The organism is Microbacterium sp. GW821-FHT01D02, assembly GCF_059422585.1.
In genome coordinates this window covers 54,762-166,782 of sequence record NZ_JBWKXB010000002.1, presented here as the reverse complement: position 1 = coordinate 166,782, position 112,021 = coordinate 54,762, and the positions used below count along the sequence as shown (strand labels likewise).

Genomic DNA, 112,021 nt, shown 5'->3' with positions numbered 1-112,021 from the left:
GCCGCTGATGCGCGCCTGCTCGTCGAAGCGGAACGTCGCCGTGCCGCTCGCGTCCGACACCGTCGCGCCGGAGAACGCCTCATCGGTCCAGGTGAGGGTCCAACCGGCGAGCCGTGCGAGGTCCCAGACCGCGGTGCGCGCGTCGGCGAGGCTCGTGGCGGAGAGCACGCGGGGCAGGGCGATGACGGCGTCGGCCACGGTGAGCGGCGCGAGCGGAGCGTCGAGCAGGAAGACGGCACGCGTGCCGCTGCCGACGGGAGCGGAGTAGTACGGGGAGCGTCCGGTCAGCTCGACCGCGACGCCGCCGACGGTGTGCGCGGCCTGCGCGATCCAGTCGTCGTCACCGGCGGCGTCCGTCGGGAACGGCACCTCGGAGGTGGTCAGGTCGGCGATCCCGTGCTCGGTGCCGTAGGCGTGCAGCTGCGCCGCGACGCCCTGGGGGTCGCCGCTCGGGTGCGCCCAGGCCCAGAGCAGCGAACGCGGCCCCGGCGCGATCGTCGCGATCAGGTGCGCGCGGGTGACGAGCCGGCGCGAGGGGTCGTCGTTCGCCGTGAAGGTCAGGGTGCCCGCGGTCATGTCGGCGTCCCACCGGTGCTCGCCGAGGGCATCGGCGGCGGCGGAGAGGGCGTCCTGTCGCAGGGCGACGAACAGGGCGGCACGATCGGCGAGGGGCTGGAGCGCGGCGAAGGTCATGCCGACAGTCTCGCCGGGAATGCTATGAATCCGCTAGTTCGCCGGCGGGACCGGGTGCGGCCCCGACGGGACGGCACGACGGCCACCACGACCGCGCTACGACCGCGCCACGACCGCGTCACCACGTGTCAGTAGCTGGCGCGCGCGGTCCCGTCGGCGGCGATGAAGCGTCCGGCCAGGGACTCGGAGGCGCGGGCCAGCAGGGCCACATCCGCGCCGACGGCCACGAAGTCGGCTCCGGCGGCGAGATAGGCATCGGCGGCCGCGGGGTCGAACGCGTTCACGCCGACCGCCTTGCCCGCAGCCCTGACCGCCGCGAACACGGTCTCGACCGCGGCCGTGACCTCGGGGTGCGTCTGCTGCCCGAGGAGTCCCATCGAGGCGGACAGGTCGGACGGTCCGACGAACACCGCATCGACGCCGTCGACCGCGGCGATCTCGGACGCGACCTCGACGCCCGCCGCGGTCTCGATCTGCACCGTGAGCGAGGTGTGCTGCGCGGATTCCTGCAGGTAGCCGTCGACGCGGTTCCAGCGGGCGCTGCGGGCCAGAGCGCTGCCGACTCCGCGCACGCCCTCCGGCGGGTAGCGGGTGGCGGCGACGGCTGCGCGGGCCTCGTCGGCGGAGGACACCATCGGGACGATCAGGTTCTGCGCGCCCAGGTCGAGCACCTGCTTGATCGCGACGGCGTCGTTGGCGGGCACCCGCACGAGCGGGGCGATCGGGTAGGCGGCGACCGCCTGGAGCTGCAGGAGCACGGACTCGAGCGTGTTCGCCGAGTGCTCCATGTCGATCAGCAGCCAGTCGAGCCCCGAGCCCGCGGCGACCTCGGCGAGGAGCGGGCTGCCCGAGCAGACCCACATCCCCACGAAGGGGCGATCGGCGTCCGCGAGCTGCTCGCGGAAGGAGGGGGCTAGACGAAGCGGCATGCGATTGTTCCCATCGGTCCGTAATCGCACAGCACCTCGTCGCCGCGCGACACCCACATCGGGCGTGTGAACGATCCTGCCAGGATGATCTCCCCGGCCTCGAGACGCGCGCCGTGCTGGTGGAACTTGTTCGCCAGCCACGCGACGCCGGTGGCGGGGTGGCCGAGCACACCCGCCGCGACGCCCGTCTCCTCGATCTCGCCGTTGCGGGAGAGCACGCCGGGCACCCAGCGCAGATCGATCTCATCCGGGCGCTTGCGCACGGTGCCGAGCACCATCGCCCCGTAGGCGGCGTTGTCGCTGATCGTGTCGACGATCGTGCGTCCCTCGAGCTCGATGTGCGAGTTCAGCACCTCCAGGGCCGGGACCGCGTAGTCGATCGCGGCGAGGGCGTCATCGAGCGTGCAGTCCGGCCCCTCGAGCGGGTGCTTCAGCACGAACGCCAGCTCGACCTCGATGCGCACGTTCGAGAAGTGGTCGGTCGGGATCTCGGCGCCGGACTCGTAGACGGTGTCGTCGAACATCACGCCGTAGTCGGGCTCCGTGATGCCGGTGGCCTGCTGCATCGCCTTCGACGTCAGCCCGATCTTGCGACCGACGAGCCTGCGCCCTGCGGCGATCTGCGCGTCACGCCACACGCCCTGGATGGCGTACGAGTCCTCGACCGTCGCCTCCGGGTACCGCGCCGTGATGCGCGGGATCACCCCGTGCGTCCGATCGGCCTCGGCGAGCTCCGCCGCGATCTGCGTGATGGTGTCGTGTGACAGCATCCGTTCCTCCTCTGTCTGACTGCCGTCCGGATCATGTCGCGATCGGACGGCCTCCGGCGCCTCGTACGACTTAGAGCTGATGCCCCAGCTTCTTCTCGCCCTCTTCCGCACGCGTGTACGAGAAGCCGTCGGCGCCGATGGTCACCGCCATCTCGCTGGAGTCGGTGCGGGCGACGACCGGCTGCGGGTTGCCGTCGAGGTCGAGCACCAGCGACGCATCCGTGTACCAGGAGGGCACGACCGGGTTGCCCCACCAGTCGCGGCGCTGATTGTCGTGCACGTCCCACGTGACGACCGGATTGTCGGGGTCGCCCGTGTAGTAGTCCTGCGTGTACACCTCGACGCGGTGGCCGTCGGGGTCGCGCAGGTAGAGGTAGAACGCGTTCGAGACGCCGTGACGGCCGGGGCCGCGCTCGATCGAGTCCGAGCGGCGCAGGGCCCCGAGCTTGTCGCAGATCGCGAGGATGTTGTGCTTCTCGTGCGTCGCGAAGCACACATGGTGCATGCGGGGTCCGTCGCCGCCGGTCATGGCCGTGTCGTGCACGGTGGGCTTGCGGCGCATCCACGCGGCGTAGACCGTGCCCTCCTCGTCCTGGATGTCCTCCGTGACGCGGAAGCCGAGATCCTGCATGAACCCCACGGCGCGCGGCACGTCGGGAGTGACCTGGTTGAAGTGGTCCAGCCGCACCAGCTCACCGGGGATGTGCAGGTCGTAGCGCCACGACATCCGCTCGACGTGCTCGGTGGCGTGGAAGAACTCGTACGGGAAGCCGAGCGGGTCGACGACGCGGACCGAGTCGCCGATGCCCTTCACGAAGCCGTCGGGGTTCCGGCGCACGTCGCAGCCGAGCTCGGTGTAGAACTCGACGGCACGATCGAGGTCCTCGGGCGTCCGGACCCGGTACGAGAACGCGGCCACGGCCGCGATCGGGCCCTTGCGCAGCACGAGGTTGTGGTGGATGAACTCCTCGGTGGAGCGCAGGTAGATCGCCTCGTCGTCCTCCGCGGTCACGTACAGCCCGAGGATGTCGACGTAGAACTGGCGCGAGGCGGCCAGGTCGGTGACCACGAGCTCCATGTAGGCGCAGCGGAGGATGTCCGGCGGCGAGCTCTGCGGCGTCGCGACGGGGTTGTCCGAGCTGATCGGCGCCTCCTGGGATACGTAGAAGCCCGAGGAGGTCAGGGTCATGTCTTCGCGGTGTGTCATGTCAGCGTCCTTGCTTTCGTGGGCCGTTTCGTCTCGCTTCGCTCGCTCGACCATCGATCGTTGAGCGAGGGGCGAAGCGACGAGACGAAACGGGACAGTGGGTCAGTTCTTGCCGAAGGTCGGGTTGTGGGTGCCGCCGAGCGTGATGTGCACGCTCTGCTGGTCGGTGTAGAAGTCGATCGAGCGGTAGCCGCCCTCATGACCGAGGCCCGAGGCCTTCACGCCGCCGAACGGGGTGCGCAGGTCGCGCACGTTGTTGCTGTTCAGCCACACCATGCCCGCCTCGACCGACTGCGCGAAGTTGTGCGCGCGGGTGAGGTCGTTGGTCCAGATGTAGGCCGCGAGTCCGTACTTGGTGTTGTTCGCGAGCGACAGCGCCTCCTCGTCGGAGTCGAACGGTGTGATCGCCACGACCGGGCCGAAGATCTCCTCCTGGAAGATGCGCGCGTCGGGGGAGACGTCGGCGAACACGGTCGGCGCGACGAAGTTGCCCTCCTCGAAGCCCTCGGGGCGACCGCCGCCGGCGACGAGGCGGCCCTCGCCCTTGCCGATCTCCACGTAGCTCATGACCTTGTCGTAGTGCTCGGGGTGCACGAGCGCGCCGACCTCGGTCGCCGGGTCGTGCGGGTAGCCGACCTTGACCCGCTTCGCCTGCGCACCGTAGCGCTCGACGAACTCCTCGTAGATCGAGCGCTCGACGAGGATGCGCGAACCGGCGGTGCAGCGCTCGCCGTTGAGGGAGAAGACGCCGAAGATCGTCGCGTCGACCGCGGCCTCCAGGTCGGCATCCGCGAAGACGACGGCGGGGGACTTGCCGCCGAGTTCCATCGACAGGCCCTTGAGGAACGGTGCGGCGTTGCCGAAGATGATCTGTCCGGTGCGGCTCTCGCCCGTGAAGGAGATGAGCGGCACGTCGGGGTGCTTCACGAGCGCGTCGCCCGCGTCCTCTCCGAGGCCGTTGACGAGGTTGAAGACGCCCTTCGGCAGCCCCGCCTCCTCGAAGATGCCCGCCCACAGCGAGGCGGAGAGCGGCGTGAACTCGGCTGGCTTGAGCACGACCGTGTTGCCGGTCGCGAGCGCAGGACCGAGCTTCCACGACTCGAGCATGAAGGGGGTGTTCCACGGGGTGATGAGGCCGGCGACGCCGATCGGCTTGCGGTTGACGTAGTTCATCTGGCGGCCGGGCACCTTGAAGGCGTCGTCGGACTGCGCCACGATCAGGTCGGCGAAGAAGCGGAAGTTCTCGGCGGCGCGGCGGGCCTGGCCCAGCGCCTGGGTGATGGGGAGGCCGGAGTCGTAGGACTCGAGCTCGGCCAGACGTGCATCGCGGGACTCGACGATGTCGGCGATCTTGTGCAGGACGCGCGAACGCTCGCGGGGGAGCATCCGCGGCCACGGGCCCTCGTCGAACGCGCGCTTCGCGGCGGCGACGGCGCGCTCGATGTCGGCCTTCTTGCCGGCGGCGGCCGTCGTGTACGTCTGGTTGGTGACCGGGTCGAGCACGTCGAACGTGTCGCCGTCGACGGAGTCGACGAACGCGCCGTCGATGTAGTGCTGGATGTGGTCGGGGAGGTCGGCGGGGATGCGCGAATCGGTCATGACATTTCTCCGGTCGTCTGTGCGGAAGTCGTCTGTGCGGAACGGGTGTGCAGCGCGTCGAGGAACGCGTCCATCGTGCGCCAGCGGTGGTTGCGGGCGGCGAGTTCGATCTCGAGCGGGTCGGCGCCCGCGCGGATGAGGTCGAGGATCTCGGCGTGCTCCTCCACCGAGTGCTGGGCGCGTCCGGGGATCGAGGCGAAGGTGGTGTCGCGGATGCCCGAGAGGCGGGACCAGCCGCGGTGCACGAGGTCGAGCAGGTGCGGGTTGGGGCACGGCTCGAACAGCACCGAGTGGAACTGGCGGTTGAGCTCGGTGAAGGCGCGGGCGTCGAGGTGGTCGAGCATCTGCGCCATCCGCTCGTTGATGCGGGCGGCCTCGTCGAGCGCGGCATCGTCCAGCAGGGGAGCGGAGAGCGCGGTCGCGGAGCCCTCGACGATGCCGAGCGTCTGCATGGTGTGCGCGTACTCGCTCTCGTCGACGAGGGTCACCCGCGCGCCGACGTTGCGCTCGAACGTCACCAGCCCTTCGGCCTCGAGGCGGCGGATCGCCTCGCGCACCGGGACGACGCTCATCTTCAGGTCTTCGGCGATCGATCCGAGCACCAGACGGTACCCGGGGCTGAACATGCGCCCGGTGATGCGCGAGCGGAGCCACTCGTAGGCGACCTCGGACTTGCTGGCGGCCGTCGTGGTCATCGTGCGCTCCGGTCGCCTGCGCTCCGGTCTGCAGCGCTCCGGTCCGAGGTGGCCTCCTCGTAGCGGGCTCGCCACTCGGCGTTCAGGGGGAACAGCCCGTCGACCGGGTGGCCGGCGGCGACCTGCTCGGCGATCCAGGCGTCCTCGACCTCCTGCGCGACCGCAGCGGCCGCGACCTCCGCGGCCAGGGCCGGCGGGATGACGATCACACCGTCGCTGTCGCCGACGATGATGTCGCCGGGCTGCACGGTCGCGCCGCCGCAGGAGATCGTGACGTCGACGTCCCACGGCACGTGCTTGCGACCGAGCACCGAGGGGTGCGCGCCCTGCGAGAACACCGGCAGGCCGATCTCGGCGACGGCGTCGAAGTCGCGGACGCCGCCGTCGGTCACGACACCGGCCGCTCCGCGCACCTTCGCGCGCAGGGCGAGGATGTCGCCGAGCGTGCCGGTGGTCGCATCCCCGCGGGCCTCGATCACGATGACCTCGCCCTCTTCGACGGCGTCGAACGCGCGCTTCTGGGCGTTGTAGCCGCCGCCGTACGCGGCGAAGAGGTCTTCGCGGAACGGGACGAAGCGCAGGGTCTTCGCGGTGCCGACGATCTTGCGGTCGGGGATGTTCACTGACACGCCGTCGATGAAGCAGGAGTGGTGTCCGCGCTTGCGGAGCTGGGCGGAGAGCCCGGCCGTCGGAGCCTCGAGGAGCTGGGCGCGCAGTTCGGGGGAGAGCGTGGGGCGTTTCGTCTCGTCGCTGCGCTCCTCGCCCGCGGGCAGGCCCGCCTCCTCGCGGGAGCCCCAGGCCTCGGTGCGCTGCAGGTCGTCGACCGCGGGGAGGGATCCGAGCTCGCCGTCGAACGGGGTGTCGCCCTGCGTCACGGTCGTGACGAGGCGCCCGGAGGTCGGGGCGCCGGGAGCATCAGGCGCATCCACCTCGACCTCGACGACATCGCCGGGGACGATGACGGAGGAGCCTGCGGGCGTGCCGGTGAGGATCACGTCGCCGGGCTCGAGGGTGAAGTGCTGCGAGAGGTCGGCCACGAGCTGCGCGAGGGGGAAGATGAGGCCCGCCGTCGTATCGTCCTGGCGGAGCTCTCCGTTCACCCAGGCGCGTACGCGGAGGGCAGCAGGGTCGACGGTGCGGGCGTCGATCAGGTCGGGACCGAGCGGCGTGTAGCCGTCACCGCCCTTGGAGCGGACGTTCGAACCCTTGTCGTTGGCGCGCAGGTCGTACAGCCCGAGGTCGTTCGAGGCGGTGACCGCGCCGACGTGCGACCAGGCTTCGTCGAGGGAGACCCGGCGCGCGGCCGTGCCGATCACGAGCGCGATCTCGCCCTCGAAGGCGAGCAGCTCGGTGCCGTCGGGGCGCTCGACGGTGCCGCCGGTCACGCCGACCGAGCTGGCCGGCTTGAAGAAGTACGAGGGGGATGCGGGGCGTCTGCCGCGCTGATCGGCGCGAGACGCATAGCTCAGGTGGATCGCGATGATCTTGCCGGGGCGGCTGATGGGATCCGTCACGGGGCGCCTCCTCGCGCTCGTCTGCGTTGTCGTGCGGGACGCCTTGTGCGTCGTATTCGAAATCATATATCATCGGTTCACCCCTCGGCAAGCACTTCGGATCCGCTCCGCTGCACGCCGTGACAATGCGGTCACAACCAAAGGAGACACCCCATGAGCGGGCAGTCACAGGATGGGTTCACACCCACCGGAACAATCGCGACGGCGGCCGATCGGCGCCGCGTCGTGTTCGCCACCGTCGTCGGCACCACCGTCGAGTGGTACGACTTCTTCATCTACGCCACGGCCGTCGGGCTCGTGTTCGGACAGTTGTTCTTCGAGCCGCTGGGGGCGAACAGCGCCCTGATCGCGTTCGCGACCGTCGGCGTCAGCTTCCTCTTCCGTCCCCTCGGCGCGTTCCTCGCCGGCCACTTCGGCGACAAGCTCGGACGCAAGACGGTCCTGATGTGGACGCTGATCCTCATGGGCGCGGCGACCGCCCTCATCGGACTCCTGCCCACGTACGAGACGATCGGCGTCATGGCGCCCATCCTGCTGGTGCTCCTGCGCATCGTCCAGGGCATCTCGGCCGGCGGTGAGTGGGGCGGCGCGGTGCTGATGGCCGTCGAGCACGCACCGCGCAAGAAGCGCGGCATCTTCGGCGCCTCCCCGCAGATCGGCGTGCCCCTCGGCCTGCTGCTCGCCTCGGGTGTCATGGCGCTGATGACCGCGATCGCCCCGGGGGAGCAGTTCGCGGCCTGGGGCTGGCGCGTGCCGTTCCTGCTCAGCGTGGTGCTGATCCTCGTCGGCTACTACGTGCGGCGCAAGGTCGAGGAGAGCCCCGTCTTCACCGAGCTCGCCGCGCGCAAGGAGAAGGCGCGCATGCCGATCGTGCAGCTGTTCCGCAAGCACGCGCTGCTGGTGATCATCGCGGCGCTCGTCTTCGCCGGCAACAACGCGGTCGGGTACATGACGACCGGCGGCTACATCCAGGGCTACGCCACGAACCCGGAGGGGCCGATCGGCCTCGAGCGCGGTCCGGTGCTGTGGGCCGTCGCCGGGTCGGCGGTCAGCTGGCTGCTCACGACGCTGCTGGCCGGCTGGGTCTCCGATCGGATCGGGCGGCGCTCGACCTACATCATCGGCTGGGTGCTGCAGCTCGTCGGCGTGTTCACGCTGTTCCCGCTCGTCAACACGGGCGAGATCGGACTGCTGTTCGCCGGGCTCGCGATCCTCACGATCGGTCTCGGCTTCACCTACGGTCCGCAGGCCGCGCTCTACACCGAGCTGTTCCCCGCGAGCATCCGCTTCTCCGGCGTCTCGATCTCGTACGCGATCGGCGCGATCGCCGGTGGCGCGTTCGCACCTCTGATCGCGACCGCCATCGTGCAGGCGACCGGGTCGACGAACGGTGTGACCTGGTACCTCGCGGGCATGACGGTCCTCGGGCTCATCGCCACGCTCCTGCTCCGCGACCGCTCCGGCATCCCACTCGGACCGGACCACGAGGAGGAGCAGTCGGTCAGCCCCATCCGCGGACTCGCGAAGGTCTGATCCGCAGGGCGGCCGTCTCTCGCGACCGCCGGACACGAGCGCACGCTCGCTCTCCGGCGGGCGTGCGTTCGTGTCTGTGTACGTCGGGTCTGTGTGCGTCGGGTCTGTGTGCGTCGGGTCTGTGCGCGTTCGCGCCTGCGCCCGTTCGCCCGTACGCGCCCGTGCGGCGTGGATCAGCCGTCGAGGGCCTCGCGGATGACGGAGGCGGAGCGCTGCAGCCGTGCGGCGATCTCGGCGTCGTCGAGGTCGGTGGCCACGTGGACCACGGCGATCGCGGCCGGGCGCTGCCCCCGGAGTGCGAGGGGAACCGACACCGACTGCACCGTGGGGATGACCTCGTCGTGGCTCGTCGCGAAGCCGCGGGTTCGGGCCGTCTCCACATCGGCGGCCAGTGAAGCGGGTGCGTCATCGGGCCAGTCGGTGCTCGGCAGCTGGGACAGGATCGCCTTCCCCGGAGCCCCCACGGTCACGGGATGCCGTGCGCCGGGCCGCTGCGCGACGCTCGCGACCGCGTGGCGGGGCTCGACGCTCGCCAGGGTGATGCACTCGGCGCCGTCGAGCACGGCGAGGAAGCAGGTCATGCCGAGCTCGTTGGCGATCGCGGTGAGCTCGGGGAGGGCCTCGGCCTGCAGGTCGTGCGCGACCCCGGCCGCGAGGGCCGCCATCCGGGCGCCGAGACTCACCGCGCCCGAGGCGTCGCGGGTGACGAGCCCGTGGTCTTCGAGCGTGCGCAGCAGGCGATACGCGATCGAGCGGTGCACGCCGAGACGGGTCGCGATCTCGTCGATCGTCAGCGGGCCGTGCGCGTCGGCGAGCACCTCCAGGATGCGGATGCCCCGGCTGAGGGTCTGCGAGGCCGGGGAGGTGGTCGGGCTCTCGGGCATGCGGGTGCTCCCTTGCGATCGCGGACGACGCGGTTTAGGCTGTGTTCAATAGTAGAACTCTGCGTTCCAATATAGAACACGGAGTTCCCCCGCGCAAGACCCGATGCGCAGGACCCCGACGAAGAAGTCCGGAAGGAATCGACGACGATGCAGTTCCACCACCACGGCTACGTCTCCGCTGACCCGCGCGTGCAGGACGCCGCCGGTATCGGAGCGGCCCGCCCGGCCGATCTCCCCGACGAGATCGACGTGCTGATCGTCGGCTCCGGGCCTGCGGGGCTGCTGCTCGCCGCGCAGATGGCGCAGTACCCCGGCATCTCCACGCGCATCATCGAGAAGCGCGACGGGCGCCTTCCGCTCGGCCAGGCGGACGGCATCCAGCCGCGCAGCGTCGAGACGTTCCAGGCGTTCGGGTTCGCCGAGCGGATCATCGCCGAGGCGTACAACATCGGCTGGATGAACTTCTGGGGCCCGAACCCCGAGAAGCGCGAGGAGATCATCCGCACCTCGCGGACCGCGGACTACGCCTACGACATCTGCGAGTTCCCGCACCTGATCGTGAACCAGGCGCGTGTGCTCGACTACTTCGCGGAGGCGGCCGCGAACGGCCCCGGGCGCATCGTCCCCGACTACGGGGTGGAGTTCACCGGACTCACGGTCCATGACGAGGGGGAGTACCCCGTCGAGGTGGGCATCCGCTACGTCTCCGGGGAGCGTGCCGGGGAGGAGCGCACGATCCGCGCCAAGTTCGTCGCCGGATGCGACGGTGCCCGCAGCGGGGTGCGCCAGGCGATCGGCCGCACGCACGTCGGCGCCTCCGCCGCGCACGCCTGGGGCGTCATGGACGTGCTCGTGAACACCGACTTCCCGGACTGGCGCACCAAGTGCGCGATCAACTCCGAGGCGGGGAACATCCTGCACATCCCCCGCGAGGGCGGGTACCTCTCCCGTATGTACATCGACCTGGGCGAGGTCGCCGACGACGATGACCACCGCGTGCGTCAGACGCCTATCGAGGAGATCATCCGGCGCGCCAACGAGATCCTGCACCCGTACACGCTCGACGTGCGCGAGGTCGCCTGGCACAGCGTGTACGAGGTCGGCCACCGCGTGACCGACGGCTTCGACGATGTCGTCGACGGCTCCGGGCGCACGCCTCGGGTGTTCCTCACCGGCGACGCCTGTCACACGCACAGCGCCAAGGCCGGGCAGGGCATGAACGTGTCGATGCAGGACGGCTTCAACCTCGGATGGAAGCTCGGCTCGGTGCTCACCGGCCGCGCCCCCGAGTCGCTCCTGGCCACCTATGGTGCCGAGCGGCGGCCCGTGGCCCAGCAGCTCATCGACTTCGACCGCGAGTGGTCGAGCCTGATGGCGCGCAAGCCGGAGGAGATCTCCGACCCCAACGAGCTGGCGACCTACTACCTCGCCACGGCGGAGTTCCCGTCCGGCTTCATGACGCAGTACACCTCGTCGATGATCACCGGAACCGACGCCCATCAGGCGCTCGCCGCGGGCTACCCGATGGGCAAGCGGTTCAAATCGGCCGAGGTCGTGCGCGTCGGGGACGGCAACGTCGTGCACCTCGGACACCACGCCAAGGCGGACGGCCGCTGGCGCGTCTATGCGTTCGGCGACCGGACGGGTGCGGCGCTCGCCGTGTGGGCGGAGAGCGCCGAGCCGCTGTTCGCCCGCTTCACCCCGGCGGATGCCGACGCCGACGCGGTGTTCGACGTGAAGGCCGTGTACCAGCAGCCGTTCGAGGAGGTGGAGGTGACCTCCGCCCCCGCGCTCTTCCAGCCGAAGACCGGTCCGCTCGGGCTCACCGACTGGGAGAAGGTCTACGCGGCCGGACCCAGCAAGTGGACCGAGACCGACATCTTCGCGGCGCGCGAGCTGTCCCGTGACGGCGTGGTGGTCGTCGTGCGGCCCGACCAGTACGTGGCGGCCGTCCTGCCCCTCGACGACACGACCGGGCTCGCGGAGTTCTTCGACGGGGCGCTGCTCCCCGCGCGCTGAACCGTGTCGGCATGACACGTGTCATGCCGAGGAGATGACACAGCCCTCCGGTTTGTTCGCGCCCGCGCGGCGAGGCTGGAGGCATGAACAACTCCTCCGTGGACGGGTCGGCGACGCGGGTCACCGCGCGACCGGCATCCGAAGTCCTGATCGACGGGCCGGTGGTGCTCGAGCTGAACGGCGTCACGCGTCACTTCGGCTCGGGCGACCGCCGCGTGCAGGCCGTCGGCGGGGTCGACCTGTCGATCCGGCGTGGCGAGGTCGTCGCGCTGCTGGGCCCCAACGGCGCCGGCAAGACGACCACGCTCGACATGCTCCTCGGACTCACCGAGCCGAGCAGCGGCACCGTGCGGGTGCTCGGGGTCACTCCCGAGCGCGCCACGTCGAGCGGCGCGATCGGTGCGGTGCTGCAGACCGGAGGGCTGCTCGGCGACCTGACGGTAGGTGAGACCGTGCGGCTGATCGCCTCGCTCTATGGCGCGGAGGCGCTGGGCAGGGTGGACGAGGTCATGGCGCGGGCCGACCTGAGCCCGCTCGCCCGTCGCCGGGTGTCGAAGTGCTCCGGAGGGGAGCAGCAGCGGGTGAAGTTCGCGCTCGCGATGGTCTCCGACCCGGACATCCTGGTGCTCGACGAGCCGACCGCCGGGATGGACGTCACGGCCCGGCGTCACTTCTGGGACGTGATGCGCGCCGATGCGGATGCCGGCCGTACGATCATCTTCGCCACGCACTACCTGGAGGAGGCGGAGCAGTTCGCCCGCCGGACCGTGGTGATGCATCGGGGAGCGGTCGTCGCGGATGCCCCGACCGCGCTGCTGCGTGCCAGCCTGGGCGAGCGCACGGTATCGGCGACGGTCGACGGGACGGCCACGGCACTCGTCGAGACCCTGCGCGCGGCCGACGGGGTGACGGGGGTGCGACTGGACGGCGATCGTGTGAGCCTGCGCGCCACCGACTCCGACGCCGCGGCCCGCATCCTGCTCGACCACGGCGCGCACGACCTCGAGATCGCCGCCCCCACCCTCGAAACCGCCTTCACGGCTCTGACGGAGAACTGACATGCTCGTCTCACCCACCATGCTGCGCATCGAAGGCGTCCGCCAGCTGCGCAACCCGTACACGCTCGCGTTCACCCTGGCGATGCCGGTCGCGATGTACCTGCTGTTCGGTGCCGGAATGGGCTACGGCTCGCTCTCCGCCGGTCACGGCAACGTCTCCTTCTACGTCATGACCTCGATGGCCGCGTACGGCACGGCGGTCGCGATGAGCTCGCTGACCTCGCTCGCCGCGACGGAGGCGAAGCAGGGCTGGGGCCGCCAGCTCGCGATGACCCCGCTCACCACGGCCGGTTACGCGCTGACCAAGCTGCTCACGGCCGTCGCGTTCGCGGCGCTGGCCCTGGTGGCGGTGTTCGCCGCGGGCATGATGACCGGCGCGCAGGCCGAAGACGCCTGGCGCTGGGTGGCCACGGCGGGCATCATCCTCGGGATCGGCCTGATGTACGGGCTGTTCGGGCTCGGGGTGGGGCTGTTCTTCAGCTCGGACTCCGCTGCTGCTCTCGCCTCGATCTCGATGACGTTCTTCGCGTTCTTCGGCAACGTCTTCATGCCGCTCGACGGGGTGATGCTCGACATCGCCCGCTTCACGCCCCTCTACGGCTTCGTGGCTCTGAGTCGTTGGCCGCTGACGGACGGGGTGCTGACGACGGGGCAGACCGATCCGCTCTGGATGCTCTTCCTCAACGTCGTCGTGTGGCTCGCCCTGTTCGTCCTGCTGGTCGTGATGGGCATGAAGCGCTCCCGGGCGCGGCAGTAGCGGCCGGCGGCGACAGTAGGTTGGACGGATGACGCAGCACTCGAAGCGCGAGGCGCCGGCAGAAGCCGGGGCCTCGCGCGACGCCTCCCGCGATGCCGCGCGGTTCGCCGCCGCCGGTGCGCCTCCCGCGGCCTGGTCGGCTCCGGGTGCGCGGCGTTCCCGCGCCGTCGGCAAGGACCCGTGGGCGCGGTTCGGATGGCTGATGGCCGTGATCTGGCTGGTCTTCCTGGTCTATCCGGTGATCGCGCTGCTGCACTCCGAAGCGCCGCTCGTCTGGGTGGTCGTCGGCTGGGCTGCGCTGGTCGCCTTCGCCGTGCTGTACGTCACGGGCTTCATCCACGGCATGCGCGGCGGAGGAGGACTCGGGCGGCCACCGTCCGTGCGGCAGTGGATCACGTTCGGCGCACTGATCGTGTGCATGGTGATCTCCATCCCGGCGGCGAGCGGCTCGGCACTGAGCTTCCTGCCGTTCATCATGGCGTTCGCGTCCTACGGTCTGACGCGACTGTGGCACTGGATCACGACGGTCGCGGCCGTCGTGATCACGGCACTGTGCGTGTTCCTGCTGCCGGGTGGGACCAGCTACTTCTCCGTCCTCGCGATCGTGGTGATGCTGGGCGTGGTCAACACCGTGTCGACGTGGCTCATCCTGCGTTCCGCCGAGGCGGAGCAGCTCGGGCTGGAGCTGGCGACGAGCGAGGGGCGCGAGGCGGTGGCGCGCGACGTGCACGACCTGATCGGGCATTCGCTCACGGTCGTCGGACTGAAGGCGCAGCTGGTGCGGAGGCTCATCGACTCCGACCCCGAGCGGGCGAAGGCCGAGCTCGCCGACATCGAGCAGCTGACGGCCGAGGCGATCGCCGGCGTGCGGTCGACCGTGGCGGGAGCGCGCGCGACCACCCTCGTCGAGCAGCTCGCCTCGTCCCGGGACTCGCTGCGGGCGGCGGACATCGAGATGACGGTCACGGGCGAGTCGAGTGCGCTGTCACCCGTGCAGGCGATCACCGCGAGCTGGATTCTCCGTGAGGCGACGACCAACACCCTCCGGCATTCGCGGGCGCGCACGGTGAAGGTGCTGCTCGCGCCGGGGAGACTGCTGATCGAGGACGACGGCGTGGGCATCGGCGGGGCGGAGGGCAACGGCATCCGCGGTATGCGCGAGCGGGCGGCGACGGCGGGCGCCGGATTCACGGTCGGCGCGGCGGGCGAGGCGTCGGATGCCGGCACGCGGGTGGAGGTGACGTGGTGACGGCGTCGGACGACAGCCCCCGGATCCGACTGCTGATCGCGGACGATCAGGCTCTGGTGCGCGGCGCCCTCGGCGCGCTGCTCGACCTGGAGCCCGACCTGGCGGTGATCGGGATGGCCTCGGACGGCGCCGAGGCGGTGCGGCTCGCCGCGGAGCTGCGACCGGACGTCTGCCTCATGGACATCCAGATGCCGGGCATGGACGGGGTGGAGGCGACGCGCCGCATCCGGGAGGCGAGTGCGGAGACGCGGGTGCTCGTCGTGACGACCTTCGCGCGGCCCGGCTATCTACGCTCCGCGCTGGACTCCGGCGCCAGCGGGTTCATCGTGAAGGACACCCCTGCCGAGGAGCTGGCCGAGGCCGTGCGGCGCGTGCACTCGGGGCTGCGGGTGCTCGATCCCGTGCTCGCCGCGGACAGTCTCTTCGACGGGGCGAATCCGCTGAGCGATCGGGAGCGGCAGGTGCTGCGTCTCGCGGCGGACGGGCGTTCGGCCGCGGCGATCGCCGCCGAGGTGTTCCTCTCGGCGGGGACGGTGCGCAACCACCTCTCAGCCGCGATCGGGAAGACCGGTGCGGCGAATCGGGCGCAGGCCGTGCGGATCGCGCTCGACAAGGGGTGGATCTGACGGTCCTGGCATGCGTGGCCGGTTGATCTGCGGCGGGGTGGAGCGACGGTCGCGTTACGGGTGGCCCACCGATCTGCGGCGCGGCGCGGCGCAGCGCGGCGGGTGCGCGATGCGGTGCGGTTCGGCTCGGTTCGGCTTGGCTCGGCTCGGTCCGGTCCGGCCCGGCCCGGTTCGGCTCGGCCCGTGGCTCGGCCCGGTTCGGTTCAGCCCTGGTAGAAGGTCGGTGGCCGCGCGTACCGTGGACGCCGACGGGCGACGGCGCCCGACAGGAGGAGTGCGTGATGGATTGGAAGATCGAACTCATCTTCGTGCCGGTCACCGATGTGGACCGCTCGAAGGACTTCTACGAGAAGATCGGCTTCAACGCCGACTGGGACCAGACGCCGGTCGACGGGCTGCGCTTCGTGCAGATGACGCCTCCGGGGTCGGCTTGTTCGATCGCTTTCGGCACCGGGTTGGGCATCGACCTCGAGCCGGGGCGGCAGAACACGATCCAGGTCGTGGTGCCGGACGCAGACGAGGCACTGGCGCATCTGAAGGGTCTCGGCGTGGAAGCTCGCGGCGTCCAAGACCTGGACTGGGGCAGATTCGTCTCGTTCGACGACCCCGACGGCAACTCGTGGACGCTGCAGCAGCTCCCTGACTACGGCGCATCCTAAGCTCGGGCGGCTCGGGCGGCTCGGGCGGCTCGGGCGGCTCGGGCGGCTCGGGCGGCTCGGGCAGCTCAGCGACGCGGTGACTCCGTGACGCGGTGACTCCGTGACGCGGTGACTCCGTGAGTGCGGGTCAGGTCAGGACTCGGCGCTGAAAGCGGTGTCGGTGTCAGTGTCGGTGTCCGGGCCCGTCAGCGCCAGCTGCGGTGTGTCAGTCGGCTGTGTCGGCGACGACTTCGATCTTGAAGCCCGAGGCGTTCTCGAGCCAGCCGGCGTAGTGCTGTTTCCCTCCGGCGTGCGGGTAGCGCTCCGCGTACAGGGGGCGCCAGCCGTGCGCGGGGGCCTCGGCCATGAGGGCGTCGACGGCTGTGCGCTCGCCGCCGTGGAACGCGAGGTGGTTGAGGCCCGCGCGACGACGGTCGTGCACAGCATCGGTCAGGTTCGGTGACGCCGTGAGGGTGAGGTAGGCGCCACCGGCAGACCAGGTCTCCCCATCGGCCCATTCACTGTCGAATGCGAACCCGAGCCGGTCGAGGATCCAGCGCCACTCCGCGCGCACCGCGTCGAAGTCGGCGATCCACAGTTCGACGTGATGGAGACCCGGCATCGTCCGAGTCTGCCACGCGGCTCATGTGCGCCGGATCATGGAGTGGCTGCGCGAGCGGGCCGACCCGGTCGCGGTGATGGCCGTCGTCCTCGTGCCGGTGCTGGTCCTCGTACCGGTGCTGGTCCGCGTCCTGGTGCTGATGCTCGCCCTCGCTCTCGTCCTCGCCCTGGAGGTGATGCCGGCGGTGGCGCCGGCGGAGGTGGAGGGGGAGCGGGGTGTGCGCCATTGCCGGAGGGGATCCCACCAGGCAGGGCCACGGACCTGTGGGGTGCCGTGCCGCATGCGGATCTCCCACCCCGACGTGTCGAGGGTGCGGTGGTGGTGCCAGCAGAGCGCGACGCCGTTGTCGGTATGGGTGGGGCCACCACGGGAGTGCTCATGGACGTGGTGGATCTCGCACCAGGCCGCGGGGACGTGGCATCCCGGGATGAGGCATTCTCTGTCGCGGAGGGTGATCGCCCGTCTCTGGTGGGCGGTGAAGATGCGGTCGGTGGTGGTGATCCCGATGATCCGCGCGCTCGAGTCGAACAGCACCCGCTGCACTCCTCCCGCGCACGCCGTGTGCGCGGCGACCCGCGTGGAGACGGGGGTGTCGATCCCGTCGACCTGCGCCCACCCGCTCCCGGTCGCGTAGTCCTCCGCCGTGACGGACACGACCAGCGTCGGTGCCGAGCCGCCCAGGCGTGGCATGTCGTCGTGGCGGGCGGCGATCCCGAGGGCGGCGGCGAGGGTGTCGTGCTGCTTCTGCGCGCGTGCGGTTGTCCACCGTCTGCCCCGCGTCGCCGGAGGGCAGGACACCCTCCTCCATCCCGCGCTGCGCCTGTGGGCGGCGTTCCCCGTCGGCGACCCCGTCCTCGACGTCCGTCTCTTGCGGGTCCATCTCCTCGGCGTCCGTCTCCTCGGCGTCCGTCCCCTCAGGGTCCGTCTCTTCGGAGGGGCGGAACATCACCCCGGGCAGGGGTGGGCCGTCGACTCGCGGGTTCAGGTAGGCGTCGAAGATCCGTTGCAGCTGTCCCGCGACCTCGGGCAGCAGCCCGCCTCGGATCGGGATCACGCCGTCCTTGGCCCGTCCGAGGATGACTCCCCGCGCGCGCATCGCGATCTCCTCCGCCGGTTCCGCCCCGTCCGGGTCGAGATACTGCACGATCACCTGGGCCAGGACGCGAAGGTCCTCCGGCGTCGCCGACGGCGCGGTGTCATCCGCATCACCGCCCTCTGCACTGCTCTCGGCGCTGCCCTCCGCACCGGCCTCCGCCTCCGCTACCGGGATCCCGCGCGCAAAAGCGGCGAGTTCCGCATCCGCTCGCAAACGGTCCTCTGTCCCCACCCGGTGCCCGGCCTGTTCCACGGGTCCGGTCGCGGCGAGGAGCCCTGCCACTCCGATCGCCCCGTCTTGCAGGGCGGTCCGGAGCGCGGGCCATCGGGCCGGCAGCCAGCCACCGGATGACAGATCCATCTCCCGGCGTACGGCTTTCGCGGCCTTCACCGCCCGCCCCGCACCCACCGCGTCGGTCCGCAGCACCCGCTGCAGGAGTTCACCCACCGTCCGGCAGCCGAACTGTCCGCAGAACGCGGTATCGCCCGAACCCGCCGGCCGTGGATCCGTGGAGGCGATCGTCTCCACAATCACGGCGTCCACCCGTCGCTGCGCCTCGCCCGCGACCCGCAACAGGTGCATCTTCTCGGCGTCGGGCAACTCCGTGATCGCCTCCGAGCGCAGCACCTCATCCAGGTCGGCCACGACCTGTTCGAGGAGCTCCACTGCGGTGTTCATGTCCCCAGTCAACTCGGGGCCACCGACATTCGAGGCGCTGAGAACGCCTGATCAGCGCAGTATTCCAGAACACTCTCCCGGATCCCCGTGGCCCTCCACAGAAGCCCCGAATCTACGGCTTCTCCACACGCCCGCGGAACACCGCGCAGAGCACGCCTGCAGAGCGCGACCGCGGAGCACGCCTGCAGAGGACGCCTGCAGAGTACGCCTGCACGACCATACGCCCGCCCGACCGCACGACCGCCCGCCCGCCCGCACGACCGCACGACCGCACGACCGCACGACCGCACGAGTTCACGACCGCACGACCGCACGACCGCACGACCGCACGACCGCACGAGTTCACGAGTTCACGAGTTCACGAGTTCACGAGTTCACGCGGATGATCTCCTGCTGGTACGGCGCGATGACGTCGCCCGAGATGCGAAGGTCCAAGAGCAGGAAGCGTCGCGACGCGGCGTCCTCCCGTGCCCAGGATGCCAGGCGTTCGAGGTCGGCCAGCGTGCGCACGACGACGCCCTCGGCGCCCACGGCGGCTCCGAACGCGGCGAAGTCCACCTCGGGGATACGCATCGGTCCCTCGGCCAGGCCTTTGAGGCCGTATAGGTTCACCTCGGCGCCGTACGCCGCGTCGTTCCAGACCACGGCCATTCCCCGGCCGCCGGCCGCGCGGACGGCGGACTCGAGATCCGCGATCGCCATCAGCCCTCCACCGTCGCCCGAGGTGAGCACCACGGTCGACTCGCGCCGAGCGAGGGCGGCTCCCACGACGCTGGGCCATCCCTGCCCGATCGACTGGAACGCGGTGCCGACCATCATCATGCGATCGGGAGCGGCGACCGGCCAGTACATGTTCGCCCATCCGATGAAGTGTCCGCCGTCGGACACCACGACGCGGTCCTCGGGAAGGAGTTCCGCGATGCGGCGGGCTGCGGACCGCGGGTCGAGGCGTCCGTCTGGCGCCAGGTCGTCGCCGGCGTCGTACGTGCGGGCCGACGCGATGTCGACGCTCTCCCGCCAGGGGTTCGCCGGCTCAGCGGCACCGATCCTCGTCACCAGGGCTTCCGCTGCGAGACGGGCGTCGGCGCGCACGAAGCCGCCGACGTGGGCGTGCGTCGCCGCGGGAGCGATGTCGATCTGGAAGACCCGCGTGCCGGGCGCGAACAGCTCGCCGAACCGCATCGTGAACTGGTTCAGGGCGGCGCCGAACACGACGGCGACATCGGCCGTGCGGACGAGCTCCATCGCCCCGTCGGCACCGAAGCCGCCCGTCACGCCGAGGTCGTACCGTGCGTCCGGGAACACGCCGCGCCCGAGCGCCGACGAGGCGGTGAGGGCACCGGTCGCCGCTGCCAGCTCGCCCAGTGCGGCGCTCGCACCGGAGAGCCATGCGCCGCGCCCGGCCAGCAGGAACGGGCGCTCGGCGCCGGCCAGCGCGGCGGCGATCTCGTCGAGCATGCCCTCGGCGAACTCCCCGCGCGGCGCGAGCGGCGCCGGGAGTCGCGGCGACGGAGCCTCCGGCACGTCTCCCGCCTCGAGCGCGGCGACGTCGTAGGGGAGGGCGAGCACGACCGGCAGGCGATAGGTGAGGGCGTGCTCGATCGCGATCACCGTGGTCGCGGCGGCATCCGCGCGGCCGACCGTATACGTGCGAGCCCCCACCGCCGAGGCGAGCGCGATCTGGTCGACGTCCCACGGTCGCGGACCCGACGTGGGCTCGTCGCCCACCACCAGCACCAGCGGCACACGCGCCTGCACGGCCTCGGCCAGCGCGGTCAGGGTGTTCGTGAAACCGGCGCCGTACGTCGAGGTGCCCGCGGCGATGCGTCCGGATGCGCGGAAGTGCGCGTCCGCGGCGACCACGGCACCCTGCTCGTGGCGGACGGCCGTGAACACCGCGTCCGTCTGGGTCTCGATCGCGTCGAGGAAGTAGGCGTTGCCGTTGCCCATCACGCCGAAGACGGCATCGATGTGCTGGGCGAGGGTGACGGCGACGTGCGCGGAGACGGTGGGCATGCGAAAGCCTTTCGAGACAGGGACGGAGGAACGGCGGATCCGTATGTGTCTCGCCTCCGCGTCATCGCGAAGTGCTTCGTGCCTCTTTTTCAGGCACCGGCCGGGCCGGACCCGCTCAGTCTATCGGCGGGAGGCGCGGCCGGCGTGCGCGAGAATGGACGGATGACGGATGCAGCGATCGAGCGCGAGACACTCACCTGGGACGGCTTCGGAGCGGCCACGCGCGATTTGGCGCGGAGCATCGTCGCCAGCGGCTTCGAGCCGGAGGTGGTCGTGGCGATCGCCCGCGGCGGACTGCTCCCGGCCGGCGCGATCGCGTACGGCCTCGGCGCCAAGAACTGCGGTGCCATCAACGTGGAGTTCTACACCGGCATCGGCACCGTGCTCGACGCGCCGGAGGTTCTGCCTCCCGAGCTCGACATGGCCTACCTCGACGGACGCCGGGTGCTACTCGTCGATGACGTGGCCGACTCGGGGCGCACCCTCGCGCTGGCCGTGCAGCTGCTGCAGGACAAGGGCGCCGACGTGCGCTCCGTCACGATCTACACCAAGCCGTCGACGATCATCCAGCCTGACTTCGCCTGGAAGGACACGGATCTCTGGATCAACTTCCCGTGGTCGTCCCAGGGCACCGTGCGCGAAGAGGACGAGGGGCTCGCCCCCTCGGCCTGACCCGCGCGAGCGTCAACCCCGCAGAAGCGAACGCAGCGTCTGGATCGTGTCGGCCTCGGCGGGTGACTTATCGGATCGATAGCCCTTCACCCGGGCGAAGCGCAGCGCGATGCCGCCCGGATAGCGCGGGGAGCGCTGCACGCCGTCGATCGCGATCTCCACGACGACCTCGGGGCGCAGGAACACCGTGGAGGCCGTGCGGTGCGACTCGTACGTGGGGAACTGCTCGGTCTGCCAGCGCAGCAGCTCGTCGGTGAGGCCCTTGAAGGTCTTGCCGACCATCACGAAGCCCTCGGGGTCGCCGAACTCTCCCGCGGGATCGCGCGCGCCCAGGTGCAGGTTCGACAGCCAGCCGCGTCGTCGGCCGGAGCCCCATTCCGCGCCGAGGACGACCAGGTCGAAGGTGAGGACGGGCTTGACCTTGATCCACGACTTGCCCCGACGGCCGGCGGCGTAGGGGGCGTCGATCGCCTTGACCACGACGCCCTCGTGGCCGGCTGCGAGAGCGTCGCGTGACAGCTGCTCGGCGGCGTCCGCGTCGTCCGTGACGAGGCCGGGCATCCGCCATTCCCCGGCCACGCGATCGAGCTCGGCCAGCCGGACGGAGAGCGGCTCGTCGATCAGGTCGCGTCCGTCGATGTGCAGCAGGTCGAAGAACCAGGGGCGCAGCACGAGCTCCCGCGAGACCTCGGCGCCGAACCGCGACATGGTCTCCTGGAAGGGGCGCGGGCCGCCGTCCTCATCCAGCGACAGCGTCTCGCCGTCGAGGATGAGGTCGTCGGCCGGGAGCGAGCGCACGATCTCGACGATCTCGGGCACCCGATGCGTGATGTCGGCCAGGCTCCGTGTGTAGACGCCCACCTCGTCGCCGTGACGGTGCACCTGGATGCGGGCGCCGTCGAGCTTGTACTCGACCGAGGCCCGCCCGGTGACCTCCAGCGCGGCGGAGGGGGTCGCCGCCGTGGCCGCCAGCATCGGCAGGATGGGACGGCCCACCTGCAGGCCGATCGCGTCGAGGTCGCCCTCGGCTCCGGTGAGCGCGACGCGGGCGGTCTCGCCCAGATCCCCGGACAGCATCGCCGCGCGCCGGACGGCGGCGGGCGGCCGATCGGCGGCGCGGGCGATCGCGTCGAGGAGCACTCCCGACAGGGCGCCGGTGCGGAGCTCACCGAGCATCGCCCGGACGAGGAAGTCCCATTCGGCCGCCGTCGCGCGGGAGGCGAGGTCGACGAGGATGCCGGTGCGGGCCGCCGCCGAACCGGAACCGGACGTCGCGGCGAGGGCATCGAGCGAGGTGTCGACATCGCCCACCGTCAGAGCGGCGTCGTCGGTGTGCGCGATCTCGATGGTCGTGAGTCCGCGCCATCCGACGCCCAGTCGTCCCTGGCGAGGGGAGGCGAGCAGGAGCCCCACGAGCGAAGCCAGCTCATCCGGCTCCGATCGCGCCAGCAGCCGCGCCAGCGCATCGACTTTCGCGAGTCGAGATGACGTGGCGGAGACCTCTGCTGTCGTGGCGACGACCTCGGAGAGCATCATCTCCGTATTGTCGCATCGGCCACCGACACCGGACAGGGCAGGCGTCGGTCACCCCGGATCAGGCCGCCGCCCCGTTACGCGACCGTGGTGCAAGCGCCGGGCACGGTGCGATCGACGGCTCCGGCCGCGGCATCGGCGTCAGCGCCCGTGGAACTCCGGCCGGCGCTTCTCCTGGAACGCCGCGAAGCCCTCGCGGTAGTCGTCGGTGTCGCAGAGCGCAGCCTGGGCGGCGTTCTCGATGCCGACCGCGTCCCACAGCGTCAGCCGCTCGTCGCGGATCCGGGCGATGAGCTCCTTGCTCGCGAGGAACGCCGCCGTGGCACCGCGCGCGGCCGCGGCTGCGGCATCCGTCGTCGCCTGCACGACGTCGTCATCGGGGAAGACGCGGGAGAAGAGGCCGGATGCCACGGCTTCGGCGCCGCTCATCAGCCGCCCCGTGTAGATCAGGTCGAGCGTCTTGTGGGCGCCGAGCCGTTCGAGGAAGAGCGCATGGCCGCCGGAGTCGAGCGTCGCGCCGAGTGCGGCGAAGGGCGAGCCGATCTTGGCCGATTCCGCGACGTAGACGACATCCGTGGCGATCAGCAGTCCGAGTCCGACGCCGAGGCATGCACCGTGCGCGACGGCGAACGTCGGCGCGGGGAAGCGCGCCATGCGCTGCAGCAGCGGCGTCACGAGGTCGCCGAGGTAGCCGATCACATCGTCATCCCGCGGATCCACACCCGAGATGTCCCGCCCCGCGCAGAACGCGCGCCCCTCTCCTCGCAGCACCAGTGCGCGCACGCCCGCGGCTTCTGCGGCGTCGTACGCGGATGCAAGCTCCCCCAGAGCCTGCTCGTCGAGGGCGTTCCGCTTCGCCGGCGCATCCAGCACGACCGTGGCGACGTCGTCGGCGATGGTGAGGTCGATCATGGGAGCCTCCGGGTCAGACGTCGTAGTCCACGACCACGCGGTCGCTGGTCGGATGGGACTGGCACGTGAGCACGAAGCCGCGTTCGAGTTCGTCCGGCTCCAGGGCGTAGTTCTCCGTCATGGTCACGCTACCCTCGATGACGCGGGCCCGGCAGGTGCCGCAGACACCGCCCGCGCACGCGAACGGGGCGTCGGGGCGCACGCGCAGCGCCGCGTTGAGCACGGACTCGTGTGCGTCGACCGGGCTCTCCACGGTCGAGGAGACGCCGTCGAGAGTGACCTCGATGCGCACGGTCTTCTCGCCCGCGCGCACCTGCACCGGACGGGCGGCGCGGACCGGTTCGTCCCCGGTCGTGAACAGCTCGAAGCGGATGTGCGAGCGGTCGACGCCGAGGTCGGCCAGCACGTCGCGGCAGAGATCGACCAGGGCGAGCGGTCCGCACAGGAACCACTCGTCGACGGTCGACGGCGGGATGAGCGACCCGAGGATCGTGCGGAGCTTCTCCTCGTCGATCCGCCCGGACAGCACGGGCGCCGCCCGCTGCTCGCGCGACAGCACATGATGCAGCACGAGCCTCGTCGGGTAGCGGTCCTTGAGGTCGGCGAGGTCTTCCAGGAACATCACGTCGAGTGTCGCGCGGTTCGTGTACAGGAGCGTGAAGCGTGAGGTGTCCGACCGGGTCAGCACCGTGTGCGCGAGCGCCATCAGCGGCGTGATGCCGGAGCCGGCGGCGATCCCGACCACGTGCCGGTCGTCGAGGTCGGGAAGCGCGGAGGTGAAGGTGCCCTGCGGGCTCATCACGTCGATCTCGAATCCGGGGCGCAGACCGGTCTGCGCCCACGTCGAGAACAGCCCGCCCTCGTCGCGCTTCACGGCGACGCTCAACCGCGTGTCCTGGCCGTCGTCGCGATGCTCCGGAGCCCGGCACAGCGAGTACGAGCGCCGCACCTCGACCCCGTCGAGCGTGGTGCGCAGGGCCACGTACTGGCCGGGGAGGTGGTCGTACTCGTCGGCGAGGGCGGCCGGCACGGTGAACGTCACCTCGACCGAGTCGTCGGTGAGCGGACGCACGTCCTCGACGGTGAGGGTGTGGAAGCGCGCGCGCTTGCGGGGCGCGGAGCGGCCGGGCGTCGTCGCGCGGGGAGAGGGCGCCGGCGCGGAGGTGAAGAGCGACATGTCAGTGCACCTTGAAGTGATCGAACGGCTCGAGGCAGGCGCGGCACTCGAACAGCGCCTTGCACGAGGTCGAGCCGAAGTGGGAGACCTCGCGGGTGTCGAGCGAGCCGCACCGCGGGCAGCGCACGCTCAGCGACAGCCGGATCGGGCCGGTCGAGACGGCGGCCCGGCCGGAGGGCGGCGCGATCCCGTACTCCGCGAGCTTGGTCTTGCCCGCGTCCGTCATCCAGTCCGTCGTCCAGGCGGGGGAGAGCACCAGCCGTACCTCGACCTCGTCGTAGCCGGCGGCCGTGAGCGCGAGGATCACGTCGTCGCGGATCGTGTCCATCGCGGGGCAGCCGCTGTACGTCGGGGTGATGTCGACATGGACATGCGAGCCCTCGACCTCGACGGCGCGCAGCACACCGAGGTCTTCGATCGTGAGCACGGGGACCTCGGGGTCGGGCACGGCGGCGGCGATCCGCCAGGCCTCCTGCGTCGGGGTCGTCGCGGGCGTCACCATGATGCCCCCGGATGCCGCCGCGCGAGCACCTGCATCTCCGCGAGGATGTGGCCGAGCGGCGTCGCGTGCGCCCCGTGCCTCCCGCCGGCGGACGATGCCGCGACCTCCGGGATCGCCAGCCCCGCCTCGGTGAAGACGGTCGTGACCACGCCGTCGAACCCGGCCCGGAGGGTCGATGGACGCACGGCGGCGTCGCCGAGCCGCTCGATCAGGTCGTCGTCGCGGAACAGCTCGTCGACGTACGGCCAGACGTCGCCGTTCGCGCGGATGATCCGGGCGCGGGACTCCTCCGTGCCACCGGCGAGGCGCAGCATCCACTGCACCGCGTGATCGCGGTGGTAGTCGACCTCTTTGAGCGACTTCTCCGCGATCGCGGCGAACGTCTCGTCCGTGCTCGCGCGCAGAGCGGAGTACAGCTCGAACATGTAGGTCGCGACGACGAACTGCCGGGCGATGGTCTGTGCGAAGTCGCCGTTGGGCTGCTGCACGATCCACGCGCAGCGGAACTCGGGCTCGTCGCGGAAGAACGCGAGCTCGTCCTCGCTGCGCCCGTCGAACGACCCGGCATAGTGGAGAAACGAGCGTGCATGGCCCAGGAGGTCGAGCGCGATGTTGCCCAGGGCGACGTCTTCCTCCAGCTCGGGGGCGTTGGCGATCCAGGCACCCAGCTGCTGGGAGAGGATGAGCGCGTCGTCGCCCAGCCGCAGCGCGTACTCGGCGACGTCGGCCGACACGGCGACCGCGCCGGTGCCCGAGAGCTCCTGGGAGAGGCGGAGCTCGTCGACCGAGACGTCGCCGTGGACGTCGATGTCCTCGTGCGCAGCGCTCACAGGTGCGGCACTCCCTCGGAGGCCGTGTAGTACACGGCGTGGCGGTAGTTCTTGCCCGCCGGGCTCTCGAAGTACGCGCCCTTGGCGTCGGGGTCGCTGGTCGTGATGGCCTCGGCCGGAGCGACCCAGATCGAGACGCCCTCGCCGCGACGGGTGTAGAGGTCGCGGGCGTTGCGGATGGCCATCTCGGCATCCGGTGCATGTAGTGAGCCGACGTGCACGTGGCTCAGGCCACGGTTCGCCCGGACGAAGACCTCCCAGAGGGGCCAGGGTTCGCGCTCGTCGGCGCCCGGCGTCGCCATCAGGCCACCGCCCCGGTCGTCGTGTGCGCCGGAGGGGTGCCGAGACGCTGCTTGCGCGCGTACTCCGCTGCCGCCTCGCGCACCCACGCGCCCTCTTCGTGCGCCGTGCGGCGACGTTCGAGCCGCTCTGCGTTGCAGGGACCGTTGCCCCGGAGCACCTCGAAGAACTCGTCCCAGTCGATCTCGCCGATCACGTACTGCCCGGTCGCCTCGTCGAAACGGAGGTCGGGGTCGGGGAGCGTGACGCCGAGGATCTCGGCCTGGGGGACGAGCATGCTGACGAAGCGCTGGCGCAGTTCGTCGTTCGAGAAGCGCTTGATCTTCCACTTCATCGACTGCGCGGAGTTGGGGGACTGGTCGTCGGGCGGACCGAACATCGCCAGGCTCGGCCAGTACCAGCGGTTCACGGCGTCCTGCGCCATCTCGCGCTGCTCCTCGGTGCCGCGCATGAGGGTGAGGAGGATCTCGAAGCCCTGGCGCTGGTGGAAGGACTCCTCCTTGCAGACGCGCACCATCGCACGGCCGTACGGTCCGTACGAGGCGCGGCACAGCGGCACCTGGTTGCAGATCGCGGCACCGTCGACCAGCCAGCCGATCGCGCCCATGTCGGCCCAGGTCGGCGTGGGGTAGTTGAAGATCGACGAGTACTTGGCCTTGCCGCTGATGAGCTGATCCATCATCTCGTCGCGGGTGGCGCCGAGCGTCTGGGCTGCGGAGTAGAGGTAGAGGCCGTGGCCCGCCTCGTCCTGGACCTTCGCCATCAGGATCGCCTTGCGCTTCAGGCTCGGGGCCCGCGTGATCCAGTTGCCCTCCGGCTGCATGCCGATGATCTCGGAGTGCGCGTGCTGGGAGATCTGGCGGACGAGGGTCTTGCGATAGGCGTCCGGCATCCAGTCGCGGGGCTCGATGCGCTGCTCGTTCGCGATGAGCTCGTCGAAGAGACGCTCCTCATCGGAGATCTCGCCCACGAGGGACAGGTCTGCGGGACTGGTCATCGTCGACTCCTCGGCCTCCGGTCATCTTTACTGACCGATCGTTAGGTTATTCTCGCACACCGGGGCGACGTCCTCAAGGAGGAGGTCAGTGCGAGCGCGAGATCAGCTCCAGGAGCGCGCGGCCGTAGGCCTCCGCCGGGTCGGGATGCTCGAATGCGATCGGCTCCCCGGCGATCCGGATCTCCACGCGGAAGGTGTCGTCGAGGCGCACCAACGAGTGGAAGGTGCCGCGCAGGAGGTCACGCAGCTGGTCCTCCCGTGGCAGCCAGACCGCATCCGCGAGAGTCACGGCGTCGAGCGCCCATTCCGTGGTGCCGTTGAACGCCAGATCGGTGCCGCTGGGTGTCTGACGCGCCTCGATCGTCATCCCGCTGACGGTGAAGACCTCGGCCTCCGCCTCGAGCTCCACCTCGTCGGGAAGGTCGAGCTGGAAGCGGTCGCCCTCGGTCGGATGCCAGGCGAGCCCGGCCTCTCGCAGGGCGACGGCCAGCTCACGCGTGATCATCCCCTCACGCTAGACGACGGGACGCGCCCGGAGGCCGGACGAACCTGTGGATGCCGGGCCCGAGGTGTCGGTGGGGTGGGGCAGAGTGGGGGCATGACCTCCGCCGCTCCCTCCGACACCCGCGAGGCCGCACGGGCCGCACTGCGAGAGCTCGTCGGCCGCCCGGACGCCGACTTCCACGACGGGCAGTACGAGGCGATCGAAGCGCTGGTCGAGGGGCGCCGCCGCGCCCTCGTGGTGCAGCGCACCGGCTGGGGGAAGTCCGCGGTGTACTTCGTCGCGACGCTGCTGCTGCGCCGGCAGGGTGCAGGACCGACCGTGCTGGTGTCTCCGCTGCTGGCGCTCATGCGCGATCAGATCGCGGCCGCCGAGCGGGCCGGCGTGCGTGCGGTCGCGATCAACTCCACCAACGCGCACGAGTGGTCCGACGTGCTCGCGCAGCTCGATCGCGACGAGGTCGACGTGCTGCTCGTCTCGCCCGAGCGCCTCAACAACCCGGCCTTCCGCGAGGAGCAGCTGCCGGCGCTCGTGCGGCGCATCGGCATGCTCGTGGTCGACGAGGCGCACTGCATCAGCGACTGGGGGCACGACTTCCGTCCCGACTACCGCCGGTTGCGCGACCTGATCGCGCAGATGCCCGCCGACGTCCCCGTGCTCGCGACCACCGCGACCGCCAACAGCCGTGTCGTCGCCGATGTCGCCGAGCAGCTGGGCAGTCTGCAGCCCGGTGGCGAGGGCGGAGCGGAGCCGGTGCTGACGATCCGGGGCCCGCTCGCACGCACATCCCTGCGGCTGGGGGTGCTGCGCCTGCGCGACTCGGCGAGCCGCCTCGCCTGGCTGCTGAGTCACCTCGACGACCTGCCCGGCTCGGGCATCATCTACACCCTGACCGTCGCGGCCGCCGTCGACACCGCTCGTCTACTGCGCGATCACGGGCACGAGGTGCGGGCGTACACCGGGCAGACCGACACCGAGGAGCGCGCCGAGTCCGAGGGGATGCTGAAACGCAACGAGGTCAAGGCGCTGGTCGCCACCAGCGCCCTGGGCATGGGGTTCGACAAGCCCGACCTCGGGTTCGTCCTGCACCTCGGCGCCCCCTCGTCGCCGGTGGCGTACTACCAGCAGGTGGGTCGAGCCGGTCGCGCGAGCGAGAGCGCCGACGTGCTGCTGCTGCCCGGCGTCGAGGACCGCGACATCTGGCACTACTTCGCGACCGCGTCGATGCCCGATCGCGAGCGCGCGGAGCGGGTGATCGGCGCGCTCGGCGATGCCCCGATCTCGACGCCCGCGCTCGAGGCGATGGTCGACATCCGTCGCACGCCGCTCGAACTGCTGCTCAAGGTGCTCGACGTCGACGGCGCCGTCCGGCGTGTGCAGGGCGGATGGATCGCGACCGGCGAACCGTGGATGTACGACGCCGAGCGCTACGAGCGCATCGCGGCGGAGCGGGTCGCCGAGCAGCAGCACATGATCGAGTACGAGCAGACCGACGGGTGTCGGATGGAGTTCCTGCAGCGTTCCCTGGACGATGACACAGCGGCGCCCTGCGGGAGATGCGACAACTGCGCGGGCACCTGGTTCCCCCGGGAGATCGGGCAGGCCGCGACGACCCAGGCTGCCGAGTCGCTCGATCGGGTGGGCGTTCCGATCGAAGCCCGACGTGCGTGGCCGACCGGGGCCGACCGGCTCAGCGTGCCCGTGAAGGGTCGCATCCCGGCCGACGAGCAGGCGGGCGAGGGCAGGGCGCTGGCGCGTCTCACGGACCTCGGCTGGGGAGGGGCGCTCCGCGAGCGCTTCGCGGCGGGCGCGGCCGATGCCCCCGTGACCTCGCAGCTGCTCGACGGCTGCGTGCGGGTGCTGGCGGGCTGGGGGTGGGAGGAACGACCGGTGGCCGTCGTCGCGATGCCGTCCCGGTCGCACCCGCTGCTCGTCGATTCGCTCGCCCGCGGGCTCGCCGACGTCGGGCGGCTGCCGTACCTCGGCGCGCTCGAGCCGATCGGCGGAGGGCCGACCGGTCAGCCGGGTGGGAACAGCGTCTTCCGCCTTGCCGGCGTGTGGGATCGTCTGGGTGCCCAGCACCTCGACGTGCCCGCGGGCCCCGTGCTCCTGGTGGACGACCTGGTCGACAGTCGGTGGACCATGACGGTCGCCGCGCGCGTGCTCCGTCAGGCCGGCGCGACCCAGGTCCTCCCGTTCGCCCTCGCCCTGCGCGGCTGACGCGGTCTCAGTCGTCGGCCGGCGCGAGGCGCGGCGGCCAGGCGGTGGCACCGAGTTCCCGGGAGATGTTCCTGGCGGTCTCCCGCAGTGCATTGAGGATCGCGTCCGAGGCGGGCGTCTGCGAGGTCGGCATCACGACGGCCACGGCGGCGACGATGTCGTTCGAGGCGTCGGCGACGGGGGCGGCGAGCGAGGATTCGCCCAGCACCGCCTCGTCGAACTCGCCGGCCGTGCCGCGTTCGGCGATCGCGGGCAGCTCGAGCGTCAGCCGTGTGATGTCGGTCACGGTGTCGCCCGTGAGGCTGCGCAGCGGCTGCTCGAAGACGCTCCGCTGGAAGCCCTGGTCGTACGCGAGCAGCACCTTGCCCATGGCCGAGGCGTGCGCGGGGATCGCGACACCCGTCTCCAGCATCTGCTGACTGTCGTCGGGCCGCAGGTTGTGATGGATCACGAGGACATCGGTGAAGTGCGGGGCGCCGAGTCGCACCGAGAGGTCGGTGCGGCGCGCGAGCTCCTGCGTCCAGCGCATCGCCCGCGCCCGCACGTCGAGTGTGTCGAGGTAGACGTTGCTGAGCCGGAGCAGCGTCGGGCCGAGCATGTAGCGCTGGCCGCCGCGCTCCTTGGCGACGAGCCCGTGCGAGCGCAGCGACTTCACGATCCCGTGCACGGTGGACGGCGGCAGGCTGAGCGCTGCGGCGAGGTCGGTGATGCCGAGGTGGCGTGCTCCCTGGAGCAGTTCGAGGATCTTCGCCGCGCGGTCGATCGCCTGGATCACGGGGGAGCCCTCCTTCCGGTGCGTCGTCGAGCCGGTGTGGTCGTGCCGGTCTTCCGGATTGATCTTGACAACCCGGCAGGCTCCGAGCATATTCGACATTAACGAATTGCTTTCGGATTTTTGCGGAAGAGACGCGCAAGAGGCCACAGAAGATCAAAGGAGATCGAACGATGAAGAAGCTCATCAACGCCCCCGAAGACGTTCTCGTCGAATCGCTGAGGGGCGTCGCTCTCGCTCATCCCGAGCTCTCCGTCGACCTGGAGAACCACGTCATCACCCGCGCCACCCCGAAGGCGCAGGGCAAGGTCGCCGTGGTGTCCGGCGGCGGATCCGGTCACGAGCCGCTGCACGGCGGGTTCGTCGGCACCGGCATGCTCGACGCCGCCGTCGCGGGTGAGGTCTTCACCTCGCCGACGCCCGACCGCGTGCAGGTGGCCACGAAGGCCGTCGACCGCGGAGCCGGTGTCCTCCACATCGTCAAGAACTACACGGGCGACGTCCTGAACTTCGAGATGGCCGCCGAACTCGCCTCCATGGAGGGGATCGAGGTGGGCAGCGTGGTCGTCGACGACGACGTGGCCGTGCAGGACTCGCTGTACACGGCCGGTCGCCGTGGCGTGGGCCTCACCGTGCTGCTGGAGAAGATCGTCGGTGCCGCCGCGGAGGAGGGCCGGGATCTGGCCGCCGTCGTCGAGCTCGCGAAGAAGGTGAACGGGCAGGGCCGCTCGATGGGGATGGCGCTCACGAGCTGCACGGTGCCCGCCGCCGGCAAGCCGACGTTCGACCTCCCGGACGACCAGATGGAGATCGGCATCGGCATCCACGGAGAGCCGGGCCGTCACCGCGAACCGCTCGCTCCGGCATCCGACATCGCCCGGCAGCTCGTCGAGCCGATCCTCGCCGACATCGACGCGTCCGGACCGGCGATCGTGATGCTCAACGGGATGGGAGCCACGCCCCTGATCGAGCTGTACCTCATGTACGGCGAAGTCGCGGCGATCCTCGAGAAGTCCGGCGTGCAGATCGCCCGGAACCTCGTCGGCAACTACATCACCTCGCTCGACATGGCGGGATGCTCGGTCACGCTGCTCAAGGCCGACGACGAGCTGCTGCGGCTGTGGGATGCCCCGGTGAACACGCCCGGCCTGCGGTGGGGCGCGTGATGGCGGCGATCGACACCACCGTCCTGGCCGACTGGATCTCCCGCTTCGGCGCCGCGGTCACCGAGAAGCGCGACTGGCTCACCGAACTCGACTCGGCCATCGGCGACGCCGACCACGGCGCCAACATGGCTCGCGGCATGAGCGCGGTCGGCGAGAAGCTGGGCGCGGGCACACCGGCGACCGTCGACGAACTCCTCAAGTCCGTCGGCATGACGCTCGTGAGCTCGGTGGGCGGGGCCAGCGGCCCCCTCTACGGCACCTTCTTCCTGCGGATGGGGATGACGGCCGGGGCGGTCTCGGAGCTCGACGGTCCCGGCCTCGCCGCGGCACTGCGAGCCGGACTCGACGGCATCGTCGCCCGCGGGAAGGCCGAGGCCGGCGACAAGACGATGTTCGATGCCATGGCTCCGGCCGTCGATGCGCTGGACGAGGCGCTCGCCGCCGGCTCCTCGGTGCCGGATGCCGTCGGAGCGGCGGCGGACGCGGCTGCGAAGGGCCGAGACGCCACGCTGCCGCTCGTCGCCCGCAAGGGTCGGGCGAGCTATCTGGGGGAGCGGAGCGCCGGCCACCTCGATCCCGGTGCCGCCTCGACGGCCATCCTCTTCGAGACGCTCGCCGCGGCGGTCGCGGACAGCGCCTGATGATCGGCATCGTCGCCGTCTCCCACAGCGCACGACTCGGGGAGGCGGCGCTCGAGCTCGCCCTGCAGATGGTCCCCGGCGGCGGGGTGCGCGTCGAGGTCGCGGCCGGGGCCGGGGTGGACGCCGACGGCGAGCCGATCCTCGGCACGGACGCCGTCGCGGTGGCGACCGCGATCGATGCGCTCGCCGAGGACTGCGAGGGCGTCCTCGTGCTGATGGACCTCGGCTCCGCTGTGCTCAGCGCGGAGCTGGCGCTCGAACTGCGCGCGAGCGACGTGCCGGTGCGACTCGCGCCCGCTCCGTTCGTGGAGGGGCTGCTCGCCGCGGTCGTCTCCGCCGCGGCGGGAGGGACACTGGACCTGGTGGCCGAGGAAGCCTCTGCCGCGCTGGGGGCGAAGACCGGGCAGCTCGATGCCGCCGTTCCCGACTCCTCGCCCGGGGCTCCTGCTCCGACATCCACCGCATCGCCCGCCGACTCGGCCGAGGCGGACGCGCTCGTGCGCACGGTCCGGGTCCGCAATCCGCAGGGGATCCATGCGCGACCGGCCGCCCTGATCGCCGAGGCCGCCGCCGGAGTGGACGTGCGCCTCCGGCGGCTGCCCGACGGCCCCGAGGCCTCGGCCGCGAGCCTCACCCGCCTCCTCGTCCTCGGGGCGCGGCAGGGGGACGAACTGGAACTGTCCGCCCGAGGACCCGAAGCGCTCGCCGTGCTCGACCGGCTCTCCGGCCTGTTCGACGACGGCTTCGGCGAGGGGACCGAGCAGGCCATGACCGCGGCGCCGACATCCGCATCCGAGGCCGAGGCGTCGGCGGCCGCGAAGCCCGCGGAGTCGAGCCCGCGATCCGTCCCGATCTCCTCCGGCACCGTGCTGCAGGGGCGCGGGGTGAGCCCGGGCCGCGTGGCCGCTCCCGTCGTGCACCTCGCACCGGCGCTTCCGGAGCCCGACGCGGACGCCGTCGTCGCGGTCCCCGATCGGGACGCCGAGGTCTCCGCGATCGAGTGGGCGGCCGTCGCGGTCGCCGATCAGCTCCGCTCCCGCACCGCGCAGGCGACGGGGGAGACCCGGGCGATCCTCGATGCGTCACGGCTGCTCGCCTCCGACCCGGAGCTGGTGTCCGAGGCGACCGCGCTGGTGCGTGCGAAGGGGCGCACCGCCGCGCGCGCGGTATGGGAGACGGCTGCCGGCCACGAGAGGGGGCTGGCCGCTCTGGGCGGGCGCATGGCTGAGCGCGTCGCCGACATCCGCGATGTGCGCGACCGGATCATCGCCGAGATCCTCCAGGTGGACATGCCGGGCGTTCCGGAGCGCGATGAGCCGTTCGTGCTCGTGGCGACCGACCTCGCACCGGCAGACACCGCGGCGCTCGACGGCGGCCGGTGCGTCGCCCTCGTCACCGAGCAGGGCGGTCCGACCTCGCACACGGCGATCATCGCGCGTTCCCTCGGTCTGCCGGCCGTCGTCGGGGTCACCGACGCCGTCGGCATTCCCGACGGAGCCGTGCTCCTCGTCGACGGCGACCGGGGCACGGTGCAGGTCGACCCGGCGGAGTCCGAGGTCGCCGATGCGAGGGCCGCTGCGACCGTCGTCGCCTTCGACGGACGCGGCCGCCTCGCGGACGGGCGTCGTCTGCCCCTGCTCGCGAACGTGGGCGGCGCTGCCGATGCCCGGGCGGGAGCGACGGCGCAGGCGGAGGGGATCGGGCTCTTCCGCACCGAGTTCTGCTTCCTCGGCCGGAGCGATGCGCCCACCGTGGCGGAGCAGATCGAGGCCTATCGCGGCGTGCTCGCGGCGTTCCCCGGGCGCAAGGTGGTGGTCCGCACCCTCGACGCGGGCAGCGACAAGCCGCTCCCGTTCGCGAACGCGGAGCAGGAGGAGAATCCGGCGCTCGGAGTGCGCGGACTGCGCATCGCCCGCCGCAACCCCGGCCTCCTCGACGATCAACTGCGCGCGCTCGCCGCGGCGGCGGAGCAGGAGTCGGCCGATGTCGAGGTGATGGCTCCCATGGTCGCCACGGTCGACGAGGCGGCGGAGTTCGCGGCCCGGTGCCGGGGCGCCGGTCTCGAGCGGGTCGGGATCATGATCGAGACGCCCTCGGCCGCCCTGCTCGCCGCCGAGCTCTTCGAGGTCGTCGACTTCGTGAGTCTCGGGACCAACGATCTCGCCCAGTACACGATGGCGGCGGACCGGCTCCTGAGCGACCTCGGCGACCTCAACGACCCGTGGCAGCCTGCGGTGCTCCGCCTGATCGGGATCGTGGGCGCCGCCGGTCGTGCGGCGGGCAAGCCCGTCGGCGTGTGCGGGGAGGCGGGCGGAGACCCGACCCTTGCTCCGGTGCTCGTCGGTCTCGGCGCGACCTCCCTGTCGATGACCCCGCGCTCCCTCGGCCGTGTCGCGGCGGCACTCGATGCGGCGAGTGAACAGGAGTGCCGACGGGCGGCGGAGGCGGTACTCGGGGCTGCGACCGCCGAGGAGGCGAGGGTTGCCGCAGGGACCGTTCTGGAGCGCGTGGGCCGGGCATGATCGCGGCCATATGCGGATTGAGGCATGCCCGTCATCTCATTCTCATATCGACATGAGATGCGCGAGCAGCGCCCGGTGCGTGCGCCCTAGGCTCAGGGTTACGGGGGCGTCGCACCGACGCCATGGGGGGATCTGAGACAACATGTCGCTGCGAGTGCCGTTTGTGAAGAGTGTGGTCGGCATGCTGGCGGTGGGTACGATCGTCGCCCTGTCGGCGTGTGCCCCGGAGCCGCAGCCGACGCCCAAGCCCACAGCTGCTCCCGAGACGCCGACCCCGGATCCGTACGGGGGCCCCATCTCCTTCATCGGAGACGAACTCGATTGGTTCCTGTTGAGCGCGGACGAGATCAGGGGCGCGCTTCCGGACGTCGGCGACGTCAGCCCGGCTGTCCCTTCGCTCATCCAGGTCTCGGACGGCTCGGGTTACGACCCTGACCCGGCGATCTGCATCGCGCTCACCGCCGAACCATCGCTGGGGTCCATCGGTGCACGGTCCGTCACCTGGACCAGCGCATTGCCCGAAGGGCGCCCAGGGTGGCTCAATGTCCTCCAGTTCGCCGACGAGAACGCCGCGCAGGCGCGCATGGACCAGTTCCTGGAGGCGGCCGCGAGCTGTGACGAGTTCCAGTTCGGAGGGCCGTCCTCCTTCGCCTCCTCGACCGCGGAAGGGGAGGATGGCGTCCGCGCCGTCGCCGGTTCCCTGATCCTCACCTACCCGGGCGGCGGCGGCCACAGCCTCTACAAGAGCTACTCTTCGGTCGGGAACGTGATCGTGGAGATCTGGCAGCCGTTCACCGGTGAACCGACATTCGACACCGAGGCGGCCGCCGTGCTGCTGCGCGATCGTGCGAGCGAGGCGAAGGGGAAGCTGGTCGACGCACTGACCGCCGACCCGCCCGTGGCAGCCGAGACCCCGGCGGCCGTCGACCCTGCCGCGCCGTGGAGCGAGTGGCGGATCACCGCGGACGGAGTCGGTCCGGTGCATCTGGGCGTCGAGTTCGAACAGGCGATCGCAGCTGTGCCGGGGGCGCGGGTCGAAGATCCCGAGGGGTATGGAGGATGGACTCGATTGATCTCCCCTGACGACTCCGCCTCGGTGCTGCTGCAGGGGCACGAGGAGGGGGCGGTCGTCGCGGCCATCTCCGTCGGGATCGCGAACGTCGCCGGGGAGCGGAACGACGACGGCGCGGCGCTTCCGACCGCCGGCGGAGTGAAGGTCGGGGACCCGCTACCGGCTGCCGTCTCCGCGTTTCCGAAGGGCACGGCTTTCCGCATCATCTCGTCCGGGGAGTACTTCTACGAGTGGTCCACCCGCGATGGCGTGGCGCTGCGCTTCCGGCTCGATCGTGACTCGACGGAGAGCGACGGGGCTGTGATCACCGGAATCACCGTCGAGGATGGGACGCTAGCCCCGGTGCCCGTCTTCGGCTGACGATCTCGCGAACCGATCTCCGTCCCGGGGGTTCATTACTAACCGATCGTTCAGTTAGTATGGGGCCGTCGGGCACCGCTGCTGCGGCGTCCGCGCGACGAGGAGGTCGGCGATGACAGAGGCGACGACGGAGACGGCGGATGCCGTGCGACCCAACCGGGCCATGATGGAGCGCGATCGGGCATCGGCGATGCTCGGTCTCGTGGTCGAGCGGGACGATCCCGGCCACGCGGTTGTATCGATGCGCGTGCGCGACGACATGACGAACGGTTTCCACATCACCCACGGCGGGTTCGTGTTCGCCCTCGCCGACACCGCCTTCGCGATCGCCTGCAACGAGGACGACCGGGTCACGGTCGCCGCCGGTGCCGACATCTCCTTCCTCAAGCCCACGGTGTCGGGGCAGACCCTGACCGCGACGGCCGTCCGGCGTTCGAGGTCGGGCCGCTCGGGCATCTACGACGTCACCGTCGCCGACGAGCACGGCGAGCCCGTCGCCGAGTTCCGCGGCCGCTCCCGCACCACCAGCCAGACGTTCTGACCACACACCGATCCGACGGAGCCCACCGTGTCGACGACGACCGCAACCCTCACCGTCCGCCCTCCCGCACCCGACGAACTCGATCCCGAGGAGCGCCTGAGTCGCGAGGAGATCACCGCGCTCCAGCTCGAGCGGCTCCAGTGGACCGTGCAGCACGCCTACGCGAACGTGCCGCTCTACACGCAGAAGTTCGACGCGGCGGGAGTGCACCCCGATGACATCCGTTCGCTCGACGATGTCCGGCGTCTGCCGTTCACGACCAAGGACGACCTGCGCCAGACGTACCCGTTCGGCATGTTCGCGGTCCCGATGACCGAGGTCGCCCGCATCCACGCCTCCAGCGGCACGACCGGTCGCCCGACGGTCGTCGGCTACACGCGCGGCGATCTGGACCGGTGGGGGTCGCTGGTCGCCCGCTCGCTGCGCGCGAGCGGCATCCGACGGGGCATGAAGGTGCACAACGCGTACGGGTACGGCCTGTTCACCGGCGGTCTGGGTGCGCATGCGGGCATCGAGGCGCTGGGCGCGACCGTCATCCCGATGTCGGGCGGGCAGACCGCGCGGCAGGTGCAGCTCATCCTCGACTTCGAACCGGACGCGATCCTGTGCACGCCGAGCTATCTGCTCACGATCGCCGATGCGATGGTGGCGCAGGGGGTGGACCCCCGTTCCACCTCCCTCAAGGTCGCGGTACTCGGCGCGGAGCCGTGGACCAACGAGATGCGGCATGAGCTCGAGCAGCGCCTCGACATCGATGCCCTCGACATCTTCGGGCTGAGCGAGGTCATGGGTCCGGGCGTCGGCAACGAGTGCATCGAGACCAAGGATGGTCCGCACCTCTGGGAGGATCACTTCCTGCCCGAGGTGATCGACGGGGAGACGCTCCAGGCGCTGCCCGACGGCGATCGTGGCGAACTCGTGTTCACCTCGCTCACGAAGGAGGCGTTCCCCGTGATCCGCTATCGCACGCGCGACATCACCCGACTGCTGCCGGGTACCGCGCGCCCGGGCATGCGACGGATGGAGAAGGTCACCGGCCGCAACGACGACATGATCATCCTGCGCGGCGTGAACCTCTTCCCGACGCAGATCGAGGAGCTGGTGCTCGGCATCGAGCAGCTCACGCCGCACTTCATCCTGGAACTCTCCAAGGAGGGGAGGATGGACGCGCTGACGGTGCGGATCGAGCGTCACCCCGACCTGTCCGTGGAGACCTGCCGGAGCGCGGCAGCGGTGCTGGCACAGCGCATCAAGGTGTTCGTCGGCTCCTCCGTCGCGGTGCAGCTGGAGGAGCCGGGCGCCCTGCCGCGGAGCGAGGGCAAGTTCAAGCGGGTCTACGACCTGCGCTGACCCGATCCGACGCTCCGACGCCGCGCGAGCGCCGGTGCGCGGATCACCGCGGGTCGGATGGGAGACTGTGGGTGATGTCCGAGATGCAGAGCACGCGACGAGGCCGCCCCGGCTATGACCAGCAGGGCATCCTCGCCGTCGCCGTCACCGCCTTCAACGAGCACGGGTACGACGCCACGTCCATCGGCATGCTCGCCGAGCGCCTGGGCCTGTCGAAGTCCGCGATCTATCACCACTTCGGGTCGAAGGACGAGATGCTCGACCGTGCGCTCGATGCGGCGCTGAGCGGGCTCGAGGCCGTCGTCGACGACCCTCTTCCCGCGGACGGCAGCGCGGATGCGAGCGCGGTGGACCGCCTCGAGCACGTGCTGCGCGGAGCCGTACGGGTGCTGGTGGAGCAGCTCCCCGCCGTGACGCTGCTGCTGCGCGTGCGCGGGAACACCGAGGTTGAGCGCCAGGCGCTCACGCGACGTCGCGTGTTCGACCGGCGGATCACGGCTCTCGTCGAGGAGGCGCAGGCGGAGGGGGAGCTGCGCTCCGACATCGATGCCAGCGTCGTCGCCCGGCTAGTGTTCGGCATGATCAACTCGATCGTCGAGTGGTATCGCCCGGGAGGACGCGAGGGCGCCGATCGGCTCGCCGACGACGTCGTCGCGCTCGCCCTGGACGGTCTGCGACGTCCGGACGTCGCAGCGGCCGCCCCGGCCGTCTGACCGGGACGCCGCAGCGGACTACGCGGCCACCTGCTCCTTCGCCACGAGCGTGAGCACGTCGTAGGTCGCGACGATCTCGTCGTGCTGGTTCTTCAGCACCGCATCCCAGCGCACCTCGCCGTACTCGTCGGTCTCGCGCGGCGTGATGAGCTTGGCGGTCAGCTCGACGCGGATCTGGTCGTCGGGGGAGACCGGTGTCAGGAACCGCAGGTTCTCCAGACCGGAGTTCGCCAGCACCGGGCCGGGCGCCGGGTCGACGAAGAGCCCCGCCGCCCACGACACGAGCAGGTACCCGTGCGCCACTCGCCCCGGGAAGAACGGGTTCGCGGCGGCCGAGGTCTCGTCCATGTGGGCATAGAAGGTGTCGCCCGTGAACGCCGCGAAGGTCTCGATGTCGGCGAGGGTCACGGTGCGCGAGGGGCTCACGACCTGGTCTCCGATGCGCAGCTCCGCCAGTGACTTGCGGAACGGGTGGATGCCGTCGCCGTCCAGGTACGGACGGGACGCGGCCCCCTGATGCCAGACCCCGGTCAGGGCCGTCATCATCTCGGGGGAGCCCTGCACGGCCGTGCGCTGCATGTGGTGCAGCACCGCACGGATGCCGCCGAGCTCCTCGCCGCCACCCGCGCGACCGGGGCCGCCGTGGACGAGGTTCGGGAGCGGGGAGCCGTGTCCGGTCGAGCTGCGCGCGTCGTCGCGGTCGAGGAAGAGCACGCGCCCGTTGTAGGCGGCCATCCCGGTCGCGAGAGCGGTCGCGACGGCCGGGTCGTGCGTCGCGACACTGGTCACGAGCGAGCCGCCGCCACGGGCCACGAGCGCCGAGGCCTCTTCGAGCGACCGGTATCCGATGATGCTCGACACCGGGCCGAACGCTTCGATCTCGTTGACGGCGGGACTCTCCGCATCCGGGAATCGGAGCAGCATCGGGGAGAGGAAGGCCCCGTCGGGGGCGGGCGCATCGCTGCCGTCGCCGTGCCGCACCGCGGGGGCCTCGGTCGAGCCGATCACCAGTTCGCCGCCGCCCTCCTGCAGACGCGCGACCTGACGCAGCACCTCGTCGCGCTGGGCGGTCGAGGCGAGCGGCCCCATCGTGACGCCCTCGGCTCGGGGATCGCCCAGGACCACGCGCTCCGACAGTCGTGCCCGCACCGCGCCGATCACGTCGTCCACGGCCGCCTCCGGCACGATGGCCCGACGGATCGCGGTGCACTTCTGTCCGGCCTTGGTCGTCATCTCGGTGACGAGCTGCGTGACGTAGGCGTCGAACTCCGGGGTGCCGCGCACGGCATCCGTGCCGAGGACCGAGGCGTTGATGGAGTCGGTCTCGCTGGTGAACCGCACGCCGCCCGTCTGCACCGCGTCGTGCGCGCGCAGGCGCTCGGCGGTCGACGCGGATCCGGTGAAGGCCACGAGGTCGCCCAGTCGCAGTTCGTCGAAGAGCCCGGGGACGCCACCCGAGACGAGCTGCAGGGATCCCTCCGGGAGGAGGCCGGACTCCACCATGATGCGCACCATCGCCTCGGCGAGGTATCCCGTGGGCGTCGCCGGCTTCACGACGGTCGGGACTCCGGCGAGGAACGCGGGGGCGAACTTCTCGAGCGATCCCCAGACCGGGAAGTTGAAGGCGTTGATCTGCACCGCGACGCCGGGGAGGCGGGTGTAGATGTGGCGTCCGAGGAAGGAGCCGTCCTTGGACAGGTTCTCCACCGCGCCGTCCACGTACACGGTCGCGTTCGGCAGCTCCCGCCGGCCCTTGCTCGAATAGGCGAAGAGGACGCCGATGCCGCCGTCGATGTCGACCCACGAGTCCTGCTTCGTCGCGCCGGTGCGGCTCGAGATCTCGTAGAGCTCGGCCTTGCGCTCCGTGAGCGCGAGCGCGAGCTGCTTCAGGCGCACCGCGCGCTGATGGAAGGTGAGCGCGCCGAGCGAGGCCTGGCCGGCCCGGCGGGCGTAGGCGAGGGCGCCGCCGAGGTCGATCCCCTCCGTGGAGACCCGGGCGACCACCTCTCCCGTCGAGGCGTCTCGCACCTCGGCCGCGTCCGCCTCGGGGGAGGGCGCCCACCAGGCGCCCTGCAGGTAGCTGGGGAGGATCTCGGTCATCTCGGTTCCCTTCATCAGGCGTCCCATTCGTAGAAGCCGCGTCCGCTCTTGCGGCCGAGGTGGCCCTCGGCGACGAGTCGTCGCAGCAGTGCAGGGGGTTCGAAGCGCGCGCCCAGATGCGCGGCCAGGTACTCGGCGATCCCGAGTCGGACGTCGAGTCCGACGATGTCGGTGAGTCGGAGCGGACCCACAGGGTGCTTGTACCCCAGCGTCATCGCGGCGTCGATGTCCTCCGCGGAGGCGACGCCCTCCTCGAGCATCCGGATCGCCTCGAGCCCGATCGCGACGCCGAGTCGCGAGGACGCGAAGCCGGGGGCGTCCGCCACGACGATCGGGGTCTTGCCCAGGGCGCGCACCCATCCGCGGGCGTCGTCGATCAGCGCCGGTCCGGTCGTGGCCCCGCGGACGATCTCGACGAGCGTGGAGGCGGGTACCGGATTGAAGAAGTGCATGCCGAGGAAGCGCTGGGGATTCTCGAGCACGGCGGCGAGCTCGTCGATGGAGATCGACGAGGTGTTCGACGCGAGCGCGGCGCCGAGAGCCAGCTGCTTCTCGACGCGGGTGAGGGCGTCGATCTTCAGCGCGATGTCCTCCGGCACGGCCTCGATCACGAGGTCGCACGCCGCGAACGACGAGACATCCGTGCCCGTCGCGAACCGCGCACGATAGGAGGTCGCCTCCTCGAGCGCGGTGCCCCGGTCGATCGAGGCGTCCACTGAATCGAGGACGCGGTCCGATGCGGCAGCGGCCGCGGCGTCATCGCGCTCGATCACGGTCACGGAGGATCCGGCGAGCAGGAAGGCGTGCGCGATGCCGGCGCCCATCCGTCCGCCGCCGAGGACCCCGACGTGTGCGGGGGTGCTGTCGGTCTCGCTCATCGGTCTCTCCGCTCCAGGAAGTCGGTCATGCGGCGGAACTTCTCGGGGCTCTCGAAGAGCTCGGCCTGGGCTTCCAGATCCGCCGCGGGATGCCGGTCGCGGGGAGCGCGGAACACGCGCTTGGTCGCGACCGTCGCCGCGGTGTCGTTCCGGGCGATGCGGTCGGCGATCGCGTGGGCGGCCGGCAGCAGGGCTTCCGACTCATGCAGGGCGGACACCAGACCGATGCGCAGAGCCTCCTCGGCGCGGACCGTGCGGCCGGTCAGCAGCAGCTCGATCGCCCGGGCGTCGCCGATGATCTCCTTGAGGCGCCAGCTGGCACCCGCTGCGGCGAGGATGCCGAGTCCGGTCTCCGGATTGCCGATCGCCAGGGTCGGGGTGGCGATGCGGATGTCGGCGGCGTAGGCGAGCTCCGCGCCGCCGCCGAGAGCGTATCCGTCGATCGCTGCGATCACGGGCATGGGCAACTCGGCCAGGCGCACGAAGGCGTGGGCGTTGATGCCGCGCAGCGCATCGGCCGCCCGACGCTCGCGGAGCTCGGCGATGTCGGCTCCGGCCGCGAAGACGCCGTCGGCGCCGGTGAGGATCAGGGTGCGCGGCGACTCCTCGAGCTCGGCGCAGAGCGAGTGGACCGCATCGATCGTCGCCTGGTCGATCGCGTTGCGCTTGTGCGGACGATGGAGCGTCGCCACCACGCGGTCCTCGTGCCGCTGGACGAGCAGCGGCGCCGGAGAGGGCTGCTCCGCGGGCATCACATCTTCTCCAGGATCATCGCGGCGCCCTGACCGACGCCGACGCACATGGTGGCGAGGCCGTACCGCGAGTCCTCGCGCTCCATGCGCCCGAGGAGCGTGACCAGCAGGCGCGAGCCGGACGAGCCGAGCGGGTGGCCGAGGGCGATCGCCCCGCCGTCGGCGTTCACGCGCGCCTCGTCGAGCCCGAGGCGTCGGATGCAGGCGATCGACTGCGTCGCGAACGCCTCGTTGAGCTCGACCGCACCGATGTCGTCGATCGAGAGCCCCGCCCGGCGGAGGGCCTTCTGCGTCGCCGGGACCGGACCGAGGCCCATGATCTCGGGCGCGATCCCCGCGCTGGTGCCGACGACGATCCTCGCCCGCGGGATCAGCCCGTGGCGTTCGACGGCCTCGGCGCTCGCCACCACGATCGCGGACGCGCCGTCGTTGAGCGCGCTCGAGTTCCCGGCCGTCACGACCTCACCACCGGCGACCACGGGACGCAGGCGTGCGAGGACGTCGAGTGTCGTGTCGGGCCGCGGTCCCTCGTCGACGAGGAACTCGCCGTCCCGGACCGGGACGCCCACGATCTCACCCGCGAAGCGACCGGCGGCGATCGCCGCCGCGGCGCGCTGCTGGGAGCGGACCGCGAAGGCATCCGCCTCGGCGCGGGTGATCCCGTCGACGCGGGCGACCTCCTCGGCCGTCTCCGGCATCGAGAACGTCGCCTTGTCGCGGGCGAGCAGGCGCGGGTTGGGGAACCGCCAGCCGATCGAGGTGTCGTACGCGGCTCCGGGCTTGGCCCAGGCCTTCTCGGGCTTCGCCTGCACCCAGGGCGCGCGGGTCATCGACTCGACCCCGCCGGCGATGATGATGTCGGCGTCGCCGGCCCGGATCGCCTGCGCGGCCATCGTCACCGCGGACATCCCCGACGCGCACAACCGGTTCACGGTGATGCCGGGCACGCTGTCGGGGAGTCCTGCGAGCAGCACCGCCATCCTGGCGACGTTGCGGTTGTCCTCCCCGGCCTGGTTCGCCGCGCCGAGGATGACCTCGTCGATCTCGACCCGATCGGCGTCGAGGCCTGCGCGCCGCGCCGCTTCCCTCACGACGAGGGCGGCGAGGTCGTCGGGACGGACCCCGGCGAGGGCTCCGCCGTATCGTCCGACCGGGGTGCGCGTGCCTCCGACGAGGTAGGCCTCGGTCATGCGGATCTCCTGACTGCGTCGTCTCGGGGGTGGTCCGTACGATCGGTCAGCAGGAATTACTGACCGATCGTATGGTAATTATGGCACAGACCCTCCGTCGTCCGCGATCCCGGATCCGCCGACAGCTCAGGTCAGCAGATCCACGTCCTTGGTCTCCTTCACGAGCGAGACGCCGATCAGGGAGATCACCGAGGCCACGGCGATGTAGACGCCGATGGTCCAGGCCGCGTGGAACTGGTTCAGCAGCGTCTCGGCGATCATCGGGGCGAACGCGCCGCCGAGGATGGCGCCGAGCGCGTAGCCGATCGAGACGCCGGAGTAGCGCACGTTCGCCGGGAACATCTCCGCGTACAGGGCGGCCTGGGGGCCGTAGGAGAGGCCGAGGGCGAAGGTCATCACGAACAGCGCGACGAAGTACCAGAGGATGTTCGCGGTGTCGATCAGGAACCACATCGGCACGGCCCAGAGGGCGAGGGCGACGTAGCCGATCTGGAAGGTGCGGATGCGGCCGAGTCGGTCGGAGAGATGCCCTCCCCACAGGGTGAAGATGAGCCAGCCGAACGAGGCGAGCGTCGTCGCCAGCAGTACCGGCGGGCGGTCCATGCCGAGCGCGGTGACGGCGTAGGTCGCGAAGAAGGCGATGAGCAGGTATCCGGCGGCGTTGTTCGCGATGAAGATGACCGCGGTCAGGATGACCTGCTTGGTGTTCGAGCGGAACAGCTGACCCAGCGGTGCGGATGCCTCCTTGCGACGCCGGCGCAGCTCCTCGAAGATCGGGCTCTCGTCGACGGCGCGCCGGATCACGTAGCCGACGGCGATCAGGACGATCGACAGCAGGAACGGGATGCGCCAGCCCCACTCCAGGAAGGCCTCCGGCGACATCGAGGTCGTCAGCACCCACAGCGTGAACGTCGCGAGGATCATGCCCACCGGGACGCCGATCTGGGGGAAGGCCCCGAACAGGCCGCGCCGGCCGCGAGGCGCGTGCTCGACGGCCATCAGGGCGGCGCCGCCCCACTCGCCACCCGCCGAGAAGCCCTGGAGGATGCGGAGCAGGATCAGCAGGATCGGGGCGGCGACGCCGATCGCGGCGTACGTGGGCAGGATGCCGATGAGCGAGGTCGAGAGGCCCATCATGATCAGCGTGAAGACGAGCATCTTCTTGCGTCCCAGCTTGTCGCCGAGGTGGCCGGCGACGATCGCTCCCAGGGGGCGGAAGAGGAACGAGATGCCGATCGTGGCGAACGACAGCACCTGCGCGAGCCCGGGGCTGGTCTCGGCGATCGGCGCGAGGAAGAGCGGTGCGAGCACCAGGCCGGCCGCCTGGGCGTAGATGAAGAAGTCGTACCACTCGATCGAGGTGCCGACGAGAGTGCTCGCGAGCACTCGACGTTCCTCGGCGGGCATCCGCCCGGTCGGGGTGTGGGCGGTGACGGCTGACGTCATGCGAACTCCATTGTTCTGCGGTTCCGTGGTGGGTGACGGCGAGATGCCGACGATCTTTCATGACCGAATGGTCGGTCAGTTAATCGCCGAGCGTAGCGCATCGACCACGGGGGAGCGCAAGAAGTTCGGTATTCCGGTCAGAGCCTCCCGAACGTCCGAAGCGGGTGTTCGATGAGCTCGGTCACGCGGCGGAGGAACCCGGCCGCGTACCCGCCGTCGCACACCCGGTGGTCGAAGACGAGCGAGAGCTGGACGATCCGGCGGACCACGATCGCGCCGTCCACGACCCAGGGCCGCTCGAGGATCCGGCCGATGCCGAGGATCGCGACGTCGGGGTGGTTGATGATCGCCGCCGAGCCGTCGACGCCCAGACCGCCGTAGTTGTTGAGGGTGAACGTGGAACCGCGCAGGCGCTCCGGAGGCATCGACCCCGCCCTGGCGGTCGCCGCGAGCTCACGCAGAGCGGCGTCGAGCCGGTCCACGCTGAGGGCGTGCGCGCCGGGGACGACCGGGACCAGGAGTCCGCGCTCGGTGTCGGCGGCGACGCCGAGGTTGACGCCCTCGAACGAAATCAGCTCGTCGCCGTCGTCGCTGAGCCGTGATGCCAGCACCGGGTGCTCCTCCAGCGCGATCAGGACGAAGCGGGCGAGGAGCGCGGTGAGGGACGGAGCCCTGCCGCCCTCGGGTGCCATCTGCCCGCGGAGGTCCCACAGCGCCGTCGCGTCGACGTCGACCCAGACGGTCGCCTCGGGGATCTCGGACCGGCTGCGGCTGAGCTTCGCGCTCACGGCGCGCCGCAACGGCGACAGGCGCTCGCGCGAGAGGACCGTGAGGCCGTCGACCGACTCGCCCGCGCCCGTCGGGGTGTCGCGGTGGTGTGCGGCAGCGCCGTCCACGGCGCTGTCGACGGCGGCGCGCAGCACGTCGGCGCGGGTGACGGCTCCGTCGGCGCCGGTCGCGGCGATCGTGTGCACGTCGAGGCCCAGATCGCGCGCGAGGCGGCGCACGAGCGGGGAGCGGACGGCCACGGGACGGCGTTCGGAGGGAGCGGACGGCGGCGCCGGTGCCGGTGCGGGTGCCGGTGCGGGCGTCGGTGCCGAGGTCGCTGCCGATGCGGATCCGGCGGGGCGGACCGCGCCGGCCGGCGGACGGCGACGCCCCTTCGCTGCGGGTGCCGTGGTGCCGTAGCCGATGAGGACGTTGCCGGATCCGGCCCGCTCCTCCTGGCGGTAGGCCTCGTGTTCGGGCTGGGCGGTCGCGGGCGCGCTCACCTCGAGGACCGGCGCGCCGACGTCGATGGTGTCTCCGGCCGTGCCGTGCAGTGCGGTGACGACCCCCTCGAACGGGGACGGCAGCTCGACCACGCTCTTGGCGGTCTCGACCTCGGCGATCGGCTGGTCCGTCGTGATCGTGTCCCCGACCGCGACGAGCCACTGCACGAGCCCCGCCTCCGTGAGTCCCTCGCCGAGGTCGGGCAGCCGGAAGACCCGCGTGCCGGTGTGCGATGTCAGCGGGGTGCTCATGCGTCCTCGTCCCAGTGCAGGGTGTCGATCGCGTCGAGCACGCGGTCGACGTCGGGCAGGTACCAGTGCTCGAGCTTCGGCGGAGCGTAGGGGGTGTCGAAGCCGGTGACGCGGCGCACGGGAGCGGCGAGGTACTCGAAGCAGCGCTCGAACACACGGGCCTGGATCTCGGAGGCGACACTCGCGTAACCGGGAGCCTCGGCGATGACCACGGCGCGTCCGGTCGACCGGACGGCGGCCGTCACGGAGGCGTCGTCGAACGGCGAGAGCGAGCGCACGTCGACCACCTGCACGCTGCGACCCTCCGCGGCGGCGACCTCGGCGGCCTCGAGTGCGAGCGGCACCGAGGCGCCGTAGGCGAGCAGCGTCACGTCCGTCCCGTCGCGGGCGATGCGCGCCGCACCGAGCTCGGCGGTGATCGAGGTGTCGACCTCGCCCTTGGCCCAGTACAGCTTCTTCGGCTCGAGGAAGATCACCGGGTCGGGGGAGGCGATCGCCGCACGCAGCAGCGAGTAGGCGTCCTGCGGCGTCGAGGGGCTCACGACCGTGAGGCCGGGTGTGTGGGCGTAGTAGGCCTCGGAGGAGTCGCAGTGGTGCTCGACCCCGCCGATGCCGCCGCCGAACGGGATGCGGATCACCAGCGGCATCCGCATGCCGCCGCGGGTGCGGTTGCCGAGCTTCGCGACGTGGCTGACGACCTGTTCGAACGCCGGGAGCGCGAACGCGTCGAACTGCATCTCGATCACCGGGCGCATGCCGTTCATGGCCATGCCGACGGCGGTGCCGACGATGCCGGATTCGGCGAGCGGGGTGTCGAAGCAGCGCTCCTCGCCGAAGCGCGCGGTCAGGCCGTCGGTGATGCGGAAGACCCCGCCGAGCGCCCCGACGTCCTCGCCGAAGACCACCACGTCCGGATCGGACTCGATCGCGTCGGCGAGCGCGCGGTTCAGGGCGGCGGCCATGCTCATCGTCGTCACGGTCGTCGCCTCGCTCTCCGTGCGGGTGTCGTGCTGTGCGATGGTCATCGGTGTTCTCCGTCCCGAGCAGTCCCCGCATCGGCGAGACGCGACCGCTCGATCTCGTCGCGCAGCAGGTGCCACTGCTCCTCGAGCTGCGGCGAACGGGTCGCCGTCACGAAGCGGAACAGGTCTTCGGGGTCGAGATCGGCATCGGTGTTCAGGGCGGCGCGCATGGCTGTCGCGATCTCCTCGGCGCCGGCGGCGAAGCCCTCCTCGGCATCGGCGTCGAGCGCGCCGGTCGACGTGAGGTGGGCGCGCAGACGCAGCAGGGGGTCGCGGTCGATCCACGCCTGCACCTCCTCGCGTTCGCGGTACCGGGTGTCGTCGTCGGCGTTGGTGTGGGCCTGCATCCGATACGTGTGAGCCTCGACGAGCGACGGACCGCCGCCGGCGCGGGCGCGGGACACGGCCTCGCCCAGCACGGCCAGCACCGCGGCGACATCGTTCCCGTCGACGCGCTGCCCCGGCATCCCGTAGCCGATGGCCTTGTGGGCGAGGGAGGGGGCGGCCGTCTGCCGGGAGAGCGGGACCGAGATCGCGAACTCGTTGTTCTGCACGAAGAACACGACCGGCACGTGGAAGACGGCGGCGAAGTTCATCGCCTCGTGGAAGTCGCCCTCGCTGGTCGCGCCGTCGCCGCAGAGCGCCAGCACGACGGTGTCCTCGCCGCGATGCTTCGCGGCCTGAGCGAAGCCCACCGCATGCAGGAGCTGCGTGGCGAGCGGGGTCGCCTGCGGGGCGACGCGATGGGCGCGCACGTCGTAGCCGGAGTGCCAGTCGCCCTTGAGGAGCACCATGGCGTCGGCGGGATCGACACCGCGGGCGATGACGGCGACGGAGTCGCGATAGGTCGGGAACAGCCAGTCCGTGTCGCCGAGCACCATCGCGGCGCCGACCTGGCAGGCCTCCTGCCCGTGCGAGGAGGGATAGACGGCGAGGCGCCCCTGGCGCACGAGGGCGCCGGCCTGGTCGTTGATCCGTCGGCCCTCGACGAGGCCGCGATACGCGGCCAGCAGGGACGCGGTGTCGGGAAGCGCGTAGCGCTCATCCGGGCCGGCCGTCCCGTGCTCGTCGATCAGTCGCACCGCGGTGTCTCGCGGGAGCATGTCGGTGTGCTGCATCCGTTCGCCCTCCTTGCCGAACTCGATGGGGACAGCTTGCCTCCGCGCGCGACAGTCATCCAAGATCATTTGCTCATTCATGGATGAAAGCGCTCTGAATGGGGCATTCTTGAGCGAAACGTCAGAAATTGTGGACCGATGGAAGGGGTCACATGATCGCGCTGGACGAGACGGATCGAGCGATCCTCGAGGAGCTGCGCCGCGACGCGCGTTCCTCGATGACGGCGATAGCGGATGCGGTGCACATCTCCCGAGCGGGCGCGCACGCGAGGATCAAGCGACTCACGGATGCCGGGGTGATCACCGGCTACTCGGTGCGGACCGACCCGGTGCTGCTCGGCCATCACGCGAGCGCTTACGTCACGCTGGCGATCGAGCAGGCCACCTGGCAGGCCGTGAGCGACCGGCTGCGGGCCATCCCCGAGATCGAGCACATGGCGCTGGTCGGCGGAGACTTCGACGTGATCCTCCTGGTGCGCGCGAACGACGCCCGGGACCTGCGTCGGATCGTGCTGGAGGACATCCAGGCGATCCCGTCCATCCGCTCCACGAGGACGACCCTGATCTTCGAGGACTACACGCGGGACTGAGACCCGACCCTCGGGGGCGGGCGACGTCATCCCGCCGCCCGCGAGGGAGCCCGCTCAGATGCCGTCGCCGGCGAGGGACGACACGATGACGATCGCGATGCACGCCGCACCGAAGGCGGTGGCGAGCGCGGTCAGCGCGAGCATCATCCAGCCGCCCGGTGCCCTGACGGTCGGCGGTCCGGGCAGGAGCGACGCCCGCAGCGCGGCGGTGACCCGCAGCTGGCGACGTCGCGCGGCGAACCAGAGTGCGCACGCGGCGGCCAGCCCGACCGCCCCCGGGGCGAGTCCCCAGACGGCGCCGGCGGACGGCAGCACGAGAGGGAAGATCCGCAGCGAGATCAGGGAGCCGATCGCGATCGCCAGGGCGGTGCGCCGCCAGGCGAGCTCGGTGCGCTCCGGTTGCAGACCCGGATCGAACGGTCCCGGACCGGTCACCGCCAGAGCACCCCGGCCAGGACCAGCAGGCCCACGACGGTCGCGACGACCGCGAGCACGACGGCGGAGAACGCCCCGGGCAGGGGACGGGACTGCCGCATGGCCCGTTCCGCCCGCATCCACTCCCACCAGGCGAGAGGGGCGACCGCGGTTCCGGTGATCATGAGGAGCAGCGACGCCGCGAGGCGGAACCCGGGGTGCAGATCCAGGCCGAGCACCTCCAGGGCGACACCGCCGGCGATGAGGGCGAGTCCCGTGCGCGTCCAGGCGAGGAAGGTGCGCTCGTTCGCCAGCGAGAAGCGCGGATCCGGCTCTTCGCCGATGCCGAACACGGAGGCGGGGAAACGTCGCATCGCCTCATCGTAGCGGCGGGTGCGGAGGGGACGGGGCTCGGGTGTCGCCCGGGCCGGACGGGGGAGTCGGCGTCAGTCGACGGTGATGTCGAACCCGGTGGCCGTGGCGGAGACGGTCACCTGGGAGAGGTCGGAAACCAGGGCGGTCGGGTGGTGCGCGGCGGCATGCGGTCCGACACCGATCACGCGCATGCCGGCGGCGAGACCCGCCTGGATGCCCGCGCCCGAGTCCTCGAACACGAGGCAGTCCGCGGGGTCGATCCCCAGCATCTCCGCACCCCGGAGGAAGCCCTCCGGGTCGGGCTTGGACGCCGACACGTCTTCGGCGGTGACGCTGTGCGCGGGCACGGTCAGACCGGCGGCCCGCATCCGCGCCGTCATGAGCGCGACGTTGGCGGAGGTGACGATGGCGTGCGGGAACGGCTGCAGGGCGTCGAGCAGTACCCGCGCTCCGGGGACCTCGATCACTCCGTCGACGTCGCCCGCCTCGGTGGCGAGCATGACGTCGTTCTCCCGGAGGTTGATGGCATGGTCGCGCTCCGGGAGCATGATCGCCATGCTCTGGTGCCCCTGCCGGCCGTGCACGGTGCGCAGCACGGTCTCCGGATCGATGCCGTGCGGCTCGGCCCACGCGAGCCAGAGCCGCTCCACGACCGCTGTCGAGTCGACGAGGGTCCCGTCCATGTCGAGGAGGACGGCGCGGGCGGAGAGAGTCTGGGTCACCGCTCCAGGCTACTGCGGGCGGCGCACGGGGACCGGCAGGGCCGGCTTCTAGGATGTGCATCGGGAAGGAAAGACCATGAACGCACTCGCGAGCAGGGTGATGCAGGTGCTGCGGCAGGTGCGCGGTCCGGAGACGGCGGAGACGGTCTTCGAGGCGACCGCCCTGATCGTGGGCGGCGGCTTCCTCGTCGTCGGCTTCGTGATCGGTCTCCCGGTGTTCTGGGGGCACGAGCTGGCCATCAGCGGCCCGGGCTCCATCGGCGTGTTCGCCGCGTACGGCGGTGCGATCACCGCGGTGATCGCCTTCACCCTCGGACGCCTCGCCGTGCGGCCGGAGCAGCCCGATCCGCAGGCCGTCCGCGACGGTTTCAGCGTGCCCGGCGATCGGCTGCGCTGGTACGACCTCGCGGCGATCGCGTTCGCGCATGCGGCGATCGCTTGCCTGGGCTGGCTGGGGATCGCGGAGCTGCTCGAGCGCAGCTTCACCGACGCGCCGGTGTTCCCGTTCCCCGGTGCCGTGCTGGTGGCCGTGGCCTTCGCCCTGACCGGATACGTCTCGTTCCTCAGCGCCGTCGCGCTCACGCCGATGGTGCTGTCGCTCGTGCTCGCGGTGTTCCTCGTGATCGGCGCCTTCGCCAGCATGCTCGCCTCCAGCGACGTGCACTGGTGGCGCGACAACCTGTCCGCGTTGGGCATGAGCACCAACAGCGCGTCCGTCGCCTTCAACGTGACGCTGGTCATCGCCGGCGTCATGATCACGACGATCTCGCGCTACGCGACCGCGGGGTTGCCCGCCGAAGGTCCGGCCGATCGCCGCGGACGGTTCATCGTGCGCGGCGGCCTGATCCTGATGGGGATCTTCCTGGCCTGCGTCGGGATCTTCCCGGTGGACGAGTTCTTCCTCGTGCACAACACCGTCGCGACGGGGATGACCGTCGTGTTCGCGGTGGTCGTGGTCGGACTCCCGTGGTTCCTGCCCACCATCCCGCGGGTGTTCGTCGCGTTCGGCTGGGCGTACGTGCTCGTCATCGTCCTGCTCGCGGCGTTCTTCGCGGTCGGCTACTACAACCTCACCGCTGTCGAGCTCATCGCGGCGGTCCTGATCTTCAGCTGGATCATCGTCTTCCTGCGCACGGCGGGATCCGTGGGCACCTCGTCTGCCGCACGCGGTGTCGAGGAAGGACGGGCGGACGGCGCGGTCTCGGAGGCGGCGTCCTGACGGCGCGCTCGACGCCCGTGCGACGGGCCGGCGTGGCCACCACCAGGTGAGGTGGAGGGCGGTGCTGCGCCGCCGTGTCAGTCGCGCAGGGCGCGGGTGGCCTCGCGTGTGCGCTGCAGCGCATCGACCGTCTCGGCGAAGCGGCGCTTGGCGATGCCGACGAAGAGGCAGTCGACCAGGGCCAGCTGGGCGATCCGGCTGACCATCGCGCCGGCGCGGAAGGTGGATTCGCGGACCTCGGTGAACAGTGCGTGGTCGGCGGCGCGTGCCAGGGGGGAGTCCTTGGCGGAGGTGACCGCGATGGTCGCGGCGCCGTTGGCCCGGGCGGTCTGGAGGAAGCGCACGGTCTCGGTCGTCGATCCGGCGTGGGAGAAGCCGATGGCGACCGTGGGGGCGGTGTGCAGCACGGTCGCCGCGATCGCCTCGTGGGGGTCGGAGGGCACGTGGGCGTTGCGCCCCACCCGGAGGAGCTTGTGGGCGAGGTCCTCCGCGACGAACTGGCTGGCGCCGATCCCGAACAGCAGGATGCGGTCGGCCGCGTCCACGGCGTCGATCGCGGCCTCGAGCACCGTGAAGTCGAGTCGTGCGACGGTCTCCTCGATCGCGAGCAGCTCGAGCGCGGCGAGCTTGGAGACGGCCTCGTGGAGCGTGTCCTCGTCGGAGATCTCCGAGCCGAAGGCGCCGCGGGCCGAGAACTGCGCCTCCTCCTTGCCGAGCTCGGTCGCGAGCGCCATCCGCAGCGGGGCGTATCCGCTGAACCCGATCGCTCGGCAGAATCGCACGACCGAAGCCACCGACGTGTGGCATTCCTCGGCGAGCTCGTTGATGGTCATGTCGATGACGACGTGGGGGTTCTCCCTGATCGCCGCCCCGACACGGGCGAGTGAGGGTGGCAGCGTCGAGGCGGCGGCCTCGATCGTCGACTGGATGCTCATCTGCTCCTCCGGGGGTGTGGGATTCTCAGTATGTCCTGGCTGTTCGGCCGACGCTCCGTAAATTCTTTTCACTAGTTTTAGATTCAATGTAGAGTTCTTTCCGAAAGTGTTCCGCAGGGCATAGCGAGGAGAGAGATGAGCAGCGTCCCGACGACCGCGGCGGTCGACCTCGGCAAGACCCGATGCCGCATCCTCATCGACCAGGGCGAGCGCCTCATCCGCTCGGGAGTCGGTGCCCCCGGACTCGCGACTCCTCGCGGCGTCGACGACGCGATCGCGGCCATCCTGCCCCTGCTCGACCTCGACGCGCCTCCCGCGCTGCTCGGCGTAGGAGCGGCCGGGGCGTGGGCCGCACCCGTCGCCGCACAGGCGCTCGCGAGCGCGCTCGCCGCATCGACCCGGGCGCGGGTGGCCGTCGCCTCCGATGTCGTGACGGCCCACGCGGGTGCGCTCGGCGGTGCCCCCGGCGTGCTCCTCATCGCCGGAACCGGTGCGGCGGCGCTCGGCGCCGACGCCGACGGCATCCGCCTCATCGACGGCTGGGGCCCCGACCTCGGCGACCTCGGCAGCGGGTCCTGGCTCGGGCGCGAGGCCGCCAGGGCCGTGCAGCGCGCCGCCGTCGGACTCGGGCCCGCGACCCGCCTGACGGCGACCGTGGCGGAGAGCATCCGTCCCGCCGACGACGTGGTCTCCTGGGTCGCGGAGGGCGGATCGATCGCCCGACGGCTCGGAACCCTCGCACCGCTCGTGCTGGACGCCGCGGCGGACGGTGACGCCGTCGCGGGGGAGATCGCCGCGGAGGCCGTCCGCCTGCTCACCGCTTCCGCCGTCGCCGCGTCGTCGCTCGCCCCCGAGGTCGCGCTCCACGGCGGCCTCACCGATCATGACTGGTTCCGTGCCGAACTGGTCTCCGCACTCGACGCGGCGGGACGCACCGTCGTGCCGTCCGCCGGCGACGCCCTGGACGGTGCGCTGCTGCTCGCGCGCCGCACCGACCTCCCCCACGAAAGGTTCGTCCACCGTGCCGAATGACGACTCCCGCCTGTCCGCTCTCCTCTCCGTCCTCGAGGGCCTCGACACCGAGGCGTCGACGACCGAGCGCGGCGATCTGGACCTGCTGGGCACGGCCGAGCTCGTGCGGCGCATGAACGCGGAGGACAGGCGTGTGCCCGAGGCCGTGGCCGAGCGCGCGGACGAGATCGCCACCGTCGTCGACGGCATCACCGAGCGGTTCCGTCGCGGCGGGCGCCTCATCTACATCGGTGCCGGGACGGCAGGGCGCATCGGCGTGCTCGACGCCAGCGAGTGCCCGCCCACGTTCGGTACGGACCCGTCGATGGTGGTCGGCCTGATCGCCGGGGGCGAGACCGCGATCCGCTCCGCCGTGGAGAACGCGGAGGACGACGAGGAGGCGGCCGGCGCGTCGCTCCGCGAGCTCCGGCTCTCCGAGAACGACACGGTGGTGGGCATCTCGGCCTCCGGCCGCACCCCGTACGTGGTGGGCGGACTGGCCTACGCGCGCAGCGTGGGGGCGTTCACCGCGGCCATCGCCTCGAACGCCGGCTCCGAGATCGGAGCCGTCGCCGAGGTGGCGATCGAGGTCGTCACCGGGCCCGAGTTCATCTCCGGGTCCACCCGGCTCAAGTCGGGGACCGCGCAGAAGCTCGTCGTGAACATGCTCACGACGCTCTCGATGATCAACCTCGGCAAGACGTACCGCGGGGTGATGGTCGACCTGCTCGCCACGAACGAGAAGCTCCACGCGCGCTCGATCCGCACGGTCTCACAGCTCGCGGGCGTGGATATCGACCGGGCCGCCGACGCGCTCCGGGCGGCGGACGGATCGGTCAAGCTCGCGCTCCTGATGCTCGCGACCGACGCCGCACCGCAGACCGCGGCATCCGCCCTCGACGCGGCGGACGGCGTCCTCCGGGACGCGATCGCCGCCCTCGCCTGAGCCAGGGTCCTTCGTCGCCCGCGCACGGCCCCGCGCCCGCCCGCGCTCAATAGGATTCGGGTGTGGATGATCTCGTGCCGGCGGCGCCCTGGCTGATGGCCGCGGCGGCGGTCGTCGCGGCGGGGGCCTCGATCGCGGTCGGCCGCGTGGTGCCCTGGCAGGGGCGCCAGACCGTGCTGGTGATGGCGGTGGCCATGCTGGTGACCGCGCTCACGGACGGCGCGCCGCTCTCGGGGCTCGTGCTCGGCGCCGTGCTGCTGCTCTCCGCGATGCTCGGCACGATGGGGGTGCGCGGCACTCCGGAGGCTGCCGGCTGCTTCCGACGGGCGCTCGTCGCGCTGCTCCTGGCCGTGTGCTCCTTCGAGAGCGCATCGACGGGCGCGGCCTCGGCGACGGGCGTGACGGCGGGTGCGCACGGCGGGCACGGCGGTCTCTCCGGACTGCTCGCGATCCTCATCGTCGTCGGGGTGATCGCGGTGGTGCTGTGGAACGTGGTGGAGGGCTGGTTCATCGAACCCGTGCACCACGGGCGTACCGCACGCCTGCTGACGATCGAGTCGTGGGCGCTCGCGGCCGGCACCGCGGTGACCTGCCTCGGCACCTGATCGCCGCCGCGGGGTCCGGTAGCGTGGCCGGATGCCCCTCGCTCTGATCACCGGCGCTGCGCGCGCGAACAGCATCGCCGCGGGCATCGTCCCCCGACTCCGCGCCGCCGGCTGGACGGTCGTCACGAGCGACGTCCGCGATGCCGATCACCTCGCCGACCTCTCCACGTCGGAGGGGCCCGACGCCCTCATCGCCGAGGTGAACGCCGCGCACGGACCGATCTCGGCGCTCATCCTCAGTCACGCGCACGATGTGGAGTCCGGCATCCTCGACACGACCGCCGAGAGCTTCGACCTGCACGTCGCCGTGAACGCGCGGGCGAGTCTGCTGCTGATCGCGGCGTTCGCGCGGCAGGTCGGCGACGACGGGGGAGTGATCCTCGCGCTCACCAGCGACCACGTGACCGGGAACCTCCCGTACGGCGCGTCGAAGGGCGCGCTCGATCGGCTGGTGATCTCGGCCGCGCGTGAGCTCGGACCGCGCGGGATCTCGGCGAACGTCCTGAACCCCGGACCGATCGACACCGGGTGGATGGACGACGAGACGCGCACGGGGCTGGCGGGGATGACGCCCCTGGGGCGCCTCGGGCAGCCGGCGGACGTGGCTGCGGTCGTCGAGTTCCTCGTCTCGGACGAGGGGCGCTGGATCTCGGGTCAGCTGCTCAAGTCCGACGGCGCGTTCTCGGCGCAGTACTGAGGGGACGGGGCCGACAGGGTCGTGATCAGTGCCCGCCGCCGAACTCGATCAGGCCCACGCCGACCGCGATGAGCGCGACACCGACGGCCATCATCGCCGAGAAGTGGTCCTTGAAGATCACCCGTCCCAGCACGGCGGTCAGCGCGACGCCGGCGGCCGCCCAGATGCCATAGGCGACGCCCACCGGCATCCCCAGAGCGAGGATCGTGCCGAGCAGCGTGAACGCGGCGAGGTAGCCGACCACGATCACGGGTATCCAGCGGCGGCGGCGCAGGCCCTCGGAGGCGCGCAGGCTCAGCGTCGCGGTGACTTCGCTCACGATGGCGAGTGACAGCAGCAGCCAGGTCACGGGGTGACCTCCGTCGCCTCGCGCTTGTGCGAGCCGAGCTCGACGAGCAGCACGCCGAGCACGATCACGCCGACGCCGATGATCTGCACCGGGCCCAGCAGCTCTCCGAACAGCACGGTGCCGAGCACTGCGGTGAGCACGACCCCGAACGCCGACCAGATGCTGTATGCGACGCCCACCGGCATCCCGCGATCGAGGACGACCGACAGCAGCCACAGCGAGCCGGAGTAGCCGAGCACCACGACGATCAGCCAGAGCGGATGCGTGAATCCCTCGGCGGCTCGCAGCGAGAGGGTCGCGGTGACCTCCAGGCCGATCGCGACCAGCAGGGGAGGCCATGCCGAGCGGCGGGGGCGGTCAGTCATCGGAGGGCCTTTCGTGGAGCGTCCGAGGAGGGGAACACGAGGGCGGCGTGCGGGATTCCCTCGGCGGCTGCGGAGTGTCCCGGTGCGGTCGCGAGCGCGCCACGAGCGTGGGTCCTTCGGGCTTCCCGACGCCCGGATTCGGCGCGTGTTCGACCGACTTGTACGCTGGAGACATCCCCCGATCCACCCGGCAACTCGCGCGCCGGTGATCTCGGCGCGCGCTCACCATGCAAGGACGCAGATGAACGATTCCGCGGCACACCGCGACGACTGGACCGAGAGCGAAGAGCTGGCGGAGCGGATGATCCCGCTCATCGGAGCACTCCGACGCGAACACGACGTGGTCACCTCGCTGCACGGGCACCGCCTGCTCGGGCTCTCGGCGACCGGCCTCGTCGAGGTGCACGAACGCGTGGCCCAGCTCGGGCACGAGCGCCTTCCCCTCGACGACAGCCTGGCCGTGCTGGAGGCGATCCACGCGCTCGCTCCGGGTGCCTCGTCCCTCGACATCGCCCGCCTCGTCGCCGGGCACGCCGAGAGCGGCCAGTCGCTGGAGACCTACCTCGCCGAGATCCTCGCTCCCGCGATGGGGGCCGTCGCCGCCGAACCCACCGATGTCGTGCTGTACGGCTTCGGACGCATCGGCCGCCTGCTCGCCCGCATCCTCATCGCCCACACCGGCGGAGGAAGCGGACTGCGGCTGCGGGCGATCGTCGTCCGTCGCGGTGCCGAGAACGACCTCGCCAAGCGCGCGTCCCTGCTGCTGCGCGACTCGGTGCACGGCCGCTTCGCCGGATCCGTCACGGTCGACGAGGAGGCCGAGCAGATCATCGCGAACGGCACCCGCATCCAGGTGATCTACTCCGACGACCCGGCGACCATCGACTACACCGCCCACGCCATCCACGACGCCATCGTCGTCGACAACACCGGACGCTGGCGCGACGAGGAGGGGCTCTCGCAGCACCTGCACTCGAAGGGCGTCGCCCGCGTGCTCCTCACCGCGCCGGGCAAGAGTCCGCTCAAGAACATCGTGCACGGCATCAACGACGAGACGATCGCCGACACCGATCGCATCCTCTCCGCCGCCTCGTGCACGACGAACGCCATCACGCCGGTGCTCGCGGCGATCGACGAGGCGTACGGTGTCGTCAAGGGACACGTCGAGACCGTGCACTCGTTCACGAACGACCAGAACCTCATCGACAACTTCCACAAGGGCGACCGGCGCGGACGCTCGGCGGTGCTCAACATGGTCATCACCGAGACCGGGGCGGCGAAGGCCGTCGCCAAGGCGCTCCCGCAGCTCGAGGGCAAGCTCACCGGCAGCTCGATCCGCGTCCCCACCCCTGACGTGTCGCTCGCGGTGCTGCACCTGACGATCGAGCGGCCCGCGACCAAGGAACAGGTCAACGACTACCTGCGCCGCGTCTCGCTGCACTCCAAGCTGCGCCAGCAGATCGACTACGTGGAGAGCCCCGACGTCGTCTCCACCGACTTCGTCGGCTCCCACCGTGCCGGCATCGTCGACGGCCTCGCCACGATCGCCGACGAGGACACGCTCATCCTCTACGTCTGGTACGACAACGAGTTCGGCTACTCCTGCCAGGTGATCCGGGTCCTCGAGGTCATGGCCGGGTCGCACCCGATCGTGCTCCCGGAGCGTCGTGAGGTGACCCTGCAGGGCTGAGACCACCCGTGCGGAGCGTCGGTGGCGCCCGGCATGATGGGGTCATGAAGACCGCGACCCTGCTCGCCGAGCGCCTCCGATCGCATCGCCTCACCGCGCCGACGCGGACCGTCGCGGATGCCGCTCAGCACATGCTCGCGGTGCAGAGCCAGGACTTCACGGCCGGTCGGTGGGCGCTCGCGGTCCGCACGCGTGGCCCGGTGCGACTGCGCGACGTCGATCGCGCGTTCGACCGCGGCGACATCGTCCGCGGCTGGACCATGCGGGGAACACTGCACACCGTGCCGGCGCGCGACCTCGGCTGGGTGCTGGAGGTCACCGCCGGGCGGCAGCGGCAGCAGGCGGCCTCGCGGCACCGGCAGCTGGGCATCGACGACGACATGGTCGCGGCGACCGTCCGGGTGCTCACCCCGGCGCTGCGCGACGGCGGGCGGACCCGCGCCGAGGTGTTCGAGATCCTCTCGGGCATCGGCATCGACCCGTCGGGACAGCGCGGCCTCCACCTGCTCTTCACCCTCACGATCGACGGCCTCATCTGCCAGGGACCCGTCGTCGCCCGAGCGGGTGTGGCGCGGGAGCAGCGGTTCGTCCTCGTCGAGGAGCACATCGGCGAGCACAGCCGGCCCGACGACCCGCTCGCAGAGCTGTTCGTGCGCTACATCGACGGACACGGACCGGCGCGGGTGGCCGACTTCGCGTGGTGGTCGGGTCTCACTCTCGGACAGGCGCGCGAGGCGGCGGACCGGGCGGCCGCACGCGTCGACGAGGTCGACGACGGACTGTTCGCCGCGCTCGCACGGCCCCGACGGGCGACGGGTGCCGCATCCGTCCACGCGCTCGGCGCGTTCGACGAGTACTACATCTCCTATGCCGACCGCACGGTCGTCTGCGCACCCGAGCACCTGGCGGCCGTCGGCCCCGGCAAGAACGGGATGGTGCGCCCCACGATCGTCGAGGGCGGGCGAGTCATCGGAACGTGGTCGCATGCCGTCGCGACCCAGGAGGCGCCGCCCGAGCTGTTCGAGGAACCGACGGACCCGACCGCTGTCGCCGCAGCACTCGCGCGGTTCGCCCGCTTCTCCGACGGCTGACCATGCCCGACTCCGTGAGCACCGTGCCCGTGAGCAGCCTGCCCGTGAGCCGCGGGGTCACTCGCTCGCGTGACGTCCGAGGAAGTTGTAGACCTCGTTGTCGTCCACGCCGGGGAACGCACCGCGGGGGAGCGGCGAGAACATGTGCGTGTGCACGCGGGCGCTCGGCCAGGCGCGGCCGTTCCAGCGCTCGGTCAGCTCGGCGGAGGGGCGACGGCAGCACGACTCGTCCGGGCAGGTCGACACGGCGCGGTCGCCGGTCTCGCGCCCGCGCCACCAGCGCGCGTCGTCGAACGGGACGCCGACGGTGACGGAGAACTCCCCGTCGCTGGATGAGCCCGTCTGCGTCGAGCACCAGAACGTGCCGGAGGGTGTGTCGGTGTACTGATGGTGCTCCGTGGTGCGGTTCTGCTGCGTGAACGCGGCCCGCGCCTGGAACTTCCGGCACACCCGCTGTCCCTCGACGGCGCCGGTCACGTCCATCGGCAGGGGCAGGTCGTCGTTCTCGTACACGCGGGTGATCGCACCGGTCGCATCCACGCGCAGGAAGTGCAGCGACATGCCGAGGTGCTGGGTGAGCAGGTTCGTCATCCGCATGCCCGCGCTCTCGTGGGTGACGCCGAACGCGTCCCGGAAGTCCTCGACCGCGAGGTTGCGGTCCTTCTTGGCCTGCTGCAGGAACGCGACGGCCGCGGTCTCCGGCATCAGGCAGCATGCGGCGAAGTAGTTGATCTCCAGGCGCTGCTGCAGGAAGTCGGCGTAGTCGGTCGGCGGCGTGTGTCCGAGGTAGCGGTGCGCCATGGCCTGCAGCGCCATCGAGCGCAGGCCGTGGCCTCCGGGGATGGAGGCGGGCGGCAGGTAGATGCGTCCGTTCTCGAGGTCGGTGACCGAGCGGGTGGAGTGCGGGAGGTCGTTGACGTAGATCAGCTCGAAGCCGAGCTTCTCGGCCATGATGCTCACGGTGCGGTGGGTGAGCGCGCCCTGCACGTGCCCCGCCGCCTTGAGGTGCTTCTCGGCGAGCTTCTCGATCTCGGGGAGGTAGTTGTTCTGCGCGCGCATCCGCAGCCGCAGCTCGGTGTTCGCGCGCCGTGCCTCCTCCGGCGTGGCGATGGCCTCGCGCTCGCGACGCTCGAGCTCGCGGTGCAGCCCGAGGACGGACTCGATGGTCTCGTCGCTCATCCCCTTCGTGACGCGGACCGGTGCGACGCCGAGCTGCCGGAAGACCGGGCTCGCCTGGGCGCGTTCGAGCTCGATCTCGAGAGCGGCACGCCGGTTCGGCGGCTCCCCGGAGATGAGGTCGGTCACCTCGGTGCTCGTGGCGTGCGCGATCGCCTGCAGCAGGGAGAGCTTGGGTTCGCGCTTGCCGTTCTCGATCAGGCTCAGCTGGGAGCCGGCGACGCCGACCAGGGCGCCGAGCTCGTCGAGCGTGTACCCGTTCTCCAGCCGGTGGTGGCGGATGCGATGACCGAGAGTGGTGAGGTGGATGCCGGAGGACGCCATTCCTTGAGTCTAGCGAAAGAATCCAATTTCTTACCGCCGGATTCGGCCGAAAGTACCCCGAGAAGCAGAAGAAGATAGGTGCAACGCCCCACACTTCAAAGGAGCACCTGTCATGGCCATCGCCGAAGTCTTCACCCCCCGCACGTCTCCCGTCGCAGCGACGCGTACGTTCGGTGCGGCTCCGACGTATGACACCCCCGCCATGGCCGAGCTGGCCGCGTGGGTCGAGGAGATCCGCGCGCTCACCCAGCCCGACTCCGTGCACTGGGTCGACGGCTCGCGCGCCGAGAACGACTGGCTGCTGCGCGGCCTCGTCGACGAGGGCAAGCTGATCAAGCTCAACCCCGAGTGGCGTCCCGGCTCGTACCTCGCCCGCTCGCACCCCAGCGATGTCGCCCGCACGGAGGGGCGCACCTTCATCGCCTCCGAGCGGGAAGAGGATGCCGGCCCCACGAACAACTGGGCCGCTCCCGCCGAGATGCACCGGAAGATGGACGAGATCTTCGAGGGCTCGATGCGCGGCCGCACGATGTACGTCGTGCCGTTCTCGATGGGACGCGTCGGCGGCCCCCTCTCCCACATCGGCGTGCAGATCACCGACAGTGCCTACGCGGTCACCTCGATCGGCATCATGACCCGCGTCGGCGACGCGGTCACGCGCCAGATCGCCGAGGGCGCGCCCTGGGTCAAGACCGTGCACACCGTCGGCGCTCCGCTCGCTCCGGGTGAGCAGGATGCCGAGTGGCCGTGCAACGACGACAAGTACATCGTCCACTTCCCGGAGACGCTCGAGGTCTACTCCTACGGCTCGGGATACGGCGGCAACGCGATCCTCGCGAAGAAGTGCTTCGCGCTGCGCATCGCCTCGGTGATCGCCCGTGACGAGGGCTGGCTCGCCGAGCACATGCTGCTCATCCGTGTGATCGACCCGCAGGGCAAGGCGTACCACGTCGCCGCGGCGTTCCCCTCGGCGTGCGGCAAGACCAACCTCGCCATGCTGCGTCCGACGATCCCCGGCTGGCGCGTCGAGACCCTCGGCGACGACATCGCCTGGATCCGTCCGGGTGAAGACGGCCGCATGTGGGCCATCAACCCCGAGGCGGGCTTCTTCGGCGTCGCGCCGGGCACCGGTGAGTCGACCAACGTGACGGCGGTCGAGACCCTGTGGGGCAACACGATCTTCACGAACGTGGCGCTCCGCCCGGACGGCGACGTGTGGTGGGAGGGTCTGACCGACCAGGCTCCCGCGAACCTCATCGACTGGGAGGGCAACGACTGGACGCCCGACTCCGGGCGACCGGCCGCGCACCCCAACTCGCGCTTCACGGTGTCGGCGGCGCAGTGCCCGCAGATCTCCGAGGACTGGGAAGAGGCCGTGCCGCTCGACGTCATCCTGTTCGGTGGACGTCGTGCCAGCAACGTGCCGCTCGTCGTCGAGGCCACCGACTGGACGCACGGCGTGTTCCTCGGCTCGAACATCTCGTCCGAGCGGACCGCCGCCGCCGAGGGCACCGTCGGGGAGCTGCGCCGCGACCCGTTCGCGATGCTGCCGTTCTGCGGCTACAACATGGCCGACTACTTCGGGCACTGGCTCGAGGTCGGTCGAGGACTGCGGTTCGACCGCGCGCCGCGCATCTTCCAGGTGAACTGGTTCCGCCGCGGAGCCGACGGTCGCTTCCTGTGGCCCGGCTTCGGGGACAACTCGCGCGTCGTGGACTGGATCATCCGTCGCATCGCGGGGGACGTTCCGGCGGTCGACAGCCCGATCGGACGCCTGCCGCGGGTCGAAGACCTCAACCTCGACGGACTCGACATCCCCGCCGCCGACCTCGACGAGCTGTTCTCCGTCGACGCGGAGGCATGGAAGACCGAGGCCGACCTGACCGAGGCGTTCTACGACACCTTCGGCGACAAGGTCCCTGCGGCGCTGCGCGCCGAGCTGGCCTCGCTGCGCTACCGCCTCGCGAAGGCGTAGCTCCCAGACCGGTGCCGGTTCGGGGGAGCCGGCACCTTCGGGCTCGATGCCCGTCGAACCCGCGAAGGCGGGAAGTCAGAGACGAACCCATGGCTGAGTGGTCTCCGGCATCCCGCCTTCGTGTTCGCGCAATCCCCGGGGTGAGCGCGTCACGGCGCTAGGGTCGTGGTACCCGCGCCTGTGCGGTGTTGTTCTCCGGGGGAAATGCGATGCGGCAAGGTCTGATCGGCGGGGGCGTGCTCGCCGCGCTGTGGTTCTTCTTCGGCTGGCTGCCGTACTGGCTGTCCGCGGCCGGCGGGAGCCTGGCGACGCTGACGTACTTCGTTCCGACGCCCATGGGTCGCGGTGTCTTCGGAAGCCCGGTGCTGTGGGCCGTCGTCGTGCAGCTGCTCATGGCGGCCGTGCTGATCGCCGGGTTCGCGGCGCTCGTCTCTCGTCTCTCCGCCGGGCGTGCGGTTGTCGCGGCGGGCTGGCTCGCCGCGATTCTGACCGCTTTCGCCATCGGTGCGGCCCTGGACCTCGGAAGCTTCGTCGTCGGAGCGGCGAGCTACGGGATCCGTGGCGCCATCGGCACGATGGGCGCCGCGGCGGAGACGACGTGGTGGGCGGTCGTCGTCGGATGGATCCCGGCACTCGTGAGCGTGTGGGCAGGGCGGTCGCGCGGCGCGGATTCGGCGCCCGTACGCGACTCCGGGTCGAGAGCGCGCGTCGCCGTCGTGTCCGTCGTCGCGGCCGTCGCGCTGGTCCTTCTTCCCTTCGCGGCTCAGGCCGGGCACGACGCCGGGCAGGAGCAGCTGCGCCAGGAGCAGGCGGCGGCGCAGGAGCAGGCCGATCCCGGCGGAGCAGCGGTTCCGGATCCCTCCGCGCCCGGTGAGCCGGTGCCCACCGCGGCGCCCTCCGACGGCTCGGCGGCCGAGGGGTCGTGCACCTCGGAGAACACGACGATCCTGGCGCCGGCGCCGGATGGCGCGACCGGGCACCGCGGGCAGGTGCTCGGACTCGTGAACGTGGCCGAGGAGCCCTGCACCATCGAGGGGTATCCCGACGTCGCGTACGGGGACCAGAACGGTCACCTCCTCGACGTGACCGTCGAGCGCGGCGACTCCTTCATGGCGCAGGACCCTGGCCCCTCGCCGGTCACCCTCCAGCCGGGGGAGTCGGCCTCGGCGGTGATCGGGTGGGACGCGAACTCGGTGAACGGGCAGCTGGCCGCCAGCACCCTGTGGATCGCGGCCCTCCCGGGGGAGGACCGGCTCTCGTGGGAGATGCCGCTGGACATCATCTCCGGGGCCACCGTGCACGTCACGGCGTGGCAGACGGCGGTTCCGCCCGCCGGCTGACGGCTCAGGTGAGCAGCTGGTGCCGGGCGAGATCGCGGTACAGCGGCGTCGACTCCACGAGCTCCGCGTGCGTGCCCTGACCCACCACGGTGCCGTCCTGCAGCACCACGATCAGGTCGCTGTCGACGACGGTCGAGAGACGGTGCGCGATCACGATGAGCGTCCGGTCGGTGGAGACCGCGTCGATGGCCTCGCGCATCCGCTGCTCGTTCACCCCGTCGAGCGACGAGGTCGACTCGTCGAGGAGCAGGATCGGAGCATCGGTGAGCAGGGCGCGCGCGATCGCGAGACGCTGACGCTCTCCGCCGGACAGCATCACGCCGTCCTCGCCGACGGGCGCTTCGATGCCGAGCGGGTTGCGCTCGAGCACGTCGCCGAGGTTGACCGCGCGCAGCACGCGCTCGCAGTCGGCATCCGAGGCATCGGGAGAGGCGAGTCGCAGGTTCTCCGCGAGCGTGCCGGCCAGCGTCGGGGCGTCCTGCTCGACGTAGCCGAAGTTGGCGCGGAGGTCATCGCGCGGATAGGTGCGCGCGTCGTGTCCGTGCAGTCGGATCGACCCTCCGGTCGGATCGTAGAAGCGCTCGATCAGCGACAGGATCGTGCTCTTGCCCGCACCGCTCGGCCCGACCAGCGCCACCCGGGCGCCGCGGGGCACGGCGAACGAGACGCCACGCAGCACCTCGTGGTCCTGCACGGCGGGTGAGGAATCCTCGGCCGACTCCAGGTGCGCGTCGGCGAGCAGGGTTCGCGCGGCCTGGGCGGCGGCCTTGCGGGCGGCGACGACGTTCTCCGGGTAGCGGAAGTGCACGTCGCGGAACTCGATGGCGGGGGCGTCCGGCGCGGCGGTCTCGCGGGGGAGCGCGGCGGCGATCGCCTCATCGTCCTGCGACTCGGTCGGCAGGTCGAGCACCTCCTGGATGCGCCCGAGCGCGCCGAGGGCCTGGTTCACCGAGGTGATCGCGCCGAAGGTGGTGGCCAGCGGCATCACGAGGAGGAAGAGGAACATGATGAACGAGATCAGCGCGGCGATCGTGATTGCGCCGGCGGCCACGCGGAACCCGCCCACGCCCAGGACCACGAGCAGCGAGAGCTGCAGTGCGATGCCGGAGACGGGCACGACGAGCGAGGAGATCTTCGCGATGCGCACGCCGATGCCGTAGGCGTCCGAGGCGAGCCCGGACACGGCGGTCGTCTCGCGCTCGGTCGCACCGGAGGCGCGGATCGTGCGGATCGAGCCGACGGCCCGCTCCACGCCGGACGCCAGCTCGCCGACCTTCTCCTGCTGTGCGGTCGAGGCGGTGCGGATCCGCCCGCTCAGCAGCACGACGACCGCGACCGAGATGCCGATGACGACCACGATGAGCAGCAGCAGGACGGGGTCGATCAGCAGCATCGCGATGAGCGCACCGATGAAGAGGACCGCGCTGCCGACGGCATCCGCGAGGCCCTGGGTGAGCACGGCATAGAGCAGCGTGGTGTCCGTGCCGACGCGGGAGACGAGGTCGCCGGTGCGGCGGGCGTCGAACTCCGACGTGGGCAGGTGCAGGATGCGGGCGATGAGCTGGCGACGGCTCGAGTAGACCACCGCGGTGCCCGTGCGCTGCAGCAGATAGTGCTGGAAGCCGGAGATGATCGACGACACGATCACGAAGCCGACCAGGAGCCAGACGAGTATGCCGATGCCGGTGTCGGACTGCACCGCCTCGATGACCTGGCCGACGAGCAGCGGTTGCACGAGCGATGTCGCGGCGCCGACGATGCTGAGCACCGCGACCACGATCAGGGTGCGCTTGTGTTCGAAGAGGAAGGGGAGGAGCTGGCGGAAGGTGGCGCGCGGGCCTTCGGGCTGTGCGCCACGTCCGCGGCGGCGTGCTGTCGCCGAACCGGACATGCGGGACCTCGATCTGGAGATGGTACTTCGACCGTACTTCGTTCGCGGGCGAATCCTATGGAGAGGCTGTATGCCGGTCAGGAGCGGCCGAACCGGCGGTGCGCCGCCTGCTTGCTCACGCCGAGCGCACTCGCGATCGCCTGCCACGAGTATCCGAGGTTGCGCGCACGACGCACGTTCGCCTCTTCGGCGCGGGCGACCTCGGTGCGCAGCTCGGCGAGCCGGTGCAGCGCGGCCAGGGGCTCGCTTCCGTCGTCCTGTGCGATCGCGGTGGGAAAAGTCATGATGCACCTCCGTCGTCAATACTCGTTGACGACGGGCGCGTTGTCAATATCTGTTGACGATGCGATCGGCGACGGCTGACCGGATCGCAGAAGGGCACCCCGTCCGCAGACGGGGTGCCCTGGAGTGCCCTGGAGCGATGCGTGTGCCGAGAGGCTACAGCTCGACGGCCGCCGCGACGCCGAGGTCGTCGTCGTAGTCGTGGTCCTTCGTCTCGGGGCTGAAGATCAGGGCGATGAAGGTGAGAACGCCCATCGCCGACAGGTACAGGCCGACCAGCCACGGGGCGCCGCCCGCCGCCTCCCACAGCTTCAGGGCGATCAGCGGCGCGACGGCCGCACCGAGGATCGACGACACGTTGTAGGCGATCGCCGACCCCGTGTAGCGCACGTTCGTGGGGAACAGCTCGGGCAGCAGGGCGCCCATCGGACCGAACGTCGCCCCCATCAGCATGAACCCGAGCACCAGGAACGCCTGCGTGAGAGCCCCCGTGAACTTCGGGTCGACCGCGGGCAGGAGGAAGGTGTTGAACGTGAAGCCGAACACGATGATCGCGCCGGTGACCCACAGCAGGAGCTTGCGGCGTCCCACGGCGTCGGCGATCGGACCGGAGAGCAGCGTGAAGATGCCGAAGAACACCACGCCGATGATCTGCATCAGCACGAAGTCGGTGTAGCCGAAGCCGAGACCGGGGTAGAACTGGGCCGCGAACTTGACCGGATCGAAGTCGGCGCCCGTCGCCTCGGCAGCGGCCTTCGCGGCGGCGGAGGCGGTGGCCAGGGAGTCCGGCTTGGTGCCGTACGCGAGGGTGAAGTTCGTCATCAGGTAGAACAGCACGTACGTCGCCAGCATGATGAACGTGCCGAGGATGAGCTGCTTCCAGTGGTACCGGAAGACCGTCGCCAGGGGCAGCTTGCGGATCGCGCCCTTCGTCTCGGCCTTCTTGAAGGTGTCGGACTCGACGAGCTTGAGCCGCACCCACAGCCCGATGATGACCATCACGGCGGAGAACAGGAACGGGATGCGCCAGCCCCACGACAGGAAGGCCTCGGACTTCAGGACCGGGTTCTCGGCGTGCGGCAGGAGCCAGTTGATCGCGAGGAAGAGGAAGTTCGCGATGATGAAGCCGAGCGGCGCGCCCAGCTGCGGGAAGGTGCCGTACCAGGCGCGCTTGCCCTTCGGGGCGTTCTCGGTGGCGACCAGGGCAGCGCCCGACCACTCGCCGCCGAGCGCGAAGCCCTGCGCGAGGCGGAGGATCAGCAGCAGCAGCGCCGCCCACCAGCCGATGTCCTGGAACGTCGGCAGCAGACCGATCACGAACGTCGCGATGCCCATCGTGAGCAGCGACGCCACGAGTGTGGCCTTCCGGCCGAACTTGTCGCCGAAGTGGCCGAAGACCACGGCGCCGATGGGGCGGGCGACCATCGCGGCACCGAACACCGCGAACGAGGAGAGGAGAGACGTGGTGTCGTTCCCGGTGGGGAAGAACAGCACCGGGAACACGAGGACGGCCGCTGTCGCATACGCGTAGAAGTCGTAGAACTCGATCGTCGTGCCGACCAGGCTCGCGGTGATGACGCGCGAACGAGGGTTCGCCGGCGCAGTGGCAGTACTCATGGATCTCCTCCGATCAGCCCCTGGTATACCAAGGGACTCGGGTGAGTTTACGCCTTCCTGAGTGTTCGCTGTGTGCGCATGACGCCGGTCGTCGGTGCATTCGGGGCGGTGCGTAGAGTCGGAGGCAGGCGGAAGGCGGGAATCACGCGATGACGACGAGGATGCTGCTCCTGGCGGACACCCACGTGCCGAAGCGGGCGCGACGGCCTCCGGACGCCGTGCTGCGCGCGGTCGAGGAGGCCGACGTCGTCGTGCATGCGGGGGATTGGGTGGACGCCGCCACCCTCGACCTGCTCGAAGCCCGGGCGCGGGTGCTGCGCGGGGTGTGGGGCAACAACGACGGACCGGAGCTGCGGGCGCGGCTCCCCGAGGTCGCCCGGTTCCGGGTGGAGAGCGTCGACATCGCCGTCGTGCACGAGACCGGGCCGTCCCGGCAGCGGGAGGAGCGGATGGATCAGGCTCACCCCGGCGTGGATCTGCTCGTGTTCGGCCATTCGCACATTCCGTGGGACACGGTGTCGCCCCGGGGGATGCGGCTGCTGAACCCGGGATCACCGACCGATCGGCGCCGACAGCCCGTCTGCACCCTGATGTGGGTCGAGATCGACGGAACCGCGGTGGACGCGACGCTCGTGCCGCTGTCCTGACCGCGGCCCTGCGCCCGGTCGGCCCTCACTCCTCCGTGTCGCCGAGCGCGGAGGATCCGACGAACGCCGCCACCGGCTCCACGAGCTGCTCGAGCTCCAGCACGACGAGACGGTTGGAACCGGCCTTCGTGGCGGGCGCGGGAACGTGGAGCGTGCGCTGCGGGCCGTTCCGCCAGTAGCGCCCGAGGAAGAAGCCGTTCACGAAGGCGTAGCCCTTGCCCCAGGCCGCGGTGTCGAGGAAGAGACCGGCAGGGTCATCGAGACGGAACTCGGCAGTCCAGGCCGTGGGCCCGGTCGCCACGGTCTCGGTCGCGGTGCCGATCCCAGCGCCGACCTCTGCGCCGATTCCCGACTCGGACTCCGACGCGAGCGCAGCCGCGATGGCGGCGACGTCCAGCGGTGTCGAGCGCCACCCGTGCAGCGGTGCGCCGTCGAGCGACACCTCGCCGATCAGTCCCTTCTCCTCGCCGAGCCGGTGGTCGTAGTTCACCCGCCCCTGGTCCTCGACGAGGATGCGGAGGGTGCGTCCGGCCGGGATGCGCAGCGCGCGGTCGTGCCGGGTGCGGGAGAACGTGCCGACCGCCACGCCGTCGACGCTCACCCAGCCGAGGTCGCGCACCTCGTCGATGACCAGCAGACCGCCGTCGCCGTGCGGGAGGTCGATGTCGTAGCGCACGAGCGCGCTCAGGTGTCCGAGGGCGTCGAAGCTCTGCGGCTGCTCCGTGACGGATGCGGAGGCGGAAGCGGGGGCGGCCGCGTCGGCCCAGGGTCCGGTCGGGGTGAGCGGAGCGCGGAAGGCCGGTGCGGGAGATGCCCTGCGGGGAACCTCGTCGGGCACCGGAGCGTACTTCGCGATCACGTCGCGGAAGGCGAAGAACTTCTCCGTGGGCTCCCCGGCCTCGTCGAGCGGAGCGTCGTAGTCGTAGGAGGTGACCAGGGGCAGATAGCGGCCCTTGTCGTTCGCACCGTTCGTCAGGCCGAAGTTCGTGCCGCCGTGGAACATGTAGATGTTGACCGAGGCTCCGGCGGACAGGAGCGCATCGAGGTCGGCGGCCGCTGCGGCGACATCCGTCGTGTGATGGACCCCGCCCCACCAGTCGAACCAGCCGTCCCAGAACTCCGAGCACATCAGGGGTCCCGTTGGCTGGTGTCGGCGCAGCGTCGCCAGGCGCTCGGCGCTGCGCGACCCGAAGGAGCCGGTCTTGTGCAGCTCGGGGAGGCTGCCGTCGCTCAGCATCCGGTCGAGGGGCTGATCCACGGTCGTCAGCGGCACGGTGATCCCGGCATCGCGGGTGACGGCGACCAGGGCCTCGAGGTACGCCGTGTCGGAACCGTACGCGCCGTACTCGTTCTCGATCTGCACGAGCACGACGGGGCCGCCCCGATCGACCTGCCGCGGCGCGACGATGTCGTAGACCCGGCGCAGATAGGCGCTCACCTCGGTGAGGAAGGCCGGTGCAGAGGACCGCAGCTCGTCGACGCTGCCGGTGAGCCAGACGGGCAGCCCTCCGTTGTGCCACTCGGCGCAGATGTAGGGTCCGGGGCGCACGATCGCGTCCAGGCCCTCGGCATGCACGAGGTCGAGGAAACGCCCGAGGTCGTTCCATCCGCTCGCATCCCACTCCCCGCGGCGGGGCTCGTGCGCGTTCCAGGCGACGTACGTCTCGATCGTGTTCAGCCCCATCAGCCGGGCCTTGCGGATGCGGTCCTGCCACTGCTCCGGGTGCACGCGGAAGTAGTGGATGGCGCCGGAGATCACCCGGTGGGGCTGCCCGTCGCGGAGGAAGTCGGTGTCGCCGAGGGAGAAGGTGGTCACGTGTCGTGGCGCTTTCGATGAGGCGGGCGAAGCCGGCCCCGACGCGAGGTCGGGGCCGGCTCGGCCGCGGGTGTTACTTGTTGACGGTGAAGCCCTGCGCGTTGCCGTACTCGACCAGCGCGTCCTGCCAGGCGGTGAGACCCTCGTTCAGGTCCGTGCCGTTCTGGTACGACTGGCCGACGGTGTCGCCGAAGATGCTGTTCGCGTAGACCTGGTAGGGCAGGTAGCTCCAGCCCTCGACCACGTCGTCCGCCGCGGCCGCGAGGACCTCGTTGATCTTCTGGCCACCGAAGTACTCCGGGGCGTCGGCGAGGAACTCCTCGCTCGACAGCTCGGCAGTCGTGGAGGGGAAGCCGCCGGACTCGAGGAAGATCGAGATGCTCTCCTCGGAGTTGTTCAGCCACCACAGGAAGCCCGCCGCCAGCTCGGGGTTCTTGCTCTGCTTCGTCACGGCCTGGCCGCCGCCGCCGTTCTCGGCGCTCGCCGGGGTCCCGTCGTAGGTCGGCATCGGCGCGACGCGCCAGTCGCCGGCGCCGTCGGGGGCGCCGGAGATGAGGTTGCCGGGCATCCACGCGCCGATCACGAGGCTGGCGAGGCTGCCGTCGCCGAGGCCGCGGAACCACTCGTCGCTCCAGCTGCCGTAGGGCGCGATCAGGTCCTCCTCGACGAGGCGGTTCCAGTTCTCGGTCCACTTCTTCGAGCCGGCGTCCTGCAGGTCGATCGTGACGTCGGTGCCCGAGGTCTCGAACGGCTTCCCGCCGGCCTGCCAGATCATCGACGTCGCGAAGCCCGCGTCGCCGGTGTCGTTGGTGATGTACGCGTCCGGGTTCGCCGCGTGGATCGCCTTGGCGGCCTCGTAGTACTCGTCCCAGGTGGTGGGCACGTCGACGCCGGCGGCGTCGAAGACGGCCTTGTTGTAGAACAGCGCCATGGGGCCCGAGTCCTGCGGCAGACCGTAGATCGCATCGCCGTTCGTGACCGAGTTCCAGGTGGAGGCGGTGTAGTCGTCCTCGAAGTCGGCGAACCCGTAGGGGGCCAGGTCGGCGAAGGCGTCGGTCAGCGCGAACTGCGGGAACGCGTAGTACTCGATCTGCACGACGTCCGGAGCGCCCGAGCCCGCCTTGATGGCGTTCTGCAGCTTGGTGTACTCCTCGTTGTTCGTGCCGGCGTTGACGAGGTTGACCTTGACGTTCGGGTACTCCTTCTGGAACGCCGCGACCTGGGCCTCGGCGGACGGCGTCCACGACCAGTACGTGATCTCGCCGCCCTTCTCGAGCGCGGCCTCGACCGCGTCGAAGGAGCCTGCGCCCGCGCTGCCGCCGTCGCCGGCGTCGGTGGTGCCGCCGGTGCTGCATCCGGCCAGGGCGATGGCCGCCACGGTTCCTGCGGCGAGCACCGCGAGGGTGCGCCGCGTCGGAGAGGGAAGGTGCTTCATTGCTGTGTCCTTTCGGGAGGTGCGGACCGTCGTCGGGCCGCGGTGGTGATGCAGAGGGTGCGGGGAGCTACTGCTTGACGCTTCCCGCGGTGAGACCTGACTGCCAGAAGCGCTGCAGCAGCAGGAAGGCGATGACGATCGGGATGATCGTGAGGAGCGAGCCCATGATCACGAGGTTGTAGATCGGCTGCGACCCCGCGCCGATGGCCTGGGCGCTCCACTGGTTGAGCCCCACGGTGAGGGGATACCAGGCGGGGTCGGAGAGCATGATGAGGGGCAGGAAGTAGTTGTTCCAGGTGGCGACGACCGTGAACAGCGCGACCGTCACGATGCCGGGAGCCAGCAGGCGCATCGAGATCGTGAAGAACGTGCGGAACTCGCCGGCGCCGTCGATGCGGGCGGCTTCCAGCAGCTCGGTCGGCACCGATTCGGAGGCGAACACCCAGATCAGGTACAGACCGAACGGGCTGATGAGGGACGGGATGATCACCGCCCACGGGGTGTTGGTCAGACCGAGCTCGCTGAACAGGAGGAAGGTCGGCACCGCGAGGGCGGTTCCGGGCACGGCCACCGCACCGAGGACGACCGCGAACACCGCGCGACGCCCCGGGAAGCGGAACTTCGCGAGTCCGTAGCCGGCCATGGTGGCGAGCAGCGTCGCCCCTCCGGCGCCGACGACGACGTACAGGAGGGTGTTGCCGAGCCAGCGCAGGAAGATGCCGTCGCGGTACGAGAACGTGGCGATGAGGTTGTCGAAGAACGCGAAGTCGTCGGCGAACCAGAGGCCGAACGAGCTGAACAGGCCTGCCTGCGTCTTGGTGGAGCTGAACAGCAGCCAGACCAGCGGGACGAGCGTGTACAGCGCGTACACGATCATGACGATCAGCAGCGTGTTCGATTTGCGGGGGTTCATCGGGTCGTGGCGTCGGCGCGAGGGGCGGGCGAGGGGGAGTGCCATGTCAGCGCACCTCCGACTTCGAGCCGCGCAGCTGCACGACGTAGGCGATGACCGCGGTGATGACGCCCATGATGATGGCGATGGTCGCGGCGTAGTTGAACTGCTGCCCGGCGAACGACAGGTTGTACGCGTACATGTTCGGGGTGAAGAACGTCGTGATCACGTTCGGTGCCAGCGGGCGCAGGATGTTGGGCTCGTTGAAGAGCTGGAAGCTGCCGATGATCGAGAAGATCGTCGCGATGACGAGGGCTCCGCGCACCGACGGGATCTTGATCGAGAAGATCGTGCGCCACGCTCCGGCGCCGTCCAGTGACGCGGCCTCGTACATCTCCGTCGGGATGGTCTTCAGCGAGGAGTAGAAGATCAGCATGTTGTAGCCGACGAACTCCCACGTGACGATGTTGCCGATCGAGAGGAGCATCCACTCCTTCGCGAACGGCGTGATCGCATCGACCCCGAGGAAGTCGTTGATGTTGCTCGTGAGGCCGAACTGGTCGCCGTAGATGTAGCCCCACATGAGCACCGCGACGACGGCGGGCACGGCATAGGGCAGGAAGATCAGGATGCGGAAGAAGGACGCTCCCCGCAGACGGGCGCTGTCGAGGGCGAGAGCGGCGCCGAGCGCGAGCAGCAGCATGATCGGCACCTGCACGACGAGGAAGATCAGCACGCGGCCGAACGCCTCCCAGAACTGCGGGTCGGTGAGGGCGCGGACGTAGTTGTCCACGCCGACGAACGCGGTGCCGCCGATGAGCTTCTCCTGGAAGAAGCTCAGGTACAGCGCATAGGCGAGGGGCGTGAGGAACACCAGGGCGAACACGACCATGAACGGGCCGACGAAGGCCCAGCCCTTCCAGTCGCGCTTGTCGCGGCGCCGGACGCCGGGGGCGCCCAGGGCTGCGGGGATTTCAGTCGTCATCGACGAGTCCTTCTTACGATCCGGGCGCTCCATGCGCCGTGTGTCAACGTCAACATATTGGATGGACTGGTAGTGTGTCAACGTCAACATATGAGGGGATGGGTGATCGTGACCCCAGAGCATCCGACCGAGACGTCACCGCGTCGTCGTGAGCCCTCCATGGAAGACGTCGCCCGCGCAGCCGGGGTCTCCGGACAGACCGTCTCCCGTGTCGTGAACGCCCGGGGATACGTCGGCGCCGCCACCCGCGAGCGCGTCGAGGCCGCGATGCACAGCCTCGGCTACCGGCCGAACAGTGCCGCCCGTGCGCTGCGCTCCGGTCGCTTCCGCACGATCGGCGTCGTGATGTTCTCGTTCAGCTCCTACGGCAACCAGCGCACGCTCGACGCGATCGCGGTGCGCGCCGCCCAGCTCGGGTACGCCCTCACCCTCATCCCGGTGGAGTCGAGCGCGGGCGAGACCGTCGCCGGCGCCTTCCGTCGGCTGGAGGAGCACGCGGTCGACGGCATCATCATCGTGATCGAGGCGCATCAGCTCGACGAAGCCGACATCGAGATCCCCGAGGCGCTGCCCGTGGTGTTCGTCGACTCGAACCGCGGCGAGACCCACCCCTTCGTCGACACCGACCAGGCGCAGGGCGCGCGACTCGCGACCGAGCACCTTCTCGATCTGGGCCACGACACGGTGTGGCACGTCACCGGGCCCGCACGCTCCTACTCCGCCGAGCGCCGTCGCGAAGCCTGGCGGGAGACGCTCGAGAAGCACGGGCGGGCCGTGCCGGAACCGCTGTCGGGAGACTGGACCGCGGCATCCGGCTATGCGGCCGGTGTCGAACTGCGCGGGCTCGACGACGTCACCGCCGTGTTCGCCGCGAACGACCAGATGGCGATCGGCGTGCTGCGGGCCTTCCACGAGATCGGCCGCGATGTGCCGGCCGACGTCAGCATCGTCGGATTCGACGGACTGCCGGACGCCGCCCAGCTGTGGCCGCCGCTGACGACGATCCAGCAGCATCCGGAGCGGGTCGGTGCGCTCGCCGTGGACGCGCTGCTGGCCGAGCTCGACGGGGTCGAGCGTCAGCAGACGCCGCTCGTCGGCACCGAGCTCATCGTGCGGGAGAGCACGGCGGCACCGCGGAAGAGCTGAGCCGCTCCGGCGTCAGCTCGCGACGAGAGGGGCGGGGAGCCTCCGGATCAGCGCCAGATCGCGGCGATCGCGGCGTTGGCGGCGGTGAGGATTCCGACCAGCCAGAACACCGCGGGCGGGATGGCTGCTCCACGCCGCTGGCGACCCAGACCGATTCCGAGCAGCGCGCCGATGACGAGCAGGATCACGAGCTTCACGCCGATCTTGACGTAGTTGAGCTCGTACGAGATGCCCCACGGCGCGGCGAGAGCGAGGCCTGCGACCGCGGCGATCGCCATGCCGATGTTCATCAGACGGGTGAACTCCCGCTTGCCGCCGAACGCCTGCACGGCCCAGGAGCCGAAGAGCACGGCGAATCCGATGAGGTGGACGAACAGCACGATGTGGCGGAGGGTCTCCATGCCCTCACCGTACGAGCGCGGAGCCCTTCTGCGCTAGCAAGGGCAGGCTGACCTCAGCCCCGCAGCTCCCGCGTCACCAGGGCGGTGCGCAGTGCGGCATCCGCGGCCTCGGCGCCCTTGTCCTCCTTGGAGCCTTCGAGGCCGGCGCGGTCGAGACCCTGCTGCTCGTCATCGAGGGTCAGCACGCCGAAGCCGACGGGCTTCCCGGCGTCCAGTGCGACGCGCGTGAGGCCGTCCGTGGTCGCGGCCGAGACGTACTCGAAGTGAGGTGTACCGCCGCGGATGATGACGCCGAGGGCCACGACCGCATCGGCTCCTCCGGCGAACGCCGCCTGCGCGGCGATCGCGAGCTCGAACGAGCCGGGCACGCGCACCAGCCGGTGGGTCGCCTGGGCGGCGTCCAGCACCCGCTCGGCGCCGGCGATCAGCCCGTTCGAGATGGTCTCGTGCCAGGTTCCGGCGATGATGACGACGTTCAGACCGCGTCCGTCGATGTTGCCCGTCTCGGGTGCTCCTGCGCCGCTCATTTGTCGTCCTCTCCGTGGGCGAGCGCCTCTGCGAGTTCCGCTTCGCCGATGATGTGACCCATCCGGTCACGCTTGGTCTCCAGGTACTGGTGGTTGTTCGGGCCGACGCCGACGATCAGCGGGACCTGCTCCACGACGTCGAGTCCGAGCTCGCGCAGCTGCGCGACCTTGTCCGTGTTGTTCGTCAGCAGGCGCACCTTCGACACGCCCAGGTCGGCGAGGATGCCGGCCGCCGCGGCGTAGTCGCGGGCATCGGCGGGCAGCCCGAGCGCGAGGTTGGCGTCGACGGTGTCGAGCCCCTCCTCCTGCAGGCTGTAGGCGCGCAGTTTGTTGATGAGGCCGATGCCGCGCCCCTCGTGGCCGCGCATGTAGATGACGATGCCGCCCTCCTGCTCGATGGCGTCGAGGGCGGAGTCGAGCTGGGGGCCGCACTCGCACTTCAGCGAGCCGAACGCCTCGCCGGTCAGGCACTCGGAGTGCACGCGCACCAGCGCGGTCTCGCCGGGCTCGCCGGACACCACGGCGATGTGATCCGTGCCCGTGACGCGGTCCTTGTAGGCGAGGAAGCGGAACGTGCCGTGCGTGGTCGGCACCGTGGCGTCCGCGCGCAGGCTCACGCGCCGCCCACGGTGCGCGCCCGGAGTCGCACCCTCGGGGTCGATCTCGTTGAGGTGCGCGATGAGCTGCTCGATCGTGATGACGGGCACGCCGTCGCGGGCGCCCAGCTCCAGCAGTCCGGGAAGGCGCATCATGCTGCCGTCCTCGGCGACCACCTCGGCGATCGCGCCGACCGGGCGGAGACCCGCGAGCTTCATGAGCTCGACGGCGGCCTCGGTGTGGCCGCTGCGCTCGCGCACGCCGCCGTCGACCGCCCGCAGCGGGAGCACGTGCCCGGGGCGGATGACGCTGGTCGCGGTCGACGCGGCGTCGGCCAGCACGTTGAGGGTGTGGGCGCGGTCGTGCGCGCTGATGCCGGTCGTGACACCGGAGGCGGCGTCCACGCTCACGGTGTACGCGGTGGACCGTGCGTCCTCGCTCGCCGCGACCATGGGCTGCAGGTTCAGGTGATCCGCGAGGTCGGTGGGCATCGGCGCGCAGATGAATCCGGACGACCAGCGCACGGTCCACGCCACCCACTCGGGGGTCGCGAGCTCGGCCGACAGGATCACGTCGCCCTCGTTCTCGCGGTTCTCGTCGTCGGCGACGAGGACGGGACGCCCGGCGCGCAGCGCCTCCAGGGCCTCGGGGATGGTGGAAAGGCTCATCGCGAGCCTCCTTCCGATGCGGCGCGGAACGCGAGCAGGCGCTCGACGTGGCGAGCGAGGATGTCGGTCTCGAGGTTCACGCGGTCGCCGGCCGCGCGGGTGCCGAGGGTTGTCGCGGCCAGGGTCTCCGGGATCAGGGAGACCTCGAACCAGGGGGCGGGGTCGGCGGGGGCGCTGACCGCGCTCACGGTCAGCGAGGTGCCGTCGACCGAGATCGAGCCCTTGTCGACGACGAGGGGGGCGAGGTCGGTGGGCAGGCTGATGCGCAGCACGCTCCACTGCGCGCCGGGTCGCACCTCGAGCACGGAGCCGGTGCCGTCGACATGACCCTGCACGATGTGCCCGCCGAGTCGCGCACCGACCGGCATCGCCTTCTCGATGTTCACGCGGGTGCCGACCGTCGCCGACCCGATCGCGGCGACGTCGAGCGTCTGCTTCATCACATCGGTGTCGAAGGTGTCGGCGGTCGAACCCACGACGGTCAGGCACACGCCGGAGACCGCGATGGACTCGCCGTGCACGGCGTCCGCTGCGGCGCGAGGGGCGCGCACGGTCAGGCGCCATCCGTCGCCGGAGGGGGCGATCGCGGTGATCTCGCCCATCTCCTCGATGATTCCGGTGAACATCAGGCGGCTCCTTCGTTCTGGGGGTCGGTGTCGTGCGCGGGGTGCGCGATCGCGAGCAGGTCGGGCCCGAGCGGGACCCACTCGTCGACGGTCAGGCGTCGCGCCTGGTCGATGGATCCGACGCCGATGTCGGTGAGGGCGAGCCGGTCGCCGCCGAGCAGCACCGGGGCGATGTAGGCGAGCACGCGGTCGGCGAGCCCGGCCTGGAGGAAGGCGCTGGCCAGCGTGGGGCCGCCTTCCACGAACAGGCTCTGGATGCCGCGGGCGTGCAGCTCGGCCACGACCGCGGGGAGGTCGTGGGTGTCGAAGAAGAGCGGGGCGTGCGGATGCCGGTGCACCGCGGCGTCGGCCGGGGTGGGACGCGACCCGATGATCACCGGGATCGGCTGGTGGGGGAGCAGGGCGTCGCCGTCGCGGGCGGTGAGCGCGGGATCGTCGGCGAGCACGGTGCCGGTGCCGACGGCGATGGCATCGGCCTCGGCGCGGCGGCGGTGCACGTCGGCCCGGGCGGCCGGTCCGGTGATCCACTGGCTCGATCCGTCGGCGGCGGCGGCGCGGCCGTCGAGGCTCTGCGCCCACTTGACCGTGATGTGCGGGCGACCGAGCTGCTGCGCCGTGAGCCAGCCGTCGATCAGTGCGCGGGCGGCCTCGGCCTGCTCGCCGGACTCCACGTCGACCCCGGCGGCGCGCAGGCGCTCCGCGCCCCCGCCGGACACGGCCCCCGGATCGTCGAGGGCGTAGACGACACGGGCGATACCCGCCTCGATGAGTGCGACCGCGCACGGGCCGGTGCGTCCGGTGTGGTTGCAGGGCTCCAGGGTGACGACGGCCGTGGCTCCGTCGGCCGCACCGGGCGCGAGCTTCGAGAGCGCGTCGACCTCGGCGTGCGGGGTACCGGCGCCGTGGTGCCAGCCCTCGGCGAGGACCGTGCCGTCGGGGGAGAGGATGACCGCGCCGACCTGCGGGTTCGCTCCGCGCGGTCCACGCGTGGCGAGCCGGAGCGCGCGATCCATCGCGCTGCGCTCTGCCGCGTTCACTGCCATCCGTCGTCCTCCTCTGAGACTCCGAGGTCGGGCGGGGTGGCGGAACGGACGCACGGATGCGTCTCGTGCTGCCTCCCTTCCGGACTAGCGAGGTCTCCCTCGCATCACCGTCGGTCCCGGAGTTCCACCGGATCGGCATCCCGATCTCTCGAGACGCTCGCGGACTGTCACCGCCGGTTCGGATTCCCACCGACCCCGGAGCACGTTGTTGCTCTGAGTGTACTCAACGCGTCCGGCCGCATTTCATTCCAAGACATGGACCGGGTCCGCAGGGCCACGCGGGCGGTCACTTCAACAGGCGCGAGAGCCGCCGGTCGGCGAGCACCTTGCCACCGGTCTGGCAGGTCGGGCAGTACTCGAGCGAGCGGTCGGCGAAGAACACGCTCCGGACGGTGTCGCCGCAGACCGGACACGCCTCACCGCGGCGGGCGTGCACCTGCATGCCGCGCCGCTTGGCGTCCTTGAGGTCGGCGGGCGGCTTGCCCGAGGCCTCGGCGACCGCCTCGGTGAGCGTCTCGCGCATCGCCGTGAACAGCCGGTCGATCTCGGCGTCGTCGAGCGTGCCGGCGATCGCGTAGGGCGACATGTGCGCGGCGTGCAGGATCTCGTCGGAGTAGGCGTTGCCAATGCCGGCGATCACGGCCTGGTCGCGCAGCAGCCCCTTGATCTGCATCCGCCGCTCTTCCAGGAGGCCGGCGAAGGCCGCGCGGGTGAACGCGGGGTCGAGTGGATCGGGGCCGAGGCGCGCGATGCCGGGGACCTCCTGCGGATCGCGCACGACGTAGACGGCCAGCGACTTCTTGGTCCCGGCCTCCGTCAGGTCGAATCCGCTGCCGTCGTCGAGGGCGATGCGCAGCGCGATGGGGGACTTGCCCGGTTTGATGAGCGTGGTGGGGAGTGTCTCGTACCACCGCAGCCAACCGGCCTTCGCGAGGTGGAACACGAGGTGCAGCTCTTCGCCGCAGGAGAGCACCACGAACTTGCCGAGCCGAGCCGAGGCCGTGATCGTCGCGCCCTGCAGCGCGGTGATCGGCGGGTCGTAGGTCTTCAGCGCAGCGATGGCGGCGACGGACGCGCGCGTGATGGTGCGGCCGACGGCGCGCTCGGCGAGGAAGGCGGTCAGGCCCTGGACCTCCGGCATCTCCGGCATGCACTCATCCTGTCACCGGCGTCCGACACTGTCACCCGTCGGTGGCGAGGGCCTCGAGGATCGGCCAGTCGACCGGGGCGCGGTCGTCATCCGGGAGGAGCCCGGCGACCCAGCCGTCGTCGCGGCCGCGCGGGCTCGTGAGCGCCTGGCGCTGCAGCCCCTCGTAGCGGAAGCCGAGGGCGCGGGCGGCGCGGGCGGAGGGGATGTTCCCGGCGACGGCCTGCCAGCGGATGCGCACGAGTCCGAGCTCGGCGAATCCCCAGTCGATCACGGCACGTGCGGCCTCGGTCAGGTAGCCCCTGCCGCGTGCCGACGCCACGACCCAGTATCCGAGCTCCGCGTGCCGGCCCGTGAAGTGCTCGGTGATGCCGTGCAGCCCGATCATCCCGACGAGCTCGTCGCCGGCGTACATGCCCCACACGGTCTCCGCGCCCTCGGCCCACCATCCCGCCACCAGGCGCACGAACTCCTCGGCGTCCTCGCGGTTGTACGGGCTCGGGACGGTCGTCCAGCGGGAGATCTCCGGCTCCTGGCACGCGTCGGTGATGGCGTCGACATCCGCCTCGGTGGGTGCCCGGAGCACGAGTCTTTCGGTGGTCAGGGTGGCCGATCGCATCAGACAAGCCTAAGCGGCGGGCCGCAGTGTCGGTGGGCGCGACTAGTCTTGTCCGGTGACTGTTCCGGGGATTCTGCGCGCCTTGGAAGAGGCGTCTCTGTACCGTGACGCCCTGCAGTGGGCGCACACCGACGCCGACCTCGGTCTGGTCGACGGGCTCGACGCTCCGGCCCTCGCCGGGCTGATCGAGAAGCGGGTGGCGGCGGGACATCCGGCCGCGCTCCTCGCCGTCGTACCCACGGGGCGACGGGCGGAGAGTCTGGCACTGGCGATGCACGCCTACCTGCCCGACGCCGACATCCTCACCTTCCCCGCCTGGGAGACCCTCCCGCACGAGCGGCTCAGCCCGAGCCCCGACACCGTCGGACAGCGCCTGCAGACGCTGCGCCGCATCGCCGAGTGGTCCGGAGACCACCCGCTCGTCGTGGTCGCCTCGGTGCGCGCGGCGCTCCAGCCGATCGCGGGCAACCTCGGCGAGATCGCCCCGCTCGAACTGACGGTCGGGAGCCGGGGCACCGAGCTCGATCGCGTGGTCGAGCAGCTGGTCGAGCGCGCCTACTCGCGCGTGGACATGGTGTCGCGACGTGGCGAGTTCGCGGTGCGCGGCGGCATCCTCGACGTGTTCCCACCCACGTCGGAGCATCCGTACCGGGTCGAGTTCTTCGGCGATGAGATCGATCAGATCCGCGCGTTCTCCGTCGCCGATCAGCGCTCGCTCCCCGGCGACGTCGCCGGTGTCGACCTACCGCCCACCCGCGAGCTGCTGCTGACGGCCGACGTGCGCGAGCGCGCCGGCGCGCTCGTCGCCGGTTTCCCCGCCATCGCGGGCATGCTCGAGAAGATGGCCGAGGGCATCCCGGTCGAGGGCATGGAGTCGCTGCTGCCTGCGGTGGCCGGTCCGCTGAAGTCCCTGGCCGAGTACCTCCCGGCCGGGAGCGCCACCGCGGTGGTCGACCCCGAGCGGTCGAGCGCCCGCGCCATCACGCTGGGAGAGACGAACCGCGAATTCCTCGATGCCGCCTGGAGCGCCGCGACGTCCGGTGCCTCCGCGCCCATCGACCTGGGCGCCGGCGACTTCCTGACGATCGCCGAGCTGCGAGAGGTGGTGCGCGACCGCGGCGGCGTGTGGTGGCGGCTGAGTCCATTCGGCGCGGGTCTCGGCGAGGGCGATGTGGAGGCGGCGAACCTCAGCGCCGCCGTGATCCCGTCGTTCCACGGCAACGTCGACGGTGCGATCTCCTTCGTCGAGGCGAAGGTCACCGACGGCTGGCGGGTCGTCGTGATCGCGGCCGGTCACGGTCTGGTCGACCGGGCGCGCGATGTCCTCGCCGACCGCGGCCTCGCCGCGCGCGTCGTCGAGACGCTCACCGATGCGCCCGAGGGCGGTGTCGCGACCCTCGTCACCGGATCCGTCGAGGCCGGGTTCCAGGTGGCGGAGGCGAAGCTCGCGGTCCTCACCGACAACGAGTTCTACGGCCGCACGATCGGCGGCGACCAGCGCGTCGTCAAGAAGCTCGCCTCGCGACGCAAGAACGTGGTTGACCCGCTCCAGCTCAAGCCGGGCGACTTCGTCGTGCACGCCACGCACGGCATCGGCCGCTTCGTCGAGATGACGCAGCGCGAGGTCTCCACCGGCGGCCGCAACGCCACCAAGTCGATCCGCGACTACCTCGTGCTGGAGTACGCGCCCTCGAAGCGGGGGTACCCGGGCGACAAGCTGTTCGTGCCCACCGATCAGCTCGACCTGCTCTCGAAGTACGTCGGCGGCGAGGCCCCGACGCTCTCCAAGATGGGCGGCAGCGACTGGTCGCAGGCCAAGGGCAAGGCGCGCAAGGCCGTCCGCGACATCGCCGTCGAGCTCGTGAAGCTCTACTCGGCCCGTATGAGCGCGAAGGGCCATGCGTTCGGGCCGGACACCCCCTGGCAGCGCGAGCTGGAGGAGGCGTTCCCGTTCGCGGAGACCCACGACCAGCTGCAGACGATCGACGAGATCAAGGCCGACATGGAGCGACCCATCCCGATGGACCGGCTGCTGTCGGGCGACGTCGGCTTCGGCAAGACCGAGGTCGCCGTCCGTGCCGCGTTCAAGGCGATCCAGGACGGCAAGCAGGTCGCGATGCTCGTGCCGACGACGCTGCTGGTGAAGCAGCACCTCGAGACGTTCACCGAGCGCTTCGCCGGCTTCCCGGTCAAGGTGCGGCCGCTGTCGCGCTTCCAGACCGACAAGGAGGCACGGCTCACGCTGCAGGGCCTGCTCGAGGGCTCGGTCGACATGGTGATCGGCACCCATCGCATCCTCACCGATCAGGTGCTGTTCAAGGACCTCGGCCTGATGATCATCGACGAGGAGCAGCGGTTCGGCGTCGAGCACAAGGACGCGCTCAAGAAGATGAAGACCAACGTCGACATCCTCGCCATGAGCGCCACGCCGATCCCGCGCACGCTCGAGATGGCGGTCACCGGCATCCGGGAGATGTCGACGCTCGCGACGCCGCCCGAGGACCGGCATCCGATCCTCTCGTTCGTCGGACCGCGCAGCGACAAGCAGATGGCGGCGGCGATCCGACGGGAGATCCTGCGCGAAGGGCAGATCTTCTTCGTGCACAACCGCGTGCAGTCGATCCAGCGCGTGGCCAGCGAACTCGCCGAGCTCGTCCCGGAAGCCAGGATCGCGGTCGCGCACGGGCAGATGGGCGAGCACCAGCTGGAACAGGTCGTCGACGACTTCTGGGAGCGCAAGTTCGACGTGCTCGTCTCGACCACCATCATCGAGACCGGTCTCGACATCGCGAACGCGAACACGATCATCATCGACCGCGCCGACAAGTACGGACTCAGCCAGCTGCACCAGCTGCGCGGCCGCGTGGGACGAGGGCGCGAGCGCGCGTACGCGTACTTCCTGTACGACGAGATGAAGCCGCTGAGCGAGACCGCGGCCGACCGTCTGCAGACCATCGCCGTGAACAACGACCTGGGCTCGGGCATGCAGGTCGCGCTGAAGGACCTCGAGCTGCGCGGGGCGGGGAACCTCCTGGGCGCCGAGCAGGCCGGACACATCGCGGGCGTCGGATTCGACCTGTACCTGCGGATGATCGGCGAGGCCGTCGCGACCTTCCGCGGCGACGAGGTCGAGACCGGGCAGGAGCTGCGCCTGGAGCTGCCGCTGGATGCGCGCATCCCCGAGTACTACATCGACAGCGAACGGCTGCGCCTCGAGGCGTACCAGAAGCTCTCGGCGGCCTCGGCGGCGACCGCGAAGGACGAGGCGATCGATCTGGTCATCGAAGAGCTCGTCGACCGCTACGGCACGCCGCCCGAGGAGGTCGAGGGGCTGCTGGCGATCTCGCGGCTGCGTCGCCGTGCCGCCCGTGCGGGGCTCACCGACGTCGTCGTGATGGGCTCGAACCTGCGCATCGCGCCGGCACGCCTCGAGGACTCGATCAAGGTGCGGCTGCAGCGGCTGTATCCCAAGGCGAAGCTCGTGGCCGGGGGAGAGGCCCTGGTCGTGCCGATGCCCACGGTTCCCGCCGCGGTGGGAGTCGGCGTCGAGCCGCTTCCCGATGCCGAGCTGCTGGCCTGGGTGGAGCAGCTCTTCACCGCGATCTTCCCGGAGCCGGTCAAGACCGAGTGAGGCGCGGGAGCGGTGCGCGGGACTAGTCTGGCCGCATGTTGTACGAGCACCTCGGGGCTCGCCCCCGCATCCATGACACCGCCGTCATCGCCCCCACCGCCGTGGTCTCCGGCGACGTGGAGGTCGGACCGGGTTGCCAGGTGCTGCACGGCGCCGTAATCACCGCGGAAGGCGGCCCCATCACGCTCGGCGCGCACGTGATCGTGATGGAGAACGCGCTCATCCGGGCGACGGCGGCCAACGCCGTGCACATCGGCGCGCACACGCTGATCGGCACGCTGGCGAGCATCGCCGGGGCGACCGTGGGCGAGGAGGTCTTCTTCGCGTCGGGGGCCCGCATCTTCAACGGCGCGCTGATCGGAGACCGCTGCGAGGTCCGGGTCAATGCGATCGTGCATCGTCGCGCCGTGCTGCCGGAGGGCACCGTGGTGCCGATCGGATGGGTGGCGGTCGGCGATCCCGTGCAGCTGCTCTCGCCGGATCGGGAGGGCGAGATCGCCGCAGCCCAGCCCGAGCTCGACTTCCCCGGTCATGTGTTCGGCGTCGACCGGGACACCCCCGACCTGATGGTGCAGCTCACCGAGCGGTACGGCAGCTCGCTCGCCCGGCACGCGCATGACAGGGAGATCGGCTGATCGCGGCCCCGCCGCGGAGAACGACGAAGCCGGGCGCCCCTGCGGACGCCCGGCTTCCTGTCGTTCGGATCAGATGACGCCCTGGGCGAGCATCGCCGCGGCGACGCGCTCGAACCCGGCGATGTTGGCACCGGCGACGTAGTCGCCGCCGACGCCGTGACGCTCTGCGGCGTCGAAGGCGGCGTCGTGGATGTCGGCCATGATCTCGCGGAGCTTGTTCTCGCTGTCGCCGAAGGTCCAGCGCTGGCGGGAGGCGTTCTGGCTCATCTCGAGCGCGGAGGTCGCGACGCCGCCGGCGTTCGCGGCCTTGCCGGGCGCGAAGAGCACGCCGGCCTTCTGGAACGCCTCGACGGCCTCGGGCACACACGGCATGTTCGCGCCCTCGGAGACCACGCGCACGCCGTTGGCGATCAGCGCCTCCGCATCGGCGAGGCCGACCTCGTTCTGCGTGGCCGACGGAACGGCGATGTCGACCGGGACCTCCCAGACGCTGCCGCCCTCGACGAACCGGGCGCTCGGGCGGCGGTTGGCGTACTCGACGATGCGGGCGCGCTCGACCTCCTTGATCTGACGCAGCAGGTCGACGTCGATGCCGGCGTCGTCCACCACGTAGCCGGACGAGTCGGAGGCCGTGACGGCGGTCGCGCCGAGCTGGGTGGCCTTCTGGATCGCGTAGATCGCGACGTTGCCCGAGCCCGAGATGCCGACGCGCTTCCCGGAGAGGGAGTCGTTGTGCACGGCGAGCATCTCCTGCGCGAAGAACACCGCGCCGTAGCCGGTGGCCTCGGTGCGCACCTCGGCGCCGCCCCAGCCGGTGCCCTTGCCGGTGAACATGCCGGACTCGTGGCGGTTGGTGACCTTGCGGTACTGGCCGAAGAGGTAGCCGATCTCGCGGCCGCCGACGCCGATGTCGCCCGCGGGGACGTCGGTGTGCTCGCCGAGGTGACGGTAGAGCTCGTTCATGAACGACTGGCAGAAGCGCATGACCTCGGCGTCGGACTTGCCGTGCGGGTCGAAGTCGGAGCCGCCCTTGCCGCCGCCGATGCCCTGACCGGTGAGCGCGTTCTTGAAGATCTGCTCGAAGCCGAGGAACTTGATGATCGACAGGTTCACCGAGGGGTGGAAGCGCAGTCCGCCCTTGTACGGGCCGAGGACCGAGGAGAACTGGATGCGGTAGCCGCGGTTGACCTGCAGCTTGCCGGAGTCGTCGATCCACGGCACGCGGAACAGGATCTGGCGCTCGGGCTCGACGAGTCGCTCCAGGATGCCGCCGTCGACGTATTCCGGGTGCCGCTCCAGGACGGGGGCGATCGAGTGGAGCACCTCGTGGACGGCCTGGTGGAACTCCGGCTCGTGCGGGCTGCGTGCGAGCACCGTGTCGAAGACGGGCTGCACGGAGACGGCGAGCGGATGGAAGTCAGCGGAAGTCGTAGCGGTCACGCGGGAGGGCTTTCTGGTGGGGGATGGTGGTGCAGGCGATCGTGTCGCGTGAGGCTTCGCCGGATCCGGCGGAGTTTTCACTCTAGCGGCCGTCGGAACGGGCGCCTCGCACGCGGCTCGACGGTATACCGGTCACCCGGTGTTCTGCAGGCCGGCGGCGACGCCGCTGACCGAGAGGAGGAGCAGTCGCTGCTGTTCGGCATCCGCTCCCGAGCCCGTGGGGTCCTCGCCCGCCGAGCGCAGCGCCCGCAGTGCACGGAGCTGGAGCAGCGAGAGCGCGTCGACATAGGGGCTGCGCAGCTGCACGGCCCGCTGCAGCACGGGCTTGTTCTCCAGCAGGCTCTCGCCGCCGGTGAGCCGGATCACCCAGCGCCGGGTGATCGCGAGCTCGTCGAGCACGAGCTGCGCCAGATCGTCGCGGTCGCCGAGCGCCAGGTACTGGCGGGCGATGCGCTCGTCGGTCTTGGCGAGGCTCATCGCGACGTTGTCGATCATGGTGCGCAGCAGCGGCCACTCGCGATACGCCTCGATGAGCAGCTCCTCGTCGCCGACGGCGTCCAGCGCCGTGCCGAGTCCGAACCAGCCGGCCAGGTTGATGCGCGCCTGCGTCCACGCGAACACCCACGGGATGGCCCGAAGGTCTTCCAGCGACTCGACCGACAGCCCGCGGCGGGCAGGACGTGAGCCGAGCGCGAGCAGGCCGATCTCCTCGAGCGGGGTCACGGTGGCGAACCACGGGGCGAAGCCGTCGGCCTTCACGAGGGAGAAGAAGCGCTCGCGCGACGCGGCGTCCATGACCGAGGCGACCTCGGCATAGCGCTCGGCCGCGCGGCTCGTGTGCGCCTCCTCGGTGGGGGAGGAGGCGAGCAGCGTCGCCGCAGCGACCTGATCGATGTGCCGCATCGCGATGGCGGGCTCGCCGTAGCGGGCGAAGATGACCTCGCCCTGCTCGGTGAGCTTGAACCGTCCGTCGACCGAGTGCGGCGGCTGCGCGAGGATGGCGGAGTTCGCGGGGCCGCCGCCACGTCCGAGGGCGCCGCCGCGTCCGTGGAAGAGGGTCAGCTCGATGTCGGACTCCTGCGCCCAGCGGGCGATCTTCTCCTGCGCCTCGTACAGCGCGAGGTTCGCCGCGACCGGGCCGACGTCCTTCGACGAGTCCGAGTAGCCGAGCATGACCTCGAGGCGGTTGCCGGTGGCGGCCATGCGCTCGCGGAACTCCGGGAAGGTGACGGCCTCGGCGAGGATCGCGGGAGCCGCCTGCAGGTCGGCGAAGGTCTCGAACAGCGGCACGACGTCGAGCACGGGCGCGTCGTCGCCGAGCGCGTGCCGGGCGAGGCGGTACACGTTGGCGAGGTCGGCGGCGGACTGGGTGAAGGAGACGACGTAGCGTCCGGCGGCGCGGGCACCGCGGTCGTGCTGGATCTCGGCGATCGCACGGAACACCTCCAGCACCTCCTCGGTCTGCGCGCTGAGGGCCTCGCCGCCTTCGAGCTCGGCGAGTGCCTTCCGGTGCACCTGGGAGTGCTGGCGCACCTCGAGCTCGGTCAGGTGGAAGCCGTAGGTCTCGACCTGCCAGATCAGGTGCTGCACGCCGCCGAACGCGTGCCGCTTCGCGCCGGCCGCGGCGAGCGATGCCTGCACCGCGCGCAGATCTGCGAGCAGCTCCTCCGGACGGCTGTAGCCCTGGGTGCCGTCGCCGTGGCGGGTGGCGGAGACGCGTCGGGCCAGCACGAGCAGCACGCGACGGTGGGGCTCGTCGGGCGAGCGGGTGGCGAGCTCGGCGGCCAGTTCCGGCTCCGCGGCGGCGAACCGCTCCCAGAGCGCCGTGACCTCGGCGCTCGGCGGGGTGTCGTCCGACGCGAGGGTGAGGGTGCGACCGATGCGCTCCAGGGCACGCTCGAGACCGCGCAGCACGTGGTCGGCGGCGATCTGCGACGCCTCCCGGGTGACGGAGGCGGTGACGAAGGGGTTGCCGTCGCGGTCGCCGCCGACCCACGAGCCGATGCGCACGAACGCGGGCACCACCGGCGCGCTCGCCCCCGACTCCTCGCCGCGGAGGGCGTCGTCGATGCGGCGGTACACGTGGGGCACGGTCGTGAAGAGGGTCTCGTCGAACACGCCCATGACGGTGCGGACCTCGTCGGTCGGGGACGGCTTCTGCGAGCGCAGGGGCGCCGTGCGCCAGAGGGTGTCGATCTCCTCCAGCATCCGCCGGCGGGCGCGGTGCTCCTCGGAACCGCCGGCGCTCGCCGCATCGTGCTGGGTGAGCAGCTCGGACAGCCGGCGGATGCTCGACGACACGGCGCGACGACGCGCCTCGGTCGGGTGCGCCGTGAAGACGGGGTGGAAGCGCAGACCCTCGAGGCGACGACGAGCCTCCTCCTCGCCGACCTCGGTGCGCAGTCGTGCGTACGCGGTCGCGACGGTGTCGGCGGCGTCCTCGCGTCCCGGCTGACCGGCGCGCTCGCGCAGTACCCGCACGCGCTGGTGCTCCTCGGCGAGGTTCACCAGGTGGAAGTAGCAGGTGAAGGCGCGGGCGACCTCGTCGGCCCGGGCCACCGTGAACGATTCGGCGATCGCCGCGGCGCGCTCGAAGGCGTCCGGGGTCTCCTCGTCGTAGGCCTGGATCGTCGCGAGACGCAGCCGCTCGACGTCGTCGAACAGTCCGTCGCCGCCGGCTTCGCGCAGGACCTGCCCGAGCAGCTGCCCGAGCATCCTGACATCGGTGCGCATCGCATCGGGGATGCCGCGACCGGCTTCGAAGCGGCCGATCACGCGGATGGCCTCGGTGTTCGTGGGCTCGGAGAAGGAGTGTGCGGGGGTCACCCTTCGAGAGTATCCCGCGTGAGAGGGGTGTCCTGCACGCATGACGATGTGCTCCGAAACGGGCCGAAGCGGGGAGGCGCCGAGACGTACCGGCGACCTACGATGGGGGGAATGCGCATCTCAGCGAACCCCCTCCGCGGCCAGCAGTTCCCCGCCGTCCTGCTCCTCGTCGCGGCGGGACTCGGCCTGCTCTTCGCGAACCTTCCCACGCACGATGCGCTCGCCGCCTTCCTCGACTTCCACATCGCCGTCCCCGGCACCGATCTCGACCTGTCGACCGCGCACTGGGTGTCGGACGGCCTGCTCGCGGTCTTCTTCCTCGTCGTGGCCATCGAGCTGCGCCATGAGCTGACCCACGGCGAGCTCGACTCCCCGCGCAAGGCGGTGCAGCCCGCGATCGCCGCGACCGGCGGCGTGCTGGTCCCGATCGCGGTGTACCTGCTCATCGCGGGCGGCGACGCCTCGACGGCGTCCGGCTGGCCGATCCCGACCGCCACCGACATCGCCTTCGCGCTCGGTGTCCTCGCCATGTTCGGACGCGGCCTGCCGTCCCGGGTCCGGGTGTTCCTCCTCGCCCTCGCGATCCTCGACGACATCATCGGCATCATCTTCATCGCCGTCCTGTTCGCCGCGGACGTGCAGTGGCTGCAGCTCGCCCTCGCGGTGGTCGGCGTCGCCGTGTTCTGGGCGCTCAGCCGACTCCTGCACGCGAAGGGCCATCCGCTGATCGCCGTCGCCATGGTCCTGGTCGGCGTCGTCACCTGGGGTCTCGTCGCCTCGTCCGGCATCCACGCGACGATCGCCGGCGTGCTGCTGGGCCTCGTGATGTCGCCGGTGCCCGCCGCCCGCACACGGCATGCGCTCGAGCCGACGGTGAACGGCGTCATCCTCCCGGTCTTCGCCTTCGTCGCGGCCTTCGTCGTGATCCCGGCCCTGTCCCTCGGGCAGCTGTCGCCGGCGTTCTGGGCGATCGTGGTCGCTCTCCCCGTCGGCAAGATCATCGGCATCTCGCTGTTCGGCTGGCTCGCGATGCGCATCCGTCCGAAGGGTGCGGAGCCGGCGCTGCCGTTCGCCGACATCCTCGCCGCCGGGGCCCTCGGCGGCATCGGCTTCACGGTGTCGCTGCTGCTGGCGAACCTGGCCTTCGCGAGCGACGGCGGCATCCGGGATCAGGCCATCCTGGGCGTGCTCGTCGGCTCGCTGATCGCCCTCGTGCTGTCGGCATTCGTCGTGTCGCTGCGGGCGCGCTGGTACCGTCGGGTCGCATCCGCCTCCTCGTGAGCGCGGCGCCCCGCTCCGAGAGATCCAAGGAGAGAGTGTGAGCCCTCAGACCGAGTCCGGTACGGATGCCGACGACCCGCTGCGCATCGCCGCCGAGACCATGCACGCCGTGCGCGAGCGGTGCGTGTGGTCGCAGCAGATCACACATCGCGACCTCGTGCCGTATCTGATCGAGGAGTCGCACGAGGTGATCGACGCCGTCGAGGCCGGCACCCGCGACGATCTGCGGGAGGAGCTGGGCGACCTGCTGTGGCAGGTGCTGTTCCACGCGGCGATCGCGGCGCAGGACCCGGAGGACCCGTTCGACATCGACGACGTCGCACGCACGCTCACTGAGAAGATGGTGCGTCGGCATCCGCACGTCTTCGCGGGCGAGGTGGCGGAGACGCCGGAGCAGGTCCTCGTGCACTGGAACGCCGCGAAGGCCGCGGAGAAGCGCACCCGTCGCAGCGTGCTCGACGGCGTGCCCCGGGGGATGCCGGCGCTCGCGCTCGCGCAGAAGCTCGCCGGACGCGCGTCGGGAGTGGGGGTCACGGTCGAAGCCGCCGCCGCACCGGCGTCCGAGGCGGAGCTCGGCGATGCGCTGCTCGCCCTCGTGGCCACGGCGCGCGCCGAGGGATGGGACGCCGAGCGGGCGCTGCGCGAGCGGCTGCGCGTGCTGGAAGACGACGTGCGGGCCGCCGAAGCGGCATCCTGATCCCGGCACGACGGCGTCGACAGACCTGGGAAGATGGAGCCGTGGCTACTGTGAACCCGCCGCGCGGCATGCGCGACATCCTCCCCGCCGACAAGGCCCGCCGTGAGCGCGTGCTCTCCGTCATCCGCGATCGATACCTCGCGCACGGATTCGACGAGATCGAGACGCCGGTCGTCGAGGACTACGACCGCCTGCATGCCGGCATCGGCGGCGACAACGAGAAGCTCTCGTACAACATCCTGCGCCGCGGCCTCGACGCCGACGCGATCCGCGCTGCGGCCGACGACCCGGCTACGCTCTCCGACCTCGGCCTCCGCTACGACCTCACCGTGCCGCTCGCACGCTTCTACGCGAGCAACCGCGGGCAGCTCCCGACCGTGTTCCGCTCGATCCAGATCGGTCCGGTCTGGCGTGCCGAGCGTCCGCAGAAGGGGCGCTACCGCCAGTTCGTCCAGTGCGACATCGACATCATGGGCGACGACTCCGCGCGCGCCGAGGCCGAGCTGATGGTCGCATCGCTCGACGCCGTCGACGCGCTCGGACTCGAGGGCGCGACCGTGCGCATCAACGACCGGCGCGTGCTCGACTGGATGCTGGACAGCTTCGGCTTCACGGCCGAGGAGCGCCCGGGCGTGCTCATCACGATCGACAAGCTCGACAAGATCGGCCCGGAGGGCGTCGCGACCGAGCTGCGCGAGCGCAGTGCGTCGACCGCGGCCGCCGATGCGTTCGACGCCTTCCTGCGCCGCCCGCAGACCCTGGAGTACAACCCGTTCGGCGAGCGGCAGATCCGCAAGGCGCTGCCCGAGGGGGCGCCCGCCGAGCTGGTCGAGCACCTGGTCGGCATCGGCGAGGCGGTCGCCGCGGGGCGCGGCCAGTCCGACATCCCGCTCGTCTTCGACCCGTTCCTCGTGCGCGGCATGGGCTACTACACCGGCACGATCTTCGAGCTCGCGCACCCCTCCGTCGGCTACTCGCTCGGCGGCGGCGGACGCTACGACGGCATGATCGGCCGGTTCCTCGGACAGCAGGTCCCGGCCGTCGGGTTCTCGCTCGGGTTCGAGCGTCTCGTCGATCTGATCGCCGAGGATGCCGACGCCGAGGCGCAGGCGGTCGTGCTCATCCACGATGCCGACGTGCCGGTCGCCGATCTCGTCCGCCACAAGGCCGCGCTCATCGCGGAGGGCGCGCGCGTGCGGCTCGAGCGCCGGACGAAGAACGTCAAGGCGCTGCTGGAGCGTTCGGCAGCCGACGGGTACACCGCCTTCGCGACCGTGTCCGCGGGCACCGGCGAGCTGGAGCTCAAGCCGCTCTCCTGACGCGGCTCGGATCCGTTCACGCCGCGTTCACGGCGACGCGGTGGAATCGGGGCGTGACTCGCGTTCGCATCCCGGTGGTCGTGCGACCGATCCTCGTGGCGCTGACCGTCGCCGCGGCGCTCGGGGGCGTCCGTCTCGTACTCGCGCAGCAGGCCGCTCTCGCGCGGAAGCGCATCGGCAAGCCGCTGGGGGAGGAGTCCCTCGACGCGGATCGCGTCTGGCGCGGTGCTCTCGACGGGGAGCCGCTCGAACTGCTCGTGCTCGGAGACTCGATCGCCGCCGGTCTCGGAGCGGAACATCGCAAGGAGACGCTGGGCGGGCGTCTGGCGAAGGCGACCGCGCGCCGGATGCACCGTCCGGTCCGGCTGCGTACGGCTGCGGTCGTCGGCTCGGAGTCGCCGGACCTGCCGGACCAGCTCGACGCGCTGCCCGCGGAGTACCACCCGCACGTGGCCGTGATCGTCGTGGGCGGCAACGACGTCACCCACCGCCTCCCCGTCGCCCTGTCGGCGCAGCACCTGCACGAGACGATCCGCCGACTGCGGGGGACGGGTGCCGAGGTCGTCGTGGGCACCTGCCCCGACCTCGGTGCGCTGCGCGCGGTGCCGCAGCCCCTCCGGCGGATCGCGTCGAGCCTGTCGCGCCGTCTCGCCGAGATCCAGGACGAGACAGCGCGACGGGCGGGCGCGGAGCCGGTCGATCTGCGCCGCGCGGTGGGGCCGATGTTCTTCGACGAGCCGGAGGCGATGTTCAGCCTCGACCGCTTCCATCCGAGCGCCCTGGGCTATCGGCGTACGGCCGAGGCCCTGCTCCCCGCCGTCAGTCGTGCGGCGGAGAGGGCGCTCAGCTCGCGCCGTCCTCCGGTGCCGCGCTGAACGACGCCGCCCACTCCGCGACCCGACGGCTGCTCTCCTCCTCGGAGATGTCCTCGACGCGGGTCATCACCGACCAGCGCACCCCGAACGGGTCGCGGATGCTGGCGAAGCGGTCCCCCGAGACGAACGGTGCGGGGGCTTCCCGCACCGTCGCCCCGGCCGCGACGGCCTTCTCCACGACGGCGTCGACGTCGGAGACGTAGAGCCCCAGGGAGTAGCAGTCGTCCTCGCCGTCGGGCGCGGGCACGAGGTGGTACTCGGGGTTGGGCTCACCGAGTTGCAGGAGTCCCACCCCGAAGTCGAGGTCGGCGTGCGCGACGAGGCCCTCGAACTCGGTCACGTCGACGACCCGCGCACCGAAGACGTCGCGGTAGAACTCGATCGCCTGCTTCGCGTGGGGGATGGCCAGGAAGGGGGTCAGGGAGGTCGCGCCGTTCGGCCGTCCCGCTGTCGTGTACGTGCCGGTCGCGCCGGTGGTGCGGATGTCGTCCGTGGACGTGTCTTCGCTCATGTGGCCACGGTATGTCGGGCGAGGAACCGGTGACTTGAAGATCCGCGACAACCTCCGCTGTCGGCCTCGAGGCCTACGCTGAGCGCATGGTGAACCCGACCCGCGGCGTGCTCTATCCCTCGCGCCTGCCGCAGTTCCATCGGCTGCCCGCCCCGGCCGCGGTGGCCGACCTGGTCGCCTGGTTCTGGATCCCGGAGTGGGACATCGAGCCCGGGCGCTCCTCGCGCCAGGAGATCGTGTCGTACCCCGCGCTCAACCTCGTCGTCGACGCAGGATCGGTCACGCTGTCCGGCGCGACGACGCGTGCCTCCCACCGCGATCTGCACGGGCGCGGCTGGGCCGTCGGCGCGCTCCTGCGCCCCGCCGCGGTCGCCGCGCTGATCGACGATCCCGTGGCGGTGGTCGACGGGGAGCGGGTGATCGAGTCGCCGGAGGCCTCCGCGCTGCGCGAGGCCGTGGTCGCGGCGATGACGTCCGGCGAGGGCCATCGCGAGCGTGCGGTCGAGGTCTTCGCCGACGGGCTCGGGGAGCGGGTGGGCCCCGTGGGCGACTCGGCGCACCAGGCCAACGCGCTGATGGAGGTGCTGATGGGGGAGGAAGCGGCGCTCACTCCGGAGGAGGCCGCCACACGTCTGGCCGTCTCGGTGCGGACGCTTCAGCGGATGACGCACCGCCACGTCGGTCTCTCGCCCGCGGCGATGATCCGTCGTCGACGGCTGCAGGAGGCCGCGCAGCGCGTTCGGGAGGAACCGGACGTCGATCTGGCGTCGATCGCGGCCGAGCTCGGATATGCGGATCATGCCCATCTGACGCGCGACTTCCGGTCCGTGCTCGGGATCGCACCGCGCGCCTACCGTTCCGAGTCGAGCCGCTGACGTCAGGCCCGTGCGAGCCGGAGCCGCAGCATCCGGTACGCGATGCCGAGCACGACGACGGCGGTCCCGAGGATCGACGCCAGCACCGGGAGCGTGTTCACCAGGACCAGGCAGCCGAGAGCGCCGAGCACCTGCAGGGCGCGGGGATAGCGGCGGACGGATCCGGTCTGGCGGAACGCGGCCGCGTTCGCGATCAGGTAGTACAGCAGCACGCCGAACGACGAGAAGCCGATCGCCTGCCGGAGATCGGCGACGAGCACGACGGCGATCACGATCACGGCGATCGCGATCTCCGCGCGCTGCGGCACCCGGTGGCGTTCGTCGATCTTCGCCAGGAAGCGCGGCACGTCGCTCTCCCTCGCCATGGCCAGGGTCGTGCGCCCGATTCCGGTCAGCAGTGCCAGCAGCGCGCCCAGTGCGGCCATCGCCGCGGCCACGCGGACGATCGGTGCGAGCTCCGGCGCTCCTGCGGCGACGAGCAGGTCCACGAGCGGTGCGGTCGAGCCGATGACGTCGGCGCCGAGGACGAGGACCACGGCGAGCGCGACCAGCACATAGACCACGACGGCCCCGCCGAGGGCGAGGACGATCGCGCGGGGGATGGTGCGCGCGGGATCGACCACCTCCTCGCCCATGGTCGCGATGCGCGCGTAGCCGGCGAACGCGAAGAACAGCAGCCCGGCTCCCTGCAGCACGCCGTACGCCGTGGGGTCGGGGAGCGGCGCCGGCGTGGCGACCGCGACGCCGCCGAAACCGACCCCGACCGCGACGGCGAGCCCGAGCAGGGAGCACACGACCAGAACGCGCGTGAGCAGTGCCGTGCGGGTCACGCCGAAGCAGTTGACGACGGCGAGCCCGGCGACGGCCACCACGGCGACGGGGACCTGCCAGCCCTCGGGCGCGGCGTAGGCGGCGAAGGTCATCGCCATGGCGGCGCAGCTGGCGATCTTGCCGATCACGAAGCTCCATCCGGCGATGAAGCCCCACCACGGCCCGATCTCCGCGCGGGCGTAGGCGTATGTCCCGCCCGCGACGGGATGCGCGGCGGCGAGCTGTGCGGAGGAGGTCGCGTTGCAGTACGCCACGACCGCGGCGATCCCGAGCGCGATCAGGATGCCGCTCCCGGCGACGCCGATCGCCGGTGCCCACACCGCGAACACGCCGGCGCCGATCATCGAGCCGAGGCCAATGGCGACGGCGTCTCCGAGCGTCAGGCGGCGGGCGAGGGGCATCCCGTCATGGTGGCACGCAGCGGTGAACGGCGGGTGGCCGGGACGGCGATGTCACGATCCGCGATCCGCGGGGGCTCGCATATGCTGGGTTCCACGTCTGGGGCCCGAGCGGTGACATCGCGAGCGCACGCGGTCCAGATGGATACCGGGGGGTGTCTTCATGTCAGAAGTGCAGGTGTTCTACGACGAGTTGCAGTCGTCGGCGTACGACCTCGCCGATGCCGCGTTCGTCCTGCAGACGGATGCATCGAATCTCGTCGGCGGTGATGTCGGAGTCGATGCTCCCCTCGGTCGCTACACGCTGAAGGCAGCGGTCGGCAGGCAGGTCGAGGCGCTCCGCGAGGCCACGCGTGCGCACCAGGAGGCGAGCGCCGCACTGAGGACGACGCTGACCAACATCACGGATCGGTACTCCGACCTCGATGTCGAACTCACGGGCAAGGAGCAGCCGTGAGCCTTGCTTCTCCGAATCGCGGATACCCGTTGGAGAGGATCACCGGTGACGTGGGGACGATGTCGCGCTGGGTGGATCAGTTCGAGGTCGTCGCTGAACACCTCACCGCGCTCCGCGGGGCGGCGGCGCGGACCTCGGGATGCGCCGGAGTGGGGAAGGCCGTGTCCGGCGCCCGCAAGGACGCTGTGGCGATCCTGTCGGTGATCGGCCCGGACGTCGCCCTCGCTCAGACACTGGGCGAGGCACTGTCGGCGTACGCGCAGGCGCACGACGCGCATGCGCAGAAGGCGAACGCGCTGATCGAGGAGATCGAGAGCGCGCACACCCGGTTCGAGACACTGGGGAGGGCCGCGGACAGCGCCGGGCGCGGTGCGCTGGCGGCGTCGAGGCTCGACGACCCCGTCGCCCTGGAGAAGGCGCAGGACGAGGCGACGGAGCAGATCGGTGCGCGGGATCGAGCGGAGGAGGAGCTGAACGAGCTCTGGCTCGAGTACGAACGGCACTTCGGGGCCTGGGAAGAGGCGTACGACGCCGCCGTGCGGGCACTGGTCCCGTCGGAGAGCGTGCCGGTGACCCTCGAGGCGAGGGACTTCCTCGACGCTCTCCTCTCCGCCGACACGCCGGAGGAGGTGCTGCGCCGGTGGCTGTCCCGGCCGGAACTGCAGGACGAGGTGATCAACGCGCATCCGGAGATCGTGGGCGCGATGGACGGGATTCCCGCGCTCGTCCGCGTGGCCGCCAACCGCCTCAACGCGCCCGGCTGGATCGCGGAGGCCGAGGCGGATCTCGCCGTCGAAGGGATCTCGGACGAGCGCGCGGCCTTCCTGCGCAGCGAGATCGCCTACCTGAGACAGGTGATGAGCGACGACGACCCCGTTCAGCTCTACCTCTACGATCGTGATTCCTCACGGATCATCGAGATGATCGGAACTCCCTCGCCCGAGACGGAGAAGGTGATCACGTACGTGCCGGGGACCTTCACGAGTCTCGGGGACTTCTACACGGGCGGCGCTCAGCAGATCGCCGGATACCTCGCGGACCAGGTGCCCGGTACGGTCGCATTCGTCTACAAGGACGGGCCCTTCCCGGGTGAGAACCCGGACGTCGGCGGCATCGACATGTTCCGCATCGGCGAGGCGAACGATCCGGATCGTGCGCTCGCGGCGGGGCAGCAGCTCGCGCGGTTCCAAGCGGGGATGCGCGCGGATCCGCTCCTGGGGACCGCGGAGCACGACGCCTTCGGGCACAGCTGGGGGCTCGCGAACGTCACGAGTTCCGAGGTCGCCGGGGCACACTATGACAAGGTGATCTCGCTCTCCGGGGCGGGAATGCTCGAAGCGTGGAAGCCCTCGCGGGACACGTCGTACACCGATCTGTCCTACAACGACATCCTGCAGTCCGGACAGGGGCTCGGGCTCGTCTGGGGCGGGAACAACCCGCGGGAGCACCCCGCTTTCGAACACGGCGAATACTACGAAGGACCACATGACGACCAACTGGCAGACTCGGCCTCCGTGCCATCCAGCGGGTACCCCGCGGTCTACGTGCCGCTCGATGACATCGGGGTGCTGATGGACAATCACAACCTGATCGCCACGACCGCCACGGCGAACGACAAGGCGCTGAACGAGATGCTGAACCTGGTGATCGGAAGATGAAGACACGGTGGGGTCTCATCGCCGTCGCGCTGGGCTGTGTCGTCGCACTGTCGGGGTGCGCACCCGCCGCCGAGGAGTCGAATGAGGAGGGCAACGTGACGCTGGAAGAGGCCAAGGCGCAGGTGCAGGCGACGGAGTTGGAGATCGCGTCGTTGATTCCCGATGACGTCGTCGCCAGCATCGATCAGAAGCCGGAGGGGACGCTGTTCTCCTGTGACGAGGAGCAGCACCGGTGGAAGGGGTCGACGACCGTGGTGCTCCTTCCGGAGGCCGATGCGACCGCGGTGGTGAAGCAGCTGGAATCGGACGTGAAGGATGCGGGCCGGTTCACTGTCGAATCGTGGGTGGATGTCACCGAAACCTACAGCGTGCAGCTGACGTTGCCCGGTTCCACGGAGAACTACGTTCTCAGTGAGGGAGAGCCGCACACGATCCGCATCGCTTCGGGTTCGGTGTGCTTCACCCTGCCGGAGGGCGTCTACCCGGGCGGCACGTTCTGACGGCCGACCCGCCGGCGCCTCCACGCCGCGGTCAGCCGCGTGAAGCCGTGACGCGCTTCTTCTCCCGGATGTAGACCTCGCGTCGCACCTTCGCGACGACGTCGCCTTCGCGGTCGGTGATCACCGTCTCGAACCACTCGAGCACCTTCGCTCCGCCGCGTGCGCGCTCTCTGATCTCCTCGGCCTTCTCCTTCGAGACCTCGAACTCCGCGGTCAGCACCCCGCGCCCCGGCTTGAGGAACTCGATCTCGCCGCGGGTGTCCCACACCACGTGGTCGCGTCCGAGCTGGTGCATGACCAGCATGAAGAAGTACGGATCGGTCATCGCCGACATCGATCCGCCGAACGCGGTCTTGACGTAGTTGCGGGTGAAGACGTTGACGTGCAGCTCGACGGTGGCGTGCGTCCAGTCCTCGCTGAAGCGGCGGATGCGGATGCCGCTGAAGAGGTTCGGGATCCACAGGCTCATGCCGATCGCGAGACGGCGGGGAGTGATGCGCATGAGGTCAGTGTGGAGGAGGCCTACGAGAGCGACAAAGACGTCTGTGGGGTTGCCACAGTTGTTCTAGTTTCTTTAGAATTAGTGCAACAACCGGAGGTCCGATGCTGATCAGGGTCGACATGGCGAGCGGGGTGCCGCTCTACGAGCAGGTCGCCGCGTCCGTGCGCGCCGACATCGTCGCCGGGAGCCTGGCGCCCGGCGATCGTCTGCCGTCCGCGCGCGAGGTGGCCGAGACGCTGGAGATCAATCTGCACACGGTGCTGCACGCCTATCAGCAGCTGCGCGCCGAGGGACTGATCGATCTGAGACGCGGCCGCGGCGCCGTCGTCTCCGCCTCCGTGGGGCCGCTCGCCGAGCTGACCCACGACCTCCGTGATCTGGTGACCCGCGCTGCCGCTCTCGGGGTCACGCCGGCCACTCTCGCCGCTCTCGTGAAGGAGATCACCGTATGACCGCCGACGTCCGTCGTGCCCGTACCGCGTTCCTGTGGGTCGGGGTGATCCTTCCCCTCACCGTCCTCGCCGTCTCGGCGGTCATCGTCGCGTTCTGGCTTCCCGAGATCCCGGAACCGGCGGCGATCCACTGGGGGGAGGACGGCGTCGACGGCTTCGGGCCGGGGTGGACGTATCTCGTGGTGCTGGGCGGCATCGCGGCGATGGTGATCGCTTTCGCGCTGCTCGCGTGGTTCGCGCATCGTCTCCCGCAGAACGGGCAGCCGGTTCCCTCCGCGGAGGCGGAGCGCCCGCAGTGGTCGATCACGGCGAGGTTCCTCGGTGCGATGAACCTCGGCACGGTCGCCCTCATCGCGCTCATCACGCTTGTCGGGGTCGGCTCGCAGCGGGGGCTCGCCGATGCCGCGGACACCCCCGACATCGGCATCGAGGTGCTCATCGGGTTCGTGCTCATGGCGGCCGGTATCGCGATCGGATGGTTCCTGCAGCCGGCGACGCCGCTGCCCGAGTCGAGTCGCACGGAGGACTCCGCGACCCCGCTCCAGACCTCCGCCAGCGAGCGCCTGGTCTGGATCGGCACCGCGGCGATCGCCGGCAGCGGTCTGGCGGTGCTCGGCGGCACCGCGCTGCTGGCGTGCTCGCTCGCGGCCATCATGATCGCGACCGGAGCGGGCGGACTGATGACCGCGATCATCATGCTGGCCGCCTGCGCGATCCTGATCGCCGCGCTGGCCACCACCTTCGCGTTCCGGGTGCGCATCGGCCCCGCCGGACTGCTCGTGCGCTCGCTGGCGGGTTGGCCGAGGATCGAGATCCCCGCCGCGGACGTGGCCTCGGTGCGTGCGATCCAGGTCGATCCCTTCGCCGAGTTCGGGGGCTGGGGGCTGCGCTACGGACTCGACGGCCGGTACGGCGTGGTGCTGCGCCGCGGCGAAGCCGTCGAGGTGACGCGCGTCGGCGGACGGCGATTCGTCGTCACGGTCGACGAGGCGCAGACGGCAGCGGCAGCGCTCGCCGCCGTCGCGCAGAGGGAAGGACGCGTCGCATGACCCACGACCTCACCCGCACGCCGCCCACGCTCCTGCGACGCGCCCGGCTGACCTTCCTCATCGTGGCGGTCATCGTGCCGATCGTGATCACGGCGATCGCGGTCGGGGTGCTCCTGTCCTGGCTGCCGACGTTGCCGTCGCAGGTGGTCACGCACTGGGGCGTCGACGGCGCCGACGGGTTCGGTCCGCCGTCCCTGTATCTCTGGCTCCTCCTCGGTATCGGTCTCGCGCTCCCCATCCTGATGGCGGTCGTGACGCTCGCCTCCGTCGGTGCGCACTGGGGCGGCGCCGCGCGACTGATGGGCGCGCTCGCCGCCGGCATGGCGGCCTTCGCCGCGGTCACGAACCTCGGCTCGCTCGTCATCCAGCGCGACCCGGCCGACCCGGCCGATGCTCCCGGCATCGGGGCTGTCATAGCGCTCGCCTTCGCCGCACTCGTCGTGGTGGGCGCCCTCGCCTGGATCGTGCAGCCTCGGGTCCGCCCGGAGCAGGGCCGCACGCTCGAGCCCCGCCACCGTGTGGACATCGCCCAAGGGGAGCGCGTCGTGTGGGTGGCGACCGCGTCGATGCCGCGGGGCCCGCTCGTCTTCCTCACCGTCGTGCTGCTGGGTCTCGTCGCGCTCGCCGGCTACATGCTCCTCACCGGCGTCGAGGGAGGCGTGATCGTCGCGCTCGTCGTGGTGGTCGTGGCCTTCGCCCTGGCTGCCACCATCTCGTTCCGCGTACGGGTGACGCCCGAGGGCTTCGCCGCCCAGGCGCTGCTCGGATGGCCCCGCGTCCGCATCCCGCTGGACGAGGTCGCCTCCGCTCGAGCGGTCGAGATCTCCCCGTTCGGCGAGTTCGGGGGCTGGGGGTGGCGCGTCGCCGTCGACGGGCGGCAGGGGATCGTCCTGCGTCGCGGGTCGGCGATCGAGGTCACACGCCGCGACGGGCGGATGTTCCTCGTCACGATCGACGGCGCCGAGGACGCGGCGGCGCTGCTGCAGGCGTACGTCGACCGCTCGGAATCACCGGGCACCGCGCCCGGCCACCTCGGAAAGGGAGCCTCATGAACGACCGGACTCTTCACGATCGGCGCGTGCCCTGGCCCGCCGTCGTCGTCTTCGTCCTGACCGCCTGCGCCCTGGCGTGGCTGGTGGCCCTGCCGCTGTGGCTCGGTGACGGACTGGCCGAGCCGCTCACGGTCGTGCTGCTGCCGGTCATGATGTTCACACCCGCCCTCGCGACGCTCGTCGTCATGTTCGTGATGGGCGTTCCGGCCCGTGGGCAGCGCGCCCGCTTCCTCGGGCTGTGGCCGCTGCGCCCCGCCGCGCGCGTGATCTGGCTCATGGTCGCGGGGTGGCTGGTTCCGCCGCTGCTGGTGGGGCTCGGGATCCTGCTGTCCGCCGCGCTCGGCTTCGTGCAGCTCGACCTGACCTTCGCGGCGTTGGCGGCCCAGCTCCAGAACAGCCTCCCGGCCGGGACGCCGCTCCCGCCGGTCGAGGTCGTGGTGATGGCGCAGCTCGCGATGGTCCCCGTCGGAGCCCTGTTCAACAGCATCTTCGCGTTCGGCGAGGAGCTCGGCTGGCGCGGCTGGCTGCTGCCTGCTCTCCGTCCGCTCGGCACCTGGCCGGCGCTCATCCTCAGCGGCGTGATCTGGGGCGTGTGGCACAGTCCGATCATCCTGCTGGGCTACAACTTCGGGCGCACCGACGTCACCGGGGTGCTGCTCATGATCGGCGGTTGCGTCGCCTGGGGCATCCTGTTCGGCTGGCTGCGCCTGCGCTCGGCATCGGTCTGGCCGGCCGTCATCGCGCACGGGTCGCTGAACGCGGCGGGAGGCGTGATCCTCCTGTTCGCCGCCACGCAGCCCGACATGGCGCTCGCCGGCCCGCTCGGGGTCGCGACGTGGATCGTCATCGCGGTGGTCGTCATCGTGCTCGTGGTCACGGGTCAGTTCCGGAAGCAGCCCGAGCTCGCCGACGCACCGGGTCGGCTGCTCTCAGCCCCACGCCCTTGACGCACCGGGGCGGCGGGGGTTGGCTGAACGCATGGACTCCACCCCCGACGCCTGGTCGCAGACCGATTCCTTCCTCGCCGACCTCCTCGTCGGGCCCGACGCCGATCTGGAAGCGGCGCTGACCGCCCAACGGGCCGCGGGCTTGCCGGAGATCGAGGTCGCGCCCGTCGCCGGCAAGCTGCTGGATCTCCTCGTCCGCATCAGCGGCGCCCGCCGGGTGCTGGAGATCGGCACCCTCGGCGGCTACTCCACGATCTGGCTCGCCCGCGCGGTCGGGCCGGAGGGGCGCGTCGTGACGATCGAGGCGGAGTCGGACAACGCGGCCGTCGCCCGGGCCAGCATCGACCGTGCGGGCGTCGGCGATCGCGTGGACATCCGCGTGGGCCGGGGCGCCGACGTCCTGCCGACCCTGGTCGCCGGTTTCGACCTGGTCTTCATCGACGCCGACAAGGAGTCGAACACGATCTACCTCGACTGGGCGGCGAAGCTCGGTCACCCCGGCACCGTGATCGTGCTCGACAACATCGGGCGCGAGGGCGAGATCGTCCGGGACGACACCACCGACCCCAAGGTGGTCGGCACGCGCGAGGGGCTCCGGATGCTGGGGGAGGACCCGCGCTTCGACGCCACGGCGCTGCAGACCGTGGGCGTGAAGGGCTGGGACGGCTTCGCGATCGCCGTCGTCGTCTGACCTCGGGCGGTCGCCGACCCGGGCCGGGCGAGTCCCTGAGTCCGTCGGACGGCCGGGCTAGACTGGGCGCGGATCGACGACGCTCCACACCACGTTTTCCCCCTGAGCAAGGAGCACATCAGTGGCACTGATCGAGGCTGTAGGCGCACGCGAGATTCTCGACTCGCGCGGAAACCCGACCGTCGAGGTGGAGGTGCTCCTCGACGACGGCATCGTGCAGCGGGCGGCCGTCCCGTCCGGCGCATCCACGGGCGCGTTCGAGGCGTACGAGCTCCGCGACGGAGACAAGAGCCGTTACGGCGGCAAGGGCGTCCTCAAGGCCGTCGAGGCCATCATCGACGAGCTCGGACCGGCGATCGAGGGCGTCGAGGCGAGCGAGCAGCGCATCGTCGACGAGATCCTGACCGAGGTCGACGGCACCGAGAACAAGAAGCGCGTCGGCGCCAACGCCATCCTCGGCGTGAGCCTCGCAGTGGCCAAGGCCGCCGCCGACTCGGCCGACCTCCCGCTGTTCCGCTACCTGGGTGGCCCGAACGCGCACGTGCTGCCCGTTCCGCTGTTCAACGTCATCAACGGCGGCGAGCACGCCGACAACGGCATCGACATGCAGGAGTTCTTCCTCGCGCCGATCGGTGCGGAGACCTACTCCGAGGCCCTGCGCTGGGGCGTCGAGACCTACCACGTGCTGCGCGCCGAGCTGAAGGCCGCCGGCTACGCGACCGGCCTCGGCGACGAGGGCGGCTTCGCCCCCGACCTGCCCAGCAACCGCGAGGGCCTGGACTTCCTGGTCAAGGCGATCGAGAAGGCGGGCTTCACGCCCGGCACCGACATCGCCCTGGGCCTCGACGTCGCCGCGACCGAGTTCTTCAAGGACGGCGTCTACCGCCTCGACAACAAGGACTGGGACGCCGCCGCGCTCACCGAGTACTACGTCGGGCTGGTCAACGACTTCCCGATCGTCACGATCGAGGACGCTCTCGCCGAGGACGACTGGGACAACTGGAAGCACCTCACCGACGCCCTCGGCGCCAAGGTGCAGCTGGTCGGCGACGACCTGTTCGTGACCAACCCGCAGCGCCTCGCCGACGGCATCAAGCGCGGCGTCGCCAACTCGCTGCTCGTCAAGGTCAACCAGATCGGAACGCTCACCGAGACGTTCGACGCCGTCAGCCTCGCGCAGCGCTCCGGCTACACCGCGATGCTGTCGCACCGCTCCGGTGAGACCGAGGACACCACGATCGCCGACCTGGTCGTCGCGACCAACGCGGGTCAGATCAAGGCGGGTGCGCCTGCTCGCAGCGAGCGCGTCGCGAAGTACAACCAGCTCCTGCGCATCGAGGAGGAGCTCGGCGACGCCGCGGTCTTCGCCGGTCGTTCCGCGTTCCCGCGGTACCAGGCCTGAGCGCAGCTGAGACAACGAAGAAGCCGCCCGCACGGCGGTGAGGATCGCCGCTGAAGCGGCACGACGAAGGAGGGGCCGTGGCACGACGACCGGCTCCTCCTTCGTCGTCTCCGGCGTCGACCGCGAAGGCGGGCCGCAACGCGCCGCCGACGAAGAAGCCCCCGGGGAAGTCGTCGAACAGGACGACCCGCGGCGAGGCCCCGAGGGTCGACGTGCGCGAGTGGGCCTCCGGCATCCGCCTGTCCGCGTTCTCCGTCATCATGCTCTCGCTGGTGGTCCTGGGCGCGTGGGTGCTCGTGCCGACGCTCGGCACCTTCATCGACCAGCGCCAGAAGATCGCGGCCCTGGAGCACTCGGTGCAGGTCAGCGAGGACGAGATCGCGGCCCTCGCGGCCGAGCGCGATCGATGGAACGACCCCGCGTACATCACGACGCAGGCGCGTGAGCGTCTCTACTACGTCAAGCCGGGGGAGGTCGTGTTCCTGATCGACAACGACCTCGACCCCGCAGCCCTCCCGCGGGAGCAGAAGCCGGTGAGCGACACCCTCGAGGAGAGGCCGGCGGACTGGATGCCCCAGCTGCTGCGCACCCTCGTCTCGACCGGGCTCAGCGATACGGCGACGGTCGCTCGCTGAGCGGCCGCTCCGAGCATCCTCTCGGCAGCCTCCCCTACGCTGGTGTGGTGACCACGCCGCCGTTCCCTGCTCCGACTCCCGCCGAACTCGCCGTCGTATCGGCCCAGCTCGGCCGTCCCGCCCGGGGTGTGGTGGGCATCGCGGCCCGCTGCGCCTGCGGCAACCCGACCGTGGTCGCGACGACGCCCCGTCTGCCGGACGGCACGCCGTTCCCGACGTTCTACTATCTGACCCACCCGGCGGCCACGGCGGCCATGTCGACGCTCGAGGCCACGCAGGTGATGCCCGAGCTCGCCGCTCTCCTCGTCGACGATGAGGGTGTGGCTGCGGCCTACCTCGCGGCGCACGAGGCGTACCTCGCCGACCGGGCGCAGTTCGGGGAGGTCTCCGAGATCGACGGCATCTCCGCGGGCGGCATGCCGACGCGCGTGAAGTGCCTGCACGCCCTCGCCGGTCACGCCCTCGCGGCCGGACCCGGCGTGAACCCCATCGGCGACGCGGCTCTCGCGCGGTCGTCGTGGTCGCCGACGGTCTGCCGTTGCGAAGACCCGGGTGCCGCACAGCGCGAAGAGGCGGCGCTCCCGGCATGAGCTCCCGTCGGACGCTGCGCAGCGCTGCCGCCATCGTGGTGGTCGCGGCCTCCGTCCTGCTCATCGGCGCCACCGCGACGCCGCCGCCGATCCCGGACGACCCGGCGGATCCGACGCGCGCCTCGGAGTACTGGCTCGACGGCGCGCGCATCCGCGAGGCCTGGCAGACGACCCGCGGCAAGGGCGTGACGATCGCCGTGATCGACACCGGCATCGGCAAGGTGCCCGCGGTGTTCGGGGACGCGGTCGTGGGCGGCACCGACGTGTCGGGCGCCGGAACACCCGACGGGCGCACACCCCTCGGCGCGGTCGACGGCAACCACGGCTCCTGGGTGGCCTCGCTCGCGGCGGGACGCGGCGCACCCGACGGCACCGGCATGATCGGCGTGGCCCCGGAGGCCGATCTGCTGTCGATCTCGGTGGGCTTCGGGGCGGCCGCCGCCGTGCCGTTCGCCGAGCAGGTGGCGAAGGGGATGCGGTGGGCCGTCGACAACGGCGCCGACATCATCAACCTCTCGTTCACGACGAACACCCTCGACTGGGACGAGAGCTGGGACGACGCGTTCCTGTATGCGTTCGAACACGACGTGGTCGTGGTCGTCGCGGCGGGGAACCGGGGGAGCGGGACCAGCATCATCGGCGCTCCCGCCACGATCCCGGGTGTTCTCACGGTCGGCGGCGTGGACCAGACCGGGACGGCGAGCGTCGAGGCGTCGACGCAGGGGATCACGATCGGCGTCTCCGCCCCCAGCGAGGGACTGCTCGGAGTGTCCGCCGACGGCGAGATCGCGAGGTGGCGCGGCACCAGCGGTGCGGCCCCCATCGTCGCGGGAGTCGCGGCGCTGATCCGCTCGGCGCATCCCGACATCAAGGCGATCGACGTCATCAACCGGATCATCAAGACCGCGATCCCGGTCCCGGATGCGATCAAGCCGCAGGATCCGCTCTACGGCTACGGCCTCGTGGACGCGGAGGCGGCGATCTCCGCGGACATCGCTCCGGTGACCGAGAACCCGATGGGCGACCTCGCGGAGTGGATCAGGGTCTTCCGCCGTGCCGAGACGGAACCGCAGCCCGAACCGTCCATTACGCCGGTGGCCGTGCCGCCTCTTCCCGCGGCCGACGCGCCCACCGAGGCCGGTTCACCGTTGCTTCCCAGCGCCGATTCATTGCGCTACGGTACCCTGCCGCTCATTGCGCTCACCGTCCCTGGTATCCTGATAGCGCTTGGCGTCACCGCAGCTGCCCGGCGCATCCGATCGGCGCGCGTTCCCGTACGCCAAACCCCCGACTCCGAGGAGTAGTTCTTCTGTGCCTCAGAACAGCACTGTGCCCAAGATCCTGATCGTCGGCGGAGGGTACGCGGGTTTCTACACCGCGTGGAAGCTCGAGAAGCATCTGCGCAAGGGTGAAGCCGACGTGACCATGGTCGACCCGCTGCCGTACATGACGTACCAGCCGTTCCTCCCCGAGGTCGCCGCCGGCTCCATCGAGGCCCGGCACTCTGTCGTGGCGCACCGTCGCCACCTCAAGCGCACCAACGTGCTCACCGCCAAGGTGACGAACATCAACCACGCGCAGAAGGTCGCGACGATCACGCCGCCCGTGGGCGAGCCGTACGAGTTCGCGTACGACCAGATCGTGGTCACCGCGGGTGCCGTCTCGCGCACCTTCCCGATCCCCGGCATCGCCGACAACGCGATCGGGCTCAAGACGATCGAAGAGGCCGTCGCCATCCGCGACAAGGTCATGTCGAACTTCGACAAGGCCGCCTCCCTCCCCGCCGGTCCCGAGCGCGACCGTCTGCTGACCGTCGTCGTCGTCGGCGGTGGCTTCGCCGGCATCGAGGTGTTCGCCGAGCTGCGTTCGCTGGCCTCCTCGCTGGTGGGCAAGTACCCGCAGCTCAGCTTCGACGACACGCACTTCCACCTCATCGAGGCGATGGGGCGCATCATGCCCGAGGTCTCGCTCCAGACCAGCGAGTGGGTGCTCAAGGACCTCGCCAAGCGCGGCGCCAACGTGCACCTCGACACGCAGCTCACGAGCGCGGTCGACGGCAACGTCGAGCTCTCCACCGGCGAGGTCATCCCGACCGACGTGATCGTGTGGACGGCCGGCGTCATGGCCAACCCGACCGTGGTGCGCGGCGGCGACCTCCCCGTCGAGGAGCGCGGTCGCATCCAGACCCGTGCCGACCTGCGCGTCGGCACCCCCGAGGCGTTCGTCGAGGGCGCCTGGGCCGCCGGTGACGTGTCCGCCGTCCCCGACCTGTCGGGTGGTGGCGTCGGCGGCTTCTGCGTGCCGAACGCCCAGCACGCGGTTCGCCAGGCGAAGCTCCTCGCGAAGAACCTCGTCGCGGTGCTCCGCGGTGAGGCCCCGAAGGACTACCTCCACAAGAACCTCGGTGCGGTCGCCGGCCTCGGTCTGTACAACGGTGTCTTCCAGTCCGGAAAGATCGCCCTCAAGGGTTTCGTCGCCTGGGTCGCGCACCGTGGCTACCACGGCCTCGCGATGCCGACGTGGGAGCGCAAGTTCCGCGTCATCTGGGGCTGGTGGAACAACCTGTGGCTGGGTCGCGACCTGGTGAACCTCGAGACGGTGCAGAACCCGCGCTACGTCTTCGAGGAGTTCGCCGCGCGTCCGCGTCCGGCAGCGCCGGCCGCCCCGGCCGCTGACGCCGCTCCGGCAGCCAAGGCCGAGCCCGCCGTGAAGAAGCCGGCGGCGAAGACCGCGTCGGCAGCGTCGGCCGAGGCTGCCGAGAAGCCGGCCGCCAAGAAGCCCGCTGCGAAGAAGGCTCCCGCGAAGAAGGCCGCCGAGCCCGTCGAGGCATCGGCGAAGTAGTCTCCTTCCGAACAGGACGATCGGCCCCGTGCGCTCTGCGCCGGGGCCGATCGCCGTTCCCGGGCTGATCGGCGACTCGGAGGCGACGCATAGGTGGGGCCGGTAGCGTCAGCCGGGCAAGGGGAGTACTCCCGTCTGCAGCGTCGTCGTCATTACGAGCACGAGATCGTGCTCCGGCCCGCTGGCCCGAAAGGGTGGAGGAGACCTTGGCACCCGCATCGCGGGCTGCCGAGAAACCCCTGCCGTCGTCTCGACGTGGTGGATCCCGGTGGCCCCACCACGAAGGGACCACCCATGGGAAAGCTCTCCCGCCTGATCGGACTCGCGTCCGACGCACTCGAGAAGAACTCCGGCTCCGGGCGCAACGGTCACCCGCAGGACGCGTCCCGCTCGCAGGGCGGATCGCGCTCGACCGACTGGGGAGGCATGCTCCGCGGTGCCGTGGACGCGGTCCGCGGCCAGGCCGATCCTGCACGGCCGTCTGATCGGGACGCTCGCCCCGCGCCGGCCGACCCGTACGCGCCGCCTGCCTCGCCGGGAGCCGCGCCTCGTCGTGCGGGCGCCGCCCCTGCATCCGCCGACCGCTACGCGCCGCCCGTCCCCGGGTCCGGACGCGCCTCGCACCATGGCTCGGACGCCGATCGTGCGGCCATCGCCCGCTACGACTACCTGCTGCAGACGGCCGATCCGCAGCGCATCGAGCAGATCCATCGTGAGGCCTTCGCGCGGCTGACTCCGCCGCAGCGGGCACTCATCGAGGACCGGATGCGGCAAGAGCTCGCGCCGGAGGAGCGCCCGCGTTCGTCATCACCCGACGATCTCGCGCGCGCGGCCGGACGGGCAGAGGCCATGCGGCCGGGGCGGATGCGCGGACTCCTGTCCCGGGTGCGCGGCGCCGGTGCCGGTGGAGCGGCGGTCGCGGCAGGCGGCGCGGCGGTCGGGCTCCTCGGCGTGGTCGCCGGCGGGGCGGTGCTCAGCACCGTCGCCGGACCGCTCCTGGAACAGGCCGCGAACATCGGCGTCGACTTCGGCGCGCTCGCGGAGGGCGTCGATCTCGAGTCCCTCGCCGCCGGCGTCGACGTCGAAGGCCTCGCGGGCGGTGCCGAGGACCTGATGGGATCCGCAGGCGAGGCGGTCTCCGGACTCGGTGAGAGCGCGAGCGGGTGGGGCGAACGGCTCGGCGATCTCGGCATCCCGGGCATCGGCGATCTCTTCGGGCGCTGAGCCGGCATGATCCTCGCGACAGACGCAGAGCACGGCTTCACCGGCCTCACCGGGTTCGCCGCCGATGTCCTCACCGCTTTCGGGGACATCGGCGTCGGTGTGCTGGTGTTCCTCGAGGTGCTGATCCCCCCGATCCCCAGCGAGGTGATCCTGCCTTTCGCGGGCTATCTCAGCCAGAGCGGCGACCTGAATCTGGGCTGGCTGATCTTCTGGAGCACGCTCGCATCCTGGCTCGGAGCGCTGCTGTTGTACTGGCTCGGCGCGGCGATCGGCATGGAGCGCGCGATCCGACTGCTCGCGGCGACACGGCTGGTGAGCCGCACCGACCTGGAGCGAGGATCGGACTGGTTCGTGCGCAGCGGCGGCTGGACCGTGCTGGTCGGGCGGATGGTGCCGGGCGTCCGCAGCCTGATCTCCATCCCCGCCGGGGCGTCCCGCATGAACCTCGTGACCTTCAGCCTCTACACGATCATCGGCAGCGGGATCTGGAATGCCCTGCTCATCGGGGTCGGCGCGGCGCTGGGCACCCAGCACGAGCAGCTCGAGCACTATCTCGGCTACCTGGACTACGCCGTGTACACGGCCATCGCGATCGCGCTCGTGGTCCTGATCGTGCGTCGGATGCGGGAGGCGGCGGAAGAGCGTCGGGTCGCGACCGCCGGCATCGTCTCCGGGGGCGACGAGCGGGACGAGTGACGGGACTCCGGGGCTTGCGCCTCGATCGCGGGGTGTGCCCCCGCTGGGACTCGAACCCAGACTGAAGCGATTTTAAGTCGCCTGCCTCTGCCATTGGGCTACGGGGGCCGCCCGGCCAGCCTATCGCCGCCCGCCCCGATGCGACGGGGTGCCGCGAGGGGTGATCCCGGGTACGCGGAGGCCTTAGGGTGGGGGAGTGCTCGACCTCATCGACGAACTGAGCCCCGTCCAGGGTGCCCCCGCGGTCGCCCCCGAGTGGGAGGACCCGGCGCGCTACTGGCCACGCCTGTCCGCCGTGACGGGACACCTTCCCGCTCCGGTGGCCGTGATCGATCGCGAGGCGCTCCGGTACAACGCGATGGACCTCCTGGTCCGCGCGGGCGGACTCCCGATCCGGGTCGCCTCGAAGTCGGTGCGCGTGCGCGCCGTGCTCGATGCGGTCCTGAAGC

The 112,021-nt window shown here is 70.9% G+C and carries 105 protein-coding genes, 1 tRNA gene, 1 pseudogene and 1 riboswitch (2 of these 108 only partly in view); of the genes and pseudogenes, 51 read left to right on the top strand and 56 right to left on the bottom strand.

Features of this window, described 5'->3' with window-relative positions; genetic code table 11:
- The 7 genes from AC07VM_RS09590 to AC07VM_RS09560 form a co-directional block, all read right to left on the bottom strand.
- On the bottom strand, positions 1-693 hold the 5' portion of the coding sequence (locus AC07VM_RS09590; protein WP_267417665.1) for a DUF6882 domain-containing protein. The gene continues 30 nt to the left of window position 1, outside the view; 693 of the gene's 723 nt are visible here — the first part of the coding sequence; the start codon lies at positions 691-693; the stop codon falls past the left edge of the window.
- Between the two features lie 128 nt (positions 694-821).
- On the bottom strand, positions 822-1,622 hold the full coding sequence (locus AC07VM_RS09585; protein WP_494910900.1) for an HpcH/HpaI aldolase family protein: 801 nt from the start codon (positions 1,620-1,622) through the stop codon (positions 822-824).
- Positions 1,607-2,392: a fumarylacetoacetate hydrolase family protein gene (locus AC07VM_RS09580; RefSeq protein WP_267417668.1), complete on the bottom strand. Its 786-nt coding sequence runs from the start codon at positions 2,390-2,392 to the stop codon at positions 1,607-1,609. The genes AC07VM_RS09585 and AC07VM_RS09580 overlap by 16 nt, the downstream gene beginning before the upstream one ends.
- Positions 2,393-2,462: 70 nt before the next feature.
- Positions 2,463-3,599: a 3,4-dihydroxyphenylacetate 2,3-dioxygenase gene (gene hpaD / locus AC07VM_RS09575; RefSeq protein ID WP_267417669.1), complete on the bottom strand. Its 1,137-nt coding sequence runs from the start codon at positions 3,597-3,599 to the stop codon at positions 2,463-2,465.
- A 102-nt stretch (positions 3,600-3,701) separates the two neighbouring features.
- Entirely contained in the window at positions 3,702-5,198 is a 1,497-nt protein-coding gene (gene hpaE, locus AC07VM_RS09570; RefSeq protein WP_494910897.1) for a 5-carboxymethyl-2-hydroxymuconate semialdehyde dehydrogenase, read from the bottom strand.
- Positions 5,195-5,893 (bottom strand): GntR family transcriptional regulator, encoded by a 699-nt coding sequence (locus AC07VM_RS09565; protein ID WP_494910896.1) that lies wholly within the window; start codon positions 5,891-5,893, stop codon positions 5,195-5,197. The genes hpaE and AC07VM_RS09565 overlap by 4 nt, the downstream gene beginning before the upstream one ends.
- Positions 5,890-7,407: a fumarylacetoacetate hydrolase family protein gene (locus AC07VM_RS09560; protein WP_494910894.1), complete on the bottom strand. Its 1,518-nt coding sequence runs from the start codon at positions 7,405-7,407 to the stop codon at positions 5,890-5,892. The genes AC07VM_RS09565 and AC07VM_RS09560 overlap by 4 nt, the downstream gene beginning before the upstream one ends.
- A 153-nt stretch (positions 7,408-7,560) precedes the next feature.
- Here AC07VM_RS09560 and AC07VM_RS09555 point away from each other — a divergent pair, with 153 nt between their 5' ends.
- Entirely contained in the window at positions 7,561-8,940 is a 1,380-nt protein-coding gene (locus tag AC07VM_RS09555) for an MFS transporter (RefSeq protein WP_494910893.1), read from the top strand.
- Between the two features lie 173 nt (positions 8,941-9,113).
- On the opposite strand, the gene AC07VM_RS09550 is transcribed toward AC07VM_RS09555, so the two are convergent.
- Complete coding sequence (locus AC07VM_RS09550) at positions 9,114-9,824, bottom strand: IclR family transcriptional regulator (protein ID WP_494910892.1); 711 nt, start codon at positions 9,822-9,824, stop codon at positions 9,114-9,116.
- Positions 9,825-9,971: 147 nt separating this feature from the next.
- Between AC07VM_RS09550 and AC07VM_RS09545 the strand changes: the two genes are divergently transcribed.
- From AC07VM_RS09545 to AC07VM_RS09520, 6 genes are all read left to right on the top strand, one after another.
- Positions 9,972-11,843: an FAD-dependent monooxygenase gene (locus tag AC07VM_RS09545; protein WP_494910891.1), complete on the top strand. Its 1,872-nt coding sequence runs from the start codon at positions 9,972-9,974 to the stop codon at positions 11,841-11,843.
- A gap of 83 nt (positions 11,844-11,926) precedes the next feature.
- Positions 11,927-12,901, top strand: a complete 975-nt coding sequence (locus AC07VM_RS09540) for an ABC transporter ATP-binding protein (protein WP_494910890.1) — start codon at positions 11,927-11,929, stop codon at positions 12,899-12,901.
- Position 12,902: 1 nt separating this feature from the next.
- Complete coding sequence (locus AC07VM_RS09535) at positions 12,903-13,658, top strand: ABC transporter permease (protein ID WP_494910889.1); 756 nt, start codon at positions 12,903-12,905, stop codon at positions 13,656-13,658.
- A 28-nt stretch (positions 13,659-13,686) separates the two neighbouring features.
- Positions 13,687-14,907: a sensor histidine kinase gene (locus AC07VM_RS09530; protein ID WP_494910888.1), complete on the top strand. Its 1,221-nt coding sequence runs from the start codon at positions 13,687-13,689 to the stop codon at positions 14,905-14,907.
- Positions 14,904-15,533 (top strand): response regulator, encoded by a 630-nt coding sequence (locus tag AC07VM_RS09525; protein WP_494910887.1) that lies wholly within the window; start codon positions 14,904-14,906, stop codon positions 15,531-15,533. The genes AC07VM_RS09530 and AC07VM_RS09525 overlap by 4 nt, the downstream gene beginning before the upstream one ends.
- 281 nt (positions 15,534-15,814) lie before the next feature.
- Positions 15,815-16,192 (top strand): VOC family protein, encoded by a 378-nt coding sequence (locus AC07VM_RS09520; protein WP_267417680.1) that lies wholly within the window; start codon positions 15,815-15,817, stop codon positions 16,190-16,192.
- A gap of 205 nt (positions 16,193-16,397) precedes the next feature.
- Here the strand turns inward: AC07VM_RS09520 and AC07VM_RS09515 are convergent, their stop codons facing one another.
- From AC07VM_RS09515 to AC07VM_RS09500, 4 genes and pseudogenes are all read right to left on the bottom strand, one after another.
- Entirely contained in the window at positions 16,398-16,793 is a 396-nt protein-coding gene (locus AC07VM_RS09515) for a VOC family protein (RefSeq protein ID WP_494910885.1), read from the bottom strand.
- Between the two features lie 21 nt (positions 16,794-16,814).
- Positions 16,815-17,591: an HNH endonuclease signature motif containing protein gene (locus tag AC07VM_RS09510; protein ID WP_494910884.1), complete on the bottom strand. Its 777-nt coding sequence runs from the start codon at positions 17,589-17,591 to the stop codon at positions 16,815-16,817.
- Between the two features lie 184 nt (positions 17,592-17,775).
- A pseudogene (locus AC07VM_RS09505) lies at positions 17,776-18,471 on the bottom strand (DUF222 domain-containing protein); the annotation flags it as partial.
- Between the two features lie 462 nt (positions 18,472-18,933).
- Positions 18,934-20,583, bottom strand: coding sequence for a thiamine pyrophosphate-binding protein (locus AC07VM_RS09500; RefSeq protein WP_494910883.1), 1,650 nt, complete (start codon positions 20,581-20,583; stop codon positions 18,934-18,936).
- A gap of 162 nt (positions 20,584-20,745) precedes the next feature.
- On the opposite strand from AC07VM_RS09500, the gene AC07VM_RS09495 reads away from it, so the two are divergent.
- Complete coding sequence (locus AC07VM_RS09495; protein ID WP_267417684.1) at positions 20,746-21,255, top strand: phosphoribosyltransferase; 510 nt, start codon at positions 20,746-20,748, stop codon at positions 21,253-21,255.
- A 12-nt stretch (positions 21,256-21,267) separates the two neighbouring features.
- Here the strand turns inward: AC07VM_RS09495 and AC07VM_RS09490 are convergent, their stop codons facing one another.
- The 8 genes from AC07VM_RS09490 to AC07VM_RS09455 form a co-directional block, all read right to left on the bottom strand.
- Positions 21,268-22,791: an ATP-dependent DNA ligase gene (locus AC07VM_RS09490; protein ID WP_494910882.1), complete on the bottom strand. Its 1,524-nt coding sequence runs from the start codon at positions 22,789-22,791 to the stop codon at positions 21,268-21,270.
- 138 nt (positions 22,792-22,929) lie between these two features.
- Positions 22,930-23,700 carry an enoyl-CoA hydratase/isomerase family protein gene (locus AC07VM_RS09485; RefSeq protein ID WP_494910881.1) on the bottom strand — a complete coding sequence of 257 codons (771 nt, stop codon included), beginning with the start codon at positions 23,698-23,700 and terminating at the stop codon, positions 22,930-22,932.
- A gap of 13 nt (positions 23,701-23,713) precedes the next feature.
- A complete protein-coding gene (paaE, locus tag AC07VM_RS09480; RefSeq protein ID WP_494910880.1) occupies positions 23,714-24,877 on the bottom strand; it encodes a 1,2-phenylacetyl-CoA epoxidase subunit PaaE in 1,164 nt (387 codons plus the stop codon).
- 1 nt (position 24,878) lies between these two features.
- Positions 24,879-25,379, bottom strand: a complete 501-nt coding sequence (gene paaD, locus AC07VM_RS09475; RefSeq protein ID WP_494910879.1) for a 1,2-phenylacetyl-CoA epoxidase subunit PaaD — start codon at positions 25,377-25,379, stop codon at positions 24,879-24,881.
- Positions 25,373-26,209 (bottom strand): 1,2-phenylacetyl-CoA epoxidase subunit PaaC, encoded by an 837-nt coding sequence (paaC, locus tag AC07VM_RS09470; RefSeq protein WP_494910877.1) that lies wholly within the window; start codon positions 26,207-26,209, stop codon positions 25,373-25,375. The genes paaD and paaC overlap by 7 nt, the downstream gene beginning before the upstream one ends.
- Positions 26,206-26,511 (bottom strand): 1,2-phenylacetyl-CoA epoxidase subunit PaaB, encoded by a 306-nt coding sequence (paaB, locus tag AC07VM_RS09465; protein ID WP_029262355.1) that lies wholly within the window; start codon positions 26,509-26,511, stop codon positions 26,206-26,208. Before paaB ends, paaC begins: the two co-directional genes overlap by 4 nt.
- Positions 26,511-27,506, bottom strand: coding sequence for a 1,2-phenylacetyl-CoA epoxidase subunit PaaA (paaA, locus tag AC07VM_RS09460; protein WP_494910876.1), 996 nt, complete (start codon positions 27,504-27,506; stop codon positions 26,511-26,513). The genes paaB and paaA overlap by 1 nt, the downstream gene beginning before the upstream one ends.
- Before the next feature lie 85 nt (positions 27,507-27,591).
- Positions 27,592-28,011, bottom strand: coding sequence for a pilus assembly protein CpaE (locus AC07VM_RS09455; protein ID WP_494910875.1), 420 nt, complete (start codon positions 28,009-28,011; stop codon positions 27,592-27,594).
- Between the two features lie 93 nt (positions 28,012-28,104).
- On the opposite strand from AC07VM_RS09455, the gene AC07VM_RS09450 reads away from it, so the two are divergent.
- Positions 28,105-30,228, top strand: a complete 2,124-nt coding sequence (locus tag AC07VM_RS09450) for a RecQ family ATP-dependent DNA helicase (protein WP_494910873.1) — start codon at positions 28,105-28,107, stop codon at positions 30,226-30,228.
- Positions 30,229-30,235: 7 nt separating this feature from the next.
- On the opposite strand, the gene AC07VM_RS09445 is transcribed toward AC07VM_RS09450, so the two are convergent.
- The gene (locus tag AC07VM_RS09445; RefSeq protein WP_494910872.1) at positions 30,236-31,102 is read right to left on the bottom strand and encodes an IclR family transcriptional regulator; all 867 of its coding nucleotides are present in this window, start codon (positions 31,100-31,102) and stop codon (positions 30,236-30,238) included.
- A gap of 71 nt (positions 31,103-31,173) precedes the next feature.
- On the opposite strand from AC07VM_RS09445, the gene dhaK reads away from it, so the two are divergent.
- The 7 genes from dhaK to AC07VM_RS09410 all read left to right on the top strand — a co-directional run bounded on the left by dhaK (position 31,174) and on the right by AC07VM_RS09410 (position 39,365).
- Positions 31,174-32,166, top strand: a complete 993-nt coding sequence (gene dhaK / locus AC07VM_RS09440; RefSeq protein WP_494910870.1) for a dihydroxyacetone kinase subunit DhaK — start codon at positions 31,174-31,176, stop codon at positions 32,164-32,166.
- The gene (gene dhaL, locus AC07VM_RS09435) at positions 32,166-32,807 is read left to right on the top strand and encodes a dihydroxyacetone kinase subunit DhaL (RefSeq protein ID WP_494910868.1); all 642 of its coding nucleotides are present in this window, start codon (positions 32,166-32,168) and stop codon (positions 32,805-32,807) included. Before dhaK ends, dhaL begins: the two co-directional genes overlap by 1 nt.
- Complete coding sequence (gene ptsP / locus AC07VM_RS09430; RefSeq protein WP_494910866.1) at positions 32,807-35,329, top strand: phosphoenolpyruvate--protein phosphotransferase; 2,523 nt, start codon at positions 32,807-32,809, stop codon at positions 35,327-35,329. The genes dhaL and ptsP overlap by 1 nt, the downstream gene beginning before the upstream one ends.
- Positions 35,330-35,510: 181 nt before the next feature.
- Complete coding sequence (locus AC07VM_RS09425; protein WP_494910864.1) at positions 35,511-36,761, top strand: hypothetical protein; 1,251 nt, start codon at positions 35,511-35,513, stop codon at positions 36,759-36,761.
- A 112-nt stretch (positions 36,762-36,873) separates the two neighbouring features.
- Positions 36,874-37,302: a hydroxyphenylacetyl-CoA thioesterase PaaI gene (gene paaI / locus AC07VM_RS09420; protein ID WP_267417698.1), complete on the top strand. Its 429-nt coding sequence runs from the start codon at positions 36,874-36,876 to the stop codon at positions 37,300-37,302.
- A 27-nt stretch (positions 37,303-37,329) separates the two neighbouring features.
- Complete coding sequence (paaK, locus tag AC07VM_RS09415; protein ID WP_494910862.1) at positions 37,330-38,652, top strand: phenylacetate--CoA ligase PaaK; 1,323 nt, start codon at positions 37,330-37,332, stop codon at positions 38,650-38,652.
- 74 nt (positions 38,653-38,726) lie between these two features.
- The gene (locus AC07VM_RS09410) at positions 38,727-39,365 is read left to right on the top strand and encodes a TetR/AcrR family transcriptional regulator (RefSeq protein WP_267417700.1); all 639 of its coding nucleotides are present in this window, start codon (positions 38,727-38,729) and stop codon (positions 39,363-39,365) included.
- Positions 39,366-39,383: 18 nt separating this feature from the next.
- Here the strand turns inward: AC07VM_RS09410 and paaZ are convergent, their stop codons facing one another.
- From paaZ to AC07VM_RS09370, 8 genes are all read right to left on the bottom strand, one after another.
- Positions 39,384-41,465, bottom strand: coding sequence for a phenylacetic acid degradation bifunctional protein PaaZ (gene paaZ / locus AC07VM_RS09405; RefSeq protein ID WP_494910860.1), 2,082 nt, complete (start codon positions 41,463-41,465; stop codon positions 39,384-39,386).
- A 14-nt stretch (positions 41,466-41,479) separates the two neighbouring features.
- On the bottom strand, positions 41,480-42,343 hold the full coding sequence (locus tag AC07VM_RS09400; RefSeq protein WP_494910859.1) for a 3-hydroxyacyl-CoA dehydrogenase family protein: 864 nt from the start codon (positions 42,341-42,343) through the stop codon (positions 41,480-41,482).
- Positions 42,340-43,095 carry an enoyl-CoA hydratase/isomerase family protein gene (locus AC07VM_RS09395; protein ID WP_494910857.1) on the bottom strand — a complete coding sequence of 252 codons (756 nt, stop codon included), beginning with the start codon at positions 43,093-43,095 and terminating at the stop codon, positions 42,340-42,342. The genes AC07VM_RS09400 and AC07VM_RS09395 overlap by 4 nt, the downstream gene beginning before the upstream one ends.
- Positions 43,095-44,285, bottom strand: a complete 1,191-nt coding sequence (locus tag AC07VM_RS09390) for a thiolase family protein (protein ID WP_494910855.1) — start codon at positions 44,283-44,285, stop codon at positions 43,095-43,097. The genes AC07VM_RS09395 and AC07VM_RS09390 overlap by 1 nt, the downstream gene beginning before the upstream one ends.
- 126 nt (positions 44,286-44,411) lie before the next feature.
- Positions 44,412-45,731 (bottom strand): MFS transporter, encoded by a 1,320-nt coding sequence (locus AC07VM_RS09385; protein WP_494910854.1) that lies wholly within the window; start codon positions 45,729-45,731, stop codon positions 44,412-44,414.
- A gap of 137 nt (positions 45,732-45,868) precedes the next feature.
- Entirely contained in the window at positions 45,869-47,254 is a 1,386-nt protein-coding gene (locus tag AC07VM_RS09380; RefSeq protein ID WP_494910852.1) for a dihydrolipoamide acetyltransferase family protein, read from the bottom strand.
- The gene (locus tag AC07VM_RS09375; protein WP_494910851.1) at positions 47,251-48,279 is read right to left on the bottom strand and encodes an alpha-ketoacid dehydrogenase subunit beta; all 1,029 of its coding nucleotides are present in this window, start codon (positions 48,277-48,279) and stop codon (positions 47,251-47,253) included. The genes AC07VM_RS09380 and AC07VM_RS09375 overlap by 4 nt, the downstream gene beginning before the upstream one ends.
- A complete protein-coding gene (locus AC07VM_RS09370) occupies positions 48,276-49,394 on the bottom strand; it encodes a thiamine pyrophosphate-dependent enzyme (RefSeq protein ID WP_494910849.1) in 1,119 nt (372 codons plus the stop codon). Before AC07VM_RS09370 ends, AC07VM_RS09375 begins: the two co-directional genes overlap by 4 nt.
- Positions 49,395-49,546: 152 nt before the next feature.
- On the opposite strand from AC07VM_RS09370, the gene AC07VM_RS09365 reads away from it, so the two are divergent.
- Positions 49,547-49,984 carry an Lrp/AsnC family transcriptional regulator gene (locus AC07VM_RS09365; RefSeq protein WP_267417710.1) on the top strand — a complete coding sequence of 146 codons (438 nt, stop codon included), beginning with the start codon at positions 49,547-49,549 and terminating at the stop codon, positions 49,982-49,984.
- Between the two features lie 54 nt (positions 49,985-50,038).
- Here the strand turns inward: AC07VM_RS09365 and AC07VM_RS09360 are convergent, their stop codons facing one another.
- The 3 genes from AC07VM_RS09360 to AC07VM_RS09350 all read right to left on the bottom strand — a co-directional run bounded on the left by AC07VM_RS09360 (position 50,039) and on the right by AC07VM_RS09350 (position 51,495).
- Positions 50,039-50,419: a DUF202 domain-containing protein gene (locus AC07VM_RS09360; RefSeq protein ID WP_494910847.1), complete on the bottom strand. Its 381-nt coding sequence runs from the start codon at positions 50,417-50,419 to the stop codon at positions 50,039-50,041.
- Positions 50,416-50,772, bottom strand: coding sequence for a YidH family protein (locus tag AC07VM_RS09355; RefSeq protein ID WP_267417712.1), 357 nt, complete (start codon positions 50,770-50,772; stop codon positions 50,416-50,418). Before AC07VM_RS09355 ends, AC07VM_RS09360 begins: the two co-directional genes overlap by 4 nt.
- A gap of 72 nt (positions 50,773-50,844) precedes the next feature.
- Positions 50,845-51,495, bottom strand: coding sequence for an HAD-IA family hydrolase (locus tag AC07VM_RS09350; RefSeq protein ID WP_267417713.1), 651 nt, complete (start codon positions 51,493-51,495; stop codon positions 50,845-50,847).
- 76 nt (positions 51,496-51,571) lie between these two features.
- Here AC07VM_RS09350 and AC07VM_RS09345 point away from each other — a divergent pair, with 76 nt between their 5' ends.
- Positions 51,572-52,714: a DUF998 domain-containing protein gene (locus AC07VM_RS09345; RefSeq protein WP_494910846.1), complete on the top strand. Its 1,143-nt coding sequence runs from the start codon at positions 51,572-51,574 to the stop codon at positions 52,712-52,714.
- 77 nt (positions 52,715-52,791) lie between these two features.
- On the opposite strand, the gene AC07VM_RS09340 is transcribed toward AC07VM_RS09345, so the two are convergent.
- Positions 52,792-53,649 carry a MurR/RpiR family transcriptional regulator gene (locus tag AC07VM_RS09340; protein ID WP_267417715.1) on the bottom strand — a complete coding sequence of 286 codons (858 nt, stop codon included), beginning with the start codon at positions 53,647-53,649 and terminating at the stop codon, positions 52,792-52,794.
- 135 nt (positions 53,650-53,784) lie between these two features.
- Here AC07VM_RS09340 and AC07VM_RS09335 point away from each other — a divergent pair, with 135 nt between their 5' ends.
- The 4 genes from AC07VM_RS09335 (at position 53,785) to AC07VM_RS09320 (ending at position 56,908) form a co-directional block, all read left to right on the top strand.
- Positions 53,785-54,681, top strand: a complete 897-nt coding sequence (locus AC07VM_RS09335; RefSeq protein WP_494910845.1) for a BadF/BadG/BcrA/BcrD ATPase family protein — start codon at positions 53,785-53,787, stop codon at positions 54,679-54,681.
- Complete coding sequence (gene murQ, locus AC07VM_RS09330) at positions 54,671-55,606, top strand: N-acetylmuramic acid 6-phosphate etherase (RefSeq protein WP_267417717.1); 936 nt, start codon at positions 54,671-54,673, stop codon at positions 55,604-55,606. Before AC07VM_RS09335 ends, murQ begins: the two co-directional genes overlap by 11 nt.
- Before the next feature lie 62 nt (positions 55,607-55,668).
- Positions 55,669-56,211, top strand: coding sequence for a hypothetical protein (locus AC07VM_RS09325; RefSeq protein ID WP_494910844.1), 543 nt, complete (start codon positions 55,669-55,671; stop codon positions 56,209-56,211).
- A gap of 31 nt (positions 56,212-56,242) precedes the next feature.
- On the top strand, positions 56,243-56,908 hold the full coding sequence (locus tag AC07VM_RS09320) for an SDR family oxidoreductase (RefSeq protein ID WP_494910843.1): 666 nt from the start codon (positions 56,243-56,245) through the stop codon (positions 56,906-56,908).
- 25 nt (positions 56,909-56,933) lie between these two features.
- On the opposite strand, the gene AC07VM_RS09315 is transcribed toward AC07VM_RS09320, so the two are convergent.
- Both AC07VM_RS09315 and AC07VM_RS09310 read right to left on the bottom strand, forming a co-directional pair.
- Positions 56,934-57,257 (bottom strand): DMT family transporter, encoded by a 324-nt coding sequence (locus AC07VM_RS09315; protein ID WP_267417720.1) that lies wholly within the window; start codon positions 57,255-57,257, stop codon positions 56,934-56,936.
- A complete protein-coding gene (locus tag AC07VM_RS09310; RefSeq protein WP_494910842.1) occupies positions 57,254-57,622 on the bottom strand; it encodes a DMT family transporter in 369 nt (122 codons plus the stop codon). The genes AC07VM_RS09315 and AC07VM_RS09310 overlap by 4 nt, the downstream gene beginning before the upstream one ends.
- Before the next feature lie 241 nt (positions 57,623-57,863).
- On the opposite strand from AC07VM_RS09310, the gene AC07VM_RS09305 reads away from it, so the two are divergent.
- Positions 57,864-59,312, top strand: a complete 1,449-nt coding sequence (locus tag AC07VM_RS09305; RefSeq protein WP_494910841.1) for a glyceraldehyde-3-phosphate dehydrogenase — start codon at positions 57,864-57,866, stop codon at positions 59,310-59,312.
- Between the two features lie 44 nt (positions 59,313-59,356).
- Positions 59,357-60,403: a winged helix DNA-binding domain-containing protein gene (locus AC07VM_RS09300; protein ID WP_494910840.1), complete on the top strand. Its 1,047-nt coding sequence runs from the start codon at positions 59,357-59,359 to the stop codon at positions 60,401-60,403.
- A gap of 57 nt (positions 60,404-60,460) precedes the next feature.
- Here the strand turns inward: AC07VM_RS09300 and AC07VM_RS09295 are convergent, their stop codons facing one another.
- Positions 60,461-61,903, bottom strand: coding sequence for a helix-turn-helix transcriptional regulator (locus AC07VM_RS09295; protein ID WP_267417724.1), 1,443 nt, complete (start codon positions 61,901-61,903; stop codon positions 60,461-60,463).
- Between the two features lie 112 nt (positions 61,904-62,015).
- On the opposite strand from AC07VM_RS09295, the gene AC07VM_RS09290 reads away from it, so the two are divergent.
- Both AC07VM_RS09290 and AC07VM_RS09285 read left to right on the top strand, forming a co-directional pair.
- Positions 62,016-63,878: a phosphoenolpyruvate carboxykinase (GTP) gene (locus AC07VM_RS09290; RefSeq protein WP_494910839.1), complete on the top strand. Its 1,863-nt coding sequence runs from the start codon at positions 62,016-62,018 to the stop codon at positions 63,876-63,878.
- Between the two features lie 209 nt (positions 63,879-64,087).
- Complete coding sequence (locus tag AC07VM_RS09285; protein ID WP_494910837.1) at positions 64,088-65,218, top strand: DUF4232 domain-containing protein; 1,131 nt, start codon at positions 64,088-64,090, stop codon at positions 65,216-65,218.
- 4 nt (positions 65,219-65,222) lie between these two features.
- On the opposite strand, the gene AC07VM_RS09280 is transcribed toward AC07VM_RS09285, so the two are convergent.
- The 3 genes from AC07VM_RS09280 to AC07VM_RS09270 all read right to left on the bottom strand — a co-directional run bounded on the left by AC07VM_RS09280 (position 65,223) and on the right by AC07VM_RS09270 (position 69,008).
- A complete protein-coding gene (locus tag AC07VM_RS09280) occupies positions 65,223-67,109 on the bottom strand; it encodes an ABC transporter ATP-binding protein (protein WP_494910836.1) in 1,887 nt (628 codons plus the stop codon).
- A gap of 77 nt (positions 67,110-67,186) precedes the next feature.
- Entirely contained in the window at positions 67,187-67,393 is a 207-nt protein-coding gene (locus AC07VM_RS09275; RefSeq protein WP_267417728.1) for an AsnC family protein, read from the bottom strand.
- Positions 67,394-67,547: 154 nt separating this feature from the next.
- Positions 67,548-69,008, bottom strand: coding sequence for an MFS transporter (locus tag AC07VM_RS09270; protein WP_267417729.1), 1,461 nt, complete (start codon positions 69,006-69,008; stop codon positions 67,548-67,550).
- Between the two features lie 149 nt (positions 69,009-69,157).
- Here AC07VM_RS09270 and AC07VM_RS09265 point away from each other — a divergent pair, with 149 nt between their 5' ends.
- Positions 69,158-69,655, top strand: a complete 498-nt coding sequence (locus AC07VM_RS09265; protein ID WP_494910834.1) for a metallophosphoesterase family protein — start codon at positions 69,158-69,160, stop codon at positions 69,653-69,655.
- 25 nt (positions 69,656-69,680) lie between these two features.
- Here the strand turns inward: AC07VM_RS09265 and AC07VM_RS09260 are convergent, their stop codons facing one another.
- The 4 genes from AC07VM_RS09260 to AC07VM_RS09245 all read right to left on the bottom strand — a co-directional run bounded on the left by AC07VM_RS09260 (position 69,681) and on the right by AC07VM_RS09245 (position 74,783).
- Positions 69,681-71,471 (bottom strand): glycoside hydrolase family 35 protein, encoded by a 1,791-nt coding sequence (locus AC07VM_RS09260; protein ID WP_494910833.1) that lies wholly within the window; start codon positions 71,469-71,471, stop codon positions 69,681-69,683.
- A gap of 73 nt (positions 71,472-71,544) precedes the next feature.
- A complete protein-coding gene (locus AC07VM_RS09255; RefSeq protein ID WP_494910831.1) occupies positions 71,545-72,906 on the bottom strand; it encodes an ABC transporter substrate-binding protein in 1,362 nt (453 codons plus the stop codon).
- Positions 72,907-72,973: 67 nt separating this feature from the next.
- The gene (locus AC07VM_RS09250) at positions 72,974-73,819 is read right to left on the bottom strand and encodes a carbohydrate ABC transporter permease (RefSeq protein WP_494911697.1); all 846 of its coding nucleotides are present in this window, start codon (positions 73,817-73,819) and stop codon (positions 72,974-72,976) included.
- Between the two features lie 46 nt (positions 73,820-73,865).
- On the bottom strand, positions 73,866-74,783 hold the full coding sequence (locus tag AC07VM_RS09245) for a carbohydrate ABC transporter permease (protein WP_267417734.1): 918 nt from the start codon (positions 74,781-74,783) through the stop codon (positions 73,866-73,868).
- A gap of 159 nt (positions 74,784-74,942) precedes the next feature.
- Between AC07VM_RS09245 and AC07VM_RS09240 the strand changes: the two genes are divergently transcribed.
- Positions 74,943-75,929, top strand: a complete 987-nt coding sequence (locus tag AC07VM_RS09240; RefSeq protein ID WP_494911695.1) for a LacI family DNA-binding transcriptional regulator — start codon at positions 74,943-74,945, stop codon at positions 75,927-75,929.
- Between the two features lie 47 nt (positions 75,930-75,976).
- Here the strand turns inward: AC07VM_RS09240 and AC07VM_RS09235 are convergent, their stop codons facing one another.
- From AC07VM_RS09235 to AC07VM_RS09205, 7 genes are all read right to left on the bottom strand, one after another.
- Positions 75,977-76,330 carry a Fe-S protein gene (locus AC07VM_RS09235; protein WP_267417735.1) on the bottom strand — a complete coding sequence of 118 codons (354 nt, stop codon included), beginning with the start codon at positions 76,328-76,330 and terminating at the stop codon, positions 75,977-75,979.
- Positions 76,331-76,383: 53 nt separating this feature from the next.
- Positions 76,384-76,857 (bottom strand): 6,7-dimethyl-8-ribityllumazine synthase, encoded by a 474-nt coding sequence (ribH, locus tag AC07VM_RS09230; RefSeq protein ID WP_267417736.1) that lies wholly within the window; start codon positions 76,855-76,857, stop codon positions 76,384-76,386.
- On the bottom strand, positions 76,854-78,122 hold the full coding sequence (ribA, locus tag AC07VM_RS09225; protein ID WP_267417737.1) for a GTP cyclohydrolase II: 1,269 nt from the start codon (positions 78,120-78,122) through the stop codon (positions 76,854-76,856). Before ribA ends, ribH begins: the two co-directional genes overlap by 4 nt.
- Positions 78,119-78,748, bottom strand: a complete 630-nt coding sequence (locus tag AC07VM_RS09220) for a riboflavin synthase (protein ID WP_267417738.1) — start codon at positions 78,746-78,748, stop codon at positions 78,119-78,121. The genes ribA and AC07VM_RS09220 overlap by 4 nt, the downstream gene beginning before the upstream one ends.
- Positions 78,748-79,791 (bottom strand): bifunctional diaminohydroxyphosphoribosylaminopyrimidine deaminase/5-amino-6-(5-phosphoribosylamino)uracil reductase RibD, encoded by a 1,044-nt coding sequence (ribD, locus tag AC07VM_RS09215; RefSeq protein WP_494910828.1) that lies wholly within the window; start codon positions 79,789-79,791, stop codon positions 78,748-78,750. The genes AC07VM_RS09220 and ribD overlap by 1 nt, the downstream gene beginning before the upstream one ends.
- A 62-nt stretch (positions 79,792-79,853) precedes the next feature.
- A riboswitch (FMN riboswitch) is annotated at positions 79,854-79,998 on the bottom strand.
- Positions 79,999-80,077: 79 nt separating this feature from the next.
- Complete coding sequence (locus AC07VM_RS09210) at positions 80,078-80,941, bottom strand: Fpg/Nei family DNA glycosylase (RefSeq protein ID WP_494910827.1); 864 nt, start codon at positions 80,939-80,941, stop codon at positions 80,078-80,080.
- 31 nt (positions 80,942-80,972) lie between these two features.
- Positions 80,973-81,557, bottom strand: coding sequence for a GNAT family N-acetyltransferase (locus AC07VM_RS09205; protein ID WP_494910825.1), 585 nt, complete (start codon positions 81,555-81,557; stop codon positions 80,973-80,975).
- A gap of 55 nt (positions 81,558-81,612) precedes the next feature.
- Between AC07VM_RS09205 and mfd the strand changes: the two genes are divergently transcribed.
- Complete coding sequence (gene mfd, locus AC07VM_RS09200; RefSeq protein WP_494910823.1) at positions 81,613-85,188, top strand: transcription-repair coupling factor; 3,576 nt, start codon at positions 81,613-81,615, stop codon at positions 85,186-85,188.
- A 35-nt stretch (positions 85,189-85,223) separates the two neighbouring features.
- A complete protein-coding gene (locus AC07VM_RS09195; protein ID WP_267417745.1) occupies positions 85,224-85,823 on the top strand; it encodes a gamma carbonic anhydrase family protein in 600 nt (199 codons plus the stop codon).
- 69 nt (positions 85,824-85,892) lie between these two features.
- On the opposite strand, the gene gdhA is transcribed toward AC07VM_RS09195, so the two are convergent.
- Entirely contained in the window at positions 85,893-87,263 is a 1,371-nt protein-coding gene (gdhA, locus tag AC07VM_RS09190; RefSeq protein ID WP_267417746.1) for an NADP-specific glutamate dehydrogenase, read from the bottom strand.
- A gap of 132 nt (positions 87,264-87,395) precedes the next feature.
- Positions 87,396-90,089 carry a phosphoenolpyruvate carboxylase gene (locus tag AC07VM_RS09185; protein WP_494910820.1) on the bottom strand — a complete coding sequence of 898 codons (2,694 nt, stop codon included), beginning with the start codon at positions 90,087-90,089 and terminating at the stop codon, positions 87,396-87,398.
- A 111-nt stretch (positions 90,090-90,200) separates the two neighbouring features.
- On the opposite strand from AC07VM_RS09185, the gene nhaA reads away from it, so the two are divergent.
- The 4 genes from nhaA to AC07VM_RS09165 all read left to right on the top strand — a co-directional run bounded on the left by nhaA (position 90,201) and on the right by AC07VM_RS09165 (position 94,261).
- Entirely contained in the window at positions 90,201-91,370 is a 1,170-nt protein-coding gene (nhaA, locus tag AC07VM_RS09180) for a Na+/H+ antiporter NhaA (RefSeq protein ID WP_494910818.1), read from the top strand.
- Between the two features lie 100 nt (positions 91,371-91,470).
- Positions 91,471-92,067, top strand: coding sequence for a nucleoside triphosphate pyrophosphohydrolase (locus AC07VM_RS09175; protein ID WP_494911693.1), 597 nt, complete (start codon positions 91,471-91,473; stop codon positions 92,065-92,067).
- A gap of 68 nt (positions 92,068-92,135) precedes the next feature.
- Positions 92,136-93,386: a histidine--tRNA ligase gene (gene hisS / locus AC07VM_RS09170; protein WP_494911691.1), complete on the top strand. Its 1,251-nt coding sequence runs from the start codon at positions 92,136-92,138 to the stop codon at positions 93,384-93,386.
- Positions 93,387-93,439: 53 nt separating this feature from the next.
- The gene (locus AC07VM_RS09165; RefSeq protein ID WP_416383333.1) at positions 93,440-94,261 is read left to right on the top strand and encodes an SGNH/GDSL hydrolase family protein; all 822 of its coding nucleotides are present in this window, start codon (positions 93,440-93,442) and stop codon (positions 94,259-94,261) included.
- Here the strand turns inward: AC07VM_RS09165 and AC07VM_RS09160 are convergent.
- Positions 94,230-94,772, bottom strand: coding sequence for a VOC family protein (locus tag AC07VM_RS09160; RefSeq protein WP_267417749.1), 543 nt, complete (start codon positions 94,770-94,772; stop codon positions 94,230-94,232). The two genes, AC07VM_RS09165 and AC07VM_RS09160, sit on opposite strands and share 32 nt — an antisense overlap.
- Positions 94,773-94,858: 86 nt before the next feature.
- On the opposite strand from AC07VM_RS09160, the gene AC07VM_RS09155 reads away from it, so the two are divergent.
- A complete protein-coding gene (locus AC07VM_RS09155) occupies positions 94,859-95,647 on the top strand; it encodes a helix-turn-helix domain-containing protein (RefSeq protein ID WP_494910816.1) in 789 nt (262 codons plus the stop codon).
- 2 nt (positions 95,648-95,649) lie between these two features.
- On the opposite strand, the gene AC07VM_RS09150 is transcribed toward AC07VM_RS09155, so the two are convergent.
- A complete protein-coding gene (locus AC07VM_RS09150) occupies positions 95,650-96,879 on the bottom strand; it encodes an APC family permease (RefSeq protein ID WP_494910815.1) in 1,230 nt (409 codons plus the stop codon).
- A 160-nt stretch (positions 96,880-97,039) separates the two neighbouring features.
- Here AC07VM_RS09150 and AC07VM_RS09145 point away from each other — a divergent pair, with 160 nt between their 5' ends.
- From AC07VM_RS09145 to AC07VM_RS09135, 3 genes are read left to right on the top strand one after another with little or no spacing between them, the layout of a single operon-like run.
- Positions 97,040-97,333, top strand: coding sequence for a hypothetical protein (locus tag AC07VM_RS09145; RefSeq protein WP_494910814.1), 294 nt, complete (start codon positions 97,040-97,042; stop codon positions 97,331-97,333).
- Positions 97,330-98,991: a hypothetical protein gene (locus tag AC07VM_RS09140; RefSeq protein WP_494910813.1), complete on the top strand. Its 1,662-nt coding sequence runs from the start codon at positions 97,330-97,332 to the stop codon at positions 98,989-98,991. Before AC07VM_RS09145 ends, AC07VM_RS09140 begins: the two co-directional genes overlap by 4 nt.
- A complete protein-coding gene (locus AC07VM_RS09135; protein WP_494910811.1) occupies positions 98,988-99,491 on the top strand; it encodes a hypothetical protein in 504 nt (167 codons plus the stop codon). The genes AC07VM_RS09140 and AC07VM_RS09135 overlap by 4 nt, the downstream gene beginning before the upstream one ends.
- Before the next feature lie 31 nt (positions 99,492-99,522).
- Here the strand turns inward: AC07VM_RS09135 and AC07VM_RS09130 are convergent, their stop codons facing one another.
- Positions 99,523-99,993 (bottom strand): PaaI family thioesterase, encoded by a 471-nt coding sequence (locus AC07VM_RS09130; protein ID WP_021199522.1) that lies wholly within the window; start codon positions 99,991-99,993, stop codon positions 99,523-99,525.
- Positions 99,994-100,094: 101 nt separating this feature from the next.
- Between AC07VM_RS09130 and AC07VM_RS09125 the strand changes: the two genes are divergently transcribed.
- From AC07VM_RS09125 to AC07VM_RS09070, 12 genes are all read left to right on the top strand, one after another.
- Complete coding sequence (locus AC07VM_RS09125; protein WP_267417756.1) at positions 100,095-100,445, top strand: GntR family transcriptional regulator; 351 nt, start codon at positions 100,095-100,097, stop codon at positions 100,443-100,445.
- Positions 100,442-101,494: a DUF1648 domain-containing protein gene (locus tag AC07VM_RS09120; protein ID WP_494910810.1), complete on the top strand. Its 1,053-nt coding sequence runs from the start codon at positions 100,442-100,444 to the stop codon at positions 101,492-101,494. The genes AC07VM_RS09125 and AC07VM_RS09120 overlap by 4 nt, the downstream gene beginning before the upstream one ends.
- Positions 101,491-102,546 (top strand): DUF1648 domain-containing protein, encoded by a 1,056-nt coding sequence (locus AC07VM_RS09115; RefSeq protein ID WP_494910809.1) that lies wholly within the window; start codon positions 101,491-101,493, stop codon positions 102,544-102,546. The genes AC07VM_RS09120 and AC07VM_RS09115 overlap by 4 nt, the downstream gene beginning before the upstream one ends.
- 26 nt (positions 102,547-102,572) lie before the next feature.
- A complete protein-coding gene (locus AC07VM_RS09110; RefSeq protein WP_494910808.1) occupies positions 102,573-103,493 on the top strand; it encodes a CPBP family intramembrane glutamic endopeptidase in 921 nt (306 codons plus the stop codon).
- Between the two features lie 31 nt (positions 103,494-103,524).
- Positions 103,525-104,184: an O-methyltransferase gene (locus tag AC07VM_RS09105; protein WP_494910806.1), complete on the top strand. Its 660-nt coding sequence runs from the start codon at positions 103,525-103,527 to the stop codon at positions 104,182-104,184.
- A gap of 121 nt (positions 104,185-104,305) precedes the next feature.
- Positions 104,306-105,586, top strand: a complete 1,281-nt coding sequence (gene eno, locus AC07VM_RS09100) for a phosphopyruvate hydratase (protein ID WP_494910805.1) — start codon at positions 104,306-104,308, stop codon at positions 105,584-105,586.
- A gap of 77 nt (positions 105,587-105,663) precedes the next feature.
- Positions 105,664-106,221, top strand: coding sequence for an FtsB family cell division protein (locus AC07VM_RS09095; protein ID WP_267417762.1), 558 nt, complete (start codon positions 105,664-105,666; stop codon positions 106,219-106,221).
- A 47-nt stretch (positions 106,222-106,268) separates the two neighbouring features.
- On the top strand, positions 106,269-106,811 hold the full coding sequence (locus AC07VM_RS09090; RefSeq protein ID WP_267417763.1) for a DUF501 domain-containing protein: 543 nt from the start codon (positions 106,269-106,271) through the stop codon (positions 106,809-106,811).
- The gene (locus tag AC07VM_RS09085) at positions 106,808-108,115 is read left to right on the top strand and encodes a S8 family serine peptidase (protein WP_494910802.1); all 1,308 of its coding nucleotides are present in this window, start codon (positions 106,808-106,810) and stop codon (positions 108,113-108,115) included. Before AC07VM_RS09090 ends, AC07VM_RS09085 begins: the two co-directional genes overlap by 4 nt.
- Positions 108,116-108,140: 25 nt before the next feature.
- The gene (locus AC07VM_RS09080) at positions 108,141-109,652 is read left to right on the top strand and encodes an NAD(P)/FAD-dependent oxidoreductase (protein WP_267417765.1); all 1,512 of its coding nucleotides are present in this window, start codon (positions 108,141-108,143) and stop codon (positions 109,650-109,652) included.
- Between the two features lie 294 nt (positions 109,653-109,946).
- Positions 109,947-110,876, top strand: a complete 930-nt coding sequence (locus tag AC07VM_RS09075) for a cation-transporting ATPase (protein ID WP_494910800.1) — start codon at positions 109,947-109,949, stop codon at positions 110,874-110,876.
- A 6-nt stretch (positions 110,877-110,882) separates the two neighbouring features.
- Positions 110,883-111,572 carry a DedA family protein gene (locus AC07VM_RS09070; RefSeq protein WP_267417767.1) on the top strand — a complete coding sequence of 230 codons (690 nt, stop codon included), beginning with the start codon at positions 110,883-110,885 and terminating at the stop codon, positions 111,570-111,572.
- Positions 111,573-111,607: 35 nt separating this feature from the next.
- Here the strand turns inward: AC07VM_RS09070 and AC07VM_RS09065 are convergent.
- Positions 111,608-111,680 (bottom strand) — tRNA-Leu (locus AC07VM_RS09065).
- A gap of 88 nt (positions 111,681-111,768) precedes the next feature.
- On the opposite strand from AC07VM_RS09065, the gene AC07VM_RS09060 reads away from it, so the two are divergent.
- Positions 111,769-112,021, top strand: the start of a protein-coding gene (locus AC07VM_RS09060) for an alanine racemase (RefSeq protein WP_494910799.1). It continues 995 nt past the right edge of the window; only the first 253 of its 1,248 coding nucleotides appear in the window; it begins with the start codon at positions 111,769-111,771; the stop codon falls past the right edge of the window.

Coding starts and splice junctions, on each gene's coding strand:
- AC07VM_RS09585 (WP_494910900.1), bottom strand. CDS start 1,622: ATGCCGCTTCGTCTAGCCCCCTCCTTCCGCGAGCAGCTCGCGGACGCC.
- AC07VM_RS09580 (WP_267417668.1), bottom strand. CDS start 2,392: ATGCTGTCACACGACACCATCACGCAGATCGCGGCGGAGCTCGCCGAG.
- hpaD (WP_267417669.1), bottom strand. CDS start 3,599: ATGACACACCGCGAAGACATGACCCTGACCTCCTCGGGCTTCTACGTA.
- hpaE (WP_494910897.1), bottom strand. CDS start 5,198: ATGACCGATTCGCGCATCCCCGCCGACCTCCCCGACCACATCCAGCAC.
- AC07VM_RS09565 (WP_494910896.1), bottom strand. CDS start 5,893: ATGACCACGACGGCCGCCAGCAAGTCCGAGGTCGCCTACGAGTGGCTC.
- AC07VM_RS09555 (WP_494910893.1), top strand. CDS start 7,561: ATGAGCGGGCAGTCACAGGATGGGTTCACACCCACCGGAACAATCGCG.
- AC07VM_RS09550 (WP_494910892.1), bottom strand. CDS start 9,824: ATGCCCGAGAGCCCGACCACCTCCCCGGCCTCGCAGACCCTCAGCCGG.
- AC07VM_RS09545 (WP_494910891.1), top strand. CDS start 9,972: ATGCAGTTCCACCACCACGGCTACGTCTCCGCTGACCCGCGCGTGCAG.
- AC07VM_RS09540 (WP_494910890.1), top strand. CDS start 11,927: ATGAACAACTCCTCCGTGGACGGGTCGGCGACGCGGGTCACCGCGCGA.
- AC07VM_RS09535 (WP_494910889.1), top strand. CDS start 12,903: ATGCTCGTCTCACCCACCATGCTGCGCATCGAAGGCGTCCGCCAGCTG.
- AC07VM_RS09530 (WP_494910888.1), top strand. CDS start 13,687: ATGACGCAGCACTCGAAGCGCGAGGCGCCGGCAGAAGCCGGGGCCTCG.
- AC07VM_RS09520 (WP_267417680.1), top strand. CDS start 15,815: ATGGATTGGAAGATCGAACTCATCTTCGTGCCGGTCACCGATGTGGAC.
- AC07VM_RS09515 (WP_494910885.1), bottom strand. CDS start 16,793: ATGCCGGGTCTCCATCACGTCGAACTGTGGATCGCCGACTTCGACGCG.
- AC07VM_RS09500 (WP_494910883.1), bottom strand. CDS start 20,583: ATGCCCACCGTCTCCGCGCACGTCGCCGTCACCCTCGCCCAGCACATC.
- AC07VM_RS09495 (WP_267417684.1), top strand. CDS start 20,746: ATGACGGATGCAGCGATCGAGCGCGAGACACTCACCTGGGACGGCTTC.
- AC07VM_RS09490 (WP_494910882.1), bottom strand. CDS start 22,791: ATGATGCTCTCCGAGGTCGTCGCCACGACAGCAGAGGTCTCCGCCACG.
- AC07VM_RS09485 (WP_494910881.1), bottom strand. CDS start 23,700: ATGATCGACCTCACCATCGCCGACGACGTCGCCACGGTCGTGCTGGAT.
- paaE (WP_494910880.1), bottom strand. CDS start 24,877: ATGTCGCTCTTCACCTCCGCGCCGGCGCCCTCTCCCCGCGCGACGACG.
- paaD (WP_494910879.1), bottom strand. CDS start 25,379: ATGGTGACGCCCGCGACGACCCCGACGCAGGAGGCCTGGCGGATCGCC.
- paaB (WP_029262355.1), bottom strand. CDS start 26,511: ATGGCGACGCCGGGCGCCGACGAGCGCGAACCCTGGCCCCTCTGGGAG.
- paaA (WP_494910876.1), bottom strand. CDS start 27,506: ATGACCAGTCCCGCAGACCTGTCCCTCGTGGGCGAGATCTCCGATGAG.
- AC07VM_RS09455 (WP_494910875.1), bottom strand. CDS start 28,011: ATGATCACGCGTGAGCTGGCCGTCGCCCTGCGAGAGGCCGGGCTCGCC.
- AC07VM_RS09450 (WP_494910873.1), top strand. CDS start 28,105: ATGACCTCCGCCGCTCCCTCCGACACCCGCGAGGCCGCACGGGCCGCA.
- AC07VM_RS09445 (WP_494910872.1), bottom strand. CDS start 31,102: ATGTCGAATATGCTCGGAGCCTGCCGGGTTGTCAAGATCAATCCGGAA.
- dhaK (WP_494910870.1), top strand. CDS start 31,174: ATGAAGAAGCTCATCAACGCCCCCGAAGACGTTCTCGTCGAATCGCTG.
- dhaL (WP_494910868.1), top strand. CDS start 32,166: ATGGCGGCGATCGACACCACCGTCCTGGCCGACTGGATCTCCCGCTTC.
- ptsP (WP_494910866.1), top strand. CDS start 32,807: ATGATCGGCATCGTCGCCGTCTCCCACAGCGCACGACTCGGGGAGGCG.
- AC07VM_RS09425 (WP_494910864.1), top strand. CDS start 35,511: ATGCTGGCGGTGGGTACGATCGTCGCCCTGTCGGCGTGTGCCCCGGAG.
- paaI (WP_267417698.1), top strand. CDS start 36,874: ATGACAGAGGCGACGACGGAGACGGCGGATGCCGTGCGACCCAACCGG.
- AC07VM_RS09410 (WP_267417700.1), top strand. CDS start 38,727: ATGTCCGAGATGCAGAGCACGCGACGAGGCCGCCCCGGCTATGACCAG.
- paaZ (WP_494910860.1), bottom strand. CDS start 41,465: ATGACCGAGATCCTCCCCAGCTACCTGCAGGGCGCCTGGTGGGCGCCC.
- AC07VM_RS09400 (WP_494910859.1), bottom strand. CDS start 42,343: ATGAGCGAGACCGACAGCACCCCCGCACACGTCGGGGTCCTCGGCGGC.
- AC07VM_RS09395 (WP_494910857.1), bottom strand. CDS start 43,095: ATGCCCGCGGAGCAGCCCTCTCCGGCGCCGCTGCTCGTCCAGCGGCAC.
- AC07VM_RS09390 (WP_494910855.1), bottom strand. CDS start 44,285: ATGACCGAGGCCTACCTCGTCGGAGGCACGCGCACCCCGGTCGGACGA.
- AC07VM_RS09385 (WP_494910854.1), bottom strand. CDS start 45,731: ATGACGTCAGCCGTCACCGCCCACACCCCGACCGGGCGGATGCCCGCC.
- AC07VM_RS09380 (WP_494910852.1), bottom strand. CDS start 47,254: ATGAGCACCCCGCTGACATCGCACACCGGCACGCGGGTCTTCCGGCTG.
- AC07VM_RS09375 (WP_494910851.1), bottom strand. CDS start 48,279: ATGACCATCGCACAGCACGACACCCGCACGGAGAGCGAGGCGACGACC.
- AC07VM_RS09370 (WP_494910849.1), bottom strand. CDS start 49,394: ATGCAGCACACCGACATGCTCCCGCGAGACACCGCGGTGCGACTGATC.
- AC07VM_RS09365 (WP_267417710.1), top strand. CDS start 49,547: ATGATCGCGCTGGACGAGACGGATCGAGCGATCCTCGAGGAGCTGCGC.
- AC07VM_RS09355 (WP_267417712.1), bottom strand. CDS start 50,772: ATGCGACGTTTCCCCGCCTCCGTGTTCGGCATCGGCGAAGAGCCGGAT.
- AC07VM_RS09345 (WP_494910846.1), top strand. CDS start 51,572: ATGAACGCACTCGCGAGCAGGGTGATGCAGGTGCTGCGGCAGGTGCGC.
- AC07VM_RS09340 (WP_267417715.1), bottom strand. CDS start 53,649: ATGAGCATCCAGTCGACGATCGAGGCCGCCGCCTCGACGCTGCCACCC.
- AC07VM_RS09335 (WP_494910845.1), top strand. CDS start 53,785: ATGAGCAGCGTCCCGACGACCGCGGCGGTCGACCTCGGCAAGACCCGA.
- AC07VM_RS09320 (WP_494910843.1), top strand. CDS start 56,243: ATGCCCCTCGCTCTGATCACCGGCGCTGCGCGCGCGAACAGCATCGCC.
- AC07VM_RS09310 (WP_494910842.1), bottom strand. CDS start 57,622: ATGACTGACCGCCCCCGCCGCTCGGCATGGCCTCCCCTGCTGGTCGCG.
- AC07VM_RS09305 (WP_494910841.1), top strand. CDS start 57,864: ATGAACGATTCCGCGGCACACCGCGACGACTGGACCGAGAGCGAAGAG.
- AC07VM_RS09300 (WP_494910840.1), top strand. CDS start 59,357: ATGAAGACCGCGACCCTGCTCGCCGAGCGCCTCCGATCGCATCGCCTC.
- AC07VM_RS09295 (WP_267417724.1), bottom strand. CDS start 61,903: ATGGCGTCCTCCGGCATCCACCTCACCACTCTCGGTCATCGCATCCGC.
- AC07VM_RS09290 (WP_494910839.1), top strand. CDS start 62,016: ATGGCCATCGCCGAAGTCTTCACCCCCCGCACGTCTCCCGTCGCAGCG.
- AC07VM_RS09285 (WP_494910837.1), top strand. CDS start 64,088: ATGCGGCAAGGTCTGATCGGCGGGGGCGTGCTCGCCGCGCTGTGGTTC.
- AC07VM_RS09280 (WP_494910836.1), bottom strand. CDS start 67,109: ATGTCCGGTTCGGCGACAGCACGCCGCCGCGGACGTGGCGCACAGCCC.
- AC07VM_RS09275 (WP_267417728.1), bottom strand. CDS start 67,393: ATGACTTTTCCCACCGCGATCGCACAGGACGACGGAAGCGAGCCCCTG.
- AC07VM_RS09270 (WP_267417729.1), bottom strand. CDS start 69,008: ATGAGTACTGCCACTGCGCCGGCGAACCCTCGTTCGCGCGTCATCACC.
- AC07VM_RS09265 (WP_494910834.1), top strand. CDS start 69,158: ATGACGACGAGGATGCTGCTCCTGGCGGACACCCACGTGCCGAAGCGG.
- AC07VM_RS09255 (WP_494910831.1), bottom strand. CDS start 72,906: ATGAAGCACCTTCCCTCTCCGACGCGGCGCACCCTCGCGGTGCTCGCC.
- AC07VM_RS09250 (WP_494911697.1), bottom strand. CDS start 73,819: ATGAACCCCCGCAAATCGAACACGCTGCTGATCGTCATGATCGTGTAC.
- AC07VM_RS09245 (WP_267417734.1), bottom strand. CDS start 74,783: ATGACGACTGAAATCCCCGCAGCCCTGGGCGCCCCCGGCGTCCGGCGC.
- AC07VM_RS09240 (WP_494911695.1), top strand. CDS start 74,943: ATGGAAGACGTCGCCCGCGCAGCCGGGGTCTCCGGACAGACCGTCTCC.
- AC07VM_RS09235 (WP_267417735.1), bottom strand. CDS start 76,330: ATGGAGACCCTCCGCCACATCGTGCTGTTCGTCCACCTCATCGGATTC.
- ribH (WP_267417736.1), bottom strand. CDS start 76,857: ATGAGCGGCGCAGGAGCACCCGAGACGGGCAACATCGACGGACGCGGT.
- ribA (WP_267417737.1), bottom strand. CDS start 78,122: ATGAGCCTTTCCACCATCCCCGAGGCCCTGGAGGCGCTGCGCGCCGGG.
- AC07VM_RS09220 (WP_267417738.1), bottom strand. CDS start 78,748: ATGTTCACCGGAATCATCGAGGAGATGGGCGAGATCACCGCGATCGCC.
- ribD (WP_494910828.1), bottom strand. CDS start 79,791: ATGGCAGTGAACGCGGCAGAGCGCAGCGCGATGGATCGCGCGCTCCGG.
- AC07VM_RS09210 (WP_494910827.1), bottom strand. CDS start 80,941: ATGCCGGAGATGCCGGAGGTCCAGGGCCTGACCGCCTTCCTCGCCGAG.
- AC07VM_RS09205 (WP_494910825.1), bottom strand. CDS start 81,557: ATGCGATCGGCCACCCTGACCACCGAAAGACTCGTGCTCCGGGCACCC.
- AC07VM_RS09195 (WP_267417745.1), top strand. CDS start 85,224: ATGTTGTACGAGCACCTCGGGGCTCGCCCCCGCATCCATGACACCGCC.
- nhaA (WP_494910818.1), top strand. CDS start 90,201: ATGCGCATCTCAGCGAACCCCCTCCGCGGCCAGCAGTTCCCCGCCGTC.
- AC07VM_RS09175 (WP_494911693.1), top strand. CDS start 91,471: ATGCACGCCGTGCGCGAGCGGTGCGTGTGGTCGCAGCAGATCACACAT.
- hisS (WP_494911691.1), top strand. CDS start 92,136: ATGCGCGACATCCTCCCCGCCGACAAGGCCCGCCGTGAGCGCGTGCTC.
- AC07VM_RS09160 (WP_267417749.1), bottom strand. CDS start 94,772: ATGAGCGAAGACACGTCCACGGACGACATCCGCACCACCGGCGCGACC.
- AC07VM_RS09155 (WP_494910816.1), top strand. CDS start 94,859: ATGGTGAACCCGACCCGCGGCGTGCTCTATCCCTCGCGCCTGCCGCAG.
- AC07VM_RS09150 (WP_494910815.1), bottom strand. CDS start 96,879: ATGCCCCTCGCCCGCCGCCTGACGCTCGGAGACGCCGTCGCCATTGGC.
- AC07VM_RS09145 (WP_494910814.1), top strand. CDS start 97,040: ATGTCAGAAGTGCAGGTGTTCTACGACGAGTTGCAGTCGTCGGCGTAC.
- AC07VM_RS09135 (WP_494910811.1), top strand. CDS start 98,988: ATGAAGACACGGTGGGGTCTCATCGCCGTCGCGCTGGGCTGTGTCGTC.
- AC07VM_RS09130 (WP_021199522.1), bottom strand. CDS start 99,993: ATGCGCATCACTCCCCGCCGTCTCGCGATCGGCATGAGCCTGTGGATC.
- AC07VM_RS09125 (WP_267417756.1), top strand. CDS start 100,095: ATGCTGATCAGGGTCGACATGGCGAGCGGGGTGCCGCTCTACGAGCAG.
- AC07VM_RS09120 (WP_494910810.1), top strand. CDS start 100,442: ATGACCGCCGACGTCCGTCGTGCCCGTACCGCGTTCCTGTGGGTCGGG.
- AC07VM_RS09115 (WP_494910809.1), top strand. CDS start 101,491: ATGACCCACGACCTCACCCGCACGCCGCCCACGCTCCTGCGACGCGCC.
- AC07VM_RS09105 (WP_494910806.1), top strand. CDS start 103,525: ATGGACTCCACCCCCGACGCCTGGTCGCAGACCGATTCCTTCCTCGCC.
- AC07VM_RS09085 (WP_494910802.1), top strand. CDS start 106,808: ATGAGCTCCCGTCGGACGCTGCGCAGCGCTGCCGCCATCGTGGTGGTC.
- AC07VM_RS09075 (WP_494910800.1), top strand. CDS start 109,947: ATGGGAAAGCTCTCCCGCCTGATCGGACTCGCGTCCGACGCACTCGAG.
- AC07VM_RS09070 (WP_267417767.1), top strand. CDS start 110,883: ATGATCCTCGCGACAGACGCAGAGCACGGCTTCACCGGCCTCACCGGG.